Consider the following 115,343-nt stretch of genomic DNA (forward strand, 5'->3'; position numbering starts at 1 on the left):
GTTTTTAATAATCAATTTACCCCGAAATTAGGTGGTCAATTTGAACTGGAAAGTGGTGGTCAGTTTGCTCCGGAACTGGTGGTCAATTTACACTGGAAAGTGGTGGTCAATTTGACCGGTTTTTCCACCAACAGAACTAACTTATTGTTTGCAAAAGGGGTTATTCTTGTTGAGGGAGATGCTGAACACATATTGATTCCTGAAATTATAAAAAAAGTACTTGGGGTATCTTTAGATGAACTTGGAATCTCTTTAATAAATATTGGTAGTACTGGATTTGAGAATGTTGCTCAATTATTTCATAAAGACAGAATACATAGAAATTGTAGTGTTCTGACTGATAATGACCTTTCAATCGTTAAGTTGCCTAAAGACCCGAAGGATGATAATCAATACGAGAGAGATTGTCGTAATTCTCAAATCTCAGGAGTAGACAGAAAAGAAAAATTAGAACTTTTTTGTAAGGATAATAATTTCGTCAAACCATTCTATGCTAAACATACTTTTGAGGTTGATTTTTTACTTGAAGGAAATTCACACGAAATTATTCAAACAGTTGAAAAGGCATTTAAAAAACAACCGGATAAAGATCGAATTAAAGGATTGCTCGAAAATAAGGATGTTTCGATCTCTGGAAAAGAAGTTTTACGGTTAGCTGAAAAATTTAAAAAAGGCTGGTTTGCAATCATGGTTTCTGAAAAAGTAAGTAACATTACAGCTATTCCTGAATATATTTTAGACGCCATTGTATTTGCGTGTCCAACTCTTAATGAAAGTATATTACTTGCCATTGCAAAATATAGGCTTACAAAATTAAAAGATTATCATTACATAGGTGATACAACCAATTATAAGTCACTCCTTGATAAGATAATCTTAATTGAAGATGTAGCGGAGGCATTAGAATTCTTTATTGAAGAGTTACCTCATGATGTGTTGTCTAAATTAATAAGTAAATTAAATGCTTAAAGGTTTAAATCCCCAACAAACTGATGCAGTAATTGAGCCGGGAAATGTTCTTTTAACTGCATGCCCGGGAAGTGGTAAAACACGGGCACTTACTTACAAGATTGCTTATGAGTTAGAGCGTCTTAGTAATTCTAAAAAAATCATCATAGCTGTTACCTTTACCAATAGAGCAGCTGATGAAATAAAAAAGAGAATACGTGAACTAAATGCTGACGATACTAATTTGTGGGCTGGGACAATTCATTCCTTTTGCTTGGAGTGGATTCTCAGACCTTATATGTGTTATTTGGATGAACTTAAAAATGGTTTTTCAATTTCAGATGAATACAATTCTGAAAATTTGATGGATGAGTTGAAAAAAACTTATGGACTTAATTTTTGGGATTCCGTGTCTACGAAATATCTACCAAATGGAGAAAAAGAAGAAACAGTTTTCAGGGCATTAATAGATGAATACCACGATGCGCTTGCCAGTAAAAAATTGATTGATTTCGACCAGATACTCCATTATGCACATAAATTGATTTTAGGATATCCTAAAATCTCGGAAATCCTTAAAAATATGTTTCATTTGGTATGTGTAGATGAGTACCAAGACACACAACAGCTACAGTATTCAATTTTGGCAAAAATAATGAAGGGAGCATCTGGGAATTGTAAGATGTTTTTTGTTGGAGATTCTGATCAAGCAATATACGGTTCATTGGGAGGTGTGGCAAAAGAACTTGAAGAGATTAAGAAGGAGTTTGGGGTTGTTTTTACAAGTAAAGAATTATCGGGAAATTATAGGTCTAACCAACAAATTATTGATTATTATCGAAACTTCCAAACTACTGACATTGATATAAAAGCATTAGGAACAAATGCAGATGATAATGCTGTGATAACCTATAACAAAGAAGTTCATAAGGATGATTTGACTGTTAGTATTTCAGAAATAATAAAGCAGAAAATTGCTGAAGGAGTTCCTGAACATGCGATATGTGTTCTTGCACCAACTTGGTATCTTGTAATTCCTATGGGAAGGAAATTAAAATCACTTTTGCCTGATGTAAAATTTGATGCAGTCGGTTTATCTCCACTACTTAAAAATAGAGAGAATACTTGGTTTAAAATTGCAAGATTATTTCTTGTCTTACCTTCCCCAAAATCTTTCCTAATAAGAAAGCGTTGGGCATCAGAACTTATCAACGAGTTAGAAAGTTTAGGAATTAGACTCTTTGAGGATAAAGAATTCAAATCAAAAGCATTATTGAAGTTAATAAATTCAATTTCATCCGAAGAGACTGATGGATTACAATATTTGGAGGAATGCTTTCTTGAATTATTTGAGAAATTGGGAATTTCAATTTCTTCAAATGAGATGCTTGAAGTACACTGGGCAACTTTTTTTGATGGTGCAAAAGCAAGACTTGAAAATTCTGATTTTGATTTAGCAAAAGACATAGAGAGTTTTAGAAAAATGTTTAAACATGAGGAAGGCGTTGTTGTTAATACTTGTCATGGCATTAAAGGCGAAGAGTTTGATACAGTCATTGCTTTTGGATTATTACATGGAAAATTACCCAATTGGAATGAAACTGGAAACAGAGCCACTGAAAAGTTATTGTATGTAATTTGTTCAAGAGCTAAACGTGAATTACATCTTATATCAGAGACAGGTCGTGTAACAAATTCGGGGAGACCCTATAATCCCACTTATCAACTTAGCTCGCTTGAGTATGATTATGATTGAATTTAGGGAATAATCTGCAAGGTTATTATTTAATCCATAATAATGAAATTTTATATCACACTTTTTTTTTGTCGAAAATGATTTCATGAAAAAAGTAAAAGAATGATACCTCCAAAGCGGCGTTCTTTTGCTTCTTTTCTTTGGTCGCTGATGTGGAAAGAAAAGAAGTCTCCTAAAAACAATGAAAGGGATTATGAATATCCCTTAGAAATCAGATTGCAACCTGTTTGGAAAAATGCGGAGTGAGGATGTGCGAAAGGTGCATTTTTCCAAAGTGGTTGTACCGATTTGACGCAAAAAGACTGTCCAGACCATAGGAGGGAGTGTCTTTTTGCCGCCCGATTTTGACTTTCAGGCGACTTTTATAGGATGGGTACGAAAATCCTTCAGATTGTGAAAAAATCCCCTGTACGGTGTCATACCATATCGAAATAAGCTCCATAAAAGCGAACAGCCCATTTGGGTTAAAGAGGAATTGATAAACAAATCCTGTTTCTCCAATGCTTCCGCTAAACTGCAACTTGGCGTGCCGTCATCTTGTTCGGATTGCTTCAATAATTCTCCAAATTCTTCCGTAATCATTGGCAGGCTTGCCACCGTTTCATATTTCTCCGAATTGGGTTGATGAATGTTTCCTATAGTAGATAGCAACACTTGCCCTGTATGCTGGCTGTTACCAAAATCCAGCCAATATTTAGGCTCGTCCCTATGGTGTCTGCGGTTGCTTAATCCTTTCAGTATTTCAACAACTTCAAACCTCGCTTTTACATTGTCCACGCAGGTAATGTAAATAGTTGCCTGTGCTTCTTCGGGTATTCTGCCCAAACTGTCCTTTTCAAACTTTGCGGTTTCGGCTTTCCAATTTGTCCCAGAAAAGCGGTTTGCACGGTTGATGAGTGCAACGGATTTGTACATCCCTGTTTCACTTTCTGCAAAACGCTGTCTTCCTAAATTGGCATTGGTCACAATGTCATCATCCCATAAGCGAACACATAATCCTGCGTGTTCCAATTCGATTAAGCTATGGTTCATTTCCATTAAAGCGGTCAAAACCTTTGAGCCTGTACCGCCTGCACCGATTAGGTTTACCGCAATGGGATTGGTTGGGCTTATCAGATAATTATCTGTAAAATGTACTTTTAGTTTCTCGGTATTCATCACAAAAGATTTTTAAGGGTTTTGTTGTTCTTCTTCAAGGTCTCTTTAGGAAAGACTTCGCTTGTTTCAATCAGTTTTTTCCAAAGGCTTACGCAATTCCCTTTTATGGGATTTTGTTTTCCTAATAAATGGCTGAAATAGCTATTGAAAAAGTAGTTTTCCCAAGCACTTATAAATTCCTCAACGGAAGCGGAATTTTTAATGTCTATGCTTACAGTTCCCATACAGACTTTACCATCTTCATAAATGTTGAAGAAAGGAGCAAAATACAATGGTGTATTTTCTTTTGGTCTTCTGTCAGTAGTAAGAGCAAATACAGCAAGGCTATTTTTACTGGCATACCAAAGCATTGGCGGTACATATGCTTTGCCGTTGGGTATGCCCAAGCCGTTCACAAAATATAATTGCTGTTCCTGTGATTTGGTGTACCAAAGCACCGTGCCTTTTTCGCTTGGATTGATATGCAGTATATTGGTCGGCAAAATTCCTTTTGGCTTTAAAAAGGCTTTGTCTTTTTCTTTGTTGGTGTATAAAGCCTTTGCCAATACTTTAGCTTCATTTACGGTCAATGGATGGGCATTTATAGGGTTTCCGTTTTTATCCATATCAAAATGCTCTACGTACATATCTGTATTCGTTCCTTTGGTTTGGTAAAAAACCAATGCGGATTTTGGGCGGTAAAGCGTTCCAAAATTCTCGGTTATGTCGTTTACATTGTTCATTTTCTTGTCGTTTTATAATCATACAGTAGTGTGCATAGTTCGTCCAAAAGGGAAAACAGTCGGTTCTCAAAATCAAGGTTAGTCTTGGTAATGCTGCTTCCGTCAAAGCTTTTAAAAATAGTCGGTTCTTCCATTGCTCCATACTCGTTAAACTCATTATTGATGCTATCCGCAAGCCTTTCATACAGCCAGCCTGTGGTATCTGCTATAAAGGAGATGTACTTTTCCATTCCAACGGTTTCGGAGTCGTTTTCATCATTATAGGGGGCTTCTTCGGGTCTTGGAGCGTTTCGGAAAATGCTCTCGTGTGGATATTGCGCATAAAGGGCAAAGGCATTGCGAGCCATTTTTTTGCACTCCAAGTCGAATGTGTCACAGGTTTTGAAGTTGTTTAAACGCTGTTTAAATACCTGTAGATTGATGCGGTTGAATAGTTTCTGTTCTATCCGTTCGCCTATCCATTCTGCTTTTACAATCTCAGCAATGTAACTATCCGTTTCTTCGGTACAATCATCCTGTTCCACCCAATCGTTCATCATTTCGTACATCCAATACAGATAGCTGTTTTCCTGTCTGTAATAAGGGATATCGACAATATGATATAGATAACTGCAAACCGAAATAAGCAATTGAGCCGTTTTTTTGCGCTTTGGATCATTGAGCATTTGAAAGAGTGGCACAATTGGAATATAGTACAGGGTTGTACCTGTGCTGTATCGTTCCTCACTTGTAAAAAATGTTCTCTTACTATCCTGTACCAAACGTAAATTATCCCAATTTACATTGATTTTTTTTAACTTGTTTTCAGCATCCCACATAGCCAAAGCTATATTATAGGGATAGCCATAATCTTTCGTTTGTAACGGTTCAATGTCATAATGTTCTGCAAGTTGGGAAAGGGACTTGTAAAAATCCCTCTCCATTTTTGCTATTTTCTTACAAGCTTGTACGGATTGAACTGTTTTAAGTTTTGGCAGAAACGCACACTTTAGAAAACCATTGGTAGCATTGCTATTGGTACAGATTTCTGTTTGTCTTTCTGTACTTCGTTTGTGTCTTTGGCTTTCTGCATCCATTGTGCGAACTCGCCTAATTGTCGGTGCAGTTGCCGTTGTGTTTTCTGTTGTGGTATGCTGATAGTTCCCGATAGGATATTGCGTTGCATAGTTCATTATTTTTGATTTTTGGTTTAACCTTTTGTTCCCATTACGCTCTCCAATTTGTATTCTATCCTATCATCACGGATAATAGGGGCAGATACTTTTGCTGTGGTTAGTATGGGATACGTATTGGCGTAAAAATTCAATACCGCTTCGACACTCCAACGTGGTTCGGGGTCGGTCAGTCTGATGTCCTGTCCTTTATCTCTAAGTATAAATACTCGTTCTAACTGTGTTGCTAATAACATAACTCTTGGATTTTGTGTTAAACAGTAGATTGTTCTGTGGCAAACAGACCTGTTGAAGAAAACTTGTCTGATAGTTCCGATTTGCGTTTACGTATCTCGTCCGCCTTTTCGGGGTAGTCGGTAATTTCGGGTACTTTCATCCACGCTTCACGGAACTTTTCCTCTTTCTCCAATTCGTCTGCCTTTGCCATACCGTCTTTAAACTTCTTGTCTTTGGCTTCCTGTTCTTTCTTCTCTTTCTCGCCTTTTTCCTTTTCCATTGCCGATTGCTTTTTAGCTTCTTCCAATTGCTTCATAAAGGCTTCCATATTTACCATTAAACCCGAAGCGGTTTGCAAAGGCGTTGTTATCTGCTGAAAAAATCCCTCATCTAATTCTTCTGCTGTTCCCCTTAAATTAAGCGGTGATATCAGTTGTTTTGCGTTGTCTCCGCATTGTTCGTTTTGGAGCATAACCGATACAATAAGGTTGTTTTCTGTTCCCTTTGCTATGGTCAGGTGCAAATCACCTGCAATTCTCAATTGTGCTATCTGATTGAAAAAATTAGTCGTTTCCATAATTTAGTTTGATTTTATAATCTAACATTTGTTTAATTGTAGCTTCGTCATGTCCAATGGCACGTAAGCGTTCTTCATATTTTTCCATTCTTTCCCTGTAATCCTGCTCGGCTTCTTTTCCACGTAGTATCAATAGGTGTGTGTTCCAGCCTGTCATAGCTTCTCTAATTATAATATCAAGTTTAAATACGTATAATCTTTTTTCAGAGTGTTCCTCGTCAGACAACTCAATCTCTGCATATTGGGTTAAAACGTTCCAATAATTCAGCGACCAATCTTGTTTGTCTCTACGTTCTGCTTCTACAAATTGGTTAAAAAGGTAGTTTGCAAATTCGTTTTTGTCTTTATTTTCCTTTGTCATGATTGCGATTTTTAAATAGGCGACCACCTGTGTGGGCAGTCGCCAATAATTATTAATTGAGATTTAAAATTTCCGTACCGTCTGTTGCAAAGGCAGTGCATAATTCAAATGCTTTCTGTGATTTGAGTTGAGCGGTTCCGCCCAATACAATACTTTGTAATTTGGCTTCATCATCTTTGTAATTGCGTACATTCTGATAGTAGCCTGTCACGGCATTGTACGCTCCGAACAATGTACCTTTGGTGGTGTCCATTTGTTGGGTGTCGCTTGTCATAGCGTAGGCAAAGGCATCTTGCACTATATTTTTGAACACGGTGGAAACTTCATCTTCCGCACCCTTTTTGAGCAAATTCAATGTTTCCTTATTCGGACAAAGTGCCAATTGGATTAGCTTTCTGACGTCTCGGTCTGTAACCTTTACTTTCGTCCACTCATTGAATATGCCCTCTAATTGTGTGCTAAGGGTATTTGCCAATCCCATAATCTTGTGTGCGTTTTCGACACGCTGTTTTGCTCCCGAGGTATGTTTGATACGCACTACGTTGGTCATACTGCGAAGCGAGGCATTCAAGGTGTTTTGGCATACGATACGCACAGGCGTAAATGCGGCAGTGATACTTCCGCTACCATCATGCGAAGTGGTTAGGAAAATGTACTTTTCCGTTACGTCATCACCATTACCTACACGGATATAATCAGGCAGTTTGGCTGTAATAAATATGCGTTCGCCCTGTCCCAATGCTCCTGCGGTTTCGTAGAGAATACCCTCACCGCCTTCAATAGCATCAAAAAAATTGAAAGCTTCACAGTTTTGTACGATGTGGTAATCTTTGCCCACCACGCCCAATACGACATTGTTATCGGTACGAATATTGGCAAAGTAGTTAGGAACGTGCAATTCGTTACTGCCTATCTCTATTCCGTTTGCCGTTTCAATAATGCCCGAACCTTTTGTATATAAAGGTGTTTTGATGACTTCATAGTCTAAGCCTGCGTGTTTTATGGCTTCTTCACTTGTTGGGTACTGCTCCACAATTTGCCCTAAACCGTGCCACGCTTTTTGGTTTACGCTAAAGAATGAATAGTTTCCTGTTTTCTCGTTGAAATTGATATTATGTGCCATGATAAAATGATTTAAAAAGTTTAAAAAAATGGTTGATGCTAGTTGTCAAAATGGGAGGTCGTTCACAGTTGGCTGTGCCGTAACCTTTTTAGCTTGTGTTGTTGTGGTAGCCTGTACTGTTTCTGTTCTCTTACTGGTTCCGTGCAGTTTGATTTGCGAGGTATGAAAATTCAGTCCTGCCCTTGCTTCTCCGTCATTACCTAACCACGCCCTTGTGCTTACCCTGCCTGATAGTTCTACCAATGTGCCTTTTGTGAGTAGTTTGGCAACCTTTGGCGTTATCCAATAGGAGCAATCAAAATAGGTGGTTTGTTCTATGCGTTCGCCCTGTTTGTTACGGTAGCTGTCGTTTGTTGCTACTGAAAAGTTTACTACTTGTTTTTCTTGTGTGGTTATGCGTATTTGTGCATCCCTTGTCAGTCTTCCTGTGATGTTCATGATTTCTATGATTTTTAGTGAATAATTTTTTGATTTTTATATTTATTCGGCAATGACGAGGTGGTGCTGTTTTGTTTCATCATTACCGTTTTCAATATTTTATTTTTCATTTCTGACATTTTTTTTATTCGTTTAAAGAGCCGGAGTATGCTATGTTTCATTTCATGAGCATAAAAAGGTTAGTGTTTAGCAATAGCAAGGTTTTGACAAAAAATACAACCCGGATGGGTGGAGATTTTTTAGCAAATCCGAAGGACTTGGCCTTGCTATTGCGTTAAGAACACGGAATTACCTTTGCTCCTGAAATAAGACAAAAGCATACAGGTTCTTTGAATACAAAAATGAAGGGGAAGCAACGAAGAGATTGGGAAATGGTTCTAATGATCAGAAAATTTCATCAGTATGACAAAATCTCTAAATCGATGTTTAAGATTTTTTTAAAAACTGCTGCTTATAGGAGTTATTGATTAATAATATTAGATGGAGTTACAGCACCAATAATTGCTGATGCTGAGGCTAAATAATTATATAGTTGTTCACTAATATTAAGCGTTCACGTTTTCGTGAACGCAAGTGTAAAGTGAACAAGATGAATGAGCAGGCAAATGCTATATCTCTGATGATGATTCACAATCATTCTTCAGTAAACCTCACAATCATTATTGGTTAAATTATTGATTAATTTATTACATTGACACGATAGGCTAATTTACGTACAACAAGATAAGCTAATTTAAGTGCGACATAATAGTGGTTTTTTTTAATTTTAGTATTATAAAATGTCATTTGTTGATTATTATAAAAATAATTGTGGAAGTAGGGAGCTTAATTATGATGGTTTAGATAGTTCATATACTAAATGAATTAAAGAAAGATTTAGTGTTACTGTTGAACTTATGAAAGTATTTAATATCTTTGTAGCATGTTAGTTACTAGACAAGACATAATTACATTAAAGAATTTATCAACTACAAAAGATCTTATCGCAGTTGATACGATTCCTAGTGCCTTTAAAAAAGACTTTCAATTATTCTTTTTTGGAAAAACTTTTTTAAAAAAGGATGATACTTTATTTGCATATCCCCATGACATTAAGAAATGGACACTTTTTATGTTTAATAAGTATAACGGATAATAGTCTATGCTTCCAGACTATTTATTAAATTTCAATGAGGCCCTTTATAAATTTCAAGAGAAATTTCCAAGAGATAAATGGTCAGTTGAATTTAAAGATTCACTAATCAATGATTATTCTTTTTTCTCAGCTAGGGTTGAAGACTCTAAACTTCAATATGGGAACACTATTCGATTTTTGAATAATGAAAGTGTTCGAGGGATTAATTTAGATTCTTTGTTGGGTATTTCAGAACATCAATCGGTTTTAAAAAATTTGTTGGAAAACCTTGAAAATTTTAAACTGACCGAAGAAACAATTAAAAATGTTCATGCGGCTTTGATGAGTTCTCCGCTAGCATGGGAAACTGATTTTAAACCTGAATTAGTTGGGAATTATCGAAATGTTCCTACAGTAGGATCTAGAGAACCTTTTTTTGACAATAAGGAATATGCTGCACATTATAATTTAGAAATTAGTATGGCTAGTTATCTTCGTTTATTTAATTCCAGATTAGGTGATATTGATAATTCCATTTTTGAAAAACATTTATTAACACGAATTGTTTTTTTTCATAACAAGTTTTTAAATGAAATACATCCTTTTGCAGATGGAAATGGAAGAGTATGTAGAATTATTATTGGTGCTGTTTTGATGGATAATAACTGTCCACCAATTTTTCCTGAAATAACCACTCAAGAACAACAAATAGAGTATATATCTACAATAGTTAAATGTGAGCAGGAAAGAAGTGATGTAGCTTTAATTGAATATTTCGCTAGGGGTATGGCAAATTATCTTTTATCCAAAATACAAGATCTTTAGCATCAAATGAACAGGAACACAATAAAAAAGTCCTCTGTTTCAAAATTCAGAGGACTCATAAATGAAGATGAAATTATTTTTTTGATTCTTCTACAGAAACTTTTCTGAATTCTTTTAAAAGTTTTTCAAGTTCCAAAGTTGACTTACGTGCTCTTGGCCCGGCAGCTTTGATTCCTTTTTCAATAAGTGATTCTGATTCCGTTTTGAATGCTTCGAATTCGGCGTTGATTTTTGCAACTAAATCTTTCATAATAGTATTGTATTAATATTAGGCCGTAAAAATAGAGGTTTACTGCATAGATAGAAATAATTTAGTGTTAAAAATTTATCTTAATAAACTGATATTTTGTTTTTTGTCGTAAGAAAAAATGTTTTTATTTTTTGTAAATGCATGATACAGTTGTGACTGACCTTTTGTAATTCTTCAATAAAATAGAAGATAGACAAGTTTTACAAAAGAATAAACGATGAATGTAGCCATATTATAATAAAAACCAACCAAATTTTGATAAGGTTGGCTTTATGGTTTATTTAATCCCAAATTGTTCTTTTAGTTTTTGTAATTCTTTTTCCAGTTTCGATATCATAGACATTGCTTCATCAGGAATAGGAGGGTTTACTTTACTCAGTTTGCTACCCAAGTTATTCATCTCCCGTCCAATTGTTTGCTCAGTGGTAATTGCATACGACTCAGTCTGGCGGATTGACTGATGCCCTAGCATCTCTTTTACTACGGAAATAGGCACATCATTATTAAGAGTAACTGTGCTGCCAAAAGTACGCCTGGCTTTATGAGTGTTCAATTCGCAAGTAAAGCCACATAGATCGGCTATTTCTTTAAGATAGGCATTCATTTTTTGATTGGATGAGACGGGCAGGACAGCATTTCTTGAAAGGCAGAGTGGATGCTCTTTATACTTCTCGATTATTTCGAGGGCCTTGGGAAGTAATGGAACATTGGTCACAGAACCGGTCTTTTGTCTTTCCGACATTATCCATTGCGCTCCATCTATACCTATCTTTATATCTGTTTTTCGAAGTTGGTAAGCGTCAATATAAGCCAGACCTGTATAGCACTGAAAGACGAAAATATCCCGAACCGTTTGGAGTCTTGTGGTTGTAATACTGACCTGCTCGAGCGTACGCAATTCACTCGCGGTGAGTGGTCTTTTGATAGTTTTTGTCATTTTACGTTTGAATGCTCTGAAAGGATCCTGTGCAATTATATCTTTATCAATTGCCCTGTTTATGACTTTTTTCATGCAGGCAATATATTTCAAGGCAGAGTTATTTACACAATTTCGTACGGTTTTTAGATATAATTCATAGCTGATGATAAAATCATAATCTAAGTCCCTGAATTCAATATCGTCCGTCGTGTATTTGTATTTAACAAATTCTCTTGCATGAAATCTTGCTGTCTCATAGCGTTTGTGTGTCGCTAAAGCATAATCTTGAGGTACCAATGCTAGCATTTCGTCATTATGCTTTTTAAATTCTTCAAGAAGCATTGCTTTTGAAATTATCCTTCCCAATACAAAATCAATAATTCGTTGCGCGGAAATCGATTTCTCGTTGTAGATTAAGTCCATCTTGAACTGGTTGATTCTAGTTATTATGGCATCTAGAAAATGATTTAGCGCCCTGGCATCTTCCTTATTTCCAGTTGCTCTTTCTGTTTTTTGATCCCACCTCTGAATCTCCCATTTCCTTTTGGTAGATGTCTCTTTAGGTATTCCATCTACAGTTACTCTCAGATAAATATATCTGATGTTTGATTTGTTTTTGGGTGTTTTCAAAAAGAAACAAAGCCCAAAGCTGCTTTCTAACATAATTCAATTTTTTAAATTAATAAATATAGAATTATGACGTTCTTTTGTCAAGTCGTTAACTTGCTTTACATGTTGTAAATCAGTAGTTTGAAAGTTTTTTTATGACGAAATTGTGGCACTTTTTGCTACAATAGCAAAATGCCACAGTACTGCCATATAAATTTGGAGCACTTTTAAAAATTTTGATAGTTGCAGGAAAAATAAAAAAGCCTGCAAATTCAAAAATTTACAGGCTTTTAAAGGGTTTCGAGACATTTTGTGCGTTTTTGTCAACTTTGAAAAGTTGCCTTTAAACTATCCCAGTGGAATCGCCGGGAATCGAACCCGGGTCCAAACAAGCAACTAAAGAGCTTTCTACACGCTTATTTCCTGAATAGATTTTCGACGGGGAGTTTGGTCAGAAACAACCACTCTTTGCTTATCTTCTTTAGTTTCGAAATCCACCCGAAGCTCATGGAAATCTAGGTTTAAATTTACGATTCATCTTTATCGACCGCTATAAACCAAAGCTTTCGAGATGAATCCTGCTTTCCTACCTGGTAGGACGAGGCTAATCTTACTATAATTCAGATTATGCAGCAAGAGCGTAGTTTCCTTCGCCGTGTAAAATGTTTGAGACCTTTTATTTACGAGAATTATCCCAGTTCTCGACGTGCTTACTTTTCAATTCGACTTGCTGTCAAAACCAGTCGACCCCATTTAATTAAGTGTTTAGTACTTAGTTTTAGTATTCAGTTTGTAATAAGAATACCATTTTTGTGTCCAAACAAACATCTTGCAAAGATAGTAGATATAATGCCGAAATAAAAACAAAATGTAAAATCCTTTTATGAATTTTGTTCCAAAGGAAGCTATTTTAAAAGTTAATAAATTTAATAGAACTCGATTCGGTTTAATTTTGCTTTGACTTTTTTTAGATATTTTATTATAATTTTTGTTAAAAAAAACTTTAAAAACAAGTTAAATATATCTGAAAAATTGATTTTTTAAGTAATTATCTTCCAAATGATTAGTTTTTTAATATTAAAAAAAAGTTAAATCTGTTTATAATGCATTTTGTTGTTATTTTTTATTATTGTAGTAAAAATAATTATTTTGACTTAAATATTAATATAAAAAAATCATATTTATTATTTGATATTGTGAAAATTATATAGCTAAAATCCTATTATTATGAAAAAAAATATTTTGTTAAAAAAGATTTGATTCGGGCTCTCTTTGTTTTTTGTTTTGGGATAAGCGTTCAATCGCAAACCTACACCAGCTGGAAAGTTGGAAGTACAACAGACGTTTCTTCTACTACAACTGGGGGTATGTGTTTGATGGGAGGCGGAACAGATAATGATGACGCCATTAAGTGGATGTTGCAAAAATCAGGGGGTGGAGACGTGGTTGTTTTGCGTTCGGCTGTGACTGATGCTACAATACTTATATATATACAGATTTAGGTGTAACTGTAAATTCAGTGGAAACAATTTTTATCGATTCTAAAGCGAAAGCAGGTATTGCTGCAATTGCAACTAAAATTAGAAATGCTGAAGCTTTATTCATTTCAGGAGGAGATCAAGCCACTTATGTTTCTTATTGGAAAGATACTCCTGTTGAAGATGCAATTAATTATTTAATAAATACAAAAAAAGTGCCTGTTGGTGGTACAAGTGCAGGTTGTGCTATTTTGGGTAAGTTTTATTATAGCGCAGCAAATACAAGTATTACCTCCGCTCAAGCATTGGCAGATCCATACGATAGAGGAATAACAATAGGAGCAAATGACTTTTTAAATTCTCCTATTTTAGCCAATACTATAACCGATACGCATTATGATAATCCAGATAGGAAAGGACGTAAAACTACTTTTTTGGTAAGGATGTGGAAAGACTTAGACGCTGGATTAAATGGTAAAGGTATTGGGGTTTATGAAAAAACAGCTGTTTGTATTGATCAAAATGGAATAGCAAGAGTTTTTGCTCCAACTACTGCCAGTTTTGCATATTTTTATCAAATTGAATCATATTCCACACCAGAAACGGTTGTTTCTGTCTCACTCTCAAGCCTACTATTAGGCAGAACATATAATGTTGAAATTGTTGGAAATTGTACTTCGGGAGCTTCCGCTGCAGGAGTAACAACCTTTACCACTACTGGAGGTACTTCTGTAAGTTATTGTGCTTCAAAAGGGAATAGTTCTTCTAGTGAATGGATTTCGAAAGTAGTATTTGGAACCATTATAATATATCCTTTATAGTGATGTAAATGAGAAAGTAACTGTAAAAGTATATAACCTTTAACGAAGAGAAGAGAAATCTTTTGTAATTGACGCTGCTTCTGGAGAAAACCGACACAGAAACAATACTGCTGGATTAAGCAATGGTCAATACATTGTAAAAGTGATTAAATCCAATGAAGTTTCAACTACTAAATTGATAATTGCTAATTAATTAGATTTTGTAAAAAGTAATACAATTAAGCCTCCAAAAAAAATATTTATTGGAGGCTTAATTGTTTTTATATGCTAATGTCAATCAAAAATCTAAATTCGTTATTCATCCGCCACTTTAAACGGATAATCACCAAATATCACCGAAAGCTTTCGAACTGCATATGTATTTCTGCTGAATTTGTTAGACAAGGCAATTATAGTGACATTTTCGTCTTTTAAAGGAATGTACGACGATGTAAAACCGTGCCACCAACCGTTATGGAAATAGAAATTCTTGCCATTTTTCCAATTAATCATTCGAATACCTAGTCCGTAATTTTTGGTTCCTTTTCGTTCGTTGCTGTACCCAGTATAGACCTGTGCCAATAATTCTGGTTCCAAAAAGGAGGATGAATTCCTTGCTCTGTCAAATTTTAATAAATCTCTAGGAGTGGAGTAGATGTTCTTGTCACCATAAATTTTGTCAAGATAATCAATGCCAATTTCGACCCTATTGGCTTTATAGGATGGCGCCACATTATGTTTGTCTTTGTCAAAATCCAGAACAAAAGTATTTGTCATCCCTAGTGGTTTGAAAATGATTTCAGCCATTGCATTTCTGTATGACATCTTGGTCACCTTTTCGATAATTAGAGCCAACATGGCATAATTGGTATTGCAATAGGCAAATCTAGTACCCGTTCTTTGTTCCAATCCAATATTTTTGGTGCCCATAATGGTTAATATATCCTGGTTTGTCAATGTGTTGTGTCTGTCCCAAATACTTTTGTCACGATCCGTAAAATAAGCATAACTACGCATCCCGCTTCTGTGACAGAGTAACATTCTTACAGTAACATCAGGATAAGGAAACTCTTTTAAAAAATCAGTTACTTTTTGATCCAAGTCAATTCTTTTGGCGTTAACTAATTTCAAAACTGCAGTGGCTGTAAGTACTTTACTAACTGAAGCGATATGAATAGGAGTGTCGCTTGTTATCGGTGTTTTGTCTCTCAGGTTTGCATATCCTTCGTATTTTTCATATAAAATCTGGCCATTTTGCGCAACAAGAAAACCTCCGTTCATACTGTTGTTGGGCCAGTTTTTATTGTAAAACGAATCTATTTTTTGTTGCTTTACGGCTATATAGGATGCGGTAAGTTTTGGTTCATTAACCAAAGGCTTCATTTTTGGCAAGACATTTTTTGGAAGATCAGCGTCTTTTATTGCCACTTTTGGAATATCTTTCTTTTCATTTTTACATGAACTCATTACTACGATTAGAAGCAGTAAATGTAGTATATTTGCCTTTTTTATAAAATTCATTTTTGTGATACTAAAAGAGCAAATATATATAATCCAATGGTTTTGTTTTTGTTTTTTTTTAATATTAACAACTCTTTTAGAACGTAACTTAAAAAGTATTTTTTTTACTTCTTTAATCATCACTATTTTAAGTCTTTTTCAGAATCAATAATTTTTATAAAATCTTTTAAATTTGTTTTATATTGTTATATTTGTAACAAAAAAACATAATAAGTTATATTTAATTAATTTAAAATACCATCAATGAAGTTCGGAATTATAAAAGAAAGAAAAAATCCACCTGATAGAAGAGTTGTTTTCTCACCTGATGAATTGGCTAGAATTAAACAGTTATATCACTCATGTACCATAAAAGTGGAAAGCTCGGATATACGTGTTTTTGCCGATAGTGAATATCGTAATATGGGGATTGAAGTAACCAATGATGTAAGTGATTGCGATGTTCTTTTTGGAGTAAAAGAAGTTCCTGTGGAGTATTTAATTCCTAATAAGGCCTATTTCTTTTTTTCGCATACAATTAAAAAACAACCGTATAACAGAAAGTTATTGCAAGCTATTTTAGAAAAAAATATCGACTTGTACGATCATGAAACTATTATAGATTCGCACAATCGAAGATTAATTGGTTTTGGTCGATATGCAGGTATTGTGGGTGCTTACAATGCTTTTCGTGCATTTGGTATCAAATTCGAATTGTTTAAAATGCCAAAAGCCGAAACACTTTCTGGCAAAGATGCATTAATCACTCATTTGAAAAGATTGGTTTTGCCTCCTCTAAAAATTGTGGTAACTGGAACTGGGAAAGTAGGAAATGGAGCTAAAGAAATTTTGGATGCCATGAAAATTAAGGAAGTTTCGGTTGAAAATTACTTGACTAAAAATTTTACTCAGCCCGTTTATGTGCAAATTGATGTTTTGGATTATAATAAAAGAAAAGATGGACAAGTTTTAGACTTTACCGATTTTCATAATAATCCAGCAGAATATGTTTCTGATTTTGAAAAATTTACCAAGGTTTCAGATATTTATATCACAGGGCATTTTTATGGCAATGGAGCCCCTGTAATTTTAACCCGCGATATGCTTCAAGCCAATGATTGCAAGATAAAAGTAGTAGCAGATATCTCTTGTGATGTCAATGGACCAATCGCTTGTACTTTGCGTTCTTCTACGATTGCAGAACCTTTATACGGTTATTTGCCTAGTGAAAATAAAGAAGTAGATGTCTTTCATCCTGCTGCAATTGTTGTGATGGCCGTTGATAATTTACCTTGTGAATTACCAAAAGATGCCAGTGAAGGTTTTGGAGAAATGTTTTCAGAACATGTTATTCCAGCCTTTTTTAACGGAGATAAAGACGGAATACTCAAAAGGGCCAAAATGACTGAAAACGGAAAACTTACCGAGCGTTTTAGTTATTTGCAAGATTATGTAGATGGAAAATAAAGTTAATGACTAATTCTCAAAATATAATTGAAATAGAAAAACCTGCAAAATTGTCGATTTGCAGGTTTTTTAGCTATAAGACCTAAATGGTATGAATCTCGGTAAATAGTTGATCGGCCTTGGGATTCATTTTTCAAAATTCTGAATTCTAAAATCCTTCTCAAACCATCTCCTCTGGTTTCACCCAGTCATCAAATTCTTCGGGAGTTACATATCCTAATCGTACCGCTTCTTCTTTGAGTGTGGTGCCGTTTTTGTGCGCTGTTTGGGCAATTTCAGCCGATTTATAATATCCAATTTTAGTATTCAAAGCAGTAACTAGCATTAAAGAATTATTGACCAATTCCTGAATGCGGTTATGGTTAGGCTCAATTCCTTGTGCACAATGTATGTCGAAAGACCGACAAGCATCACCCAGTAATTCCGCCGATTGTAAAAAGTTGGCAGCCATCATGGGTTTAAAAACGTTCAGTTCATATTGGCCTTGCATACCACCAACGGTAATAGCCATGTCATTGCCTATAACTTGTGCACAAACCATAGTGAGCGCTTCGCATTGTGTTGGATTTACTTTTCCGGGCATGATTGATGACCCTGGTTCGTTTTCTGGAATTAGGATTTCTCCAATTCCGGAACGTGGTCCAGAAGCCAGCATCCTAATGTCATTGGCTATTTTGTTCAAAGAAACCGCTATTTGTTTTAATGCACCATGTGTTTCTACTATAGCATCGTGAGCTGCCAGTGCTTCGAATTTATTGGGAGCAGTCACAAAAGGGTGTCCTGTAAAATGACTTATGTATTCAGCTACTTTTGTATCATATTCTTTTGGCGTATTCAATCCAGTTCCTACTGCGGTGCCACCCAAAGCGATTTGAGATAAGTGTTCTAATGTGTTTTTAACAGCTTTCAAACCATAATCCAATTGTGCAACATAACCCGAAATTTCTTGACCTAAAGTGAGAGGAGTGGCATCCATCAAATGTGTGCGACCTATTTTGACTACCGATTTAAATTTGGTTGCTTTTCCCTCTAAAGTATCTCTTAATTTTTTGACATTAGGAATGGTGTTTTCAACCACTACTTTATAAGCCGCAATGTGCATAGCAGTTGGAAAAGTATCATTAGACGATTGCGATTTATTGACATCATCATTGGCTTTGATAAAAGGCTCGTCTTCAGTAATGCTTAATCTTTTCAGTACTTGAGCGCGATTAGCGATTACTTCATTGATATTCATGTTGCTTTGTGTACCAGAACCGGTTTGCCAAATTACAAGCGGAAATTCGTCAGGAAGCTGTCCTGAAAGAATCTCATCGCATACCAAGGCAATGTAATCTCGTTTTTCAACAGATAAAACGCCCAATTCACAATTAGTGTAGGCAGCTGCTTTTTTTAAATAAGCAAAACCTTCAATAATCGCTTTAGGCATAGATGCCGTAGGGCCAATTTTGAAATTATTTAAGGACCGCTCGGTTTGTGCTCCCCAATATCTTTCTGAGGGAACTTGGACTTCGCCCATGGTGTCTTTTTCGATTCTATATTTCATGCTTTGAATTGTTCTGAGTTTTGAGTTTTCGGTTTTTCTGCAACCTGTTTTCTACAATCTGCTATCGATACAACTTTTGAATCCTTAGTGATAAAATTTCTTCACTTTAGCTACGATTTGATTTGTGGTCATATTGTTTTCTGCAGTTTCAACTAGTTTTAGTTTGCTTGCATCGAATGATTTATCGGTGTTTATTTTCTGTTCTAGTTTTATTTTTGTTTCAGCTGGTCCAAAAATATAGAGTTCATCGACTAATTTGATATGTGATAGAATATTTTTGAGGAAATGATTGGTTTCATTTTTTCTTTTTTCTTCAAATTTAGTTTCATCGCTACCATGATGACTACCATTGAAAGATCCTTTGCTTCCTTCTTTTTGATGGTATATTTTATTTTCTAAATCAGATTCGATTTTTGATACCCTTTGCTTTCCACCATCAAGAGTAACAATAATTGCTTTTGATGAATCAATCCAGATGCCAGTTTGTTTTTTCATGACTTTGTTTTTTTAATTAAAATGAACTTCAGTTAGAACTTTGCTATTTAGAGGGCAAAAAAAATATTTTTCAAGAGCGATTAGTAGATTTAAAAATTGAATTATTACTAATTTTGTTTGAAATAAAAAGATATTTTTCAGGAAAAGAATCGGGCTTATAAAGTTACGAAATAGTGCTGATTTTAGATTGTTAATTAAGATTTGTTTTAGTTTTGTTAAGTTTTTATTTTTTTAAAGTTCATAGTATCAGTTTTTAAATAAAAGATAAGTGGTTTGCCATAAATAATAAAGGAACGTTTTGCTTTTAGGTTTAGCCAGAAAAAAAAAGTGACAAAAAAAAGATGTTGATTGCTCAACACCTTTTTTCGATTTAAATTTTGCTAGGCTAAATTTTCTTTGTTTAACTTAGGACTTTAGTTTTTTGGTAACAAAAAATTATTTTTTAACAAAATCACCCGCATTTATCATAACTAATTTCTTTGGATCAAAATATTTGACTAAAGCCGTATTTATTTTTTGAACATCTAAGTTTTTAACTTTGTTTTCAAAATCTTCAAAATCTTTGAACGTTTTTCCTAAATCCATATTTTCTCTTAGTTGACGAACCAAAAATTCATCTGTTCCAAGCATTGTCTGTCTGTTTTGTAACCAAGATTTCAAAGAACTGTCAAATTCTTCTTTGGTAAAACCTTTACTGATTGCTTTTTGAATTTCTTCATTTAAGGCTGTAATCAATTTCTCTTTCATCGTTGGGTTGTAATAGGCATAAAGTCCCCAATCTGTTGTCGGATCAATTGCATTGGCCTGCAAATAGGAACCTGCACCATAGCTTAAACCATCAGTTTCACGTAAACGTTGTGGTATTCTGGAAGATAAGAATGAACCACCTCCCAATAATTCATTGGCCATTTCTACAGCAGGATAGTCAGGATTTTTTTCTCCAATATTCAAATTGATTTTTCCAAATAGAAAGGCATTGGTCTTATCATTGATTTGAATGGTTTTATCACTTGATTTGACATCAAAATATTGGGTTGGAATTCTTTTGTAAGCCGTTTTTGGACTCCAATTGTCAAAAGTATTGGATAAGAATGTTTTAATAATTGGTTTATCGATTCCACCCACAAATGACGCAATGCTGTTAGAACCTCCATAAAATTGGGCATAATAATTTTTGATGTCCTCAATAGTTATTTTGTTTAAAGTAGCCAAACTTTCATCTATGGATTCAGAGTAGTAAGGATGTGATTTAGAATACAAAGCAGTTAGTTTTGTTAGCTCTTCACTAGCAACAGCTTGAGGTTCATTTCTGTTGGACTCTAATCCGTTTTTGGTTTCTAGTTTTAGCTTTTCAAATTCGGTAACATCGAATGAAGGGTTTCTTAAAATGTCCTGTAGTATGTTTAAGGCATTGGTTAAATTAGTTTTGTCAGTACTGATTCTTACATATAATCCATCAACAGATCCATTCAGGCTTAAATTAATTTTGTATTGGTCAAGTTGGTCGTTAATGTCTTTTTTAGTTCTGGTTTTAGTTCCTAATTTCAGCATGCTAGCTGTTAGATTGGCGATCATTGATTTTTGGCTCAACGATTTTTCATCTCCCATCCTTAATAACAAGCGACCTTCAATTTTATTTCCCTTGGCAGGTTTTTCCAATAAAGCATATTTACCACCCGATGCTAATTTTCCTTCTTCAGTAGATTTCATGATATTGGCTACTGATGTTTCAAAGGTGTTGGTATTGGCTTCCATTGCTTTTCCTTTGTAGCCATTCACAAGGGCTGCAATGTCTTTAGTGTCATTTACTTTAGTTCTTTCGCTAGTGGCTTCAGGAATAAAACGTCCCCAAGTTCTGTTGCTTTGTAAATAATACTTTTTGGCAGCATTTTGAATGTCGGCAACCGTCAAGGCTTCTACATTGTCTCTATCTAAAAAAAACAATCGCCAATCGCCAGCACCAACATATTCTGTCATAGCTATTGATAGGTTAATTGTCTTGTTATAGGTGTTTTCAAATTGTTTTGACAAATCATTTTTAGCTCGTTTAAGATCCTCTTCTGTAAAAGTCATTTGAGGAACTTCATTCATGGTTTCCAAAAAGACTTTTTGAACAGGGTTGATGTCTTTGTCTTTGGCAATTTCACAGGTAAACATACTAAATCCAGGATCTTTTAAGGTTCCGGTATATCCATAAACACTGGTGGATAGTTTCGTTTCGACTAATTTTTTATACAATATACCAGAAGGGTTATTGGTTAATATTGAAATTAAGGCATTGTTAGCAGCATATTCTTTATCCGAAAAACTAGGAGTATGATACGCCATTCCGATGTATTGAAGATCACCATTTCGTTTCAATTCCACAAATCGTTCACCGTCTTGTGGCGGTTCAACTGTATAGGTTTGTTCAATTTCTGTTTTTGGTCTAGGAATAGGAGCAAAATAGTCTTTAATCCAAGAAAGCGTTTTTTTCTCATCAAATTTTCCTCCAATTATAAGTGTAGTATTATTGGGCTGGTAGTATTTTTGGTAAAAAACTTTCAGACGACTAGCAGGAACACGTTCAATATCTTCTTTGCTTCCAATAGTCGATTTTCCATAGTTATGCCATAAATAAGCAGTAGAAAGAATGCGTTCACTTAATACCCCGGAAGGATAATTTTCTCCAATTTCAAACTCATTTCGAACCACACTAAATTCAGTGTTCAAATCCGATTGCAGTATGGCTGAGGTTACCATTCGATCAGCTTCCATTTCAAGTGCCCATTTTAGATTTTCATCGGTGGCAGGCAGAATTTCATAATAGTTAGTACGGTCATAATAAGTGGTACCGTTGGCTTGTGCTCCCTTATCGGCAATTGTTTTCTTGATATCAGTAAATTTGGAAGAACGTTTGAATAGCATATGTTCTAATAAATGTGCCATACCAGATTCTCCGTAACCTTCGTGACGGGAACCAACCCCATACACAATATTGACAACCACATTTGATTGTGCAGCATCCGGAATTAATAAAATTTTCATTCCGTTGGGCAAGCTATATTCTTTTATCCCTTCCACCGAAGTGACAAAAGTAGCTTCTTGGGAATAGGAAGTTGTGACCAAAAGGGACACAAAAGACAAAACAAGAAGTAATTTTTTCATTTTTTTTGATATTGTTGTAAGTTTATATTGTAAAAATATGATTTTTTTTGAAAGAATAATCAGTTGTTTTGAAAAATTTAAGAAAGTTTCTTGACTACTTATTTTTTTATTTATTCTTTGAACAATTTTTTTTAAAAGTATTAAAATTGATAGTAATTGTTTGGAACACATCACTTAAATTTTTTTTAAAAGGAAGTTAAAAACAAGTAATTGCATTAGTCAAAGTATTCCATAATGTATGGTTATCAATAGAAAAGCCGGATTGAGTTTATTAATTGCGGTATATTGAGTGTTTTCCTTGGTTTATATTCTTATTTTTAATTTTTGGTACGAATGAATTAATAAAAAAGAAATGAAAAAATTAGGGCTTATTGGAGGTATTAGTTGGTTATCTACGGCAGATTATTATAAGTTTATTAATGAAGGGGTTAATGAACAGTTAGGAGGAGTGAATTTTGCGGAGTGCATGATTTATTCTTTCAATTACAATGACATCAAAAGAAACAATGAAAATAATGATTGGGAAACGACATTCAATATGTTGTCAAAAGCGTGTCAAAATTTAAAAGACTGTGGTGCCGAAGCGATTATTCTTTGTGCCAATACCATGCATCTTATTGCTGATCGAATTCAGGAAAGCGTTGATTTGCCCCTCATTCACATTGCTACCGAAACCGCTAAGGAAATTCAAAAAAGCAATCTGAAAAAAGTGGGACTTCTGGGAACAAAATTCACGATGGAATTGGATTTTTTTAAAGACAAATTAACGGCTTTGAATATTGAAGCAATAATACCAGGAGCCGACGATAGAGATTTTATACATGATACTATTTTTAATGAGTTGGGAAAAGGATTAATTTTGGAAAGTACCAAGGCAAGATATCTTTCGATTATTGAAAAATTAATAGACAATGGAGCTGAAGGGATTATTCTGGGTTGTACAGAAATTCCATTATTGATAAGACAAGAAGAAGTCCAGGTGCCCGTTTTTGACACTGCTATGATTCATTCCAACGCTGCTGTTGCATTTGCTTTGAGTTAAAAGTATTGGAATATTTCGAGCATTTATTGTGTGATATTAAAACCATAAAATAAACCAACTAAAATTTATTTGTTGCGCATTTTACACATTTAAACAGTTCGATGGCACGATACTGATTTTCATGTTGTTTTTGTATATAAGTGCTTATTTAGTAGCGTTTTAAATAAGGTTTTTTTTGAAATAAAAAAGGCTCTTAATATTTAAAAAATCATTATATTTCATTAAATTTACCAGCTATTTATAATTAAAATACGACAGAATTTAAGAGTTGTATTTTATGAAATTGGGAGCATGATAAAAACAGCTACTTATGTTTTAATTGATGTTCATTAAAATTTAAGCTAATACAAATTAGGTTCTATTATGGAAGTATTCCTACTTACTACTTCCCGTTATGGTAAAAAATGCCAATAAAAGCACTAAAAGTCATTTATGGACAGCCTCAATTTTTAGTGTTTAGAAAACTTTAAAAACAGATTTACTTATTCAATTAAAATGTATGTCAAAATACATTTATAATTTGAAGTCTTTTACTCTAATTGTCATTCTAACGTTAAAAACGATAAGACATGTCAAACTACAGCCACATACTTTTCTTTGACCAAATTAATATATCCGAAATTGGTAAAGTTGGTGGAAAAAATGCTTCACTTGGAGAAATGTATACCCAGCTTAACTCAATAGGGGTTGCTATTCCCAACGGTTTTGCTCTCACTGCAAACGGATACCGTTTTTTTATTAAAAAAAATCATTTGGAGAAACCACTCGAAGATTTATTGATTCAGCTGGATACAAAAAATTACTCGAACCTTTCTGTTATAGGAGAAAAAGCCCGAGCGCTGATTTTATCAGCGGTAATTCCAGTTGAAATTCGTGAGGAAATAGAGAATGCTTATAGATCTCTTTGTGAACAAAGTGGTAAAAATAACCTTGATGTTGCGGTACGTAGCAGTGCAACTTCCGAAGATTTGCCTACAGCGAGTTTTGCTGGGCAAATGCAGTCTTTTTTGAATATCTGTGGATCAGCACAATTAGTGGCTGCCGTACACCGCTGTTTTGTTTCTTTATATACAGACCGAGCCATAAAATACCGAATTGATATGGGGTTTGACAAACTAGACATTGCCATTTCAGTAGGTGTTCAGCAAATGGTGCGTAGTGATAAAGCATCTTCCGGTGTGGCATTTACGATAGATCCCGACACTGGTTTCGAAAACACAATTATCATCAATGGTTCTTGGGGACTAGGTGAAAATATTGTGCAAGGTAGCATTACACCAGATGAATGGATGGTTTTTAAACCTACTTTAGAAAAGCCAAATTTGAACCCCATTTTAAAAAGACATTGCGGAAGGAAAGAATTTACTATGATTTATTCTGATGAATCCGAAAGCTTATCTGTTGATAATACGATAGTAAATACTGAAACGTCATTGGATAAACAAAATCAATTTACATTAAGCGATAAAGAAGTAATCCAGCTTTCCCAATGGTGTTATAAAATTGAAAAGCATTATAAAAAAGCCATGGATATTGAATGGGCCAAAGACGGATTCAATAATAAACTCTATATCGTTCAGGCGCGTCCGGAAACGATTCATGGAAAAATAAACAAACAAGTTCGGGAAATTTACAAACTAAAAGAAAAAGGAACACTTTTAGTAAAAGGAATAGCATTGGGAGACAAAATAATTTCTGGAAAAGCCCGAATCCTAAACAGTCCGCAAGAGGGTAATTTATTATTGGATGGCGAAATTATTATAACCGATTTGACCAATCCAGATTGGGATCCCATAATGAAAAGAGCTGCAGCGATTATTACTAATAAAGGTGGTCGCACAAGCCATGCCGCCATTGTTGCCCGAGAACTGGGAACCGTTGCTGTTGTAGGATGCGGAAATGCCACTGCTGTCATAAAAAACGGTCAGGATATTACAGTCTCCTGTGCCGAAGGGAAAGATGGTAATATTTATGATGGATTGTTGAAATGGGAAGTAAAAGAGCAAGATTTCAGTAAACTTGAAATACCAAAAACCGATCCTATGTTAATTCTAGCAGATCCCGAAAGGGCTTTCGAGTTGAGTTACTACCCCAATCAAGGTGTTGGTCTCATGCGAATGGAATTTGCAATTTCGAATACCATAAAAATTCATCCGCTCGCTTTGTGTGAACCTGAAAAAGTGGTTGATGAAAAAGTTATTTCAACTATAAAAGAATTGACCAAAGGCTATACGGATCCTAAAAAATATTTTGTGGATGAATTAGCCAAAGCAGTATCTATTGTGGCTGCAGCTTTTTATCCGAAGGATGTTATTGTTCGAATGAGCGATTTCAAAAGCAATGAATACAGAAACCTTGTTGGAGGACAATACTTTGAGCCAGACGAAGAAAACCCAATGATTGGTTTTCGAGGAGCTTCCCGTTATTACAGCGATTTTTATAGAAAAGGTTTTGCATTAGAATGCGATGCCATGAAAAAAGTGCGAAATGAAATGGGACTTACCAATGTGAAATTGATGATTCCTTTTTGCAGAACGGTTGAAGAAGGTAAAATGGTATTAGCGGAAATGGAAAAAAACGGATTGGTGCAAGGCGTCAACGATTTAGAGGTGTATGTCATGGTCGAAATTCCAAGTAATGTTTTATTGGCAGAGGAATTTGCAAAACTATTTGATGGTTTTTCTATTGGTTCCAATGATTTAACACAACTTACCTTGGGCTTGGATCGTGATTCTACATTGGTCAGTTATTTGTTTAGCGAAGAAAATCCAGCGGTCAAAGCCCTAATAAGACAAACCATTAAAATGGCCAAAAAAATGGGAATAAAAGTAGGACTCTGTGGTCAGGCGCCTAGTGATATTCCTGCTTTTGCGAATTTTTTGGTAGAAGAAGGAATAGACAGTATTTCTTTTAATCCTGATGCTTTGATAAAAGGAATTGAAAATATTTTGGGTGCTGAAAAAGACTTTCATAAAAAAATAATCGAAAGTATCGCTGAATTGGATGAGCTTTTTTGAGGCTCTGCGGTTAAAAAGAGGTGAGAATTAATACCATATAATTAAGGGATGCTTTCAGTAAAAATTGATAATCGTCTTTTTTCCTTTGAAGCAGGAACAACTATTTTAGAATTGTTGCAGAACAATGCTATCAAAATCCCTGCGGTATGTCATGATAGTCGACTTTCTTCCTCATCGGTTTGCCGCTCTTGTCTCGTAAAAGTAAATGGAGATTCACATTGGCAACCCTCTTGTAGTACCTTGCTTATGGATAGGATGGTAATCGAAACTACATCACCGGAAATAGAGGATTACAGAAAAGGTATTCTTGCTATGATGGCCAAAGAGTATCCCCAATCAGCAGTTAAAAAAAATCCGGATAAAGAGTTTCATTATTGGTTGAATCATTATGGTATAAAGGGAGAAGTATCAATTAAAACCAAAAGACATAAAGATATTTCCCATCCCTATATTCAAGTTGATTTGGCACAATGCATTAAGTGTGAGAGATGCATCAAGATATGTGACGAACTGCAGGGACAGTTCGTGTGGCATATGTCGAAGAGAGGAGATCAAGAACAAATTGTATCTGATTCAAAGGGATTGTTTAATAAAAGTTCCTGTGTTAGTTGTGGCGCTTGCGCAGATACATGTCCAACGGGTGCAATTGAAGATAAAAATGTTATTCAATTTGGGATTGCAGAAAAAACAACCCGTTCCGTTTGTGCCTATTGTGGTGTGGGATGCGAAATAAATGTTGAAACCAAAAACGAAAAAATTATAGGGATTCACCCAGTAATGGAATCTCCCGTAAGTAAAGGACATCTTTGCGTGAAAGGACGTTATGCGTGGAATTATAATTATGCCGAAGATCGTATAAAACATCCCATGATTCGAAGAAATGGGAAATGGGAAGAGGTTTCATGGAATGAGGCTCTCGCTTTTTGTTCCGAGAAATTTAAAGAAATTTCAGCACTGTATGGCCCGGACAGTATTGCTATTATTGGTTCTGCACGAGCAACAAACGAAGAAAATTATTTGATACAAAAATTTGCAAGAGCCGTTATCGGAACTAACAATGTAGAAAACTGTGCAAGGGTTTGCCATCAGCCCACTGCCAAAGCAATGAGTATGATGTTGGGAACTGGAGCGGCAACCAACTCTTATGATGATATCGAGAAAGCCAAAACAATTCTAATTTCTGGAAGTAATACCACCAAAAGTCATCCGATAGTTGGGGCAAGAATCAAACAGGCCGTATTGAATGGCGCCAATTTGATTGTGATCGATCCTCGAAAAATTGAACTTGCAAAATACACCAAATACCATTTGCAGTTAAAGGCTGGTACCAATATTCCGCTGTTTAATGCCATGGCAAATGTTATAATAGCGGAAGGATTGTTTGATGAAAAATTTATAGGAAATCGAGTGGAAGGTTGGGAAGTTTTTAAAAAGTTCATCAGTTTTTGGACACCTGAACGTGCTTCCAAGATATGTAAAGTTCCTGAACAACTAATTCGTGAAGCTGCCCATTTATATGCGACGGAATCTCCATCGATGTGTTTTCACGGACTTGGATTAACGGAGCATACTCAAGGAACCGAGTCGGTAATGGCTTTGGTAAATCTGGCACTGATTACAGGGAATATCGGCAAATCAGGATCCGGAGTTAATCCTTTGCGAGGACAAAATAATGTACAAGGTGCAGCCGTAATGGGCTGTGAGCCGGGTTCCTACACTGGTCTTGCTTCCGTGAAAAAGGAAAGGGAACGGTTTGAAAGACTTTGGAGCACCAATTTACCCGATAAAAAAGGTCTAACTCTTCCCGAAATGATTGACACTGCCGCATTGGGCAACCTCAAAGCGATGTGGATTGTAGGGTTTGACGTTTATTTTACCATGCCGGATTCAAGCCATACCGAAAAAGCGTTCAGCAATCTGGATTTGCTTATCGTGCAAGATATGTTCTTGACTGAGACCGCAAAACGATTTGCCAATGTGTTTCTTCCTGTTGCTTCTTCATTCGAAAAAGAAGGCACTTTTATGAATTCTGAAAGAAGAATTCAAAGAATCAGAAAAGTGATTCCAGCTCCGGAAGAGGTAAAAAGCGATTGGGAAATTGTATGCGCATTGGCAGAAAAAATGGGTAAAAAAGAGTTATTCAATTATACATCAGCTGAAGAAATCTGGAATGAAATTAGACAGGCATGGAAAGCGGTTCATGGAATTACCTATCAACGTATACAAAATAATGGTTTGCAATGGCCATGTCCAGACGAAAATCATCCCGGTACTGAAATTCTTCATGAAAAAAGTTTTCCAATTGGAGACAAGGCCAATCTTGCTCCAATAGATTTTGTGCCTACACTTGAACAAACCTCAGAACTGTATCCTTTTACCTTAGTTACTGGAAGAGAATTGTATCATTTCAATTCGGGAACAATGACCTACAGAACCGCCAATAAAGAAATTCATTCTTCTGATTTTCTGCATATTCATCCCGATGATGCCAATTTTATAAAAATGAAAGAAGGGGAAAAGGTTAAAATTTCAAGTAAATACGGAACTGCTTTTTTGAAAGTCAAAATGGATGACAGTGTTCGAAAAGGGGAGTGTTTTACAACATTTAGTAATACAGAAGTGTTTATCAACAAAATAACAGGACCGTTTAGAGATAATTATGTGCAAACGCCTGAATACAAAATAACAGCTGTACGTATAGAAAAAATAAAGCAGCATTTGAATTCATGAAAATTCATAAGCTTATGAAGTAATTTTAAGATCAATTGACAAGAGAGAAGCAATCCCAAGTCTTCCTGTTTTTTTCAAATTTTGAGCCCTTATATATTGACAATATACAGTAAATAAGAACATTTTATGATTTGATTTGGTTCCATTTTTATAAAATAAAATATGATTTCCGCCAAAAAAAATATAGATCATCATCTTTTGAATTATGAGAAAGTACAAGCTTCTTTTTCATGGGATGAAATTTCCAAAGAATTAAATGGCCTCCCTGACGGGAAAGGATTGAATATCGCTCATGAGGCGGTAGATCGTCACGCCCAAACTAACTTAAAAGATACCGTTGCGCTTCGTTTTATTCGAAAAGACAGAAGTTTTGAAGATCTCACTTATGGCGAGTTGCAAAAAAAGACGTCCAAATTTGCAAATGTACTTCAAAAGTTGGGGGTTAAAAAAGGAGAACGCGTTTTTTCCTTTGCTGGAAGAATCCCCGAATTATATATTACGGCTTTGGGAACATTAAAATATACGGCCGTTTTTTGTCCGTTATTTTCGGTTTTTGGTCCTGAACCTGTTTTTCAGAGACTCAGTAAGGGAGATGCTGTTGTTTTGGTGACCACTTCTTTTTTATTTGACAAAAAAATAAAACCATTACTGGAAAGGCTTCCCTCACTTTGTTTCATTATTCTAACAGATGCTACTGAACATTTCTCACAGCAAATAATGTCTTTTTCTAAACTTATGGAACAGGCCTCTGAGGAATTTAATATTCCACAAACCAATCCAGAAGATGCGGCATTACTGCATTTTACCAGTGGAACGACTGGTATGCCGAAAGGGGTATTACACGTGCATAAAGCCATACTAACCCATTATGCCACTGGAAAATATGTGCTTGATTTTCACGATGATGATCGCTATTGGTGTACCGCAGATCCAGGTTGGGTAACAGGAACTTCGTATGGTATAATTACCCCCTTGCTACATGGAATTACCAGTATTATTGACGAAGAAGAATTTGATGCCATAAGATGGTATTCAATTCTGGAAGAACATAAAATATCGATTTGGTACACGGCACCTACGGCCATAAGACGATTAATGCGGTTGGATATAAAACCACGTGAAGAATACCATCTGGAAGCACTGCGATTGATTCTGAGTGTGGGAGAACCACTTCATGCCGAAGCAGTAATCTGGGGTCAGGAAAATTTAGGAACACCAATTCTTGACAATTGGTGGCAAACCGAAACGGGTGGAATTATGATCGCTAATTATCCTTCGATGACAGTAAAACCTGGATCGATGGGTAAACCATTACCAGGTGTAACCATTGATATTGCTGAAATTAATGATAAAGAATTGAAATTTATTGCAGAACCCAATAGTCAGGGACATCTGGTTTTAAAAAAAGGATTTCCATCCCTTTTTAGAGGATATCTGCATGAAGAAGAACGGTACAATAAATGTTTTATTGGCGAATGGTATATCAGCGGTGATTTGGCCAAAAAAGATCAAGATGGGTATTTCTGGTTTATCGGCCGTGCGGATGATATTATCAAAACTTCGGGGCATATGGTTGGCCCTTTTGAGGTTGAAAGCACGCTAATGAGACATCCAGCAGTTGCAGAAGCAGCAGTTATTGGAAAACCAGATCCCATAATTGGGGAACTAGTCAAAGCATTCGTGGTTTTGAAAAGTGGTATAGAATCCAATGAGGAAATCCGAATGGATATTGTTGGTTTTTCCAGAAAACTAATGGGACCGGCAGTGGCTCCCAAAGAAATTGAATTTGTTGAAAGTATTCCAAAAACCCGAAGCGGAAAAATTTTGCGGCGATTGTTGAAAGCCCGTGAACTCGGTTTACCTGAAGGAGATATTTCAACATTAGAACAATCCTGAAATAGTACGAAAATCATTTTTAATAAAAATCAATTTGATCATGACAACATTTAGAAAAATCAATTCATATAGTCAAGCTGTATTTTTGTTTTTCCTCTTTCTTTTGGTGCAAGGATGCCATGCACAGGATAAGAATAGTGGGAAAAATATTGAAGATATTCAAAATAGTGCTTCAAAAACGGCTGCGAAAGTTTCTTATACAGGCAATGTCGATTTCAAAATGGCAGCCAAAATTGCCACGCCAGGGGTAGTAAATATTAAATGCACTTTTAATAGACAAAGACAGGAATTTGAAAATGGTGATAACAATGACTTTTATGACTTAAATGAATTGTTTAAAAAATTTTTCAGGCAAGATCCTATGTTTAGAGAATACAAATACCAACCCAACGAAAATCCGGAGCCAATAATTGGTAGTGCATCTGGGGTGATATTGACACCTGATGGGTATATTGTAACGAATAATCATGTGGTAAAAGATGCTGATAAAATTGAAGTCACATTGTTTGACGGGCGCTCTTATTTGGCCAAAATAATAGGTACAGATCCACAAACTGATCTTGCACTCATTAAGATTGAAGAACAGAATCTTTCCTTTATTCTATTTGGCGATAGTGATACTATTGAGGTTGGTGAATGGGTGGTTGCTGTGGGAAATCCGTTTAATCTGGCATCTACTGTTACTGCAGGAATTGTAAGTGCCAAAGCCAGAAATATCAATATTCTAAGCAATCAGGGAGCTATTGAATCTTTTATACAAACTGATGCAGCAGTAAATCCCGGTAACAGTGGAGGAGCATTAGTAACCTTAGAAGGAAAGTTAATAGGGATTAATACTGCAATAGCCACTCCCACTGGAGCCTATGCTGGATATTCTTTTGCAATTCCCGTAGATATCGTGAAAAAAGTAACCAATGATCTCATGAAGTATGGAGAGGTTCAACGTGGCTATTTAGGAATTGGAATTCGTGACATGAATAGTTCTCTTGCTAAAGAGCTAAATATGGAGCGTGCCAATGGAGTATATGTTGATACTCTATCTGTAAATGGAGCGGCCTATGAGGCCGGTGTTAGAGTGAAAGATGTCATCATTAAGATTGATAATATCGAAACCAATACCACATCCCAATTTCAGGAAATCGTTATGAGAAAACACCCGGGCGAAAAAGTTACCATAACATTAATCCGAAATGGGAAAGAGCAAAAACAGCTTATTGCAACACTAAAGAAACAAGAAGCAAGCACTCAAATGATGAAAAATGTTAACACCGATTTGCTTAAAAATTTGGGTATTACACTTGAAGAAATCACTAAAGAAGATCAGAAAAAATATGATTTAAAAGCGGGATTGAAAATTACAAAAATCACAGAAGGAAAAATAAAAGCATATACTGATATCCGAGAGGGTTTTGTGATTACAGCTGTCAATAACAAACCGGTTTCCACGCTCAAGTCTTTTATGGATGCCGTTGGATCTAAAAGCCGTGGTATCATGATTGAAGGCAAATATGCCAACAAGCCTACGTACTATTTTTATGCATTTGGTCTTTAAAAAAAATATAAAAAGAAAAAAACATGTTACAGTCAGTCGCAAAAGCTCTTCCATCAGATCAAAAACAGGGACTTCTACTTTTATATCAAATGATACTCATTAGAAGGTTTGAAGAAAAAGCCGCCGAACAATATTCTAAAGCCAAAATTAGAGGATTTCTTCATTTATACATTGGTGAAGAAGCCGTTGCAGTAGGGGTAATACAAGCTTTAAATGATGATGATAATGTATTGGCTACTTATCGGGAACATGGTCATGCTCTGGCCAGAGGAATTGATGCCGATTCGATAATGGCAGAAATGTATGGCAAACTAGAAGGATGTAGTCGTGGGAGAGGGGGATCGATGCATTTATTTGATGTGTCAAAAAACTTTTTCGGGGGTAATGCTATTGTTTGTAGTCATCTTCCCGTAGCAGTGGGAATGGCATTGGCATCTAAAAAACAAAAAAAATCAAATATTAGCTGTTGTTTTTTTGGTGAAGGCGCCGCTGCCGAGGGAGAATTTCATGAAGCCATGAATCTCGCCGCTCTATGGAAAGTACCTGTTTTGTTTGTTTGTGAAAATAATTTGTATGCAATGGGTACCGCCTTAAAGTATTCCCATTCGATGACTGAAATTGAGAAAAAAGGAGCAGCTTATGGCATAGAATCCGTTGCTGTGGATGGAATGGATTTGACGGCTGTTATTGACGCAGCTAACAAAGCGGTTCAAAAAGTTAGAAGCGAGACAAAGCCATTTCTATTGGTTTGCAATACGTATCGTTTTAGAGCACACTCTATGTTTGATGCCGAATTATACCGGGAAAAAACCGAAGTAGACGAGTGGAAAAAAAGAGATCCGATACCACAATACCAGCAATTTCTTTTAGAACAACAATGGATTACAGAAGCCGAAATAGAGCTAATGAAGCAAAAAATAGAGCACAAAATCCAGATGGCGGTAGATTTTGCGGAAGCGGGAACATGGGAACCATTAGATCAATTGACAAAATTTGTTTATAGTGAAAAATAAATAAAATGGAATTGTGGATATGTCCTAAATGTGGACGACAATTTGAACGAAAAGGGCAAATACATTCCTGTAAAATTTTTCCGTTGGATAACCACTTCAAAGGGAAAGATCGCAGTAAAGCATTGTATGAAAAATTTAAGAATTCCGTAAAAAATCGTTTGGGAGACTTTAAAATAGAATCATTAGAATGTTGTATTCATTTTGTTGGGACATTTACGTTTGTGGCTGTTAAAATATTCAAGGAAAAAATAGTCGTAGACTTTAGTTTAGACCACATTTTACAAAAGGAAAGGATCAAAAAGAATATTCAAATGTCTGCTCATCGCTATCTCTATAATATTGAAATTAAAGATGAAAAGGATATTGACGATGAATTGATGGAATGGGTTGAGGAAGCTCATTGCTTAAAAAAACAAAGTATAAAAAATTAAATACATCATGGAAAATTTAGCAATCTGTCAAAGTTGCGGGATGCCACTTGACTCAGAAGAAGCAAAAGGAACCGAAAAAGACGGTCAAAAAAGCAATGAGTATTGCAAATACTGTTATGAAAACGGAGAATTTATTCATCCCAAAATGAATTTGGAGGATATGAGAAGTAATGTGCAAAAGCAAATGAAAAAGTTGGAACACCATGAATATGCCATTCAAAAAGCGATAAATATTCTCCCAGGATTGAATCGTTGGAAAAAAAGTTAGGCTGTTTAATAGAAACAAATTTATGCATGAAAAATACTGTTATGAATACAACACTTACGTACCGCGAAGCTTTAAAACAAGGAATTCGCGAAGCGTTACAAAAAGACGAAAACGTTTTTTTGATGGGTGAAGATGTGGGACGTTACGGAGGAGCTTTTGCGGTAAGCAAAGGATTGTTACAGGAATTTGGAGAAGAACGTATTATGGATGTGCCTCTTTCTGAATCGGGTTTTGTAGGTGCTGGAATTGGTGCTGCTTTGGCTGGAATGAAACCTATAGTTGAGGTAATGACTGTCAATTTCAGTTTGCTGGCCTTGGATCAAATTGTAAATAATGCAGCTACTTTGCAACATATGTCGGGAGGACAATTGCATGTTCCGCTTGTAATCCGAATGGGGTGTGGTATCAGTAAGCAATTAGGAGCCCAGCATTCGCATAGTTGGGAACCTTTTTACGCTCATGTTCCGGGTTTGGTTGTTTTGTCTGTAGGTACACATGAAGATGCTCGAGGCATGCTGCGTTTGGCATTGCAAAGTCAAGATCCTGTAGTGCTATTTGAATATACCGGAATGCTCAATTTAGAAAAAGAAATAGCTGTTGATTCGGATATACTCGATATTAGTAAAGGGAAAGTGCTAAAAAAAGGAAAAGACATTACAATCATAACGTATGGAACCGGAGTCTATAAATGCCTCGAGGCCGCTGCCGAATTAGCGACAGCTGGAATTGATGCCGAAGTGATTGATTTGCGTGTTTTAAGACCACTGGATGAGTTTACTTTTCTGGCTTCGGTGGCCAAAACACATCAGGCAATTATCGTCGAAGATGCTTGGCGTTCCGTAAGCATTTCTTCAGAAGTTAGCGCTCGTATTATGGAAAAAACTTTCTACGATTTGGATGCTCCAGTAGTAAGATTGTGTGGCGTTGAAGTGCCTATGCCATATCCTGCACAGCTGGAAGAAGCTGCCGTTCCCCAAAAACAGGATATTGTAAATGCAGTAAAAAAAATGATACATCATGATTGAGTTTGTAATGCCTAGTTTGGGCGCAGACATGGAAGATGGGACATTGATCGAATGGAAGAAAAAAACAGGAGAATCAGTGAAGCGAGGGGACATTATTGCCGAAGTGGAAACCCAGAAAGGACTCATTGAAATTGAAGTTTTTGATGAAGGCATTATCGAAAAATTATTGATTCAGGAAGGCACCAAAGTGCCAGTAGGAACTGTAATGGCATTGATTAAACCAATAGAAGTCTCTTTGGAAACCAAAAAAGAAAAACCAATCGAATTGCATCCAATCGAAGAAAAAATAACTGAAGGTATCATGCAAGAAACAGATAGAGAAATTCATATAAAAGCTTCTCCATTAGCCAAAAAATTGGCAGAAGAACATCATATAGCTCTTTCGCATGTAAAAGGAAACGGACCACATGGTGCAATTACAAGGGAAGATGTAGAACGTTTTATCGCACAACAAGAAACCATTAAAAAAGGGGCAGCCGGAAATGTTTCGGTTGCAATTGAAAAAACAGAGACACCTACTGATGCTATTCGTACCGCAATTGCCGCTGCGATGAGTAAATCAAATAGGGAAATTCCGCATTATTATCTGGAAAAAAGAATCGATTTGACCAAAGCCTTGGCTTGGTTGCAAGAAGAAAATGATCAGCGAAAAGTACAGTCAAGATTACTTCCTGTTGTTTTGTTTATAAAAGCAATTGCGAAGTCACTACAGGATTTTCCGGATTTGAATGCCACTTGGGATAATGGATTGAAACCAAAAAAAGAAATTAATATTGGTTTTGTGGTAGCCTTGCATAATGGTGGAATCATGGTTCCAGCAATTCATCAGGCTGATTTGAAGACCGTTGATGAAATCATGCAAACGTTAAATGATATTATTCCCAGAGCAAGAGCCATGAAATTGAGAAGTTCTGAATTAAGTGATGGCACTATAACACTTTCCAGTATGGGGGATGGTGGCGCAGATACTGTTTTTGGGATAATTTATCCACCACAAGTTGCCATCATAGGTTTTGGCAGTATATCAGAACAACCTTTTGCCGAAAACGGAATGTTGGGTATTCGATCTATGGTTAATGCAACTTTGGCAGGAGATCATCGTGCTACTGATGGACTTACTGGAAGTCAGTTTTTGAATCTTTTAGCTAGAAATTTACAAAAACCAGAATCATTATGAATGAAGATGAAATTAAAAAAAATATTTTTCAGCTATTAAAAAATATTGCGCCAGATACGGAACCCTCGGTATTGAAACCGGATGAAAATATTCGGGAAACGCTGGGGATCGATTCTTTTGATGCATTGCAATTTATTATAGCGCTGAACGAAAAGTTGGGGATTGAAATCCCAGAGAAAGATTATGGAAAAACAACTACGTTACGTGATTTATTGTTCTATATCATGAATAAAATGAAATAAAATAAAATGAAAGGTCTATTTAAACTTGGAACCGTTGCGGGCATAGGTATATTTATGCACTGGACTTTTGCTTTTCTTATATTGTTTGTCGTTTTTATAAATTATAAAAATGGACAAAATTCGATGCAAGCAGTATGGTCAGTATTGTTTATTTTATGTGTTTTTATTACCGTAGTACTACATGAATTAGGTCACGCCCTTGTCGCAAAAAGTTATAATATAAAGACTAAGAGTATCACTCTTTTGCCAATAGGCGGAATTGCAAACTTAGAGCGCTTACCCGAAAAACCATCAGAAGAGTTATTTGTTGCTATAGCGGGACCTCTTGTAAATTTTGTTTTGGCACTTACAACGTATTTTTTTATTTCCATACCGAGTGATTCGGAGGAGTTGGCCGTTCAATTGTCCAGTGGTGTAAACGCCAATAATTTTTTTTTAAATTTCTATGTTGTAAATTTTACATTGGCAGTTTTTAATTTGATTCCCGCTTTTCCAATGGATGGAGGACGAGTTTTAAGAGCTTTACTGTCTTTTAGATTAGATCGAAGTGTAGCGACCAAAGTTGCCGTTCGAATTGGTCAGTTTATTGCCATAGGGTTTGTTTTTTTTGGTGTTGCTTATAATCCAATTTTGATTTTAATTGGCTTGTTTGTCTTTTTTTATGCTCAAATTGAAGTTGAATCTGTCGCTTTTAAAAACGTACTCAAGGGATATACGGTAAGAAATGTAGTTATGAAAGAATATAAAACTATTGAAGCAAATGAATTATTAAAAAATGCGATAGCTATTATTTTGCACAGTGAACATAAAAAGTTTTTGGTAACCCAAAACGGTATAGTTGTAGGGACATTAAACAAAAGTCAAATTATAAAAGCTTTTTCAGAAAAGGGAGATGAAGAATATGTCTACAATGTGATGGATAGCGATTTGTCCTTTATTGACATAGATACCCCATTAGAAAAAATTATTGAAAGAGTGTATGAAAAAAAATCAGCCGTTTTGCTAGTCAATGAAAATGAACGACTTGTAGGTATTTTGGATGCTGATATTCTTTCGGAATTTGTTTTGATAAGTTCAATAAAAGCAAACAGGATTAGTCAAATGAATTAAAGAATTTAGGATAGTATGGAAAAATGAAAATACATTCGTTGATTCAATAATTATCAAAAAAAACAGTATTAAAAAAATATTTATTTGTTGATAAAAAACAGTCATTTATTGATGTTAATGATTACTTTTTTTGTAAATTTATAGTATAATTTTTTACATATAAATTACTGATTATTAGTTTGTTGTGTTTTTTTATTGTTGTGTTTTTATACCAATTTAAAGATGAATTTTTTTACTGCAAAAAATAAAAAAATTGAGGAATGGATCCAAAAGGATTTGAAAAATAAAATTCCAAAACGGGACAAAAGAAATGTATTTATTCCAAGGCAGAATGAATTATTTTTTAGTCATTCCATAAAGAGCTGTTAGTATGTTACTAACAACGGAGCCGTGAGTCACTGCTCTGTAATTGAATGCTTTTTCAAGCACAGGCTTTAAAAGATCTTCGCAGAGCTACGACCTTTTAAACCTGTTTCTTAATTGGGAAGCGGGATATAAAATCCCACTTCCCATTAATGATTTTTGCATTATGGATTTTACACAATATAGTTTCGCCTTTTCAAAAGAAGCCTTAAAATTTGGCTATACTGAACAGAATATAAAACGCTGTCTGGATTATGCAGTGGTTTTGTTTTCTCATGATGTTCCGGTTATCTATAATACATCACATTTGGCTCAGCTGGTGGGCTACAAAAAAGAATACCTCAAGAAAGCAACACTTTACACGAACAGCTTTTATAGAAATTTCGAAATCGTTAAAAAGAACGGAAGTAAACGACTTATTTCAGAACCGTTACCGAGCTTAAAAGAGATTCAGCTTTGGATTCTCAAAAATATACTCTACAAAATTCCCGTTAGTCCTGTTGCCAAAGCCTATAAACCCAATGTAAGGATTATTGAAAACCTAAAATTTCATAGAAATCAGCCTAAGGTATTGACACTAGACTTGAAAAATTTTTTCCCTTCCATAAAAATAAATGCGATTAAAAATATTTTTATTGACTTAGGTTATTCTAAATTCGTCTCAAGATTACTGGCTAAATTGTGTACCAAAGAGGATGCATTACCTCAAGGAGCACCTACAAGTCCATATCTTTCTAATTTGATTTTTAAAAAGGCGGATGCGTTGATTTTTGATTTTTGCAAACAAAGAAAGATCCGATACACCCGATATGCCGATGATTTATGTTTTTCGGGTGATTTTAATGAGGAAGAACTGTTAGAAAAAGTGACTGATATTGTTGAGGATATGAATTTTAGCATAAATAAAAGTAAAACAAAACTAATGTTGCCCAACACACGACAAACCGTTATAGGTATTGTGGTCAATGAGAAACCGCAAGTTGTGTTTCATAAACGTAATGCACTAAGGCAAGCGGTGTATTATATCAAAAAATTTGGACTCAATGAGCATCAGGAATGCAAAGGGATATTGCAAAACAATTATTTGGAGCATTTGTTGGGAAAAATAAATTTTGTGCTTCAAATAAATCCCAAAGACACTGAATTCCGTAATTATAAAGATTTTTTAATTGATTTAAAAAAGAAAAATGAATGGAGTAAACCGGTATTTCATCATTAGTTCAAACAAGTGATCTCGATGTCTAGTGCTGGATAATTTTTTTTTTGAGGAAAAGTTATTTTGAGGAATATCACTGTTTTTTATTTTTTCTACTTTATGTCCAGGCGATTGTTCCGACTGTTTTTATTCCAAAAAAAGCGCTTACAATTAGCTTTCATTTTGACGATTAGTGTCGAAATAAATGATTAAATTTGATGAGGCAATTGCTTTATTTTCAGTTGTTTTTTCTTTTTTAGTTATGACCAAGAATTGGTATTTATAGCACATCCAAATTTGATAAACGAAGTAAAAATGGCATTTATAGATTATTACAAAGTATTAGAGATAGATAAAAGTGCAACGGAAGCCGATATCAAAAAAGCGTACCGAAAATTGGCACGTAAATACCATCCCGATTTAAATCCCAACGATAAAGAAGCCGAAAGAAAATTCAAAGAACTCAATGAAGCCAATGAGGTTTTGAGCAATCCTGAGAATCGAAAAAAATACGATCAGTATGGTGAAAACTGGCAACATGGAGAGGAATATGAAAAAGCCAGACAGCAGCAACAACACTATCAAAACGATGGAGGACAACGAGGTGGTTTTGGCGGATTTTCTGGTGGTGGGGACTATTCTGATTTTTTTGAATCGATGTTTGGTGGAGGGGCTTCAAGAGGCAGAGGACGTACAGCAGCTTTTAAGGGACAAGATTTTAATGCCGAATTGCATTTGGACTTAAAAGATGTTTACACTACTCACAAACGCACCCTTACGATCAATGGTAAAAACATACGATTGACCATTCCTGCAGGTGTTGAAAACGGTCAAATCATAAAGATTCCGGGGCAAGGAGGTGAAGGTGCTAATGGCGGACCAAAAGGCGATTTGTATCTTACTTTCAATATTGAAAATCACACGAATTTCAAACTGGATAAACATAATTTATACACAACGGTCAATTTAGATTTATATACAGCAATTTTAGGCGGCGAGATTATGGCCAATACCTTTGATGGAAAAGTTAAATTAACGGTTAAACCCGGTACTCAAAATGGCACCAAAGTAAAACTGAAAGGCAAGGGCTTTCCTGTTTATAAAAAAGAGGGAGAATTTGGTGATTTATACATTTCGTACCAAATTATATTACCCACAAACCTTACCGAAAAAGAAAAAGAATTATTTACAGAATTGGCTAAGCTAAGAACCCTATGAAATCGCTATAATTCAAAAAAAATGAATAGTGATAATGAATTGCGATGCCATTTGTAACTACCTATAAAAAATACATCTATGAAAACAGATAACTTAATTCTTTTGAAAACTGTTAGCTCTCACTATCAAGTAGAGCTTTCTTTCTTTAATCATCTTCATGATTTGGGTTTAATTGAAATTGAAATCATGGAGCAATCTCCCTATCTTCACGAAAAACAAATCCATAATTTGGAGCGAATGATTCGGATTCATCATGAACTAGATGTGAATCCCGAAGGGATAGACGTTGTTTTTAATCTTTTGCAAAAAATAGAACATTTGCAAAAGGATTTAATGGCTGCACAAAATAGACTTAGACTGTATGAGAATTAAAAAAAATAGCATTCATTTTGTAATTAATAGACAAAGGAAATTACTGGAATATTCGTATATTTGAGTACCATTCGTATTAAAAATTAATTCATAAAGGAATGAATACTATTTTTAGGATTATCGAAATATTCAAAGAATTTTTTCTGGAAATTGGCGAGCTGTCTGATTTTGCGGGTCGTTTTTTTAAGGAAGTATTCAAGCGTCCTTTAGAATTCAAAGAATTTCTTAGACAGTGTTATAATATGGGCAACCGCTCCTTGCTTCTTGTTGGGGTTACGGGATTTATTATCGGATTGGTATTTACTTTGCAATCCAGACCCACTTTGCAACAATTTGGAGCTGTTTCTTGGATTCCCGCTATGGTAAGTGTTTCTATTATTAGAGAAATTGGTCCGATCATTACGGCTCTGATTTGTGCAGGACGTATCGGTTCAGGAATTGGTGCCGAACTGGGTTCGATGCGTGTGACCGAGCAAATTGATGCGATGGAAGTTTCAGGAACAAATCCTTTCAAATATTTAGTAGTTACCAGAATATTGGCGACCACTTTGATGTTGCCAATTTTAGTATTTATAGGTGATGGCGTGGCGCTTTTGGGTTCCTTTTTGGTTGAAAATTTAAAAGGAGACGTTTCTTTATTGCTGTATTTTACTCAGGTTTTCAATCATCTCGAGTTTTTTGATGTTATTCCCTCAACAATTAAGTCTTTCTTTTTTGGTTTTGCCATTGGGCTTGTTGGTTGTTTCAAAGGATATTATTGCAAAAAAGGAACGGCAGGAGTGGGACTGGCGGCTAATTCGGCGGTAGTTTTTTCTTCGATGTTGCTTTTTATTATTGACTTTATAGCGGTTTTTGTTTCTAATGTTTTTTATGATGTCTAGCGCTATGGAAAACAATATAGACAATACAAAATCGATAGTAGTCATCAAAGATTTGAAAAAAAGTTTTGGTGATAATTGCGTATTGGATGGATTTAATTTGGAACTTTTTCAAGGAGAAAACCTTGTTGTCATGGGAAAATCAGGTTCGGGAAAATCGGTTATGATCAAATGCCTAATCGGATTGGAAGAACCAGATGAAGGGAGTATTGAAGTCATGGGAAAAGACATCAAACAACTTTCTCGAGAAGCTCTGGATGAACTTAGAACCGAAGTGGGATTTCTTTTTCAAGGGAGTGCTTTATATGATTCGATGTCGGTTCGCGAAAATTTGGAATTTCCTTTGAGACGGCACACCAAAAAATTTGGAATTATTCAAGATACAACTCCTTTGGTAATGGAAGCATTGGAGAGTGTAGGATTGGCCAATACGATTGACTTGATGCCCAATGAACTTTCGGGCGGTATGAAGCGTAGAATTGCCTTGGCGCGAACGTTGATTTTGAAACCAAAAATCATTTTGTATGATGAGCCAACAACAGGACTGGACCCCATTACCTCAAAAGAAATTTTAATGCTGATGGTGTCTGTTCAAAAAAAATACAATACTTCGTCCATAATCATAACGCACGATGTGGATTGTGCCAGAATGATTTCGAATCGGATGATTTTATTAATTGACGGAATTAATTATGCCGAAGGAACTTTTGAAACTTTATTAAGTTCTAAAGATCCAAAAGTACAAGCTTTCTTTAAATAAGTATAAAAATGGAAAAAACTGCTTCAGAGAAAATTAAATTAGGCCTTTTTGTTATTTCAGGACTGATGCTCTTTATTCTTGTCGTTTATTTTATTGGAAACAAACAAAAAATGTTTGGAAGAACCGATCATCTCACGGCTGTTTTTAGCAATGTAAACGGATTGCAATTGGGAAATAATGTTCGGTATTCGGGGATTAACATCGGTACAGTTCGAGGGATTGATATGGTAAATGATACAACCATCAATGTGGATATGATTATCGATAAATCAATGTTTCCGCACATCAAAAAAAATGCTTTGGCAAGTATCGGTTCAGATGGTTTGGTAGGGAGCATGGTAATCAATATCGCCCCGGGAAAAGGAAATCAACCACATATAGAAGCTGGCGATGTAATACAATCGTCTGGTCGCGTTCGTACCGATGATTTGTTGAATACGTTGAGTGTCACCAATAAAAATGCCGCTTTACTCACGGTCGATTTGCTTAAAATCACCAAAGAAATTACTCAAGGGAAAGGAACTTTGGGAACCTTAGTCAATGATACGCTCATGGCGTCCGATTTGAAAAACACTATGAATTACTTAAAAATGACAAGCAAAGGAACCACGGAAACCGTTGAGAACTTAAATAAAATGGTTATGGCTTTGGGAGATAAAAACAATGTGATTGGTGTTTTGAATGATCCGGCTGTTGCCCAAAAAATAAAAAGCATTGTAATCAATTTAGATCAATCCAGCCAAGAGATTAACAAAGTGGTAACCAACTTAAATGCCACTGTTTCGAACATCAAAAACGGAAATGGAGCTATCAATTATTTGTCAAACGATCCGAATTTGGTCAAAAAAATAGATTCGACCATGACCAATTTAAATAAAGCAACAATTCTCTTGAATGAAGACCTTGAAGCTATGAAACATAGTTTTTTATTAAAAGGTTATTTTAAAAAACAGGAAAAGGCCAAAAAGAATGCTAATGGACTTTAAATACTTTTCAATCCTTCCATTAACAAATCAATATCTTCTTTGGTGTTAAAATGACTGAAAGAAATACGAATACTTGGTTTTTTTAGATCATCATTCGATAACATTTCGGCTAGTACGTGAGAAGGTCTAATGCTTCCGGATTGACAGGCACTGCCTCTGGAAACGGCTATTCCTTTCATGTCCAAATGAAACAAAAGCATAGCAGTTTTACTTTCGTCAAAAGGTAAAATTACATTGAGTAAATTGTAAAAGGTGTTTTCTCCATTGATTTTAAAATCAGGAAAATCGGTTTTTAGTTTTTTGATAGTATAGTTTTTCAATGATGCAATGTAGTCGCTTTCGGTTTCCAGGTTTTGATAGGATAGTTCTAGAGCCCTTGCCATTCCTGCAATTTGATGAATGGCTTCAGTTCCTGGTCGTTGTCCTTTTTCTTGCTCCCCACCAAAAAATAAAGGTTGCAATCCAGAATTTTTTCGGACAAAAGCAAAACCAACTCCTTTTGGTCCGTGAAATTTATGGGCACTGGCGACAATAAAATCGATTGGAATATCTTGCAAATCAATTTTGGTTTTCCCGATGGATTGTACGGTATCCGAATGAAATAAAGTATGGTGCTCTTTACAAATCTGGCATACTCTATCGAGATCCAAAATAGTTCCTGTTTCATTATTGACATGCATTAAGGAAACCAAAGTCTTTTTTTCTTCCGATAGTAATTCGACCAAATGGGTTAGATCTACTTCGCCATTGGGTTTGATTTTTACATAATCGACTTGAATGGAGTACTCATTTTGTAAAGCTATCGCTGTATGTAATACCGCATGATGCTCTATTTTACTGGTAATTATTCGGGTTACTTTCAAGTCCTTTACAGCTGATCTCAAAATCCAATTATTGGCTTCGGTACCACAGGAAGTGAAAATAATTTCGGCAGCCGTAGCATTTATTTGCTTGGCTATCGATTTTCTGGAAAGCTCCAAAATACTTTTGGCATTGCGTCCCAAACTATGTGTAGAAGACGGATTACCATAATCCTCGGTCAATATTTTGGTCATTTCTGCAATCACTTCAGGATGAAGTTGTGTGGTTGATGCATTATCAAGATAAACTTTTTTCATTGTTATTTAGATTTTGAATCCTCAACAATTGTTTGGGATTTGTGTTTTTTGCCAAAAATTATTTTCTTGTTAAAAACAATAATGGAGACCAAAATTAAGGAATAAGAAACCATTTGAAGCAAAGTAACTTGCTCTTTAAAGTAAAAAATAGCCAGGCAAAAATTGATGATGGGATTGATGTACATCAAGATACCCACAGTTGATGAGTTGATTCCTTTTAAAGCATACAAATTTAGAAAAAGGGGGATAATCGTAAAAAATACGACGATGCATAATAAGCAAGTATAAAATAAGGGTTCTGTTGGGATAACGCCACTGTATCTTGGATAAAATGGCAAAATGAGTAAAGCAACAAAAAGCAATTGAATGTTCAAAACCAGAAATTTATCAATCTCACTATTCTTGCGCTGACTGACCAAGTACAAAGCATAAGTTGCAGCAACAGCCAAACTGTAAAAAATGTCTTGAAAATGATTGATTGACAATAAGGTACAGCTTATAACACTTATGGAAACCGCTAACCATTGCCATTTACTTAATTTTTCGTGCAGCAAAAAGAAGGCGAAAACAGTTGTCAAAATGGGGCAAATCAAGTATGCGAGAGAACCCGCCTTGACACTCACATGATTGACAACATAAATAAAAATAAACCAGTTGGAAGCTAAAATCATTGCCCCAACTAAGGTCAATACAATAATATTTCTTTTTCTTTTTGAAGGCATTTCAGTAAAATCATTCCAGTTTTTGCGAATACTCTTTCTTCTAAAAACGAGATTTATGGCAGTCATGGTTAACACACTAAAAAATACACGATAAAACAAAATATCCAAAGAAGGATAACTCGATATGGGTTTTAATGCAAGACTAAAAAAGCCCCAGATAAAAAAAGCGCAAAAAGCGGCGAGGTAGTATTTGTATTTTTTCATTGAAAAATTAAATTCGTTGCAAAGATAAGGATTTCTGCAGCGAATGGATTTTAGAAAATAATTATTCATGGAGTAGGTTTTTTGAAAAGAGATACAGATTGCATAAATTCACTCAGATTTATCGGTGATATTCCGTGTAATATGTGTTAAAAAGAACCTTTTTGTTTCGTAAAGTTTAAGAAACAAATTAAAAATTCTATTTTTGTTCAAAATAAAAAATAATGAAACGATTTTTAGGAATTTTAACTTGTGTGATTGCTTTTATGGGCTGTGATGATGGAGATTTGATCGTAGATACCATTGATTTTACCGATGTTACCACAAGCAGCTGTTCGGACAATAATCTTCTTTTTAAACTCAAAGAAAGCGAATCTTTGATTCTGAATATTCCGGAAGAAACTTTTACGGACAATGCCACTGAAGCGGACAAACCAATAAAATTAAATGTTAGTTCAACAAACCAGGTGGTTTATACTTTTTATGATGGTAAAGTTGCTTCAGGAAATATTTGTAATTTGATTCCTCCGGCAACTCCCAATATAAAGAATCAATGGGAAGCCTCTTCGGGGGTTATTCAAATTACGACAACAGCCGTTAAAAAACTGAACGAGACCGATAACAGTACCCGAATTACGGGATATAACAACAACATTGTTTTCAAAAACATTACTTTCGATAAAGGGAATGGTACTAGTCAGTTTTATGAGACTTTTTCTTTTGGAGATTACGTTAAAACAGTAAATCCATTGCCTTTTGGTTTCAACGAACTTTTGAATATATGTACAACTAGTGGCCAAGTTTACGATTTTAGTGAAAGTGAAGCTTTTACACTGGATATTGATCCTGCTTTAATTGCGAATGAGGTTACTCCTGTTGGTTCGCCAAGAACTGGAGTGATAGGACTTGTTAAAAACAAACTAATGTACCGTTTGTTTAATGGTGTTGTGCCACCAGCTTATTTTTGTCAGGCGACAGATCCATTATTGCCTACTGTTAATCAAACATGGTTAGGGAAAGAAGGGGGTGTCATCGAGGTAACAACTACCACAAATGGGCCAAATAGTTTTGTACACTCCATTATTCTTAAAAATGTAACACTCGAAAAAGGTACTAATAATTTTCAATTGGGGAACAGTTACAAATATGGTGAGTTACAAACGATCAAATCATAGATAACTTCAAATAAGAAAAACGTCAATATTGAAATTTTAGTATTGACGTTTTTTTATGGAGTTAGTGGACTTATTTATTTTGCTTGAAATATACTTCGGTGGCACCTGCACCGTATTTTTGGTAATTGGCATCCTGAAAAACGATATTGTCATAACGCCCAAACAGAAAATCCAATTCGGCTTTCAACACGCCTTCGCCCACACCGTGGATGAAAACAATCTTCGGAATACGATTGCGAATAGCAAATTCAATATGGCGTTTTGCCGTTTCCGATTGTAAAGTCAATATATCGTAATTCGACATTCCCCGTTTATTGGGCACCAGTTTTTCGATGTGCAAATCAAACTCAGGAACCGGTAATTCGTGCTTGTCTTTCTTCTCTTTTACAAAACTTCGTGGTTTCGGAATCTCTTTTTCTTTTGCGACTTCATTGATATTGAAACCTTTTATTTCTTCCATCAAGTTGGCAGATTCTCCTATTTTTAGGAGTTCATTTGTCGAAAAATTCATTACAAAGCCATCGGCAGTTTCAATAGTGACCACTTTGTCTTTTACCGATACGACAATGCCGTCCACCGCTTCATCCAATACAGAAACTTTATCCCCTTTTTTAAACATCTTCTTCTTCGTTTTTATCTTCGTTTTTACTCGGCGTCTTACTGCTCAATCGCATCATTCCCATCATAAAGACAACAATGGCAATCACCATTATGTATACATTTTTTTCGGCACTTGCTTGCTCGTACAACGCTATACCAATGGCTACAGCCATCAATAGGATTATAAATTTTTTCATCATTTCATTTTCAATTCCCAAAAATACTAAACTTTTTGACTTATTGGGATGAAAATAAACGGAGTTATCATAGAAGAACTTAAATACTCAAAATTTAAAATTGCAAAAATCTTTAATCTTTTATCTAAAATCTGCAATCTTGCTATAGGCGTATCCTTGTTATAAAAAACTGCGTTCGTCCCTCTCTTATTTTTTGCAACAAGGTCGGGCTTTTGGCTTTATCTTTATTTTTTAAAGGAAAAAAATAAAGGATACCGCCGCAATCCGTTACGCAAAGTGTTTTCGATAAGGAAGTTTGTTTAAAATTAACTCTGAAGACACTCCTTAACCATTTTCTATCTGATAAAATAATAAAAAATAGATGAATTAAATTTTTATAAATAATTTCTAATTTTTGTAAGATTAGTAATATAATTTAAGTATAAACGATGTATTTTGTCGATATTATTAGGAAGTAATCTTGTTTTTTTTAACTTTGAAATATAGTTGTTTGCATATAAAGTGTTTTCGAGTTTAAATATCGTTTCTTTTTATTTTCCCAAATTGCTAAATAAAATTATAAAGTCTAACAAATAAATTAAAATCAAAATGCATCTAATTCTAGAACTCGGCATAGTTGCTGGTATTTTACTTTTAGCATTACTAATTTCTTTTGCAAATAAATTAAATCAAAAATCTGAGCGATAAAAAATCATGGATAGAATGACTTTAAATGAAAATTTGATTAGATTTAATTTATTGTCAAATTTGCAAAGTACAACTCGTATCGTAGAATTCCTTTAAACTGAGCCACGCAGCAAAAGGAGTAATTCCAAAACTAATAAAAACCACAAAGTAATAAACTATTATTTTGTGGTTTTTATGTTTTTAGAGAAAGTATTTGTTTACTGTTATAAATATTTTTTTTCAGAAACAATATTGTTGATGCACAAATAACTCATAGTCATTTTCATTTATTCCAATCAATTTTTCTGGAGGAATACATTACGGCTGCTAGTATGCCAAATAAACCGATGCTTCCGACTAATAAGGCATAATTTTCCAGCTGAATGATTACATAGATGAAGGTGTACAAACCTGTGAGTGATGCGGCGATGAGCATTGGGAATTTGTTTCCTTTTAATATCGAAACGGAGTACAGCGATATCAAAGTGATGACAGCAAGGGCGGCTATTAAGTAGGCTTTCATGAAACTACTGTGTTCAGTAATGGAAATCAATAAGGTGTAAAATAAAATTAGCGCTAGCCCAATCATCGAATACTGGAAAATATGTATCCTGATTTTACTGATCGATTGGATTAGGAAGAAAATTAAAAATGTCAAGCCAATTACGAGAAAGCCATATTTAGCGGCTCTTTCGTTTTGTTGGTATTGGTTTACTGGAATCACGAAATCGACTCCAAAAGCATAAGTACTTAAATCAGGTAAAGTTTCAAAAAATTGTTGCGAAAATGCTCTGTTGATATGGAGAATTTTCCAATTGGCCACGAAACCGTTACGGTCAATTTTTTTGCTCTTGTCATCAGGAAGAAAATTACCGGTAAAACTTGGTGAACTCCAGTTGGATTGCATGTTCAGTTGTGTAGTTTTACCAATGGGAACCAATTTTATTTGTTTGCTTCCGTTGTAAGTGATGTCAAAACCAAAGTTTGTTTTGTCGGTTTTTAAAATGGTTTTCAAGTCAATAAAACCAGTTTCCAATGCTTGGGTGGTATCGTTTGTGTTGGTGCTAAAAACGGGTTCAAATGTGAATTTGTTACCCCCAAGATTGATTTTGACCTCGTCTTTAATACTTTTTAGATTGGTGGTTTTTATCAAAATAGTGGCTTTGTTCCATTGAATATTTTCGGTTGGGATGTTTTTGTTACTGAAATCAGGCTGGATATAATGACCTTCAAAATTCATTTTAGAACTATATACTACCGATTCATAATTGTTTCGATTAAGCACTTTGGTTGTTACATTGGATTTGGCTTTCAATTCTTCCGGAAATAAATAGGCGTATTTGGTAATCGCTTTTCGTTGTTTTACTGTTTCGTTGGTTTTTTGGTTGATGGACAACGTTTCGTCAAAAGTGATGTAAGGCACTTTTAGAATTGGTCCATAAAAATAGATACTTTCGCCCCATTTGTCATTGATTTCAGAAATGACTTCTTCCTGACGTGTTGAACGTTCAAATATCAAACTTTTGACAAATTCCAACGGAATAAGTAATAGGAGGGTTAGCATTCCTACCATAATCATTTTGGCAGTATTGGATTGAAAAAAAGAAGTTGTGTTTTGGTTTTCTGGTGTTTCCATGTTCTTTGTTTTTTGTAGTTAAAAATTAAAGGAGTTGAAGTGTTTTTAGAATGCTGAAATACAGGAATGCAATAGGAATGTTGCTGATGAGAATTGCAATTTTGAGTCCAATGTATTTTCGCTGTTGGGGTAAAATATAAAAATGGTGCAACAAGTGAGTGAACATTATTGCATTCAGCGGCAAGGCCATAATAATAAAGATACATCCGATGATAAAAACAAAAGAAGTGTCCTGCAGGGTTAGAAAAAGAATTAAAAAGAGTGTACCAATGGTAAAACAGCCAACGGCAAGTTCTGTAGAAGTTCTGCCTTCAAAAGGTTCTTCTTGGGAGAGGTTTGTTTGCATGATTTAATTAGAATTTATGGTTGAATAGATTTTTTTCAAGGAATAAAATAAATAGATATAAGCTCCAAAATAGAAGGAAAACAATAGCGCATGTACCGACAATAAAGAAGTTAGAGTATCACTAATCAATTTTATGGGATTACTTAGAATATCCCAACTGTTGTATCGCAGAATTCTGCCGAGATAAATTCCGATGCCACATAAAAAACAAATTATTGGCATCATTAGGTGAGTAATAAGGGATGAAGTGTAATTTTTTATAATCTTTTCAAACTCTAACAATGAAATCATACCAACTGCAAATCCAATTAACGCATACGAACTAAAGACTACCAAATCAAACCAAATTAAATGATTGCTTGATTGGGATAAATGAATCAAATCGGTTAAGATGTAAAATGAATTGGGCAAAAATAGAAGCCAGGCAAAAAGAAGCAAAAAGGTCCTAAACTTACTTCTTTGTAAAGAACTTTGAGATTTCAAATAACTAATGAAAAAATAGGGAATGAATGCCAAAAATAGGTTCCAAACCAAGAAAAAGAGGTAAATGGAATGGGTTAGTTTTACTCGTATAATTAACAAGCTGAAACAGTAGATCGTAAAGAGAAGCAAGACACTGTTAATCTTGCGGTTGCTGTTGAATAATTTGAAGAGGAGTTGCATAATTTAAAGTTTTATATTTAATGAGATGTTTAATCATCGACTAAAAGTACTTTGAAATTCAAAGTAAATAATTAAAAAAATAGCTTATCGTTTTTGTATTAATTTTTCGAGTGCTTCAATATGGTTTTGGAATGCTTTGCGGCCTTCTTTGGTTGCTCTGTAGCTTGTATTTGGTTTTTTGCCTATAAATTGTTTTTCAATAGCAATATAATTCTCTTGCTCTAAAGCTTTGGTATGACTGGCGAGATTGCCATCAGTAACGCCAAGTAATTCTTTCAAAGTACTAAAATCTGTCGATTCATTGACCATCAAAACCGACATGATTCCAAGTCGTATACGGTGGTCAAAAGCTTTATTTATATTTTGAATAATGTTTTTCAAATCTTAGTAGGTATCTATAATTGTAGTTACTATGTTAGAATGTTTCAGGTTTGATGGAGCTATAACGCTCTCATTAAGTGGAATTGTATTCCCATATCGTTCGGTTAATAAGACTTGAACTTTCGGATCTTTTAGATTAAAATTTTTCAGCTTCTGGAGCGGACACAATTCGATTCCAGCTCCATTTTTGTATATTTTCCAAACCAATTCGGAGCAATATATTTTATCATCAGACCATTCAAAATAATGATCATAGTCTTTATTCTGCAACAGATTAGCATAGTCCTTCATCTTTTGTACCTTTTGCGGATTCAAAAGCAAAGAAGCATTTTTTATTCGGGTAACCACAAAATGACCCTCTTTTCCTCGATTGATCCAAGCTTCAATTGGGGTGTATTTTACAGGTTGCACGGCTTCAAAAACATATTTTTTGCCTTTCTCAATAAATACAATACCGCAATGCGAAAACTTGGAATTTGTTGCTATTCGAATCGCTTCACTTTGTCTGGATTGGGAAGTTTGAAAAATCATATCGCTCTCTTGTATTTTGTCTAAAATACTTACCGCTCGAGTACCAAAAATAATATTCCCAAACATGGAATTTGCGATGAATAAAGCACATCCAAAACTCATCAAAAAGGTTATTATAGCAAAAATATATTTTGTTTTTTTCATGCTTCGTTCTTTTTGGATTGTATTCTTTTTATCTAAAAATCAATTTTCGGTCATATTTAAAATACATCATGCTTCCGTAAATGATATGGCAAATTCCAAAACCTAAAGCCCAAAATTCCAGTGCATATCCAGATAATTCAGTAGAAATAAGGCCCAAGATTATAATAGTGATACCCAGATAGCGAACATCTCTAAAAGTGTATTTACTCGCATTTACACAAGATAATCCATAAAAAATCAAAGTTACAGGTGCTATTAAACCGTAATTTCCGTTTCTTAATAATAACAGTCCAAAAATTCCTCCTGTGACTAGTGGAATCATGAAATTGATTATCAGTCTTTTGGAAGTGGAATTCCATATGGTTTCTCCTTCTCTTTTAGCTTTGTTAAAGGTAAGTAATGAAGCCGTAGTTATCGATAAAAGTAATACAACAAAAGCAGTCAAAACAATCAGTTTGAAAGTCGTACTTTCCAGCGTGATAATATTGTTATAGTTCGTAGTATCGTAGTTGTTTCGAATCAATTCATGGCCTATATAGGCGCCTATCAAAGCATATATGCCAGCCATTATTCCAGCTAAACCACTCAAAGAAATAAACTGCGATGATCTGTTCATCATGTTCTTGATGTCACTAATGTCTTGTAAATATTTATCTTCCATGCATAAAGTACTTTGAATTACAAAGTAAATAATAAAATTCAAGAAAAACAATACTTTTTTATTATTTTTATTAGATGAAAATTACGGATGAATATATCTACCGCCAACCCGAAAAGTTCAGGTCAATTATCCTGCATCTAATAAGTGTGTTTGAGCGGAAAATCCCTGAATTGGAGTTACTTTTCAAATGGGGAATACCTTATTTCTATTATAAGAAAACCCCTTTCTGTTATTTTGCTCCCAATCATAAAAGGGGATTTGTAGATGCTGGTTTTGCTAGAGGATTTCAATTGGTTGGAAACCAAGACTATCTTATCGGGGAAAAGAGGAATACAGTAAAGTCGCTTCGGTATTATAATTTAGAGGATATTGATAATGCTATTTTGGAAAATATAATTAGGGAAGCAGCAACTTTGTACAAATAAAAAAATCTCCCGGAGGAGATTTTGATTTCATATATTAAAAGAATTATAGTCTAAAGATTCCTCCAAAAGAAATTATAGTTTCTCCATACCAAAAATGGTGTTGAGCATGATCACCAGTATAAGTAGTTCTTACATCAGTCATGTTGATATAACCACCTTTTAACTCGGTTAGCATGTAAAAATGTTTGAAGAAAGTAAAATTTAAGCCGGCATCAGCAGAAAAGCCATATCCTGAAATATGAAATTCATCATGTCTTGGTTTTTGCAAAACTGTAGCATCTGTTCTCGGAACCAATATACCCATTCCTACTCCTTCTGTGAAATTTAGTTGAAATATATCGGTATTTGTAATGCCAAAAATAGAAGATATATCAGTGTAATAAGCTGCTTCGGTAAAGACATAATTTAATCCATTTGTATGTTCAAATTTTAAAAATTTACCGTCAGTTAAATCTATTGGTTTGTTATTGTACGTCCCGTTAAATTGAGAACCAGCTTCAGTCAAAGGCAAAGTAATAGTTCCATTAATCATTGCTGTTTGATTTTGAGTCATCACATATTTCATATGATCAATTCCAATAGAAACATTAAACTTGTCGTGGACAAAATACCCAACTTTCCAATTGGTCTGTGATGAAGTTAAGCTTCCAGGTTTCACATAATCAATATTCCAACCTTTAGGTAAATCATGAGATTGTGCATTTTCGACTGTAAAATTGTATCCTTCTCCTTCAAAATGTATATCAGAAGTAGTGTAATAGCTCCTGTTTCCTCCCCAATGCGCAAAGAACTTCCCTTTGTTGTGTGCAGTATATAATTCAGCAGTCGGAACATCTCCTTGGGCAAAAGTATTAATAGATAAAAAAAGAACTAGAAATGAGGCGTATAAAAAATTTGTTTTCAATGTGTTTAATTTAAATTTAGAATTGATTTATGGTTTTTCTAATAGCAACCAATTTGTTCATTAAAGGCTCAAAGTAATCCAAGTGTAACATATTAGCTCCGTCACTTTTGGCATTTGCTGGGTCAAAATGAGTTTCTATAAAAATACCGTCTACACCTACAGCAATTCCTGCTTTGGCAACAGTTTCAATCATGTCAGGTCTTCCACCAGTTACACCCGCAGTTTGGTTGGGTTGTTGTAAGGAATGGGTAACATCCAGAACAGTAGTAGCGTATTGTTGCATGGTAGGAATACCTCGGTAATCCACAATCATATCTTGGTAACCAAACATGGTGCCACGATCGGTCACCATCACGTTCTGATTATTACAGTCCAATACTTTTTGAACCGCATGTTTCATACTTTCCGGACTCATGAATTGTCCTTTTTTCAAGTTGACTATTTTTCCCGTATTGGCAGCAGCAACAACTAAATCCGTTTGACGAACTAGGAAAGCCGGAATTTGCAATACATCCACGTATTCAGCGGCCATTGCAGCATCTTCATTCGTATGAATATCCGTAACAGTTGGTACACCAAAAGTTTTAGAAACTTTTTCCAATATTTTTAGCGCTTTTTCATCTCCAATTCCAGAGAAACTGTCTATTCTAGAACGATTTGCCTTTTTAAAAGACCCCTTGAATACAAAAGGAATTTGTAATTTATCAGAGATGCCAACTAGCTTTTCAGCAATTCGCATTGCCATTTCTTCTCCTTCAATGGCACATGGACCAGCTAGTAAAAAGAAGTTACCGCTCTCAGTATGTTTGATTTGTGGAATATTATGTATGTTCATATTGTGTTTTTTTTTTGAAAGTGCAAAGGTAGTTTGAATTTGCGATTTCCGAATTAGATTTAGTAATTATTTTTAGAAGGAGAATAGCTGTAATTTGGAGCTATTTCCTGCTATTCGTTGCAATCCACGCCCAAAAGCGTGGGATTTTCACTGCTATCAGGGCTAGGGCAGTAGCGGTTTTAATTATATTTTTTTCAAACTAAGACCTACCGGAACCATCAATTGACCTCTTTCATAGATGTTCAAATACAAGATGATTGGCTTTTTTAAACCTTCCCAATTCAATTCGTAGACATCAAGAAATCCAGCTCCCATATCGCTAGTTTTGGTTGGGAACGGGCAACAGTTTTCTAATTTAGTATACGTGATTTTTTCTCCTTTTGGCCCTGCCAAAGCGTCCAGAAAATATTTTTGGTTGATAGTGTCATTTTTGGTGCCTCTATAGTAAATATTGATTGGGTAATCTTTATCGTAACCGTATTTTTTGTCTTTGCTGTATTGTGTAATTATAAACGCATTATTTTTACCCACAACTGGTACAGGAGCATTGTTGTCTATGTTTTTCAGAGAGGATTTAATACTTCCGCATGAAGTTATTAATAGTATGAGTGTTATAAAAAAGGCTATTTTTTTCATTTTGAGCGTTTAAGTTTTTAAAGTGATGCATTTCTTACCACAAATATAAAAAGAACTTTACTCGATTATCAAAATCTAGCAGGAATCCTTGTGAATTTTTGTCAAATAAGAGGAGATTTGACGAAATAACCAAAATCCTTTTATATTTGTAATCAAAACAAATTTATATGAGTGTGATTTTTCAAACATGGCCTTGGTATGTTTCGGGCTTTTTAATCGGGATGGTGATGCTTTCACTGATTTATTTCGGGAAGAATTTTGGTATGTCAACTAATCTTCAGTCTTTATGTTCTATGACTGGATTAGGAAAACGTATTGAGTATTTTGATTTTGACTGGAAAGCGAATCGTTGGAATTTGCTAGTAGTTTTGGGTGCGATGGCTGGCGGTTTTGTAGCTGTACATTTTATGAGCGATCCTTCTAATGTTGACATTAATCCCAAAACGATAGCTCAACTTGCCCAAATGGGAATCGATGCTCCCAATGGTAAATTAATGCCACAAGCTTTATTTGGAGAACAAGTTTGGCAATCACCCAAAAGTATTTTGATACTCCTTGTTGGTGGTGTTTTGATCGGTTTTGGAACACGTTATGCTGGAGGATGTACATCAGGACATGCGATTTCAGGTTTGAGTAATTTGCAGTTACCTTCATTGAAAGCAGTCATTGGCTTCTTTATTGGTGGACTGATTATGGCACACTTTTTATTACCCTTACTTTTTTAGATCATGAATGTATTAAAATATTTTTTTGTAGGATTTCTTTTTGGAATCGTTCTTACCAAATCCGAAGCGGTTTCTTGGTACCGTATTTATGAAATGTTCCAATTTCAATCGTTTCATATGTATGGAATAATTGGCGTTGCTGTTGCGACAGGAGTTATTGGTATTCAGATTATAAAAAGATATAATATCAAGGATATTGATGGTTTGCCAATTGAAATTCAGGAAAAACCAAAAGACAATGCTAGATATTGGATTGGAGGAATTTCTTTTGGATTGGGTTGGGCTCTGGTAGGTTCTTGTCCTGGACCAATTTTTATATTGATAGGGGCTGGATTTATGCCTGTAATTATTGTGCTTATTGGTGCACTTATTGGGACTGTTATTTATGGTGCTTTAAAAAGTAAGTTGCCACATTAATCAATAAAACTCTTAGTAAAAAAGAGCGTTTTCCTAATCAGGAAATGCTCTTTTTTTTGAATGAATATCTTGTTTTTTGGTGAGCGTGAGGGATAGGAATAAGCTACCAAAGTAGCATGGATAGCCCGACAGCATTGAGCAAAGGGGCTGTATAAGCGGTTCTATAAATTAGCCACTTTGCTCAATGGGGGCACGTCCTAAATGTTTTTTATATTTTAGAATTCAGCTTTAAAATCCCGGCAACTATTAAATATTGCGCCATACAATAGGTTGCCATAATGTAAAATGAAGCGTGTGCAATTGGCGCATAAAACTTGTTGAAAGCCAAAATACTATCCGAACTAACGAATACAATCGCACCGATAAGGATGTAATTGTTTGCAGGAATCGCCCATTTTAAGCTTCCTTTGAAAGCAAAGTAAAGCATGGTGGTAATCACGACCGCATAGACCAAAACTGGAATTTTTAATGGTCCCAGTTTAGGGAATAAAGTGTCTATCATAAAAACGAAATAGGCAAGGATGGCTAGAATACCAATCAAAAATACTGCTTTGTTATCGTTGATTCTAGTGTTTTGTTGTTTGCTAAAAAGGACAATATAGACCAAATGGGATATAAGAAAAGCTACTAGCCCGAAGATGAAATAGAGTTCGCCTTTATCAGAAAAAAGTAAAATAATATCGCCAATCCAGGAAAAAGTCAATGCCGTTAAAAGTATTTTTTGGGATGGAAAATTTTCAGAGATTACAACTGCACCCAGTAAAATAGGAAGTAGAACAGGTTTCATATAAAAGTCGAATCCTTCAATATTGAGGAATAGAATACCGAGATAAATAATAGTGAAACCAATATAGGTTTTGAAAAGTAAAGATGATTGCATAGATTTTTTTTAAGAAGTTGCCACAATTGATTTTTCTGCGTCAAAATTGCTGTTTACAAAATAAAACGTGACCAATAGTGATAAAACAAGATACCCAATTATGATGTAGGAGGCAAAAGGGAAAAGTGTATTCATGCCAAACCAATCACCAAGGTAGGCAATGATTGCTATTCCTATAAAAAATCGAATTACTTCCCATAGTAACGAAATTTTTCGGGAATCCATTAATTCGGTGTAGCTATAAACGGTTAAGAATATAAAAGCACCATAGATGAATACGTTTGGCAAACCAATAATTGCAATCGAATTGTACATGTAGGTAATCAGTAATAAAGTAAACATGGCCTGAAATAATGACCAATACATTAATTTATCGGAATGTTGTGTTCCATATTTTTCATAAGTATAGACATCGGTGATTTTGTTTACTGGGTATTTCTCTTCGAAATGTTCTGGCCTCCAACCTGTGGGTTTGAACCAAATGGTGAGTTTGTCTTTCCATTTTTCGGAACGCCAAGCATCGGTAATCAATAACCACAAGTGCTGGAAATTAATGCGGAAAGGATTCCAAGTTTGTGCGGGTCTCGTAATGCCAAATACAGGGGGAACTGAATCTAATTCTTCTTGGAACGTTCCAAAAAGTTTATCCCAAATAATGAATATTTGAGAGTGATTTTTATCCATATAAATAGGGTTGATGGCATGATGTACGCGATGGTGTGATGGAGTAACGAGTATATGTTCCAGAAAACCCATTTTTTTGATGTGTTTGGTATGGTACCAAAATTGTAAAAATAAATGAATAGGAAGTATGATGGTAATTACCTTTGGAGGAACACCTAATAAAGCCGCCGGAATCAATAAAAAAGTAAATAGATTAACAAAGCTCGAAACTGTTTGACGCAAAGCGCAAGCCAGATTAAACTCTTCGCTACTGTGATGAATGGCGTGCTTGTTCCATAAAAAATTAATTTGATGAGACAAGCGATGACTCCAATAGCCGTAAAAATCAATCACTATAAATCCAATAAGGTAGGCCCAAACATTAGCTTCTAAATGCATTATGGCAAATTTGCTTTCAAACCATTCATAGGATATTAATGTAATGCTAAGTCCAAGAACATCTTTGACAGAATTGACCATTCCTGAACTTATACTCGAAACTGAATCCATAGTTGGAGCTGTATCTTCTCCTTTGTAATGACCGTATATTTTTTCGATTATAATTAAGATTAAAAAGATAGGCATCACAAAAACTAATATTTTACCGTATTCTTCCATTTGAGGGTTATTTTTTTTCAAATATAAAATAATTGTTGGTAAATTTATGGTTTTTGTTATTTATTTAAAGGTTGCTTTGCGTATTTAACAATGGAGGGTTTTTGAAGTATTGAAAATATTGAAAATAGCTTTGTATTTCAAAAATTGTTTTTTATTCTAGGAAAAGAGGAAGTACAAAAAAAAACCTATTTGAGATTGTACTTACTCAAATAGGTTCTGCGAAAAACTCATTTTTGGAAATGGTATTGTAACTTAAATTATCTCGGCAGTTAAGCCTGCTTCAAGTAATCTAGTGCATTGTACTTTTAATTTATCGTATTCACCTGTTTTTACGGTGCATTTACCTTTGAAATGTACAATCAAGGAACATTGTTCAGCTTGAATGGGAGTGTGGCCACAAACGCGAACTAAAGTATCAATGACATGGTCAAAAGTGTTTACGTCATCGTTATATACTATTATTTCATTATTTATTGTAGTTACTTCCGATTCTCGGGTTCTTTCTTTTACTTTCTCTATTGTACTCATGCTTTTAGGTTTTTGTACTTTGTTGATTTATAAAAAAGTAGATACTAATTTACGTATTTTAATGATACCCAGTTGTTTCTTTGAAACTTTTTAACAAACGTTAATCCTTTTTCGGTGCAAGATGAATCAATATAAGGAATGTCTTCTTCATAGAAACCGCTAAATAATATGGTTCCACCAGCGTTTAAACTGTCTACATAACTTTGCATATCGTTTAATAATATGTTTCTGTTGATATTGGCTATGATCAAATCGTATTTTTTTTCTTTTAATAATGCAGCATCACCTTCGTAAACGGTAATGTGTTTGCAATTATTGCGTTCGGCATTTTCAATAGAGTTCAAATAACACCAGTTGTCAATATCAATGGCATCTATAGGCTGAGCTCCTTTCATTTCGGCAAGGATAGCTAGAATGGCTGTACCACAACCCATGTCTAAAGTTTTCAAGCCTTTAACATCAATTTCCAATAAATGTTGAATCATCATGTGAGTCGTTTCATGATGTCCTGTTCCAAAACTCATTTTTGGTTCGATTACAATGTCATATTCAGCATTCGTTTTTGGGTGAAATGGCGCGCGAACGTGACAATTTCCTTCTACATCGATGGGTTCAAAATTCTTTTCCCATTCCTCATTCCAGTTTACTTGTTCGATTTCTTCAAAAGTATAATCAATTTTGAACTCGTCGGATTGTAGTATTTGAATGTCTTCCAATATCAGTTCGTCCCAAAGGTCTTTTTGAACAAAAGCAGAAATTCCAGTTTCGGTTTCGGTGAAGCTTTCAAAAGCTTTTTCTCCTAATTCTGCAATTAATATTTCTGATCCAAGTTCTTTTGGTTCAATGGTAAAATGATATCCGATGTAAATATTTGACATGTTTAATTTTTTTTGCAAAGGTAACAATAGGATGCAATCCTTTTTATAAATTTAAAATTATTTTGATCTAATGTTTTTCAGTTTGGTTTTTCGAATGTTTTATCTTTTTATATAAAATCTTTAAAAGACAATTTTCTATAAAATAGGACCGCTTTGATTTTTTTTGTTTTACAATTATGATGCCATTTTTTGAATTAATCGATTGACAATGAATAGTTAGTGTTTTTTTTAAATCAGCAAATTGTTGTTTTGTAATTTTTATTCTTCTTTTTATGCTATAGTTATACCTTTTTCATGGATATAAAAAATGATTTTTATCATGTTTTTAAAAATATAACTATCTGAATTATAGATAATTAATTACTAAAACTTGCTGTTTTTGTTTTATATTATTTTATATTTGTAATGTTGTTTTACTCCAAATTAAAGCAGCACTATTTTAATATTCAAATTAATAAATCTACCATGAAAAAAGTTTTTATTTATTCCGTCGCAACACTGTTTTCTGTTTTTTTGGGGCAAGCGCAGGATATAAAACAAGCAAAAATTGCTATCGATGCCGAACAATATGAAAAAGCAAAAAATATTTTGGAAACAATCACAGCCACAAAACCTACAGATGGGTATGCTAAATTTCTTTTAGGCAACGTTTGTCTATTGAAAGGAGATTATCCGGCAGCCAAAAGTCATTTTGATGTTGGGATTACTTGCTCCTCCAAGGGAAATTTCAGTTATATAGGATTAGGGTATATTGCATTGGATAAAGGAGATACTGCAGAAGCTGAAAAAGATTTTGCATTAGCAACCCAAAATAGCAGCAAAAAAGATTTAGAGGAAACAGTGTATATTGGTAAAGCTTATACGTATTCTGAACATCCAGATTATAAAAAAGCTGTTGAACTTTTAAGTAAATCCAGATTAATAGACCCAGCAAACACTACTGTTTTATTGGCTTTGGGAGATGCTTACAAATTCAATAAAAAACAGAATGATGCTTATGATTGTTATCGTGAAGCGTTTCGATTGGATAATACCTTGTTAAGAGCCAAAATGGGATTGGGTACTTTGATCAAGAATGCCCATAACTTTCCTATCGCATTGACTGCATTTGACGAAGTAATTGCTTTAAACGCCACTTATGGTCCCGTGTATCGTGAATTGGCCGAAACCCAATATTTATGGGCTTTAAATGATGCTGGAAATTATGATGACCATATTGCAAAAGGATTAGCTTTTTATGAAAAATACATGTCCTTGACGGATTACTCTTTGGAATCTCGCATGCGTCATGCCGATTTCCTTATTCTTGCCAAAGATTATAAAGCACTTGAAGCTGAAGCCAACGAAATGAGTAAAATAGATAAAGTGAATCCAAGGATTTATCGTTATTTAGGATATTCAGCTTATTATAATAATAATTTTGATACAGCTATAAGTTCATTAACTTCCTATGTTAACAATCCTTCCAATAGAGTTATTGCAAGAGATTATTATTATATAGGTGCTGCAAAATTAAGCAAAGGAGTAAGTCTTGTCCCTATTGATAATGCTCTTATTGATAATGGAATTTTGGACCTTAAAAAATCGTTTGATATGAGTCCTGCAATTGCTAGTGAACTTCCTGATTTGGCTAAGAAATTGTATGATAAAAAATTATATGTTCCTGCAGCTTCTGTTTATGAAATTGCAATTGCAAACACAGAAACAAAATCATACTTAATGGATAATTTCTTTTTTGCTTCTTCTGTGTATTGGTCTTGTAATGGTGTTGAAAATTTGAGTCCGCAACAAATCGAACAATTGACAAAAGCGGATCTTGCTTTAGATACTATTATTAAAGCTTCCCCATCTACTCAAGATGCCTATCTTTTTAAAGCCAGAATTCAGGTTTTACTTAAAAATGATGTTTTAGTTGCTAAAAATTATGAGGATTTCATTGCTACGGCAAACAAAAAAGCCCCTGCTGATCTAGCTACCAAAGGAATGAAATCAAAACTAGTGGAAGCCTATAATAATTTAGGAATTATTTATGTGGTTAATGATAAAGTTAAAGCAAAAGATAGTTTTAGCAAAACACTGAGTATCGATCCAGCCAATCAATATGCAATTGATCAATTAAAATCATTGAAATAAAGGTTATTTATATATTTGATTGTTGAAAAACCAACGGTGTTCATGTCGTTGGTTTTTTTGTGGGTTTTAGTTAGCTCCAATAAAAAAAGGAAACCTAATTTCCTTTTTTATTTTTTTTGATTTTGGGCAAATCGGGCTTAATTAATTTCGATGTGCAGTTTCTTGAACCTTTTGGGGTAGAAATATTTCTTTTTTGAAATATTGATGAACAAAAGAACAATCACAATAATTTTGGGTTTTGAAGCATGATCGAGTAATAATCATTCTATCAATAATACTTTAGCATTGTGTATTACTCGATCTTGAACTTCGAACCTTTTTTTTATCTAGTGTAATTCAATAATAATGCCAAACTATTCTTGATTGGTAAAAAAAAGCGACACAAATGATTTTGCACCTTATTTTGAGTTAAATTTTTGAAAACAGCTCTATAGTTTTTGAAATGCCTTTATGAGTTCATGAATGGGTTTTAATGAAATTTCGGTACCACTTTCTCCATTCTCAGCATAATCGAAAGGGTTGTCGAGGTCTTTAATCAATAAAAACATATAAGAAATCAAAAAAGTAACTAGCAGGGTAAAAAATAGGGCGACATAAAAAGGCTCAATCTTTATAATGATTAAGGAGAATGCAATTAAAAATCCCATTGCTTCCAAGATAGCGTAAGCCGAACCAATAAAGTTCGTATCTCTGATAGTATCAATTCTTAGGATCATTTTGCGGATGTTGTTTTGCTCATTTTTTATTTTGATGAGATAACCTGGTTGAATACCTTCGTTGTCTAATTCAATAATAAAGTCATTCATTTGGCTTATTTTGTCCAGCATTCTTGCAGTGGTTTCTCTTTTGTAAAACCAATCCATTAACGAAGTAGCAAATCCTTTTTGGAAGGCGATGAATTGAAAAGCATTTTGTGATTTTTTGCCTTTGTAAATGGTATATGCATCATCGTATATTGATTTTATGGCTGCCGAAAGTTCGCTTGGCAATTTTTCACTTTCCTTGTAATCGGAAAGAACTCCGCTGATAAGAAACCCAATTAAAAAGATAGTTCCGGCTATTAAACTGGTAAATAAGGCATTTAATTCGAGAACTTCTAACTCAAAATGATGGGATAAAAACTTTAACAAGGCGACAAAAAGAATGACGGGAATAATTCGGAAAGCAATAGACCATTTTTGCCAAATTTTATTGGACTTTTTTTTAATCGTTTTTGGTATTTTCATTTAAGTTTTGAGGTTTATTGTAAATGTTTAAAGTTTGCAAATTTCGAGGATTTAACTTTGAATTTCAAATTTATTATTTCATTTATTTTGGCATTTACAGACTTTAGTGACAAGTTAAAAATCATTGGGTAATAAAAAAAAACCTGTTCGATTGCTTGAACAGGTTTAGGATATTTAAAAAGTAATTCAGCTTTAGGAAAGTTGAAAAAAAAACATTAGCTTTTTTAGATAGCAGTTACAATCGCAATAAAATCTTTTGCATTAAGAGCTGCACCACCAATAAGTCCGCCATCTACATCTGGTTTAGAGAAGATTTCTTTGGCATTATCGGGTTTTACACTTCCTCCATAAAGGATAGAAACATCTTCGGCTACATCGCTACCAAAAGCTTTGCGAACGGTTTCTCTGATAAATTCATGCATGTCTTGTGCTTGTTCTGGCGAAGCTGTTTCTCCAGTTCCAATAGCCCAAACTGGCTCATAAGCCAAAACGATTTTTTCCCAATCTTTGGCTTCAATGTGGAATAAACCATCTTTCAATTGGTTTTCCACAATGTTGAAATGATTTCCAGATTGACGGTCTTTCAATTCTTCACCAAAACAGAAAATAACAGTCATATCATGTTTCAAAGCAGTGTTTACCTTGCTTGCAATTAAAGCATCTGTTTCATGAAAAATCGCTCTGCGTTCTGAGTGACCTAAAATTACAGTATTTACACCTATACTAGTAAGCATATCTGCAGAGATTTCGCCTGTAAAAGCTCCGCTTTCTGCTTGATGTACGTTTTGTGCAGCTACTGATATATTAGAGTGTGTTAAGTTTTCTACTGCCGAAGCCAAGTTCACAAATGTTGGGGCAACAATTACTTGTGCAGCTGTTTCAGCTGGAATTTGAGTCAATAGTTCATTCAATAATTCTTTAGTTTGTGCTGCATTTTTATGCATTTTCCAGTTTCCTGCAACAATCTTCTTTCTCATTTTTGTAGTATTTTATAGTTTTATTTTGTGATTAATTCTTTTGTTATTGCAATTGTTTTAAGGCCGCATTGATTTGCTCAAAGTCGGTTTCTATTGCGCGATAAAGGACAATTTTTCCTGTTTTGTCTATAATGATGTATCTTGGGATCCAATCCAAGTCAATAGCAGTTCCAAAGATACCTTTCATTCCGTCGTTTGCCATGAATTGAGCACCCTTTAATTCATGTTTTTCGATGCCGGCTTTCCATTTATCAGCAGTTTTATCCATTGAGAGAAATACGAAGGAAACGTCTGGGTTATTGGCTTGAAGTTCTTTTAGTTTTGGCATTGCTTTGACACAATCACCACACCATGAAGCCCAAACCTCAATAACGGTGGTTTTACCTTTTTGATTTTTGAGAATATCTTTAAATTTAATTTGACTGCCGTCTGTAGCTAATAAAGTTTCGGCTAGTGCTTTTTTAGAAAATTCAGTTTTCTGAGCTTGTGAACAGGAAAAGGTTGCAAATACAATAATTAAAAGGGCTATTTTTTTCATATAAGGTTAATGCTTGTTTTTATTGAATTCCGATAGCTATCGGGAAGAACCGCCATTCTTCATTCCTTTAGGTTTGGAATCATAGCGAACTCATTTAAAAATTAATTGTCACAAAGTTAACCAAAGAATTCTAAATTTGGTAAACTGATTTTGGAATTTTAATGTGAAAATCTTTAAAATCGACTACAATATCGTTATAGTTGATATTTTTTTGTGATTTACTTTTATTCATTACCAACAAATAAAAAACCTTGCAAGAAAATGATTTTTCTGCAAGGCTTATATTTTATATGGATTTGAAAATTAAAAAACTAAATCTTCGACATCATTGTAGTGTACTTTTTGTTTTACGGTTCCTTTTTCAAGAAGCACAAAACTAGGATTGGCTCTTTCGATAGTTTTTAGTGGAATGGCATCACAGAAATAGAAATCGAAAGTGATACCGTATTGCTTTTTGATGGTTGCGATTTCTTCTGGCGTTGAAGCTGTCATTCCAATTACTTTGTAACCTTTTGCAACAGCTTTTTTACTGATTTGTTCCATTTTGGTGAGACCATCAACATTGGCCAAAGCTAAATCATAGGCAACGACCATCAGTAATTTTGGTTCTTGTAAAAGTTCTTCTTTATAATCGGATCCATCTTTTTCCATAACAAAATCATGAATAGGAGGGACGTAGCCTTCGGTTATTACCTTGTCTTTTCGGTCTACAAAAGTGGCACCAGCAGGAATATTAGCCAAATCTTTCTCAGCGAATTCCTTGTCAACGCCATTTACTTTATAGATAAAAATCATTTCTACTACTGATTTAGGAGCACCTTCCGGAATTTCCATTCCTTTCTGGATATTATTGCCCACTTTGAAAGCACGAAAATCTTTTAGAGGCAAGTGGTTGATAACCCAATACCCCATAAAAGCACATAAAAAAATGGTTAATATTGCCAGACTATTTTGAGTTTTATTATTGAATAAAGGCTTTATTAGTTTCATATTAATAAACAGAATTAATATAAAGAACAATAAGATAATATCTTTAGTAAACGATTGCCAAGGGGTAAGGTGTAATGCATCACCAAAACATCCACAGTCTTTCACTACGTTAAAATAAGCAGAATAGAAGGTTAAAAAGGTGAACTTAATAATTAGAAGTAACAAAAGCCAAATCGTCCATTTTGATTTGAAACCAATGAGCAACATTACGCCCAAAACTACTTCCAGACTAACAATAAATAAGGCTATAGCCAAGGAATAAGGAACAAAAAACGGCAGATTGAAAACCGGTTCACTAAAATATTCAGCTAGTTTGTAAGAAAATCCTACAGGGTCATTCAGTTTTATTAGCCCAGAGATTATAAAGAGGATTCCAACGAAAATTCGGGAGAATTGGGTGATGATGTTTTTCATTTAGGGTTTTGTTTTTAATAGTATTCTTTTAGGAATTCTTTATGTACAGCTTCGTCAAATTTATTTTTTGCCCATCAAAATCAAAGCAAAAATCGAATAATTAATCATATCCTGATAATTGGCATCGATCCCTTCGGAAACAATTGTTTTTCCTTTATTGTCTTCGATTTGTTTGACACGAAGTAGTTTTTGCAAAATCAAATCGGTTAATGAACTTACACGCATTTCGCGCCAAGCTTCCCCATAATCATGGTTTTTGTTTTCCATTAATTTTTTGGTCAAAGCTACTTTGGCATCGTATAATTCAGTTGCTTTTTCCGTATCCAAATCGGGCTGATCGACTACGCCTAATTCCAATTGAATTAGCGCCATTATCGAATAATTAATAATACCTATGAATTCGCCAGTTTCGTCTTCGTCAACTTTACGAATTTCATTTTCCTGTAGACTTCTAATTCTTTGGGCTTTTATGAAAATTTGATCAGTTAGAGAGGGAAGTCTCAAAATCCGCCAAGCACTACCGTAATCTTTCATTTTATTGATAAACAGTGAGCGACAAATGGCAATCACGTTATCATATTCTTGTGAAGTATTCTTCATTATTGGTGTATATTTGTCTAAAATTGCATCAAAAATAAGAATAATTTTTTTGAATGTAGAATTTAAGTTTCTAAAACCAGATTGGAATGACTATAAATTGTAAAGGCCAACTCATAGACCTCTCCACGCCAAAAGTAATGGGGATTTTGAATATAACTCCCAACTCTTTTTTTGACGGAGGAAAGTATAAAAATGAAAAGGAACTTTTGGAACGGGTTGAAAAAATGATTAGTGAAGGTGCTACTTTTATTGATGTTGGAGCGTATTCGAGTAAACCCAATGCCGAGTTTGTTTCGGAAGAAGAAGAGATTTCAAGAATAATTCCTGTTGTGAATTTACTGCAAAAACATTTCTCGGGTATTATTTTGTCAATTGATACTTTTCGGGCTGGAGTAGCGAAGATTTGTATCGAAAATGGAGCAGCTATTATCAATGATATTTCAGCGGGAAAATTAGATGATAAAATGTTGGAAACTATTGCCAAATATAATGTTCCTTATATCATGATGCACATGAAGGGAACGCCACAAACGATGCAAACGCTCACTCAATATGAGGATATAATAAAAGAAATGTTGTTGTATTTTTCGGAACGAATTGCCGCTGCAAGAACACTTGGGATAAATGATTTAATAGTGGATACTGGTTTTGGTTTTGCAAAAACATTGGAACAAAATTATAGTGTTATGCAAAAACTAGAATTGTTTCAAATACTGGAATTGCCTTTGTTGGTTGGAATTTCTAGAAAATCAATGATTTATAAAACTTTGAATTCGAATGCAGAAATGGCTTTGAATGGTACCACAGTTTTGAATACAATTGCCTTAACAAAAGGGGCTAAAATCCTGAGAGTACACGATGTAAAAGAAGCAGTGGAGTGTGTTACTTTGTTTAATAAACTAAATTAAAATGATAAAATATTTTTTTGGAATTGTGTTGTTGCTTCTTGTTTCTTGTGGAAATAAAGAAGATATTTTGTTGCCCAAAGCTGGAAAAACAATTGTAAAGGATGTGGTTGACCTTTCGCCAATTTATATTTTTTTTAGAGTAAAAGGGAAAGATACTTTGGCTGAAGTAAACAGGAAAAATAGCATAATTACGACCAATTGGATTTTGAATATTGACAAACGACTACCTTTACGGTTAGTGATTCCAGAAGTAATGAAACTGCAGCAACGCAAACGTGAGGAAAAAGAACACAGAAACGAATTGGCGCTCAATTATTATTCTTATGCGGATAGTATTGGTAAAAATTTAGCTTTTATTCCTTTTACGCAAGTGTATTATAAAATGGAAAAGCCAAAGTTGATTAATGCTATTTACTTTAGAAAAAACAATACAATTCAAGTGAATGATGTCAAAGTTGCAAAATCTAAATTACTAGAATATTTAAATAAAAGATTTGTTGAAAATCCAACGCAGTTTGCTTTTTGTTTTGATAAGGAGTGTAGTTATGGTAGCTATATTCAGAATATGGTCTTTATAGAAACAATAATTCTTTCGGAAAATTTAATTGCTATAGCCAAAGATCAGGAGTATGTTTATTAAGTAGAATATTACTTTTTGTTTGGAATAAGCCTTTCTGTTTGATTAGAAAGGCTTTATTTTATTCGAGGAAGGTGGGGTTAATAACTGCCACCACCACCACCACCGCCACCGCCGCTGGTTTCGCCTTTCATGAGAAATCCGCTTATTTCTCCATTTGGAAATGCAGCGCTGTGCAAGTTTACGTAATAATGGTTGGCCATTAGTTCCACTATTTGAGCATCACTTATCGCATAGGTTTGTTTTATCGGTGAGGTGAAACTAGAAAATGGAAATACAGGCGCTCCGTCAGCTCCGTGTATATGGCCTGTTGTAGCCGTCAGCCCTGTAAAGGTTACCGTAATTTCAAACGTTTTGGCCGTCTGATTAAATTCGAGTTTTGCATCCCCAGATGCAAGTGAACCAGTGCCCGCGACAGGCGTTAAAGAGGCAGTGAAATGCACAATAACTGGAGTAGGAGTAGGAGTTGGAGTGTCGTCTCCTCCATTAGAACAAGAAGTGATACCTAAAAATACACTTAAAATTGTAAAAATGTATGCAAAATGTTTCATGATAACTTGATTTTTCAATTAATAGTAAAGATTAATTTAAAAAAAAATATCATTTTATTTTTAACAAGTATGATATTTATCAGATAAAGTTAATGATTTATTTTGTATTAAACATCTAGTAATTAGGCTTTTATTTGTTTTTATTTGCCAAAAATAGGTAATTGGAATATTAAATCTATTTTACTTAGAAAATTATATATAGAAGCTGTTGCAAATCTTAGTTTTACTGATGATGATATGGTTCGTTTCTTAATATGGTAAAACCACGATACAATTGCTCTATAAAAAATAAGCGTACCATTTGATGCGAAAATGTCATTAAAGAAAGCGATATTTTTCCATTTGCTTTGGCATATACAGTGTCAGAGAAACCATAAGGGCCTCCAATTACAAATACCAATGTTTTTATTCCTGAGTTCATCTTTTTTTGTAATTCCGCAGAAAAGGCAACGCTAGAAAAGGTTTTTCCGTTTTCATCCAATAAAATGAGGTGGTCTGTTGGAGTGATTTTGGACAAAATAAGCTCCCCTTCTTTTTCTTTTTGTTGGCTTTCAGATAAGTTTTTTACGTTTTTGATATCTGGAATAATCTCTAAATCAAACTTGATGTAAAAAGACAATCGTTTGGTATAATCATCAATTAAGGTTTGTAATGCTTTATTGTCGGTTTTGCCAATGGCAATCAGTTTGATGTTCATCTTCGTTGGGTTTCAAAAGCACAAAGTTACAAAAGACTTTGTAATTCATTGTTTCGCATAGCAGTTTATGCCATAATCTCTGAATAGGTTTGTACAAAAAATTATTGCGTCTTATAAAATTAGAAGAATTTTTATTTTTCTTTAAATCATTTGGATATCATAATGTTTTGTCTACTTTTGCCAAAAATAATATAATGTCTATGGACTTAGTGGGATTAATTGTAGCTGGATTAGTAGTTGGTTTTATTGTTGGGATGACAGGTGTAGGAGGTGGTTCTTTGATGACTCCTATATTATTGTGGTTTGGAATACCTCCTTCAACGGCTGTAGGTACCGATTTGTTATATGCTGCTATTACGAAGTCTGGAGGCGTTTATGTTCATAATAAGAAAAAAAATATTAATTGGACCATAACAGGTTGGTTGACTTTAGGAAGTGTACCTGCAGCTTTACTTACTCTATGGATTCTTCATAATTTGAAAACAGACCTTGAAGTTTTGAATAAGGTTATTAAATATAGTTTGGGATGGGCATTGTTGTTTACGTCGGTAGCCATTATATTCAAAAAGAAATTGTTGGTTTTTTCACAAAAACACGCTGGAGATAAATTTCATAGTGAGAGTAAAACACAAAATTTATTAACGGTTGCCATCGGGGTGATGTTAGGAGCGACAGTAACTCTTACTTCGATTGGAGCAGGAGCTTTAGGGACAGTAACTTTATTTTTTTTATATCCACTTTTACCTACTCCAAAATTAGTGGGAACTGAGATTGCGCACGCGGTACCTTTAACACTTGTTGCTGGGTTAGGTCACGCTTCAATGGGAAATTTAGATTTGAATATATTAGGGCATTTATTATTGGGTTCATTGCCTGGAATATATTTGGGCAGTATGTTGAGTGGAAAACTGCCTGATTTATTGCTTAGAAATGCAATCGCCGTGATGTTGTTTTATGTTGGTTTTAAATTGGTTGCCTGATATTTAGAGTGTGTATTAGATAGAAATAGTAAAAGCAAACATCGGCTTTGAGAAATACCGCAGATTCGCAGATTATAGAAAATTTTATTTTTCAGAATCTGCGAATCTGCGTTTTTTTGTTTGTTAAGAATAAATCAGCTTGATTTGAGAATTTTATTTGTCGATTATGGAAATCAGGCAGGTTGGAATATTTCGTTTAAGAAATGGTTATTGTATTGATATTTTTCTGCTGAATTGGGTAGTTATGAGATTCCTCTAAAGAAATCGTGGAAATTATCAAATTAGATTTTCTAGAAAAGATATAATTTCTTTGTTTATATAATGATTTTAGGACTGCTAGAGGGATTACTCAACTAAGTGTTTATTTTGAATGGAGTTCAGTAAGTTTTATTTGACGGAAGCTAACGAATTAGCCCAAATAACCCGACCGCATTATGAAAGGAACCGAATAGGTATGTACTATATTTGACTCTTATTCATAATGAGGTCTTGCCTAATATATTTTAAAAATGTCAGTTTGTCATATTGTTTTATGACAATTGTAATGAAAACTGACAATTTACTCGGATTTTTATATTGGCATAATGATTGCCTTAGAGTCTTCGAGCCGTTAAAATAAGTATACAATAAAATTAAATATATTAAAAATGGGTAAAATAATCGGAATTGATTTAGGTACAACAAACTCTTGTGTTTCTGTAATGGAAGGTAATGAAGCAGTAGTAATCCCTAATGCTGAAGGAAAAAGAACAACACCATCTATCATCGCTTTTGTAGAAGGTGGAGAAATTAAAGTAGGTGATCCTGCTAAAAGACAAGCGGTAACTAATCCAACTAAGACTATTGCTTCTATCAAGCGTTTTATGGGACATTCTTTTGCTGAAATTACTGAAGAAGCTAAGAGAGTACCTTATTCTGTAGTTAAAGGTGACAATAATACGCCACGTGTGGATATTGATGGTCGTTTGTACACTGCTCAAGAATTGTCAGCTATGACACTTCAAAAAATGAAAAAAACAGCTGAAGACTATTTAGGTCAAACAGTTACAGAAGCAGTTATTACTGTTCCTGCTTACTTTAATGATGCACAACGTCAAGCTACAAAAGAAGCTGGAGAAATTGCAGGTCTTAAAGTAATGCGTATTATCAACGAACCAACTGCTGCAGCTTTGGCTTATGGTTTGGATAAAAAAGGTAAAGATCAAAAAATTGCTGTTTACGACTTAGGTGGAGGTACTTTTGATATCTCGGTTCTTGAATTAGGAGACGGAGTTTTCGAAGTGTTGTCTACAGATGGAGATACTCACTTAGGAGGAGATGATTTTGATCACGAAATTATTGACTGGTTAGCTGACGAATTTAAAGCTGAGGAAGGTATCGATTTGCGTCTTGACCCAATGTCATTGCAACGTATCAAAGAAGCTGCTGAGAAAGCTAAAATTGAATTGTCATCTTCTGCAGAAACTGAAATCAACTTACCATACGTAACTGCTACAGCTTCTGGACCAAAACACTTAGTTAAAAAATTAACTAGAGCTCAATTTGAAAAATTGACTGACTCTTTAGTAAAACGTTCTATGGCACCAGTTGCTAAAGCGTTGAAAAATGCAAATTTAACAGTAAATGACATTGACGAAGTTATCTTGGTTGGAGGTTCTACTCGTATCCCAAGAATCGTTGAAGAAGTTGAAAAATTCTTTGGTAAAAAAGCGTCTAAAGGAGTTAACCCTGATGAGGTTGTTGCAATTGGAGCAGCTATTCAAGGTGGAGTTCTTTCTGGAGATGTAAAAGATGTATTGTTACTTGACGTTACACCTTTATCTTTAGGTATTGAAACTATGGGTGGAGTTATGACTACATTAATTGAAGCTAACACAACTATCCCAACTAAAAAATCTCAAGTATTCTCTACTGCTTCTGATTCTCAACCATCTGTTGAGCTTCACGTATTGCAAGGAGCTAGAGCAATGGCTGTTGATAACAAAACTATCGGTCGTTTCCACTTAGATGGTATTCCACCAGCACCAAGAGGAGTTCCTCAAATCGAAGTTGCTTTTGACATTGATGCTAATGGTATCATCAAAGTAACTGCTACTGACAAAGGAACAGGTAAATCTCACGACATTCGTATCGAAGCTTCTTCTGGATTAACTTCTGAAGAAATCGAAAGAATGAAACAAGATGCTGAAGCAAATGCTGAATCTGACAAAATTGCAAGAGAAAGAGCTGAAAAATTGAACGAAGCAGATGGAATGATCTTCCAAACTGAGTCTCAATTGAAAGAACTTGGAGCTAAATTATCTGATGAGAATAAAGTAGCTATCGAGTATGCATTGACAGAATTGAGAATGGCTCACCAATCTCAAGACATTCAAGCAATTCAAACTGCTCTTGACAACATCAATGCGGCTTGGAAAACAGCTACAGAGGCAATGTACGCTCAAGGAGAACAAGGTCAAGCTGCTGCTGAGCCACAAGCTCAAGCTCAAGGAGACAATGTTGAAGACGTTGAATTCGAAGAAGTAAAATAATTATTTCTTGTAGAGATGCATTTCGGTGTATTTCTACTAAATAATAAATGAAAAACCGAGCTAGCAGTAGCTCGGTTTTTTTGTGTTTTAAAGTCAAGTATGTACAGTTTTTTTTGTAATATTACTATACAAATTATTTTATGAGAAAGATTAAATATAAGAAAGGCAAACGACTACAGCCTTATACACTAGAGTATACTGGTTTGCACAGAAATAAAGAGATTGAAATGCAATTGTTTGTTTATGATGATTGTACGGTTAATGAATATGAGAATGGTACTATTGCTAACTTGGAAAAGCACATAGATTTAACTAAAATAAATTGGTTAAATATTCACGGATTGAGTGATGTTGATTTGCTTAAAGAAATAGCAAGCCATTTTAAAATAGACAATTTTATGTTGGCTGATATCTTGAATACCACCAGAAGAACCAAACTTGAGGAGGAACACGACGTCTTATTTTTCAACATTAAATCCATGCTTCCTTCAGAAACCACAGATGATATCAGAGTGGAGCAGATAAGTTTTTTATTAAAAAAAGGAATCTTGATTTCTTTTCAAGAAAAGCGAAGTGATTTTTTTACTCACATTCGTGAGCGCATCCGAACCAATTCAGGAATCGTACGAAATAAGAAGGCCGATTATTTATTATATATTTTGTTGGATGCCATTATTGGTAATTTTTATATAACTATAGAAAATGAGGAAGACAAAATAGAAGATTTGATTAATCTCACCAAAAATAGTGCAGATCCTATTATTTTGGAAAGAATTGAAAAGCACAGGGATAATTTCAATTTCCTGAAGCGTTCCATTATACCACTTCGGGACTCATTATATGATATCAAAAGCATCAAAGAGGATGATGTATTCAATGAAATTGATTCTGAAAATTTTAGTTTTTTTACGCGTTTGCATCAAAAATGCTTAGAACTTTTGGAACAAATAGAATCCGATATGGGATCTCTGGAAAGTGCATCCAATTTCTTTTTTGCGGCTCAAACTCATAAGATGAATGAGATTATGAAGACGCTGACTATTATTTCGGTAATATTCATACCGCTTACTTTTATTGTTGGGGTTTATGGGATGAATTTTGATAATATGCCCGAATTGAGATATGAGAATGGATATTATCTGGTAGTGAGTTTTATGTTTTTGGTAGTACTTGGGATGGTTTTTTATTTTAAAAGACGAAGATGGTTTTGATTATTGTTGGGTAAATAACAGTTTATTATTTAAAACTGATTTTGGTCATATTTAAAAGATAATTAAAGGTATAATTTTGTGTAAAATTGATAAGTGATTAAATTTTTAAAATTATAAATATGAAGAAAGCTATATATATCGCAACGATTGAAGAGAATTGCGGGAAAACGATAATTACCTTGGGATTATTGAGAATGCTTTTAGGGAAGACTGCAAAAGTGGGCTACTTTAGGCCTGTTATTGAAGATTATGAAGAAGGGAAAAAGGATACTCATATCGAGATGGTTATATCCTATTTTGATTTAGATATTGAATATAATGATGCTTATGCTATTACAAAAAGCAAATTAATCAAGAAAAAAAATAATGGAAAACTAGGTGAAGTTGTTGATTTGATTATTGAAAAATACAAACAATTAGAAGACCGTTTTGATTTCATTTTGGTTGAAGGAACGAGCTTTACTGGAGAAGGAACAGTTATTGAATTGGATATGAATGTTCTGATTGCCAAAAATTTAGGAATTCCTACCATAATTGTTGGTTCTGGAGAAGGCAAAACACTTGAGGAACTAATCGATAATTTAAATTTAGCTTATAATTCTTTTAAGCTAAAAGAAGTTGAAGTATTAGCGGTAATTGCCAATAAAGTGCAACCCGAAAATTTAGAATTGGTAACAACTGGATTGAAGAAGAATATGCCCGAATCGATTCTCATCAATTCCATTCCATTGATTAGCAGTTTGCACAATCCAACGATACATGAAATTGTAGAGGTTTTGGGGGCCAAAATATTATTTGGACATGAATATTTAAATAATCAAACGGGGAGTTACAGTATTGGGGCCATGCAATTGTGCAACTATTTACTGCATCTTAGGGAAAATGGACTTATTATTACTCCAGGAGATAGAGCAGACATCATTCTTGGGGCATTACAGGCAAATGAGTCCGCAAATTACCCATCGGTTTCCGGGATTGTGTTGACTGGAAATATAATTCCTGAAGATAGTATTTTGAAATTAATAGAAGGACTTTCTTCTGTAGTTCCAATCATTACTGTAGAAGGGGGGACTTATCATATTGCCAATCAAATCGGAAACATTAAGTCAAAAATTTATGCCAATAATATTCAAAAAATTGAGACTTCCATCAGTACGTTCGATAAGTATGTTGATTTAGATGTTCTAATTGACAAGTTTAATGCTTTTGAAGCGGAAGGAATGACGCCTAAAATGTTTCAATACAACTTGGTGAAGAGAGCCAAAGCCCATAGAAAACATATTGTTTTACCAGAAGGGAATGATGAAAGAATTATCATAGCAGCGTCTCGTTTACAAGCTATGGATGTAGTTGATATTTCTATTATTGGTAATAAAAAACAGATTGAAAGCAAAGTAGCTGAATTAGGTTTAGATTTTGATTTTTCTATAGTGCCGATTATTAATCCGATAGAATCTGATAATTATGAGGATTATGTAAATACCTATTACGAGTTGCGCAAAGCCAAAAATGTTACTCTTGGGATGGCGAGGGATTTAATGGAAGATGTATCTTATTTTGGTACAATGATGGTATACAAAGGTCATGCTGACGGAATGGTTTCTGGTGCAGCACATACAACTCAGCATACCATTTTACCGGCTTTGCAATTCATAAAAACTAAACCGAACTGCTCCGTAGTATCATCTATATTTTTTATGTGTTTGGAAGACCGTGTTTCTATTTTTGGTGATTGTGCCATAAATCCGAATCCTACCGCAGAGCAATTAGCTGAAATCGCGATATCATCTGCAGATTCTAGTACCGCTTTTGGAATAGAACCTAAAATAGCTATGCTTTCTTATTCTTCTGGATCTTCTGGAAAAGGGGACGAAGTAGATAAAGTAAGGACTGCGACAGAAATAGTTAAACAAAAACGACCTGATCTTAAAATCGAAGGGCCAATTCAATACGATGCCGCTGTAGATATGGAAGTTGGTCAGAGTAAAATGCCTAATTCTGAAGTTGCTGGACAGGCAAGCGTTTTGATTTTTCCTGATCTGAATACAGGTAACAATACGTATAAAGCGGTTCAAAGAGAAACAGGAGCATTAGCCATTGGACCAATGTTACAAGGTTTGAATAAACCGGTAAACGATTTAAGTCGAGGCTGCACAGTAGATGATATTATTAACACCGTCGTGATTACGGCAATTCAAGCACAAGGATTATAATATGAAAATAGTAATTATAAACTCAGGAAGTTCCTCTATTAAATATCAATTGATTGATATGCCTGCCAATGAAGTAATTTGTAGCGGAATGATTGATAGAATAGGTTTAGAATCGTCAAATTTTAGTTATGTAACCAATACAGTAAAAGTTGAGGAAACGTTGCCAATTCCCAATCATAAAATTGGACTGCAAAAGATTTCCCAATTGTTAATGGATGAAAAAGTTGGGGTTATCGAAAGTACTTTGGAAATTGATGCTGTCGGTCATCGTGTGGTGCATGGCGGCAGTAATTTTTCGAATACAGTAACCATTACGACCGAAGTAAAAGACAAGATACGACAGCTTTCAGATTTGGCACCTTTACACAATCCCGCCAATTTAGAGGGGATAAACGTTGCTGAAGAAATTTTTAGCACAGCAAAACAAGTGGCTGTTTTTGATACGGCTTTTCATCAAACAATTCCGGTTGTGGCGCACAAATATGCAATACCGAATTTTCTTTTGACCGAAAATAAAATCCGTGTTTATGGTTTTCACGGGACAAGTCATAAATATGTTTCAGAAAAAGCAATTCATTATTTGAATGAAAATAATAACGGAAAATCATCCAAAATTATTACCATACATCTAGGAAACGGATGCAGTATGACCGCGATTAAAGATGGAAAAAGTGTTGATCATACATTGGGATTCGCTCCCATGAACGGTCTAATTATGGGCACTCGAAGTGGTGACATAGATCAGTCAGTAATATTCCATATGGTTAATTCGTTGGGTTATTCATTGGAAGCAGTAAATAATTTGCTGCAAAAGCAAAGCGGAATGCTTGGTCTTACAGGATATAGCGACTTACGGGATATTGAATCCAATGCCGAAAATGGAAATACCGATTGCCAATTGGCTTTGGATATGAATGCCTATCGCATTAAGAAATTTATAGGTTCTTATGCAGCTGTTTTAAATGGCTTGGATGCTATTATTTTTACAGCAGGAATTGGAGAGAATTCTTCCTATATTAGAAAATTAGTGTGTTCCGAAATGGATTATTTTGGGTTAGAATTGGATCAGAAAAAAAACGAAATTCGTTCCAAAGAAATGAGAGAAATCAGTACTACTAAGTCAAGAACAAAAATTTTGGTAATTCCTACCAATGAAGAAATAGAAATAGCCAATCAAGTATATGAATTGCTATTGAGTTAAAATATTTTTTTTTCATCAAAAAGCTTCTGTATTCAGAGGCTTTTTTTTATGGTTTTTATTGAACAAATGTGATTATATTTGATAAAAAATCTTCACGTTTTGAAATCTAAATTACTCCATATACTTTTTTTCGGTCTTTTGTCATTGCAACTGTCGGCCCAGGAATTGCTTCCTTTTGTCGAAAATTATAACAAATCTAATTACCAGGGTGATAACCAGATTTGGAATGTAGCTCAAGGACATGATAATGCCATGTATTTTGCCAATAATTACTATTTTTTGCGATATGATGGCGTAAAATGGGAAAAATATACTTTACCCAATAAAACAATTATTCGTTCCATCATGGTCGATGGAGATAGAATCTATTCGGGTTCCTATCAAGAATTTGGTTATTGGTTCCGCAAAGATGCCAAGATGCATTATGTTTCTATTACAAAAGGGAAAAAGATTTTTGATGCAAATGACAATGAAGAAATCTGGAAGATTTTCAAGTTTAATAACAAAATTTACTTTCAGTCATTTAATAGTATTTTCGTTTTTGACGGAAAAGTGATAAAGGGAAAAAAGATTCCTTTTTTGATTTCATATTGTTTTGTTGTTGACCATCAGTTATTGATTGCTTCAGTTGGGAAAGGGATTTATAGGTGGACTAATGGAAAAATCGAGAAAGTAGATGGACTCTCTCTTTTAAAAAATAATGTAATTCATGCGATTCAAAAATACCAAGACAAAATCTATTTTTTCACCAAAAAGAATGGTGTTTATGTACTTGAAAATAATATTTTGAGTCCTTGGAAAAATGGTTTAAATGACATTTTGAAATCGGCTAATATTAATATCGCCCAATTCATCAAAAACAATAAATTGATTATTGGCACAGCAAACAAAGGAGTTTACGTGCTGGATTTAAATGATGGTTCCTATAAAAATATTAATCGGAATAATGTTCTGATGAATAACTCAATTTTGAGTATTGGTCAGGATAAAGACAATGATTTGTGGTTAGGACTCGATAATGGAATAGCCCATATTGAGGTCAATTCCCCTATTTCAATATTTTATGACAGCTCTGGGATTTTGGGCTCGGTGTATTCTGTCGCGAGTATTCCAAGTGGTTATTTAATGGCTTCCAATCACGGTATTTTTAAATATGAAGGAAAGCAGCTTTCACTAATTCCGAATACGCAAGGCCAAGCCTGGAACATCAGTAAAATAAATAATCAATACCTTATAGGTCACAATGAAGGAACTTTTATTTATCAAAATGGTTTGTTTACTAGATTGAGTGATATTAACGGAGGTTGGAATTTGGCCAAAAGCAGTATTAATAATTCATATTTGCAGGCAACTTACAGTGGCGTTGTTATTTACAATAATACTAATGATTTAAAACAAAAAAATGCAATAAAAGGAATACTGAAACCAATCAAATATCTTGCGCAAAACGGGAAAAATGAAATTTGGGCTGCTGATAATAATAGAGGTTTGTATCGCATTCTGTATAATGATGACTACGTGACTACCAAAGTTGATAATGTCACTCAACGCAGTAAAATAAGCAATGACTTTGGAGTTAAGATATTTGAATTCCGAAATGAAATTCTTTTTTTGATTGACAATTCTTGGTATACTTTTAATTCCATTACTAATCAATTGGAAGCCAATGAACTGTTTAATGTTAATTTCAAAAATGTTACCGACATTGTTTCTATAGATGAGGATCATTTTATGGTGCTCCAGGACGGGCTTTTGTATCATATTTATGCTCAGGGAACTAAATTCATTAGGAATAGTATTCAGGAGAAGTATTACAAAGGAAAGATCATTAACGACAATTTGAAAGTATTCAAGGATAAAAATAATTATCTATTAAATCTGGATGATGGTTTTATTACACTTGAATTAAAATACGATACTAAGAAAAAAGCAAATGTAAAGGTAGAAGCTTTTAATAACGATGTTTTGGTTGGAAATAATTCTAAAATTGAAAACAATTCTGAACTTAGAATAAACGTAATATCCGGAATTTATGGGGCAAGAAAACCGGATTTGTTTTACAGAATTAACGATACTAAAGGATTTATCCCAATCAAAGAAGGTTTGATTCTTTTAAACAATCTTGCTAGTGGTTCTTATGATATCACTATTTTTAGCAATGATGGTTTGAATTATAATAAAATTTCCAATTTCCAATTTGTTGTAGCCAAAGCATGGTATTTTTCAATTTGGATGATATTTATATATCTGATTTTGGTTGGGCTTATTCTGTATCTTTATTATAAATGGAATAAAATGAAATACATTCAGAAGCTTAAATTGCAAAAAGAAGAATTAAAGCATCAAAAGGAAATTCTGGAAATGGAATTGAAAGCCGAAAATGAATTGAATGTACAGGAATATGAAAAGCATATTTTGGAATTGGAGTTGCAATCAAAATCTTCTGAAGTGGCAGGTAAATCACTTTCTATAGCCAAGCAAAGTGAAATGATTGAAAACATTCAAAATATCTTGGATACCGAATCCGATTTTAATAAACTTAAAAGTGAGATCAAAAAAGCCATAAAAATTAATGCAGTTAATAAACACGAATGGGAAGTTTTTGAAGCCAATCTAAATCAAATCAATAATGAATTCATTATTGCCCTTTCTAAGAAATATCCAAATCTGACTCCAAAGGATATTAAGCTGTGTGTGTACTTAAAAATGAATCTTTCTTCCAAAGAAATAGCCCCAATGATGAATATTTCTTTCAGGGGAGTAGAGTTACATCGTTATCGTTTAAGAAAGAAATTGAACCTTTCTCAAGAAGAAAACCTTTCGAAGTTTTTATTATCTGTATAAAAAAGCGTATTTTTTTACTAATAATTTACTTTTTATGTTGTTTTATTACGGAATAACAACACATCATCACTACATCATCACTCTATGCTGTAGTACTTCATTGCCTTTATAAGGTATTGTTAAATAAGGATTTATAGGTCAATTATCATGCTTTGATGTATTCGTGTAGTAGTGACGTTTTGGTTACTACAACGTTGTATTGAACTAATTTAGCTGCACTAACTTAAACGTTTAACAAACCTATGAGAAATTTTATTTTTAGCTTTTTAGCACTCATTCTACTTCCAGCCTATATGTCTGGTCAAGTAATCAAAGGAAAAGTATCGGATCAGAATGGAATGGGAATTCCAGGAGCATTTGTTGTTGTGGGAAATTCTAGTGTTTTTACCTACTCTGATTTTGATGGAAGTTTTAGTATCAATGCCAAAGTAGGCGAGATATTAAAAATTAGTTTAGTCGGTTTTGACGCTATATCTGTAGCTGCTACTTCAGAACCTATGATGATAACTATGAAGGAATCCAAAGACACTGCATTGAAAGAAGTGGTTGTTATTGGGTATGGAACCGCAAAGAAAAGAGATTTAACGGGTTCTATTGTTAGAATTGACGCAAAGCAACTAGCAGACAAACCTAATGCAAATCCGATAGTTTCTGTACAAGGTAAAGTAGCTGGATTGTCTATTGTAAACTCCGGAAAACCTGGTGAAGATCCAGATGTTAGAATACGTGGTACCGTAAGTAGATATCAAACCAAACCTTTGTATGTAGTGGATGGAATATTTTGCGACGATATCAAATTTATGAATGCTTCTGATATTGAATCGATGGAAGTTTTAAAAGATCCATCTTCTTTGGCAATTTTTGGTGTTCGTGGTGCAAATGGCGTAATCATTGTAACATCCAAAAAAGCAAAAAATGGTAAAACTACTATCAACTATAATACTTCTGTTGGTTTCAAAAATGTTGGAGATACTCCATCTTTGACAAACGGGGATCAATTCAAAACATTGTTTGATGAACAAAGAAGCAATCAAGGTCTTGCTCCTTACGCATACTACAATAAATTTAATGTAAATACCAATTGGATTAATGAAATAAATAATGACAATGCCAAAGTGATTACCAATAACTTGAGTATTTCTAACGGGACAGAAAAAAACAAGTTCTATATGGGTGTTGGTTTTATTGAAGATGAAGGTCTTATTGATTATGAAAAATATAAAAAATTCACTTTTAATGTCAATAATGAAACCCAATTATCAGAATCAATTAAAGTTGGAGTAGCCATGAACGGATATCAATCTTCACTTCCTCAGCTTCATAATTTTGAAAGTGCTTTAAGAGCTACGCCTATCGTTTCTCCTCGAAATGCAGATGGAATGTACAATCAATTGCCATTGGAAATTGGAGCAGCGCAAATTGGAAATCCACTTGCAGAAGTTGAAGGTAAAAAACACACTCAATTGAATGAAGAATCTAAGTTTATTGCTAATGTTTTCTTAGAAATAAAAATTATTGATGGTTTAAAATTTAGAGGGTCTTATTTGTCAGACAATAGCTATAGTAAAGGAAGAGGATACAACCCCGTTTTTGATGTATTTGTAAGCGAGACAGATCAAATTACCTCTTATGGAGGAAATAATCTTACTAGTGTGAATGAATTTAAAAACAATTTTAATAAATCCCAGCAAGATTATAATTTGACATATAACAAAACTTTTGGCAAACATGATTTTACGCTTTTGGCGGGATATAATAGATTAGAAGAAACTTTTGAAGGAATGAGTGGTACCGTAAATCAATTTGTTGGCGGAGAGCCAATTCCTTATGATAAAAGATGGTGGTATCTAAATGTTTATCCTTATGGTGATCCAACCACGCGTTTTGCTAATTCAGATCAATGGGATAGAGCTAGTGTATCTTATTTAGGGCGTATTTTGTACAACTACGATGGAAAATATACCTTAAATGCTTCGTACCGTCGTGATGGTTCATCAGAACTTAGTAACGAAAACCGTTTCCAAAATTTCTGGTCTATTGGAGCCGCTTGGGATGTAGCTAAAGAAGATTTCATGAAAGATCAAAAAATATTTGACCAATTGAAAGTCAAAGGTTCTTATGGTGTATTAGGAAATCAATTTTCTTCAATTCATTACCCTTCTTATCCTGCTTATACAACTGGTAGTTCTGCCATTTTTGGAGAATCGGTTGTACCTGCTTACGTGCTGGCTTACAGAAACAATCCAAATTTGAAATGGGAAACAGTAACTTCTTATGAAATGGGTATCGAAATGAAACTTTTGGAAAACAGATTGAGTTTTGAAACTGCTTACTTTGACAAAACGACTAAAGATTTATTGACATTTGTTGACCTTGGTAGTGAGAAGTTTTATACCAATGCAGGAGAAATTGAAAATAGAGGATTTGAGTTTACTGCTGCATGGAATGATAAAATAAATGATAATTTCAGTTATTCAATTAGTGGTAATGCTACTACTTTAAAAAACGAAGTGAAATCAGTTTATGAGCCAGGATTCCAAGTTTTTGAGGGGCCGTCAATACTTACGGCTGGCGCTCCTATTGGTTCATTTTATGGATACGTAGTCGAAGGGGTTTATCAATCTTATGCAGATGTATTGAATTCTGCTCCAAGCTCTTTGGGTGATTATGGTCCAGGTGATTTGAAATACAAAGATATAAATGGTGACGGTAAGTTAAATACAGAAGACAGAACGGAAATTGGTAATCCAACACCAGACGTGATGTATGGTTTTTCTATGAGTGCAACTTACAAACAATTTTCATTGTCACTTGATTTTCAAGGTGTTTATGGTAACGAAATTTACAGAGATTGGGGGAATGGTTCAACTTTTGCACAGTTCAATTATAGAACAGAACGATTGGACAGATGGACAGGAGCAGGAACTTCAAATTGGGAACCAAGGCTTAATGATGGTTCGGGTTACAACAAATTGGCTTCTACTTATATGATTGAAGATGGTAGCTATCTTAGACTTAGAAACGTACAATTTGCTTACGACTTTAGTAGCGATTTACTAGCTAAAACTTTTATTCAAAGTTTAAGATTATACTTAAACGCTCAAAATCCAATTACTTGGGCGCATAATTCGGGATTCACTCCAGAAGCAGGAGGTTCTCCTATTTCATTTGGAAAAGATACAGGGGGATATCCTCTGCCAGCTGTTACATCTATTGGTTTAAACGTGACTTTTTAATATTAAAAATTGAATAAAAATGAGAAATTTTAAATCTATACTATATATATCGCTACTGGCTGTAGTTTCATTACCTACTTTAAATTCGTGTAATGATGATGAGTTTTTGGATAGAAAACCATTAGGAACAGCAGTAGAAGGAGATTTACCTGCAGGAGGTTTTGAAGAGAAAGCCTTTGGTTTATATGGTAAATTGAGAACACAAGGAGGAATTACAGATTGGGACAGATACTGGTTTCAAAATATTCGTTCCGATGATGCCATGAAAGGAAGTACACCAGGAGATGCATCTGCTAGAGGAAACATAATGGATGGATTTGTTTATTCTCCTACTGAATTTGCTTCAAATTGGGACGGTCATTTTAGCTTAATTTATGCTTGTAATGATTTGATTGCTGATGTTGATGATTCAGGGAAAACAGATTCAGGAAGTATTATCAACAAAGCCGAAGCCATGGCCATTAGAGGGTTTGCTTATTTTGAATTGCGCAGAGATTATGGTGAAGTACCTATCATTTTGAAACGAATAGTTACACCAAGCGACGGTATCAAAGCAAAGTCTACTATAGCTGAAGTTGATGCACAAATTATAAGTGACTTGAAATTTGCTGCTGATAAATTACCAATTAGTTGGCCTGCTTATCCAGGAAGAGCCACCAGTGGTTTTGCTAATTCAATAATGGCCAAACTTTATTTGTACCAAAGTAATTGGGCAAAATCACTTGAAAAAGCTGAAGTTGTAATCAATTCTGGGCAATATGCTTTGTACAATTCGTATGAAACTTTGTTCAAAGAACAAGGCGACAATTGTATTGAGTCCATTTTTGAGGTTCAGTTTCTAAGACAAGCAGGTGTAAATTATTCGAACAATTATTTTGAATCACAAGGTATTCGTGGTTCTGGAGATTGGGATTTGGGTTGGGGATTCAATGTTCCTACTCAGAATTTAGTTGATGCTTATGAAACCGGCGATCCCCGCAAGAACTCGACTATCCTTTTTGAAGGGCAAGATGATGGATATGGCACGACTATTCCAACAGGATTGGCTCAACCCTATTGGAACAAAAAAGCCTATTCTACTCCGAGTTATAGAGCACTTCAAGGCACTGGAAAAAATCAATGGTTTAATGTGAAAATTATACGTTATGCAGATGTGGTTTTAATAGCTGCAGAAGCTGCAAATGAATTAGGAAATACTACTAAAGCGGCAGATTATGTTAATCAAGTTCGTGCTAGAGCAAGAGGAAATAATGCCGGTGTGCTTCCAAATGTAGTTGCGGGCGCTGGTCTTAAAGCTGCAATAAAACAAGAAAGAAGAGCGGAACTTGCAATGGAAGGAGAAAGATTCTATGACTTAGTTCGTTGGGGAGATGCTCCAACAGTATTAGGTAGTTTAGGATACCAAGACAAAAATAAGTTCTATCCTATTCCTCAAACTGCCATTGATCAATCAGGCGGAGTTTTAAAACAAAATCCCAATTACTAATAACGATTCGATTTAAAAAAATATATAATATGAAAATCAATATATCAATGATTAAGAAAGCTTTCGGAATTGTATTTGTTTCGATTGCGTTTATAGGTTGTCAGGAAATGGACAGACCTACATTGGGAGATTATCCAAAGGATCAAAATCCTGTTGGAGGACCATTAAAATTCTATGTTCCTTTTGATGACAATACAACAGACCCTTTGAAATTTGCTGTAGACAATATTCGTGCAAAGTTTCCTAATGACAATCAATTTACTCAAACAGATGGTATTACTGGAAAAGGGGCTCAAGGACCAGCTGATCATATTCAAAAGTATATAACCTATTCAAAACCAAATGATTTTGCTGCTGAAGCCAAAAGTTTTACGATTGCTTTTTGGGAAAAACACAATGGAGCAACCAAAGGTGCAGAATATCCTTTCAGTCTGCCTTCTTCAAACGGTCACTGGTCTGGAGGAACAATGATGCTTATGTTTGATGGTTCAGAAATTAAATTTGTGATAGTAGATAAAAACATGAGTGATCCTTGGTTTGTATGGAATGAAGCAGGTTTAATGGCAAGTTTGACGGATAACCAATGGCACCATTGCGCATTTGTGTATGATGCAAGCACTTCTGCTTTTACTTTTTACAAAGATGGCGTTGTAGTGAGCACAAAAATGTGGACAGACCACGGAAATGTGAATCTGGACGATTCAAAAGTTGCCGGTTTGCGTATTGGATCTGGACCAGGAAATACACCAAACGACTGGCTTTCTAATAATTGGCTTGGAAGCTTAGACCAGTTCAGAATGTATGCAACTGCTTTAACTGCAATCGAAGTAAATCAACTAGTTACCGGGAAACTTTAATGTGAAGTAGAATATATCTTGCCAAAGCACAATTGCTTTGGCAAGATTTTAAACAAAAACCATGAAGAAAATAAAATTTTTACTAATTCCATCTTTTGTTTTTCTTATCTGCTGTAGTAATAGTGCAATAGACGAAACAACTCCTGTAATACCAACAGCTCCGGTTACAGTTTTGACAGATGAACAAGCAATGGACCAAGTTCAAAAAGATGCCATAAAATATTTTTGGGACTATGCCGAACCCAATTCAAAATTAGGGAGGGAGCGCTATCATACCGATAATCCTGGTTTTGAAGCAAGTAAAGTGACCACAGGAGGTTCTGGTTTTGGACTAATGTCTTTGATTGTTGGAGTAGAAAGAGGTTTTATTCCAAGAGCCGAAGCCGTTACTCGAATGACCACCGCAATGGATTTTCTGGAAAAAGCCGATCGTTTTCACGGAGCTTGGGCACATTGGATGGATGGAAACACAGGACATGCCATTTCTTTTGGGAATAAAGATGACGGTGGAGATATAGTCGAAACTGCTTTCTTATGCCAAGGATTGATTGCCGTTCGAGAGTATTTCAAAAATGGTAATGCCCAAGAAAAAATATTATCTGCCAAAGCGGATAATCTATGGAAAGGTGTAGAATGGAGTTGGTACACAAATGGTGAAAACGCAATGTATTGGCATTGGTCTCCTACCTATCAATGGGAAATGAAATTCAAATTGGAAGGATACAACGAGTGTTTGATTGCTTACATTTTGGGAGCTGCTTCCACAACTCACCCCATTCCTGCTGCAGCTTATCACGAAGGATGGACACGAAATGGAACTATTGCAACTGGAAAAACGCAGTATGGAATTCCATTAGTATTCAAATACAATACCGCTAGCGGAAATGCTGGACCTTTATTTTGGGCTCAATATTCTTACTTAGGATTAGATCCTTCTCAATTATCGGATAAATATGCAAATTATTGGGAATTAACCCAAAATCAGGCAAAAATCATTTACAGCTATTGTGTTGATAATCCTAAAAAATGGAATGGCTATTCTGAAAAATGCTGGGGTCTAACAGCCAGTTATTCCCGGAATTCTGATGGTACAACAGGATATTCTGCCCATGATACCGACAATGATTTAGGTGTAATTACACCAACTGCTGCATTATCTTCTTTTCCGTATACTCCAAAAGAAAGTATGAAGTTTTTGCATTTTTTGTATGATGAAAAGAAAAGTACTTATGTTGGAATTGCAGGTCCTTATGATGCTTTTTCTCCTCAATTTAATTGGGTTACACCACGTTATTTGGCGATAGATCAAGGAACCATAGCTCCTATGATTGAAAATCATCGTACTGGTTTGATATGGAAATTGTTTATGAATGCTCCCGAGGTTAAACAAGGTTTGTTGAATCTTGGTTTTCATTCTGGAAAATATGGGTTTTAAGTTAAAAGATATATAATAATAAATTAATTGAAATTTTAAGCCTTATATAATGCACAAGTATTCTTAGAACTAAACAGTAATAATAGAGCTGTTTAATACCAATACTGTTGGTATTTATAACCAATAAAACAGGTATTTAGCACTAATATTATTAGTCTTTATAGCTACTAATAGAGGTGCTTAATGCCTATTCTATTGGTCTTTGTAGCCAATAATAGAGGTTCTTTACACCAATACTATTTGTCTTTATAACCAGTAATAGAGGTAATTAATACCAATGCTATTGGTGTTTAATGCCAATAATAGAGTCTAATACATATTAAATAATGTTTGGAATTGTAGTTTTCAATTTTTGATAAATAAAAAAGAGATTATAAAAAATAAATTGTGTGATGGTTTTAAAAACAGATAAAAAATGAAAAAGACATTAATTATAATATTCATAAGCTCCATTTTTTTGGGCTATGGCCAAAAGAAAGAAAATAAAAAAGCCGTTGCAATTAAACCCAAAACTGAATTTGTAGCCGAGTTGTTATCAAAAATGACTTTGGATGAAAAATTGGGTCAGTTGAATTTACCAACATCGGGCGATATAACCACCGGTCAAGCCAATAGCTCTGATGTTGCAAAGAAAATCGAAGAAGGCAAGGTCGGTGGATTATTTAATATCAAATCAGTTCAAAAAATTAGAGAAGTACAGCGAATTGCAGTCGAAAAAAGCCGCTTGAAAATTCCTTTGATTTTCGGGATGGATGTAATTCATGGCTACGAAACAACCTTTCCTATTCCTCTTGGATTATCGTGTACTTGGGATATGAAATTAATCGAAAGAAGCGCTCAAATTGCCGCACAGGAGGCAAGTGCTGATGGAATCAACTGGACGTTTTCGCCTATGGTTGATGTTTCTCGTGACCCTCGCTGGGGGAGAATTTCCGAAGGTTCAGGTGAAGATCCATATTTAGGAAGCCAAATCGCAAAAGCAATGGTAAACGGTTATCAACAGCATGATCTTTCCAAGAATAATACAATTTTGGCCTGTGTTAAACATTTTGCCTTATATGGAGCGCCAGAAGCGGGTCGTGATTACAACACGGTTGATATGAGTAGAATAAGAATGTACAATGATTATTTCCCTCCCTACAAAGCGGCTGTTGATGCTGGAGTAGGTTCGGTTATGGCTTCTTTTAACGAAGTGGAAGGAGTTCCTGCCACTGGAAACAAATGGCTGATGACAGATGTTTTGAGAAAACAATGGGGATTTAAAGGTTTTGTGGTTACCGATTTCACTGGAATTCCAGAAATGATCGACCACGGTATGGGGGATCTTCAAACCGTATCAGCACTGTCACTTAATGCTGGAGTTGAAATGGATATGGTAGGGGAAGGATTTTTGAATACTTTGAAAAAATCATTGGATGAAAAGAAAGTTACTATTGAACAAATAAACAATGCTGTAACACTTATTTTGAATGCCAAATACGATTTAGGATTGTTCCAAGATCCTTATAAATATTGTGATGAAAAAAGATCAAAAACTGAAATTTTTACTGCAAGCAGTAGAGATGAAGCCAGAAAAACGGCCGCTCAATCATTGGTTTTGCTAAAAAATGAAAACCAATTATTGCCTTTGAAAAAAACGGGAACCATTGCTCTTATCGGACCATTGGCAGATGCCAAAAACAACATGTCAGGAACTTGGAGTGTGGCCACAAATGGAGAAAAATGTATTTCACTATTGGCAGGAATCAAAGAAGTAGCGGGCAAATCGACTAAAGTACTTTACGCAAAAGGAAGTAATTTAGACTATGACGAAACTTTTGAAACCAATGCAACAATGTTCGGAAAAACGTTGCACCGTGACAATCGCCCTAAAGAAGAATTAATAGCAGAAGCTTTAAATATTGCAAATCAAGCAGATGTTATTGTGGCTGCATTAGGCGAATCTGCCGAAATGAGTGGAGAGTGTAGTAGTAGAACTAATTTAGAAATTCCTCAAGCACAAAAAGATCTACTAAATGCATTACTTAAAACTGGAAAACCAGTGGTTTTAGTTTTATTTGATGGTCGTCCATTAATACTAAACGATGAAAACGCAACTGTTCCTTCTATTTTAAACGTTTGGTTTGCCGGTAGTGAAGCGGGTTATGCTATTGCCGATGTTTTGTTCGGAGATGTAAATCCTTCCGGAAAATTAACAACCACTTTTCCTAGAAGTGTAGGTCAATTACCAATTTATTACGCTCATAAAAATACAGGAAGACCTCTCTTGAACACAGAAGGCAAATTCGAAAAATTCAGATCTAATTATTTGGATGAAAGAAATGAACCATTATTTCCTTTTGGTTACGGATTAAGCTATACCAAGTTTAATTACTCAAACATGAAAATTTCATCGGATAAAATGAATTCGGTTGGAAAAGTAAATGTCAGCGTAGATATTGCTAATACTGGAAATTATGACGGAAAAGAAACGGTTCAATTGTATATAAAAGACGTGGTGGGTTCTGTAACCAGACCTGTCAGAGAATTGAAAGGTTTTCAAAAAATAGCCCTTAAAAAAGGCGAAAAACAAACAGTGACATTCGAAATTAGCACAGAAGATTTGAAATTTTACAATTCTGATTTGCAATTTGTTGCTGAGCCTGGACAGTTTGAGGTTTTCATAGGAGGAAACTCAAACGCAGATAATAAAGTTAGTTTTAATTTAATAAATTAAGCTTGGTTAGTTTGTTTGGATGCCCTTCGTTTTTGGTTAGACGAAGGGCTTTTTTTTAAAATTTAAAACCACTCAGCACTGAAAAACTGGGTAGTTATAAATTAAATAATTTTTTTAAAAGTTTCAAAAAATGAGAATACTATATTTAATATCACTGTTGTTACTATTGTTGTGCAACCAAATCGGTACGGCACAATCTAAAACCAATAGTATAGGAAAAACAAAATGGTTTGACCCAAATAAATCGGCTTCAACATATTGTAATCCAATCAATATCGGTTACAATTATACTACCGAAAACCACAATGGAATTCCAGATTCTCGTCGTTCGAGTGCCGATCCATTAATTATTGCCTATAAAGGAGATTATTACCTGTTTGCAACCAACCAAGCCGGATTCTTTTGGAGCAAAGATTTGTCGGATTGGAAATTTGTTTATGGTAGTTTTCAACGTAACCCTAGTGATGACGACCAATGCGCGCCAGCCGCTTGGGTAGTAAATGATACTTTGTTTTACGTAGGTTCAACTTGGAAAAAAGACCACCCAGTATGGAAAACTGCTGACACAAAATCGGGTCGCTGGGTTCGTCACGTCGATACCGCGATGTTGCCTACATGGGATCCTGCAATTTTTCAGGATGACGACAAAAAAGTATATATGTATTATGGCTCAAGCGGAAAATTACCGCTTTGTGGTGTAGAGGTAGATTACAAAACATGGTTGCCAAAAGGGAATCAGGCAGATTACGAAAAGTTATATACTGCAACCGAAGTTGAAGATATTCAACGTCCGTATGGTGAAATAAAAGCAGTCGTAGGTTTAGATCCTGCTAAACATGGTTGGGAACGCTTTGGACCTAATAACGATATGGAACCAGCTCCATGGGGAAATTTTATAGAAGGAGCTTGGATGACGAAACACAACGGTAAATACTATATGCAATATGGAGCTCCTGCCACCGAATTCAAGGGCTATGCCAATGGTGTTCACGTTGGGAATAGTCCGTTGGGGCCGTTTACGTACCAAAAACACAATCCAATGTCGTATAAACCAGGTGGATTTGTAATTGGTGCAGGACACGGAAACACCTTTGCCGATAACTATGGTAATTATTGGAATACCGGAACTTGCAAGATTTCAGTGAAAGATCGTTTTGAACGCCGTATTGATATGTTCCCTGCGGGATTTGACAAAGACGATGTCATGTATTCGATTACTTCTTATGGGGATTATCCAACTTTGTTGCCAAATAACAAACGGGATCAAACCAAAGGAGCTTTTTCAGGATGGATGTTGCTTTCGTATAAAAAAATAGCGACGGTGTCTTCATCAGAAGAGTGTATGGATGTACAAACACACAGAGTGGATACAGGTGGGAAAAAAGTATTTGAAAAAATCTGTTACAACCCCCAGAATTTAACTGATGAAGATATTCAATCTTATTGGTCGGCAAAAACAGATAAGCCAGGCGAATGGTTACAAATTGATTTGGGAAGAAAAATGAGGATTAATGCTTTGCAGATTAATTATGCCGATCATAAAGCTACGCAACATAACAAGGCAATGGATATTTATTATCAATACCAAATTTTTATGTCGGATGATAATCAAAATTGGACTTTGGTAGTCGATAAATCCAAAAGCGATAAAGATGCTCCTCACGATTATTTGGAATTAACAAAACCTATTGAAGCTCGTTATGTTAAGATGGTGAATATTCACAACGCATCAGGATTATTTGCCGTTTCTGATTTCCGTGTTTTTGGCAATGGATTGTCCGAAAAACCAAAATCAGTTACTGGATTTAAAGTGGATAGAAGTGTTGCGGATTCTCGTAATGCCATGATTAATTGGGATGCACAGCCTGACGCTGTCGGTTATAACATTTACTATGGAATTGCCCCTGATAAATTATACAACAGTATAATGGTTTATGAAGGGAGTTCATATGACTTCAGAGGACTTGACAAAGGTACAGGCTATTATTTTGCGATTGAAGCTTTTAATGAAAATGGAATTGGGCCTAAAACCAATCTTACTGTTTCGAATTAAATTTAGCATCAAAGAGAAATATCTGTTTAAAAAAACTATTACCAAAAAATCAATTCTTTAGATATTTTAAAGAATTGATTTTTTTTATAAAATCGAAAACGTTTTCGTCTTTACTACAAGGTGGTAGTTTGGTTTTATTTAGAATTTCATAATCTAAATAAGTATTTTTACTATCTATATAAATATACAACCAAATGAAGAAAATATTTTCTATTATTCTCGTTTTTGCTTTGAGTTTGCTACATGCACAAAGCGTTAAATCCCCTTCCAGCGCCCTTGAGGTCAATTTTAAATTAGTAAATAATGGGCAACCATCTTATACTGTAAATTACAATGGCAAACCCGTAATTGTAGAAAGTGCTTTAGGGATAAAACTCAAAGATAAAACTGCTCTTAATGCTAATTTTGAGATTCAATCTTCAAAAGCAGATACTTTCAATGAATCTTGGAAGCCTGTTTTAGGTCAAAAAGCATCAATTGTAAATCATTATAATGAACTTACCATTGCTTTGGTTCAAAAAGAAACCAATGTGAAAATGAACATTGTTTTTAAAGTCTATGATGAAGGTGTAGCTTTTAGATATGAATTTCCAAAACAAGAGAAGCTGAATTATTTCATTATATCTGATGAGGAAACCCATTTTAATTTGACCGAAGATTATAAAGCCTTTTGGATTCCTGGTGATTTTGATACTAATGAATATCCTTATAACGAAACCAAACTTTCTGAAATTGATAATGCTAAATTGGATAAAAATACAGGAATTGGGATGACAACCGATCTAGGTAAAAGCAGAGTTCAAGCTCCTTTAATGATGAAATCTCCTTCGGGTTTGTATGTCAATATATTTGAAGCTGCTGTTGTGAATTATCCAGTTATGCATTTGGATGTTGATGTTACCAATTATAAACTTACTTCACATTTGGTACCGAATGCAATTGGCGATAAAGCCTATTTGCAAGCAGCTTGTGTATCCCCTTGGAGAACAATTATGATAAGCAAAGATGCAAGAGATATAGTGGGTTCTCAAATGATTTTGAATTTAAATGAGCCTTGTAAACTTGACGATGTTTCGTATATAAAACCAATGAAATATGTTGGAATTTGGTGGGAAATGCATGTTGGAATATCTACTTGGGATTACGCAGGTTCACAAAATGCTCAAAATTTATCGTCTCAAGATTTAATTCCGACAGGTAAACACGGCGCAACGACAGCAAATACTAAAAAATATATTGATTTTGCTGCCAAAAATGGTTTTGATGGTGTATTAGTGGAAGGTTGGAATGTAGGTTGGGAAGACTGGGCAGGCAACTGGAAAGAAGAAGTATTCGATTTTACTACTCCTTATCCTGATTTCAATCTGGCAGAAGTTACGGCTTACGCCAAAGAAAAAAACGTAAAAATGATTATGCACCATGAAACTTCGGGATCTGTTGCAAATTATGAACGTCACTTAGATCGTGCTTTTGATTTGATGAAAAAATATGATTATCCAGCCGTGAAATCAGGTTATGTAGGGAAAATTATTCCTCGCGGTGAATTTCATGACGGTCAAACGATGGTGAACCATTTCAATTTTGTTGCAAGACGTGCTGCAGATTATAAAGTAATGTTGAATTCTCACGAATCGTCTCGACCAACAGGTTACAGTCGAACGTACCCAAATTATATTGCTGCTGAAGCCGCACGTGGTAATGAGTTTAATGCTTGGAGTAATGGTAATCCACCAAGCCACGAAACTATTTTGCCTTTTACAAGACAGCTAGGAGGACCGATGGATTATACTCCTGGTATCTTCGAAATCAAAATGAGTTTCTACGATAAAAATAAAAAAGAACAGGTTCATACTACTTTGGCTAAACAGTTAGCATTGTATGTAACGATGTATTCGCCTTTGCAAATGGCTGCAGATTTACCTGAAAGTTATGAAAAACGTATGGATGCCTTTCAATTTATCAAAGATGTGGCGCTGGATTGGGATGACACCAAAATTTTGGAAGCAGAACCCGGAGATTATTTGACTATTGCCAGAAAAACAAAAGGAAAAGAAACATGGTTCTTGGGAGCAATCACCGATGAAAATGCCAGAAAAACAGAAATAGCATTAGACTTTCTAACCAAAGGACAAAAGTATAAAGCCATTATTTATGAAGATGCCAAAGATGCCGATTGGAAAAATAATCCAATGGTTTATAAAATTAGAACTGTTGAGGTTACCAATAAATCTAAATTAAATTTGGTTTTGGCTCCTGGTGGAGGAACTGCTGTTAGTTTTGAACCAATTAAGTAATAAACTTAGTTGTGATTTCATTAAATCCTGCAAACTTTTAAAGTGTGCAGGATTTTTTTTTTGATTTTAACATCAATTTTATTTTAGAATTTCGAAATTGCACAACGATTAATTAAAACTATAAATTAAGAATAACCCAAAATGAAAAAAAAACTATTTCTTTCTTTACTTTTTGTAAATAGTGTTGCTTTGTTTGCCCAAAACAAAGACGAACAGTTTTTTAAGGAAATTTACAATTCAGCATTAACAAAATCACAATGTTATTCTTGGTTGGATCATTTATCAAATGATGTTGGATCTCGTTTATCTGGCTCTGTGGGAGCTGAAAAAGCGGTTCAATATACCAAAAGTCAAATGGAGGCATTGGGTTTTGATAAAGTTTTTTTGCAAGAGGTAATGGTGCCTCATTGGGTTCGTGGTGAAAAAGAAACGGCTTATATTCAAGATAATAAAACCAAAATTAAAGTGCCGATTTGTGCTTTGGGAGGTTCTGTAGCAACACCTAAAAATGGTATAACTGCCGAAGTGATTGAAGTTCATAGTTTTGAGGAAATGAAAGCTTTGGGAACGGATAAAATAAAAGGAAAAATTATATTTTATAACAGACCTATGAATGATGGGGCCATTGAAGCTTTTGATGCCTATTCTGGAGCGGTTGATCAACGATATGCCGGTGCGAAAGAAGCTGCGAATTTGGGAGCTGTTGGAACAATCGTGCGTTCAATGAATTTAAGACTGGATGATTATCCACATGCTGGAGGACAAAGTTACGGTGATATTCCAAAAGAAAAATATATTCCAACAGCTGCTATTAGTACCAATGGTGCCGAATTATTAAGCAAAACGTTGAAGAGTAATCCCAATTTAAAATTCTATTTCAAGCAATCTTGTCAGCAATTGGAAGATGCACTTTCTTACAATGTTGTTGGTGAAATTAGAGGAACTGAGCATCCAGAAAATATTATGGTTGTAGGTGGTCACCTTGATTCATGGGACTTGGCTGATGGTTCACATGACGATGGGGCGGGAGTAGTGCAAAGCATGGAAGTGATTAATATTTTTAAAAATTTAAAATACAAGCCTAAAAACACACTTCGCGTTGTGCTTTTTATGAATGAAGAAAATGGATTAAGAGGAGGAAAGAAGTACGAAGAATTGTCATTAGTAAATAAAGAAAACCATATTTTTGCTTTAGAGAGCGACGAAGGTGGTTTTACTCCAAGAGGGTTTTCATTGGAATGTGACGATTCTAACTTTAGTAAAATCACAAATTGGAAAGCTCTATTTGAACCTTATTTAATTCATAGTTTTATAAAAGGCCATACTGGATCAGACATCGGACCATTAACAGGGAAAAAGATTGTGAAAGCCGGCTTAAAACCGGATTCACAGCGTTATTTTGATTACCATCACGCAGCAAACGATAAATTTGATGCCATTAACAAAAGGGAGCTTGAACTTGGAGCTGGTACTATGGCAGCTTTAATCTATATGATGGATCAAAATGGCATCGAATAATTGGTTTTAAAACCAGCATAAAAGTAAATAAGAAACCTGTAAGCAATTCAAAAACTTACAGGTTTTCTTTTTAAAAAAAAAATTACTGATTTTCATGAATAAGTAGTAATTGAAAGTATAAGTTGTCATAAATAAATGTGAAATTCCAATTTTTTAAAACGTACTTACTTTTTAATACACAAAATTAATCCTACTTTAGCGTCTTATTAAAAGAAAAAAAATGATTAGCGAAGAACAGTTTCAAAACGAATTAATTAGCCTAATTGCAAATGCTATAAGAGAGGATGTTGGACCTGGTGATTATAGTTCATTAGCCTGTATTCCTTCAAGTGCGATGGGTAAAGCAAAATTATTGGTAAAAGAAGACGGTATTATTGCAGGAGTTGCTTTTGCAAAAATGATATTTGAATATGTAGATCCTAAAATGCAAATCGAAAACTTTATTGAAGATGGAACTCGAGTCAAAAAGGGAGATGTGATTTTTCATGTTTCAGGCAGTTCTCAATCGATTCTAAAGTCCGAAAGAGTAGTACTTAATACCATGCAACGTATGAGTGCCATTGCGACCAAAACGAATAGTTTTGTACAATTATTGGAAGGAACAAATACAAAAATATTAGATACTCGAAAAACAACTCCAGGATTTCGTGTGGCTGAAAAATGGGCAGTTAAAATTGGTGGTGGAGAAAATCACCGTTTTGCATTGTACGATATGATCATGCTAAAGGACAATCATATTGATTTTGCGGGTGGTATTACTTTGGCGATAGCCAAAACACAAGCCTATCTAAAAGAAAATAATTTAGACTTAAAAATTATCGTTGAAGCAAGGGATCTTGCCGAGATTGAAGAAATTTTGAAAAGCGATGGTGTACATAGAATATTGATTGATAATTTCAACTACGAAGATACTCGTACAGCAGTAGCCTTAATAGGAGACAAATGTCAAACTGAATCTTCGGGAAATATAACCGAAGAGACTATGCGTAATTATGCAGAATGTGGTGTCGATTACATTTCGTCGGGAGCTTTGACACATTCTGTTTACAATATGGATTTAAGCTTAAAAGCAATTTAATAGTATGAGTTTAATAATTGAGGCTAAACTCGAAAAAATACCCGTTATAAGAAACTTGGTGCATGTCTTGAAGAAGGTAAAAATGCCAGGTTTGGGAGGTTTTTCATTCTATGATTTGTTAGAATTGTATTTCGAAGGTATCATCGATGGAGCATTTTCCTATCATGCTAGTGCGGTTGCTTTTAGCTTTTTTATGGCTTTGTTTCCATTTGCATTGTTTATCCTTAACTTAATACCCTACATACCCATTGAAGGGTTTCAGGATGATTTCCTTCAATTTGTTAAGGAGGGTGTTCCTCCCAATACGTATGATGCGATTGCCAATATTATAAATGACATCCTTAATAATAGTCATTCTGGATTAATGTCTTCTGGGTTTTTGTTATCCATTTTTTTGATGGCAAATGGTATCAACGGTATTTTGGGTGGTTTTGAATCTTCCCGTCATGTAATAGAAAAACGAGGTTTTTTAAACCAATATTTTGTTGCTTTGGGGATTTCGTTAATTTTGTCAATTCTTTTGCTTTTGACTGTTTCGATTATTGTTGTTTTTGAGGTTTTTATTCAAAAAACAATTATTCAGGATGTATTAAGTGATCGAATTCCGTTGATTATTTTGGGAAGATATATTTTTGTGATTTTGATGATATTAATTACATCTTCAATTTTATTGAGATACGGAACAAAACAATCACATAAGCCTCCATTTATAAGTATAGGTTCGGTCTTTACAACTATACTGATTATTATATCCTCCTATTTTTTTGGGATTTGGGTGATTCGTTTTTCAAAATATAACGAATTATACGGCTCTATTGGAACATTGTTAATCATGATGTTTTACATCTGGATTAACTGCATGATTTTGTTACTTGGATTCGAATTGAATGCTACTATTCATAAACTAAGAAAAACAAATCGCAGTATTAAAGTTTAGTTATAAATAACATTGTTTATATGAAATTTTGTATTCTTGTCGGAAAGTAATCCAATTAGCAAAATTTCATTGTATTTTGGAATAAAAAAAAAGTGAGCCAATAATTTAAGAAAAAATGAAAAAAAGTATCATATTTAGTTTAGTTGTGTTTTTTGCTATGATTTTTAATGCCCAAAGCCAAACTGTTTTAGGGAAATGGAAAACTATTGATGACGAAACAGGTCAAGCTAAATCTATTGTTGAAGTTTATGAGAAGTCAGGTAAAGTTTATGGGAAAATTGTTGATATATTAAATCCAGAAAAAAGAAAAAATCTATGTTCTAAGTGTTCTGGTGAAGATAAAAATGCTCCAATTTTAGGCTTAATTATAATCAAAGGTCTTGTAAAGGACGGTGATGAATATAATGGAGGTAAAATTTTAGATCCTGTAAAAGGGGAAGAATATAAATGTCTTATCGCACTTGATGGGAAAGACAAACTAAAAGTAAGGGGTTTTGTCGGTGTTTCTTTGTTCGGAAGAACCCAATATTGGTTCAGGGTAAAATAAAAACGATTTATAACTTTAGTGGGTAAATCTAAAATATCCAATCTAAAACCTGTAATCTAAAATCTAAAATTATTCAATGCATTTTGTAGAAGTTGTTTTACCGCTTTCTCTTGCCAAAACTTTTACATACAGAGTTTCGGAAGCTGAATTTCTTTTTATAAAAAAAGGAATGAGGGTGACGGTACCTTTTGGGAAAAGTAAAATCTACACTGCTTTGGTCATTGAAATTCACAATAATAAACCTACGCTATACGAAGCCAAAGAAATTCATCAGATTTTGGATACTACTCCAATAGTAACCGATTTTCAAATTAATCATTGGATTTGGATCGCAGATTATTATATGTGTGCTATTGGTGATGTGTATCGTGGTGCCATGCCAAGTGCTTTGTTATTGGAAAGTGAAACGCTTATTACAAGAAAAAATGATGCAATTGTAGATGAACGTTTGCTTTCAGATGATGAATATCTAGTTTGCGAAGCTTTACAACAGCAGAGTTCATTAAAGGTTCAAGATATTATTTCAATTCTGAATAAAAAAAATATCTTTCCTGTTATTCAAAAATTGATTGATAAAAATATTCTGGTATTGCAAGAAGAAGTTCAGGAAAGTTACAAGCCAAAGTTGGTGCGATACGTTCGATTGCATTCAAAATATGATGATAGCGAAGGTTTAAAAGAGTTACTTGAAGTTCTTAAAAATGCCAATAAGCAAAAAAAAATAGTTTTAAATTATTTTCAATTAAGTGCCACTGAAAAGACTCCAATTACGGTTAAAAAACTGGTTGAAGCGGCTCAATCGTCATCGACTATTGTTAAAGCATTAGTAGAGAAAGAAATTTTTGAGGAATATTTTCTGCAAGAAGATCGAATCAATTTTGTTGGTAATGGAAGGGATGAAGAACTTCAATTGAGTACTGCTCAACAAAAGGCTTTTGAATCTATTAAAGAAAGTTTCGAGCAAAAATCTGTGTGTCTTTTACATGGAATTACTTCAAGTGGTAAGACTGAAATTTACATTAAACATATAGAGGAATATTTGGCTACAGGAAAACAAGTGTTGTATTTGTTGCCCGAAATTGCTTTGACAACTCAACTGGTTTCCAGATTGCGAGCGCATTTCGGAAATAAAGTGGCTGTTTTTCATTCAAAATATAGCAATAATGAAAGAGTCGAAGTTTGGAATCAGGTTTTGTTAAATGCAGAAAAAGCGCAGATTGTAATTGGGGCTAGATCGGCTTTGTTTTTACCTTTCTACGATTTGGGATTTGTGATTATTGACGAAGAGCATGAGCAAACGTTCAAACAATCAGATCCCGCACCTCGATATCATGCCCGTGATGCTGCTATTGTTTTGGCCAATGCGCATCAAGCCAATGTGCTTTTAGGATCCGCAACACCAAGTATTGAAACTTATTTTAATGCACAATCTAATAAATTTGGTTTTGTCCAGATTTCAGAGCGGTTTGGGAAAGTAAGTCTACCGGAAATAGAATTGGTAGATTTGAAAGACAAGTACTTTCGAAAAAAAATGAATGGTCATTTCAGTGATGTTTTAATCGAAGAAATCACGTCGGCTTTGTCATTGGGAGAACAGGTGATTTTATTTCAAAATAGGAGAGGTTATTCGCCAATTATCGAATGTATTACGTGTGGGCATGTACCACATTGTCAGTCCTGTGATGTGAGTTTGACGTATCATAAACATAAGAATCAATTGCGTTGTCATTATTGTGGGTACGCCATTTCAAAACCTACTCATTGTCATGCTTGTCACAGTGTTGACTTAATAACAAAGGGTTTGGGAACGGAGCAGATTGAGCAGGAGTTATTGACTATTTTCCCAAATGCAAAAGTTGGCAGGATGGATCAGGATACAACCAGAGGAAAATTTGGTTTCGAAAAAATTATTGATAGTTTTAAGAATCGGGAAATTGATATTTTGGTAGGAACCCAGATGTTGGCCAAAGGATTGGATTTTGATAATGTCAATTTGGTTGGAATTATGAATGCTGATAATATGTTGTATCATCCGGATTTCAGGGCTTTCGAAAGGAGTTTTCAAATGATGACTCAAGTTGCTGGGCGTTCTGGACGATCCGATAAAAAAGGGAAAGTAATTATTCAGACCTATAATCCTAATCACAATACCATACAACAAGTTACGAATAACGATTATGCTGGAATGTACAAGGAACAATTGTATGACAGGCAAATATATAAGTATCCGCCATATTTTAGAATTATAAAATTGACATTAAAACAACGTGATTTTGATAAACTTAAGGAAGGATCAATATGGTTGTATCAAGTGTTGAGCCAAAATTTGATTATGCCGGTTTTAGGTCCTGAAGAACCTGCAATTAGCAGAATCAGAAACGAATACATCAGAACTATCATTATTAAAATACCGCAAAGTACGTCGATGGTAAACGCAAAAAAAACTATTCAAAAGATACTGAATAGTTTTGAAGCGGTTCCGCAATACAGAACTGTTAAAGTTACTGTAAATGTCGATTTTTATTAAAAAAAAAGTAGAGTTTTAAGAATAGGCAAGTGCTTTTACTAAATCTTCTTTTTTGTTTCTGCTCAAAGGTATTTTAGTTACCCCAATTTCGGCAAATTTACTATTGAAGCGATCAATCTTATCAATATTTACAATGTAAGATTTGTGTACCCTTATGAATTTATCTTTTGATAAATCATTTTCGAAAGATTTCATTGTAGAAAGAACAAGATTGCTGTCATCTTCAGTAACAACTTTTACATAGTCACCAAAAGCTTCAATCCATTTGATTTTGGAAGTGAATATCTTTAATTTTTTTAGGTTGCTTTTGATGAATATATGTTCACCTTCGTCTTCCTTGTTTTCTTTCTTAAGAAGAAAATGATCAATGGCTCTGCGGACTGAAGCATTAAAACGCTCAATTGAAATTGGCTTTTGTAGGTAATCCGTTGCATCATAATCAAAAGCTTTCATAGCATATTCTGCTTTTGAAGTGATGAAGATAATCTGGGGTTTGGTTTTTAAACCGTCAAGGAAATCAAAACCACTAATGACTGGCATCTCAATATCAAGAAATATTAAGTCTACCGTATGAACCGTCATACAACTTTTAGCTTCTATTGCATTAGAAAAATCACCAATTAAATTTAAGTTAGTGTGATTATTAACTAACTTTGCAATAATCATTCTTTGAATCGAACTATCATCTACGACTACACAGTTTAGTTTCATAACATTTATTTTTTTTGATTTGGTAAAGTAAAAATAGTTTTTTTTTTGATTTAATTTCGAAAAATCAAATCTTTTTTCGTCATTCATCGATTATAGTATTTTTGTGCTTGCATGTTCCAAAAAAAAGATTACTTTTGCAGCCAATTTAACAAATAAATAAATTTTTTATGAATCATTATGAAACTGTTTTCATTTTAAATCCCGTTTTATCTGAAGTTCAGGTAAAGGAAACAGTAAGCAAATTTGAAGATTTTCTTACTAGTAGAGGAGCAGAAATGGTATCGAAAGAAGATTGGGGTCTGAAAAAAATGGCTTACGAAATTCAAAACAAAAAAAGTGGATTTTACCACTTGTTCGAATTCAAAGTTGCTGGTGAGGTTCTTATCGCTTTTGAAACTGAATTTAGACGTGACGAAAGAGTTATGCGTTTCTTAACTGTAAGTCTTGACAAACATGCTATTTCTTGGGCTGAAAGAAGAAGAGCAAAACTTAAATCTCAAAAAGCTTAATTATCATGGCAACATTACAACAATCTGCTTCAGGAAAAAAAGACGGGGATATCAGATATCTTACGCCTTTGAACATAGAAACTAACAAAACTAAAAAGTATTGTCGTTTCAAAAAATCAGGTATCAAATATATTGATTATAAAGATGCTGATTTCTTATTGAAATTCGTTAACGAACAAGGAAAAATTCTTCCTCGTCGTTTAACTGGAACTTCATTAAAATACCAAAGAAAAGTGTCTGTAGCTGTAAAAAGAGCTCGTCACTTAGCTTTAATGCCATACGTGGCCGATTTATTAAAATAATTAAAAATTAATGGTTGTTGGTTTTCTGAAATATGAAACCTAACTTCTCAAATAAAGGACAACAACATGGAACTTATTTTAAGAAAAGATGTTCAAAATTTAGGATTTAAAGATGATGTCGTAACTGTGAAAAACGGGTACGGACGTAACTTTTTAATTCCACAAGGATTTGCTCATTTAGCTACTTCTTCTGCAAAGAAAGTATTAGCTGAAAATCTAAAACAAAGAGCACACAAAGAAGCTAAAGTTGTGGCAGATGCAAAAGCATTGGCGGAAGCTTTAAAAGCTATCGAAATTAAAATTTCTGCAAAAGCGGGTGGTGAAAAATTATTTGGTTCAATTACAAACATTGATATCGCTGAAGCTTTGGCGAAAGGTGGTCAAGTAATTGATAGAAAATTTATCACTTCAGGTATTGTAAAACGTACAGGTAAATATAGCGCTTCTGTGAGATTGCACAGAGATGTTATTGTTGAATTACCTTATGAAATTATCGCTGAAAAATAACATTTTGTTAACATTTTGTTGGTAAAATTTAAAAATCACTCTTCGGAGTGATTTTTTTTTGGCTAATTTTGACCTCAAACACAACTAAATCTAAATAGATGAGAAAAATTATTACATTATTCTTTTTTGTTTTCGGACTCTTTGCGGTGTCTGGACAAACTACAACTTCGAGTATAAAAGGAGTTGTAAGAAACATAAAGGGTGAATCAGTTAGTGGGGCAACCATTAGTGCTGTTCATACTCCTACGGGAAGTAAATATTCTGCAATTTCAAATGCTGACGGAAGATTTAATATCCTTAATATGAGGGTAGGTGGTCCGTATAAAGTTAACGTGTCATATGTAGGGTCACGCAACGAAGAATTTAAAGATGTTTTTCTTGAATTAGGTAAAGCGTATAATCTGGAAGTCGTTTTGACTGATGAAAGTCAACAATTACAAGAAGTTAAAGTGGTTACTGTTAATAGCAAAGTTTTTCAAAACAGTAAAACTGGAGCTGAAACTACAATTGGCAGAAAAGAATTAGCAACTTTGCCGTCTATTTCCAGATCTGTGCAAGATTTTACACGTTTGGAGCCAACAGCGAGTGGAGGTTCTTTTGGAGGAAGAAACGCTCAATACAATAATTACTCCTTGAATGGAGCGGTGTTTAACAATCCTTTCGGATTAGATGCTCCAACTCCTGGCGGGCAAACAGGTTCTCAGCCAATTTCATTGGATGCCATCGATCAAGTCCAAGTCGCTACAGCTCCTTATGATGTGACTTTGTCCGGTTTTACGGGGGCTTCCGTAAATGCGGTAACTAAATCAGGCTCAAATGAGTTTCATGGAACGGCCTATGGTTATTTCAGAAATGAGAGCATGACAGGAGACAAAGTGCATGGTGAAAATATTTTTGTTCCCTCTTTAGAGCAAACTCAAGCTGGTTTTAGTATCGGTGGGCCAATTATCAAGGATAAATTGTTTTTCTTTGCTAATTATGAAATCGACCAAAGAACCGATTCAGGGTCAAATGTGGTTGCAAACGATGGTAATACTACAACGGGTGTAAACGAATCTAGAGTTTTGGCTACAGATTTGATGCATGTTTCTACTGAATTGGATAAATTAGGTTATAAAACAGGACCTTACGAAGGTTTTACCCATAATCAAGATTCTAAAAAAGGGATCGTGAAATTGGATTGGAATATTAATGATAACAATAAGCTAGCAGTTATCTATAACTTCCTAGATGCTTCAAAAGATAAGCCAGCTCACCCAACCGCAATATTTCGTAGAGGCCCTGATGCCAATACTATGCAATTTGAAAATTCTGGTTATGAGATGAATAATAAGATTAATTCAGTTTTAGTTGAATTAAATTCTAAATTTAGTGAAACGGTTTCTAATAAGTTGCAGGCAGGTTATACACATTTTAATGATTTCAGAAATCCTTTTTCTGCTCCTGCTCCAGTAATTACAATTACAAAAGATGGTTCTCCATATATAATTGCAGGACATGAACCTTTTTCTATTCATAACACATTAGAACAGAATGTTTATCAAATTACGGATAATTTGAATATAGTTAAAGGCGATCATGTTTTTACTGCTGGTTTTTCATTTGAAAAATTTATGTTTAAAAATTCTTTCAACTTGAAAGGATATGGTTTTGATGTTTTTGGAAGTGTTGATATGACTGGTTTTGATGCTAATATTGCAAACGGTTATTATGCTGGTCAGCTTGCGGCAGCTCAAAATACTTTTGACACAAAAAATGGATTAAAACCGGGTACCGATGGAGGATGGAATTTAGCTGAATTAAATGTGGGCCAATTGGCATTTTATATTCAGGATGAGTGGAATATTAATGACAATTTTAAATTGGATTTTGGTTTGAGAGCTGATAAACCTTTATATTTTAATACTTCGGAGTTAATTCAAAAGTTTATTGATACCGATAATTCTGAAGGATATGTTCCAGGTATTAAATATTATGATCCAAAGACTGGTGCTGATCATTATTTTGATTCAACAAAATTACCAGGAAATGCTTTGTTATGGTCTCCTAGATTAGGATTCAATTGGGACGCAAATGGAGATAGTACTACTCAATTACGTGGAGGAACTGGTATTTTTACAGGAAAACTTCCATTTGTTTGGATTGGAAATCAAGTAGGAGGAATCGATCCGTTTTTCTATGAGGTGGTTGATGAGAATTTTAAATTTCCACAGGTTTGGAGAACAAGTTTAGGTTTTGACCATAAATTTGAAAATGATTTCATTGTAACAATTGATTTGTCTTACAATAAAGATATAAATGCTGTCCATGTTCAAGATTGGGGATTGAAACAACCAACTAGCCAATTAGTAGGTGCAGATAATAGAGCAATATATGGAGCTTCTGATTATGGTGTGTGGACTGACTATGGTTTTCCCGCTAGAGCCCATGCGTATGTTTTAACAAATTCTGATAAAGGAAGTGCATTTAACTCTTCTATAAAAGTGCAAAAGAATTTTAAAAATGGTTTATATGCTAGTGTGGCTTATAATTATTTGAAATCATTAGATGTTAATTCTATTGAAGCTGAAATTACAGGTGATGCATTCAATTTTAATCCTGCTTTAGGAAATGTAAATAATGATGTTCTTTCTAATTCTAAATATGGAGATAACAATCGTTTCGTTGGTGTAGGTTCAAAAAAATGGAAATATGGAAAAAATAAATGGGCTACAACTGTTTCTACAGTATTCGAATATGCTCAAGGAGGGCGCTTTAATTATACCTACGGAGGAGATATTAATAATGATGGTTCTGCTGGAAATGATTTACTTTATATTCCAACTTCGGCACAAATTAGTACGATGAATTTTTCTGGTGCAGGTCAGGCAGTTGCTTATGACAATTTTATCAATCAAGATGATTATTTAAGTGACAGAAGAGGTCAGTATGCGGAACGTTATGGTGCTTTGTCTCCATGGAGAGGAAAATGGGATATGAAAATATTGCAAGATTATAATTTTAAAGTATCGTCTGCTTCTGATAAAACAAATACAATTCAATTCAGTATTGATATTTTAAATTTCAGTAACTTATTAAATTCTGATTGGGGATTGGTTCAAGTTCCTGTAAGTGTACAGCCAATAGGTGTGACTGTTGATGCTGCTACAAATATTCCAACTTACACTTTCAATGGAACACAAACTAAAACATTTGCATACGATTCTAGTTTAGCTTCTAGATGGCAAATGCAATTTGGAATTAGATATATTTTCTAAAACAAATAAACAATTATCTAAAAAGGCCTTCTTTAAAAAGAAGGCTTTTTTTTGATCTAAAAAGTATAAATTTGCATTTTAAATTATATTAGTAGAATTTAACAATAGTACATGAAATACACCAGACTTACAAAAGAACAATTTGAAGAGTTAACACAAGAATTTACTAATTTTTTAGCAACTCAGGCAATTGATAAAGCAGAATGGGACAAAATTAAAGTCGAAAAACCAGAAGTAGCCGAACAGGAATTGGATGTTTTCTCGGATTTGATTTGGGAAGGCGTGCTTACAAAAGCTACTTATTTGGAATTTTTTTCCAAAAATCATATTTTTCTTTTTCATTGTTTTGATACACATGTAAAATCGATCGTTTTAAAATCATTGATTCCTGAAACTGATTTTTTGACAAAAGAGGGTTTGGAATGGCTTAGTGATAATATGTTTACAGAAACAATTGAAATGAAAGTGGGTAAAAAAGAATTTACTGAAGAGCGAAATCTTTCTATTTTTCAATTGATACAACAAGGCTCCTTTTTGAGTGATGGTCAATTATACAATCAAATTAATTCGATTATCGAGGGATAAATTTGATTTTTACAGTTTAAATTGGTTATTTTAGTAGATTATTTAATACACTAAAATAGCCAATTTTTTGTTTTATGGATATACTGCAAACCATCCAAACACTTAGGGAAGAACTCAATCTACACAATCATAATTATTATGTGTTGGATAAACCAACATTGTCTGATTATGAGTTCGATATGAAATTAAAGGAACTTCAAGATTTAGAAAATAAACATCCCGAATTTTTTGATGCTAATTCTCCAACACAGAGAGTAGGAGGAACAGTGACTAAAAATTTTGAAACTGTTCCGCATGAGTATCGCATGTATTCTTTGGATAATTCCTATTCCAAAGAAGATTTGATTGATTGGGAAAATCGAATTCAGAAAGTTTTGGGCGATGTACCTTTAGAGTTTACTTGTGAATTGAAATATGATGGAGCTTCGATTAGTATCACTTATGAAAACGGAAAATTAAAACGTGCAGTGACTCGTGGTGATGGTTTTCAGGGTGATGATGTGACCAATAATATAAAAACAATCCGGTCTATTCCTTTGCAGTTGAAAGGGAATTATCCTGAGCAATTTGCTATTCGAGGTGAAATTATTTTACCTTTCGCCGGATTCGAAAAAATGAATCAGGAATTAATCGAAATTGGCGAAACTCCTTATTCTAATCCAAGAAATACTGCTTCTGGAAGTTTAAAATTGCAGGATAGTGCAGAAGTGGCAAAACGACCTTTGGATTGTTTGCTTTATTTTTTAATTGGACCAAATTTACCTTTTAGTACTCAATTTGAAGGACTGGAAGTTGCTAGGAATTGGGGATTCAAAGCTCCAACCGAAGCCAAGTTGGCAAAGAGCATGAGTGAAGTTTTTGAGTTTATTGAATATTGGGACGTACATCGTCATGAATTGCCTTATGAAACGGATGGTGTGGTTATAAAAGTAAATGATTTTCGCCATCAAGAAGAGTTGGGTTATACGGCCAAATCGCCGCGTTGGGCAATTGCTTATAAATTCAAATCAGAGCAAGTTTCCACAAGGCTTAATTCTATTTCGTATCAAGTCGGTAGAACCGGAGCTATTACACCTGTTGCTAATCTTGAGCCTGTGCAATTAGCGGGAACTATTGTGAAACGCGCTTCGTTGCATAATGCTGATCAGATTGAGAAACTTGATATTCGAATACATGATACTGTTTTTGTTGAAAAAGGGGGAGAGATTATTCCTAAGATTATAGCTGTGGATCTAAGCAAACGTCCCGATAATTCAGAGCCTACAAAATATATTACCCATTGTCCTGAGTGTAATACCGAATTGATTCGTGGTGAAGGAGAAGCCAATCATTACTGCCCGAATTTTTATGGATGCCCTCCACAAATTATTGGAAGAATTCAGCATTATATTTCTAGAAAAGCAATGGATATTGAAGGGCTTGGTGGAGAAACGGTTGCGTTACTTTTTAATAACGGATTGGTGCATAATTACGCCGATTTGTATGAATTGACAGTTGAGCAAATTCTGCCTTTGGAGAGAATGGCGAAAAAATCGGCTGAGAATTTAGTAAAGGGAGTCGAGAATTCTAAAAAGATTCCTTTTGAAAGTGTTTTGTTTGCTTTGGGAATTCGGTTTGTAGGAGAAACTGTTGCCAAAAAGCTGGCGAAACATTATAAAAACATTGATGCGTTGCAACAAGCAACTCTTATGGATCTGATCATGGTGGATGAAATTGGAGAAAGAATCGCTCAAAGCGTGATTGATTTTTTTGAAAATGATGAAAATAAAATCATCATCGAAAGATTAAAAAGTTACGGTGTACAATTTGAAATTATCGAAAAAATTAATCCAAATGCAACCGAGAAATTCTTAGGTAAAATTTTTGTTGTTTCAGGGGTTTTCTCTTCTTTTTCAAGAGACGAATTAAAGAAAACAATTGAAGATAATGGTGGAAAAGTAGGGAGTTCTATATCAGCTAAGACTGATTTTGTTGTTGCCGGAGATAATATGGGACCAGCTAAATTGGAAAAAGCGAACAAACTTAATGTAACAATAGTTTCAGAAGACCAATTTGTAACTATGTTGAATGAAAGCTAGTACGCCGTCACTAATTTTGTTTTTTGCAACTTCTGCTTTGGTTGTACTGTTTAAATTGTTGAACTATGATACTTTAGTGTTATGTGGTAAATCAATTATAATTCCCTCTTTATTTATCTATTATTTGGTTTCAAACAATTATAAATTATCAGGTTTGAAGGCGGTTGTTTTCTTGTTGCTATTTATTAGAGATATATTTACCACACTGAATATCAATAAATCTGCAATGGGATCTTTCATATGCGTTTTGATCGTTTATATTTTGCTTTTATATTTTGCTCTGAAAGATTTTAAATATTTAAAATTCAAATTTAGAGATAATATTTTTATTGTTATTTTGATTTTAACAATAGGGACGATTTGTTATTCTGTTTTAAATTTAAAGCTTGAAAACTTAGAGCTTGATTTCTCATTATATGTGGTTTTTGGGATAATTTTAAGTGTCCTGAGCATTGTTTCGATTATAAACTATAATAAAAATGGGAGTTATGCTTTTTTTAATGCTATGTTGATGTGCATTTGTTTTATAATTACAGATATCTTTTTTGTCCTGTATAAGTTCTATTTTTATAACTATGTTTTTATATTAACTAGTATAATAACTCAGTTTTTATCGTACTTTTTTTTGGTAAATTATTTTATAGAAAAAGATAAAGTAATTGAGGATTTAAGCGATTATTGATTTTGCTTGAGTTGCTTTTTGCTTATTGAGATTATGATAAAAAGCATTTTTGACTATTTTTTTTCTTGATTAGATTGAGTTCTTTCTCGAAATCTTTATTTGTTTTTTATAAAGTGTTCTAAAGTTTTTAATTTCAATATTTTACTTTTTATTCTGGGTAATTGGAATAAGATTGCTTTCATTTTTATTACTGAATAGTTTTTGGTTCGGCAAAACAACAACAAAATAACTGTTAAGAATATAACAAAAAGTTTTAAAAGGTCGTTATAGTTTTTTAGATTTACCATCTTAAATGTAACTTAAATATTTAAATTTGTAACCTCGTAAATATTATGTTTTTAAAATGCTTAAAGAGCTTTCTTTTAAATAAAACTTTAAAAAACATCCTGTGTAATGTTAAGGAGGAATCATTAAATTTTCCTATTACACGAGTTGGTTTGATTATAGATGAAAGCCTTTTTTTTGAAACAGCTGCTTTAAAACAAGAAATTGTTTCTTATGGACTTAAGGAAGAAAGTGTGAAAGTTATTGTTTATAGAGATGTTTTAAACAGTAAAGCAGTTTATTCTGAGCCTACATTTGGGTTAAAAGATTTAAATTTTAAAAGCGAGTTTACACAACAGCCAATAAATGAGTTTATCTTGGATGAATTTGATTTGTTGATTAATTATTATAATGAAGAGAAGCCTTTTTTGTTGCTTTTAACACATAAAACTAAAGCAAAATTTAAGGTTGGTTTTTCATCTGTTGATAAAAGACTTAATCATTTTTTAATAAACATTGATTTAGGGAATTACAAAGGGTTTACTCATGAGTTATTCCGATACTTAAAAATATTAAACAAACTATAATTAAAATTATGCAATCATTAATAGGAACAGGAGTTGCTCTAATTACACCGTTTAACAAAGATTTTACAATAGATATTGAGGCTTTAAGAAGAGTTGTGAATTTCTCAATAGACGGCGGAATAGAATATCTTGTTGTATTGGGGACTACTGCAGAAAATGCAACCTTATCACAAGAAGAAAAAGAGTTGGTGATCGATACCGTAATTGAAGTGAATGCAGGTAGATTGCCATTGGTTCTTGGTGTAGGAGGAAATAATACTTTGAATGTTGTTGAGGAGTTACATGCGAGGGATCTGTCTGCTTTTGTTGCTATTTTATCTGTCTCTCCGTATTACAATAAGCCAACACAGGAAGGGATATATCAACATTTTAAAGCTGTTTCTCAAGCTTCACCTATTCCAGTGATTTTGTATAATGTTCCGGGAAGGACTTCAAGTAATATATTGCCTTCTACGGTTCTTAGATTGGCAAATGATTTTGAAAATATTGTGGGGATAAAGGAAGCTGCTGGCGATTTGGTTCAAGCGATGCAGTTGTTGAAAAATAAACCTAAAGATTTCTTAGTGATTTCTGGTGATGATATGATTGCTCTGCCAGTGGTTTTAGCTGGAGGGGCAGGAGTTATTTCTGTAATTGGTCAGGGTTTTCCAAAAGAGCTTTCAGAAATGATTCGATTGGGTTTGAACAGAAAAGTAGATGATGCTTTTAAATTACATTATTTGTTGGCAGATTGTATTGACATGATTTTTGAACAAGGTAATCCAGCTGGGATCAAAGAAGTATTCAGTATTCTTGGGATTACCGAAAATGTTGTTCGCTTGCCATTGGTTACTGTCGACGAATCTTTGTCAAATCGATTGGATATTTTTGTTAAAAAAATGGTAAAAAACACTTAAATTAGAGCCCTTTTTTTTAAACAAAGAAATATTTTGTAATAGCTAAATTAATAACTAAATTTGCCACCTAGCTTTGGTGACTTTTGTTGTCTGTAAATACTGGACAATAAAAATAAAATCAGTGAATAAAATGAGAAAATTAATATCTGTATTGCTTGTTGTCCTTTTTTTTTATTCTTGTAGCGAATATCAAACTGCATTAAAAAAGGAAGATGTCGCGATAAAGTTTGATGTTGCAACAAAATTATATGATGCAGGAAAGTATTCAAAAGCCATTCGTCTTTTTGAACAGTTGGCACCTGCATACAGAGGTAAACCTCAAGGAGAAAAGTTGTTTTATATGTATTCTCAATCTTGTTATAAAACAAAACAATATTATTTAGCAGGATACCAATTTGATAGTTTCGTTTCGGGGTATCCGAAAAGTGAAAAAGTTGAAGAATGTGCTTATTTAGGAGCTCAAAGCTATTCGATGTTATCTCCTGTTTATAGTATAGATCAAACAGATACATTCAAAGCTATAGAAAAGATTCAAGGATTTATCGATCGTTATCCAAATTCGCAATACATAGCTGAAGCAAATGCTACTTCAAGAAAATTAAATGACAAGATTGAACGTAAAGTTTACGAGAATGCTTTAGAATACAATAGGATTTCTAATTATAAATCAGCAATTATTGCATTTGAGAATTTTATTGCTGACTATCCTGGAACTGCATACAAAGAAAAAGCATTGTATTACAAATTAGATTCGGCTTATTCATTAGCTATAAATAGTGTTCCTTCAAAGATGGAAGAAAGACTAAATACAGCCAAAATCTATTACACGAATTTGGTTAAGTTTAAGCCAAATACTGAGTATAAAAAGAAAGCAGACGGAATGCTTGCGCAAATTGATGTTGAATTACAAAAATATAATAAATAAATAAAGGTCATGGATTTAAAAAAGACAAATGCTCCGGTAAATACAATAACGTACAACAAAACGATTATTGAAGAACCTACTGGAAATGTGTATGAAGCGATAACAATTATGGCTAAAAGAGCAAATCAAATTAATTCAGAAATCAAAAAAGAATTGACTGAAAAATTAGAAGAATTTGCAACTTACAATGATAGTTTAGAAGAAGTTTTTGAAAATAAAGAACAAATTGAAGTTTCAAAATTCTATGAAAAATTACCAAAACCTCACGCATTAGCTGTTCAAGAATGGTTAGATGGTAAAATCTACCATAGAGACGCAAATAAATAATCTATATATAATGTCAGTTTTAAGCGGAAAAAAGATTTTGCTAGGAATTTCTGGTGGAATTGCTGCATATAAAACGGCTTCATTAGTTAGACTCTTCATAAAAGCAGGTGCACATGTCCAAGTGATAATGACACCTGCTTCTAAGGATTTTATAACCCCACTTACTTTATCCACACTATCGAAGAACCCAGTTTTTTCTGAATTTTACAATAAGGATGAACAAAACGAGGAATGGAATAGTCATGTAGAGTTAGGTCTTTGGGCAGATTTAATGGTTATTGCACCTGCGACAGCTAATACTTTATCAAAAATGGCAAATGGGTTATGTGATAACCTTTTAATTGCTTGTTATTTATCTGCAAAATGCCCTGTTTATTTTGCTCCTGCAATGGATTTAGATATGTATATTCATCCGTCTACTCTTGAAAGCTTTAAAGCTTTAAAAGCATTTGGAAACACAATGATTCCTGCTGAAAATGGAGAATTAGCCAGTGGTTTATCAGGTGAAGGACGAATGGCTGAACCTGAAAACATTGTTTCATTCTTAGAAGCGGATCTCGAAAGTAAATTGCCTCTAAGAGGAAAAAAAATACTTATCACTGCAGGGCCTACTTATGAAGCAATTGATCCGGTACGTTTCATTGGAAACCATTCTTCGGGTAAGATGGGATTCGATATCGCCCAAAGTGCTGCCAATTTAGGCGCAACTGTTGTGTTGATTTCAGGACCTACACATTGTAAAATACAAAGTTCTTTAGTTCAACTCATTCCGGTGGTTTCTGCCCAAGAGATGTATGATGCCTGTCATCAATATTATGCGGATGTAGATGTGGCTATTGCCGCCGCCGCCGTAGCCGATTATAGGCCCAAGAATGTGTCTTCGCAAAAGATAAAAAAATCAGCTGATGATTTTACTATCGAATTAGAAAAAACCAAGGATATTTTGGCTTCGTTAGGGGAATTTAAGAAAAAGCAGTTTTTAATTGGTTTTGCTTTAGAGACTGAAAATGAAATTGAAAATGCTAAAGCGAAAATTCAGAAAAAAAACTTAGATTTGATAGTTCTTAATTCACTGCAAGATCAAGGAGCTGGATTTGGAAAAACTACCAACAAAGTTACTTTTATTGATAGTTCATTTCATATAAAAGCAATGGAATTGAAATCTAAAGAAGCCGTAGCAGATGATATTTTAAACAAAGTAATAGCGCATTTTTATGGTTAGATTTGTTTTGTTTTTATTCTTTTTGGGTTGTGGCTTTATTCAAGCTCAACAGCTGAACTGTACAGTGACTTTAAATACTCAAAAAATTAGTAATGCTAATCAACAGGTTTTTAAAACGTTGGAAACTGCCATAAATGAATTTGTAAATAAAACCGATTGGACTGGACAATCGTTCACACAAAAAGAAAAAGTAAGTTGCTCAATGTTTATCACTATATCCAGTTATAGTTCGGATCAATTTGTAGCTAATATCCAAGTGCAATCTTCCAGAAGTATTTACAATTCTACTTATTCCTCTCCCGTACTAAATATAAATGATAAAGATTTTACTTTTAATTATTCCGAGTTTGAGAATTTAACATACATTCCAACAAGTTATGATTCAAATCTTGTTTCTGTTCTATCTTTTTATTCCTATATAATTTTAGGTATGGATGCAGATACTTTTATTCCAATGTTTGGGGATCGGTATTTTAAAGAAGCAGTTAATATATCAAATTTGGCTCAGCAAGGAGGATATAAAGGTTGGAATCAGTCTGACGGAACACTTAGTAGGTATGCTTTGATTAATGATTTAATGTCGCCAACATATTCCGAAATAAGACAGTCCAGTTTTCAGTATTATTTAGGTTTAGATACGATGAACCAAGATCTTAAAAAAGCAAAAGAAATTATTAAAGGTTCTTTGATTAATTTATCCAAATTGAATG

Annotated in this window: 103 protein-coding genes and 1 other RNA gene (1 of these 104 running past the window's edge); 64 read left to right on the forward strand and 40 right to left on the reverse strand. The window is 34.3% G+C overall.

Annotated elements, in window-relative coordinates; genetic code table 11:
• Together KZH69_RS12780 and KZH69_RS12785 are read left to right on the forward strand one after the other, a co-directional pair.
• On the forward strand, window positions 1-969 hold a 969-nt coding region (locus KZH69_RS12780; RefSeq protein ID WP_369410663.1), incomplete at its 5' end, for an ATP-dependent endonuclease.
• Window positions 962-2,704, forward strand: coding sequence for a UvrD-helicase domain-containing protein (locus KZH69_RS12785; protein WP_219317865.1), 1,743 nt, complete (start codon window positions 962-964; stop codon window positions 2,702-2,704). The genes KZH69_RS12780 and KZH69_RS12785, both read left to right, overlap by 8 nt.
• Before the next feature lie 351 nt (window positions 2,705-3,055).
• On the opposite strand, the gene KZH69_RS12790 is transcribed toward KZH69_RS12785, so the two are convergent.
• The 8 genes from KZH69_RS12790 to KZH69_RS12825 are packed head-to-tail and all read right to left on the reverse strand — an operon-like array spanning window position 3,056 to window position 8,471.
• Window positions 3,056-3,862 carry a PRTRC system ThiF family protein gene (locus tag KZH69_RS12790; RefSeq protein ID WP_219317866.1) on the reverse strand — a complete coding sequence of 269 codons (807 nt, stop codon included), beginning with the start codon at window positions 3,860-3,862 and terminating at the stop codon, window positions 3,056-3,058.
• Complete coding sequence (locus KZH69_RS12795; RefSeq protein ID WP_219317867.1) at window positions 3,862-4,584, reverse strand: PRTRC system protein B; 723 nt, start codon at window positions 4,582-4,584, stop codon at window positions 3,862-3,864. The genes KZH69_RS12790 and KZH69_RS12795 overlap by 1 nt, the downstream gene beginning before the upstream one ends.
• Window positions 4,581-5,756 (reverse strand): hypothetical protein, encoded by a 1,176-nt coding sequence (locus KZH69_RS12800; protein ID WP_219317868.1) that lies wholly within the window; start codon window positions 5,754-5,756, stop codon window positions 4,581-4,583. The genes KZH69_RS12795 and KZH69_RS12800 overlap by 4 nt, the downstream gene beginning before the upstream one ends.
• A 17-nt stretch (window positions 5,757-5,773) precedes the next feature.
• On the reverse strand, window positions 5,774-5,992 hold the full coding sequence (locus KZH69_RS12805; RefSeq protein WP_219317869.1) for a PRTRC system protein C: 219 nt from the start codon (window positions 5,990-5,992) through the stop codon (window positions 5,774-5,776).
• A 17-nt stretch (window positions 5,993-6,009) separates the two neighbouring features.
• Window positions 6,010-6,549: a PRTRC system protein E gene (locus KZH69_RS12810; RefSeq protein ID WP_219317870.1), complete on the reverse strand. Its 540-nt coding sequence runs from the start codon at window positions 6,547-6,549 to the stop codon at window positions 6,010-6,012.
• Window positions 6,536-6,910: a hypothetical protein gene (locus tag KZH69_RS12815; RefSeq protein ID WP_219317871.1), complete on the reverse strand. Its 375-nt coding sequence runs from the start codon at window positions 6,908-6,910 to the stop codon at window positions 6,536-6,538. Before KZH69_RS12815 ends, KZH69_RS12810 begins: the two co-directional genes overlap by 14 nt.
• A 52-nt stretch (window positions 6,911-6,962) precedes the next feature.
• Window positions 6,963-8,033 carry a DUF932 domain-containing protein gene (locus tag KZH69_RS12820; RefSeq protein ID WP_219317872.1) on the reverse strand — a complete coding sequence of 357 codons (1,071 nt, stop codon included), beginning with the start codon at window positions 8,031-8,033 and terminating at the stop codon, window positions 6,963-6,965.
• 45 nt (window positions 8,034-8,078) lie between these two features.
• Window positions 8,079-8,471 (reverse strand): single-stranded DNA-binding protein, encoded by a 393-nt coding sequence (locus tag KZH69_RS12825; RefSeq protein ID WP_219317873.1) that lies wholly within the window; start codon window positions 8,469-8,471, stop codon window positions 8,079-8,081.
• A gap of 922 nt (window positions 8,472-9,393) precedes the next feature.
• Here KZH69_RS12825 and KZH69_RS12830 point away from each other — a divergent pair.
• Together KZH69_RS12830 and KZH69_RS12835 are read left to right on the forward strand one after the other, a co-directional pair.
• A complete protein-coding gene (locus KZH69_RS12830; RefSeq protein ID WP_219317874.1) occupies window positions 9,394-9,606 on the forward strand; it encodes a hypothetical protein in 213 nt (70 codons plus the stop codon).
• Window positions 9,607-9,612: 6 nt separating this feature from the next.
• Window positions 9,613-10,410, forward strand: a complete 798-nt coding sequence (locus KZH69_RS12835; protein ID WP_219317875.1) for a Fic family protein — start codon at window positions 9,613-9,615, stop codon at window positions 10,408-10,410.
• Window positions 10,411-10,483: 73 nt separating this feature from the next.
• On the opposite strand, the gene KZH69_RS12840 is transcribed toward KZH69_RS12835, so the two are convergent.
• The 3 genes from KZH69_RS12840 to ssrA all read right to left on the reverse strand — a co-directional run bounded on the left by KZH69_RS12840 (window position 10,484) and on the right by ssrA (window position 12,939).
• Complete coding sequence (locus KZH69_RS12840) at window positions 10,484-10,660, reverse strand: BF3379 family histone-like protein (RefSeq protein WP_219317876.1); 177 nt, start codon at window positions 10,658-10,660, stop codon at window positions 10,484-10,486.
• A gap of 277 nt (window positions 10,661-10,937) precedes the next feature.
• A complete protein-coding gene (locus tag KZH69_RS12845) occupies window positions 10,938-12,242 on the reverse strand; it encodes a site-specific integrase (protein ID WP_219317877.1) in 1,305 nt (434 codons plus the stop codon).
• Between the two features lie 300 nt (window positions 12,243-12,542).
• Window positions 12,543-12,939: a transfer-messenger RNA gene (gene ssrA / locus KZH69_RS12850) on the reverse strand.
• A 505-nt stretch (window positions 12,940-13,444) separates the two neighbouring features.
• On the opposite strand from ssrA, the gene KZH69_RS12855 reads away from it, so the two are divergent.
• The 3 genes from KZH69_RS12855 (at window position 13,445) to KZH69_RS20695 (ending at window position 14,680) form a co-directional block, all read left to right on the forward strand.
• A complete protein-coding gene (locus tag KZH69_RS12855; protein ID WP_219317878.1) occupies window positions 13,445-13,690 on the forward strand; it encodes a hypothetical protein in 246 nt (81 codons plus the stop codon).
• A 17-nt stretch (window positions 13,691-13,707) separates the two neighbouring features.
• Window positions 13,708-14,487 carry a Type 1 glutamine amidotransferase-like domain-containing protein gene (locus tag KZH69_RS12860; protein ID WP_219317879.1) on the forward strand — a complete coding sequence of 260 codons (780 nt, stop codon included), beginning with the start codon at window positions 13,708-13,710 and terminating at the stop codon, window positions 14,485-14,487.
• A gap of 67 nt (window positions 14,488-14,554) precedes the next feature.
• Window positions 14,555-14,680: a T9SS type A sorting domain-containing protein gene (locus KZH69_RS20695; protein ID WP_219317997.1), complete on the forward strand. Its 126-nt coding sequence runs from the start codon at window positions 14,555-14,557 to the stop codon at window positions 14,678-14,680.
• Between the two features lie 101 nt (window positions 14,681-14,781).
• On the opposite strand, the gene KZH69_RS12870 is transcribed toward KZH69_RS20695, so the two are convergent.
• Complete coding sequence (locus KZH69_RS12870; RefSeq protein ID WP_255557911.1) at window positions 14,782-15,933, reverse strand: serine hydrolase domain-containing protein; 1,152 nt, start codon at window positions 15,931-15,933, stop codon at window positions 14,782-14,784.
• 297 nt (window positions 15,934-16,230) lie between these two features.
• On the opposite strand from KZH69_RS12870, the gene KZH69_RS12875 reads away from it, so the two are divergent.
• Window positions 16,231-17,433, forward strand: coding sequence for an NAD(P)-dependent oxidoreductase (locus KZH69_RS12875; RefSeq protein WP_219317881.1), 1,203 nt, complete (start codon window positions 16,231-16,233; stop codon window positions 17,431-17,433).
• A 160-nt stretch (window positions 17,434-17,593) separates the two neighbouring features.
• Here the strand turns inward: KZH69_RS12875 and fumC are convergent, their stop codons facing one another.
• From fumC to KZH69_RS12890, 3 genes are all read right to left on the reverse strand, one after another.
• Entirely contained in the window at window positions 17,594-18,979 is a 1,386-nt protein-coding gene (gene fumC / locus KZH69_RS12880) for a class II fumarate hydratase (RefSeq protein ID WP_219317882.1), read from the reverse strand.
• A gap of 84 nt (window positions 18,980-19,063) precedes the next feature.
• Window positions 19,064-19,474: a hypothetical protein gene (locus KZH69_RS12885; protein ID WP_219317883.1), complete on the reverse strand. Its 411-nt coding sequence runs from the start codon at window positions 19,472-19,474 to the stop codon at window positions 19,064-19,066.
• A 435-nt stretch (window positions 19,475-19,909) separates the two neighbouring features.
• Window positions 19,910-22,621 (reverse strand): M16 family metallopeptidase, encoded by a 2,712-nt coding sequence (locus KZH69_RS12890; RefSeq protein WP_219317884.1) that lies wholly within the window; start codon window positions 22,619-22,621, stop codon window positions 19,910-19,912.
• Window positions 22,622-22,973: 352 nt separating this feature from the next.
• On the opposite strand from KZH69_RS12890, the gene KZH69_RS12895 reads away from it, so the two are divergent.
• The 18 genes from KZH69_RS12895 to KZH69_RS12980 all read left to right on the forward strand — a co-directional run bounded on the left by KZH69_RS12895 (window position 22,974) and on the right by KZH69_RS12980 (window position 43,896).
• Window positions 22,974-23,663 carry an aspartate/glutamate racemase family protein gene (locus KZH69_RS12895; protein ID WP_219317885.1) on the forward strand — a complete coding sequence of 230 codons (690 nt, stop codon included), beginning with the start codon at window positions 22,974-22,976 and terminating at the stop codon, window positions 23,661-23,663.
• A gap of 569 nt (window positions 23,664-24,232) precedes the next feature.
• Window positions 24,233-26,680, forward strand: coding sequence for a phosphoenolpyruvate synthase (gene ppsA / locus KZH69_RS12900; RefSeq protein WP_219317886.1), 2,448 nt, complete (start codon window positions 24,233-24,235; stop codon window positions 26,678-26,680).
• Window positions 26,681-26,728: 48 nt separating this feature from the next.
• Entirely contained in the window at window positions 26,729-29,410 is a 2,682-nt protein-coding gene (gene fdhF / locus KZH69_RS12905; RefSeq protein WP_219317887.1) for a formate dehydrogenase subunit alpha, read from the forward strand.
• 162 nt (window positions 29,411-29,572) lie between these two features.
• Complete coding sequence (acsA, locus tag KZH69_RS12910) at window positions 29,573-31,306, forward strand: acetate--CoA ligase (protein ID WP_219317888.1); 1,734 nt, start codon at window positions 29,573-29,575, stop codon at window positions 31,304-31,306.
• A gap of 40 nt (window positions 31,307-31,346) precedes the next feature.
• Window positions 31,347-32,858 carry a Do family serine endopeptidase gene (locus KZH69_RS12915; protein ID WP_219317889.1) on the forward strand — a complete coding sequence of 504 codons (1,512 nt, stop codon included), beginning with the start codon at window positions 31,347-31,349 and terminating at the stop codon, window positions 32,856-32,858.
• Window positions 32,859-32,881: 23 nt separating this feature from the next.
• Entirely contained in the window at window positions 32,882-33,871 is a 990-nt protein-coding gene (gene pdhA, locus KZH69_RS12920; RefSeq protein WP_219317890.1) for a pyruvate dehydrogenase (acetyl-transferring) E1 component subunit alpha, read from the forward strand.
• A 5-nt stretch (window positions 33,872-33,876) separates the two neighbouring features.
• Entirely contained in the window at window positions 33,877-34,302 is a 426-nt protein-coding gene (locus KZH69_RS12925) for a DUF5655 domain-containing protein (protein ID WP_219317891.1), read from the forward strand.
• A gap of 7 nt (window positions 34,303-34,309) precedes the next feature.
• The gene (locus tag KZH69_RS12930; protein WP_219317892.1) at window positions 34,310-34,570 is read left to right on the forward strand and encodes a zinc ribbon domain-containing protein; all 261 of its coding nucleotides are present in this window, start codon (window positions 34,310-34,312) and stop codon (window positions 34,568-34,570) included.
• A gap of 41 nt (window positions 34,571-34,611) precedes the next feature.
• Window positions 34,612-35,595, forward strand: a complete 984-nt coding sequence (locus KZH69_RS12935) for an alpha-ketoacid dehydrogenase subunit beta (protein ID WP_219317893.1) — start codon at window positions 34,612-34,614, stop codon at window positions 35,593-35,595.
• Window positions 35,588-36,772, forward strand: a complete 1,185-nt coding sequence (locus tag KZH69_RS12940) for a dihydrolipoamide acetyltransferase family protein (RefSeq protein ID WP_219317894.1) — start codon at window positions 35,588-35,590, stop codon at window positions 36,770-36,772. The genes KZH69_RS12935 and KZH69_RS12940 overlap by 8 nt, the downstream gene beginning before the upstream one ends.
• Window positions 36,769-37,014, forward strand: a complete 246-nt coding sequence (locus KZH69_RS12945; protein WP_219317895.1) for an acyl carrier protein — start codon at window positions 36,769-36,771, stop codon at window positions 37,012-37,014. The genes KZH69_RS12940 and KZH69_RS12945 overlap by 4 nt, the downstream gene beginning before the upstream one ends.
• Window positions 37,015-37,020: 6 nt before the next feature.
• Entirely contained in the window at window positions 37,021-38,124 is a 1,104-nt protein-coding gene (locus tag KZH69_RS12950; RefSeq protein ID WP_219317896.1) for a site-2 protease family protein, read from the forward strand.
• A 529-nt stretch (window positions 38,125-38,653) separates the two neighbouring features.
• Window positions 38,654-39,706 carry a reverse transcriptase family protein gene (locus tag KZH69_RS12955; RefSeq protein ID WP_219317897.1) on the forward strand — a complete coding sequence of 351 codons (1,053 nt, stop codon included), beginning with the start codon at window positions 38,654-38,656 and terminating at the stop codon, window positions 39,704-39,706.
• Window positions 39,707-39,997: 291 nt separating this feature from the next.
• On the forward strand, window positions 39,998-40,900 hold the full coding sequence (locus KZH69_RS12960) for a J domain-containing protein (protein ID WP_219317898.1): 903 nt from the start codon (window positions 39,998-40,000) through the stop codon (window positions 40,898-40,900).
• 78 nt (window positions 40,901-40,978) lie between these two features.
• Window positions 40,979-41,272: a chaperone modulator CbpM gene (locus KZH69_RS12965; RefSeq protein WP_219317899.1), complete on the forward strand. Its 294-nt coding sequence runs from the start codon at window positions 40,979-40,981 to the stop codon at window positions 41,270-41,272.
• Window positions 41,273-41,370: 98 nt separating this feature from the next.
• On the forward strand, window positions 41,371-42,153 hold the full coding sequence (locus tag KZH69_RS12970) for an MlaE family ABC transporter permease (protein WP_219317900.1): 783 nt from the start codon (window positions 41,371-41,373) through the stop codon (window positions 42,151-42,153).
• A 4-nt stretch (window positions 42,154-42,157) separates the two neighbouring features.
• Window positions 42,158-42,910: an ABC transporter ATP-binding protein gene (locus tag KZH69_RS12975; RefSeq protein ID WP_219317901.1), complete on the forward strand. Its 753-nt coding sequence runs from the start codon at window positions 42,158-42,160 to the stop codon at window positions 42,908-42,910.
• A gap of 8 nt (window positions 42,911-42,918) precedes the next feature.
• A complete protein-coding gene (locus tag KZH69_RS12980) occupies window positions 42,919-43,896 on the forward strand; it encodes an MlaD family protein (RefSeq protein WP_219317902.1) in 978 nt (325 codons plus the stop codon).
• Here KZH69_RS12980 and KZH69_RS12985 read toward each other — a convergent pair.
• Together KZH69_RS12985 and KZH69_RS12990 are read right to left on the reverse strand one after the other, a co-directional pair.
• Window positions 43,893-45,014, reverse strand: a complete 1,122-nt coding sequence (locus KZH69_RS12985; RefSeq protein WP_219317903.1) for a cysteine desulfurase family protein — start codon at window positions 45,012-45,014, stop codon at window positions 43,893-43,895. The genes KZH69_RS12980 and KZH69_RS12985 overlap by 4 nt on opposite strands.
• A gap of 2 nt (window positions 45,015-45,016) precedes the next feature.
• The gene (locus KZH69_RS12990; RefSeq protein WP_369410664.1) at window positions 45,017-46,009 is read right to left on the reverse strand and encodes an EamA family transporter; all 993 of its coding nucleotides are present in this window, start codon (window positions 46,007-46,009) and stop codon (window positions 45,017-45,019) included.
• 152 nt (window positions 46,010-46,161) lie between these two features.
• Here KZH69_RS12990 and KZH69_RS12995 point away from each other — a divergent pair, with 152 nt between their 5' ends.
• Window positions 46,162-47,112 (forward strand): hypothetical protein, encoded by a 951-nt coding sequence (locus KZH69_RS12995; protein ID WP_219317904.1) that lies wholly within the window; start codon window positions 46,162-46,164, stop codon window positions 47,110-47,112.
• 70 nt (window positions 47,113-47,182) lie between these two features.
• On the opposite strand, the gene KZH69_RS13000 is transcribed toward KZH69_RS12995, so the two are convergent.
• The 8 genes from KZH69_RS13000 to KZH69_RS13035 form a co-directional block, all read right to left on the reverse strand.
• Entirely contained in the window at window positions 47,183-47,731 is a 549-nt protein-coding gene (locus tag KZH69_RS13000; RefSeq protein WP_219317905.1) for a DUF8465 domain-containing protein, read from the reverse strand.
• Complete coding sequence (locus KZH69_RS13005) at window positions 47,724-47,909, reverse strand: hypothetical protein (RefSeq protein WP_219317906.1); 186 nt, start codon at window positions 47,907-47,909, stop codon at window positions 47,724-47,726. Before KZH69_RS13005 ends, KZH69_RS13000 begins: the two co-directional genes overlap by 8 nt.
• 949 nt (window positions 47,910-48,858) lie before the next feature.
• The gene (creD, locus tag KZH69_RS13010) at window positions 48,859-50,211 is read right to left on the reverse strand and encodes a cell envelope integrity protein CreD (RefSeq protein WP_219317907.1); all 1,353 of its coding nucleotides are present in this window, start codon (window positions 50,209-50,211) and stop codon (window positions 48,859-48,861) included.
• Between the two features lie 25 nt (window positions 50,212-50,236).
• Window positions 50,237-50,557 carry a hypothetical protein gene (locus KZH69_RS13015; protein ID WP_219317908.1) on the reverse strand — a complete coding sequence of 107 codons (321 nt, stop codon included), beginning with the start codon at window positions 50,555-50,557 and terminating at the stop codon, window positions 50,237-50,239.
• Between the two features lie 3 nt (window positions 50,558-50,560).
• A complete protein-coding gene (locus KZH69_RS20700) occupies window positions 50,561-51,220 on the reverse strand; it encodes a DUF1361 domain-containing protein (protein WP_219317909.1) in 660 nt (219 codons plus the stop codon).
• An 84-nt stretch (window positions 51,221-51,304) separates the two neighbouring features.
• Window positions 51,305-51,601: a winged helix-turn-helix domain-containing protein gene (locus KZH69_RS13025; protein WP_219317910.1), complete on the reverse strand. Its 297-nt coding sequence runs from the start codon at window positions 51,599-51,601 to the stop codon at window positions 51,305-51,307.
• 3 nt (window positions 51,602-51,604) lie between these two features.
• Window positions 51,605-52,276: a YiiX family permuted papain-like enzyme gene (locus tag KZH69_RS13030; RefSeq protein ID WP_219317911.1), complete on the reverse strand. Its 672-nt coding sequence runs from the start codon at window positions 52,274-52,276 to the stop codon at window positions 51,605-51,607.
• Between the two features lie 28 nt (window positions 52,277-52,304).
• Window positions 52,305-52,937, reverse strand: coding sequence for a hypothetical protein (locus KZH69_RS13035; protein WP_219317912.1), 633 nt, complete (start codon window positions 52,935-52,937; stop codon window positions 52,305-52,307).
• A 74-nt stretch (window positions 52,938-53,011) separates the two neighbouring features.
• Between KZH69_RS13035 and KZH69_RS13040 the strand changes: the two genes are divergently transcribed.
• Complete coding sequence (locus KZH69_RS13040; protein ID WP_219317913.1) at window positions 53,012-53,362, forward strand: DUF1801 domain-containing protein; 351 nt, start codon at window positions 53,012-53,014, stop codon at window positions 53,360-53,362.
• Window positions 53,363-53,405: 43 nt separating this feature from the next.
• Here KZH69_RS13040 and KZH69_RS13045 read toward each other — a convergent pair whose 3' ends face one another.
• From KZH69_RS13045 to KZH69_RS13055, 3 genes are all read right to left on the reverse strand, one after another.
• Entirely contained in the window at window positions 53,406-54,266 is an 861-nt protein-coding gene (locus KZH69_RS13045; RefSeq protein ID WP_219317914.1) for a hypothetical protein, read from the reverse strand.
• A gap of 16 nt (window positions 54,267-54,282) precedes the next feature.
• Window positions 54,283-55,101: a 3-deoxy-8-phosphooctulonate synthase gene (gene kdsA / locus KZH69_RS13050; RefSeq protein ID WP_219317915.1), complete on the reverse strand. Its 819-nt coding sequence runs from the start codon at window positions 55,099-55,101 to the stop codon at window positions 54,283-54,285.
• Between the two features lie 183 nt (window positions 55,102-55,284).
• Window positions 55,285-55,737 (reverse strand): 2-dehydro-3-deoxyphosphooctonate aldolase, encoded by a 453-nt coding sequence (locus KZH69_RS13055; protein ID WP_219317916.1) that lies wholly within the window; start codon window positions 55,735-55,737, stop codon window positions 55,285-55,287.
• A gap of 167 nt (window positions 55,738-55,904) precedes the next feature.
• Between KZH69_RS13055 and KZH69_RS13060 the strand changes: the two genes are divergently transcribed.
• On the forward strand, window positions 55,905-56,462 hold the full coding sequence (locus KZH69_RS13060) for a YeeE/YedE family protein (RefSeq protein ID WP_219317917.1): 558 nt from the start codon (window positions 55,905-55,907) through the stop codon (window positions 56,460-56,462).
• Between the two features lie 3 nt (window positions 56,463-56,465).
• Entirely contained in the window at window positions 56,466-56,879 is a 414-nt protein-coding gene (locus tag KZH69_RS13065) for a DUF6691 family protein (RefSeq protein ID WP_219317918.1), read from the forward strand.
• 208 nt (window positions 56,880-57,087) lie between these two features.
• Here KZH69_RS13065 and KZH69_RS13070 read toward each other — a convergent pair whose 3' ends face one another.
• The 4 genes from KZH69_RS13070 to prmA all read right to left on the reverse strand — a co-directional run bounded on the left by KZH69_RS13070 (window position 57,088) and on the right by prmA (window position 60,446).
• A complete protein-coding gene (locus tag KZH69_RS13070; protein WP_219317919.1) occupies window positions 57,088-57,759 on the reverse strand; it encodes a lysoplasmalogenase in 672 nt (223 codons plus the stop codon).
• Between the two features lie 9 nt (window positions 57,760-57,768).
• Window positions 57,769-59,040 (reverse strand): sterol desaturase family protein, encoded by a 1,272-nt coding sequence (locus KZH69_RS13075; protein ID WP_219317920.1) that lies wholly within the window; start codon window positions 59,038-59,040, stop codon window positions 57,769-57,771.
• 252 nt (window positions 59,041-59,292) lie between these two features.
• Window positions 59,293-59,568, reverse strand: a complete 276-nt coding sequence (locus KZH69_RS13080) for an ATP-dependent Clp protease adaptor ClpS (protein ID WP_219317921.1) — start codon at window positions 59,566-59,568, stop codon at window positions 59,293-59,295.
• Window positions 59,569-59,612: 44 nt separating this feature from the next.
• On the reverse strand, window positions 59,613-60,446 hold the full coding sequence (gene prmA / locus KZH69_RS13085) for a 50S ribosomal protein L11 methyltransferase (RefSeq protein WP_219317922.1): 834 nt from the start codon (window positions 60,444-60,446) through the stop codon (window positions 59,613-59,615).
• A gap of 465 nt (window positions 60,447-60,911) precedes the next feature.
• On the opposite strand from prmA, the gene KZH69_RS13090 reads away from it, so the two are divergent.
• Window positions 60,912-62,579 (forward strand): tetratricopeptide repeat protein, encoded by a 1,668-nt coding sequence (locus KZH69_RS13090; RefSeq protein WP_219317923.1) that lies wholly within the window; start codon window positions 60,912-60,914, stop codon window positions 62,577-62,579.
• Window positions 62,580-63,007: 428 nt separating this feature from the next.
• Here the strand turns inward: KZH69_RS13090 and KZH69_RS13095 are convergent, their stop codons facing one another.
• The 5 genes from KZH69_RS13095 to KZH69_RS13115 all read right to left on the reverse strand — a co-directional run bounded on the left by KZH69_RS13095 (window position 63,008) and on the right by KZH69_RS13115 (window position 67,324).
• Window positions 63,008-63,805: a hypothetical protein gene (locus tag KZH69_RS13095; RefSeq protein WP_219317924.1), complete on the reverse strand. Its 798-nt coding sequence runs from the start codon at window positions 63,803-63,805 to the stop codon at window positions 63,008-63,010.
• Window positions 63,806-64,029: 224 nt separating this feature from the next.
• Window positions 64,030-64,782 (reverse strand): triose-phosphate isomerase, encoded by a 753-nt coding sequence (gene tpiA / locus KZH69_RS13100; protein WP_219317925.1) that lies wholly within the window; start codon window positions 64,780-64,782, stop codon window positions 64,030-64,032.
• A 43-nt stretch (window positions 64,783-64,825) separates the two neighbouring features.
• Entirely contained in the window at window positions 64,826-65,320 is a 495-nt protein-coding gene (locus KZH69_RS13105) for a TlpA family protein disulfide reductase (protein WP_219317926.1), read from the reverse strand.
• A 303-nt stretch (window positions 65,321-65,623) separates the two neighbouring features.
• On the reverse strand, window positions 65,624-66,724 hold the full coding sequence (locus KZH69_RS13110; RefSeq protein WP_219317927.1) for a BT_3928 family protein: 1,101 nt from the start codon (window positions 66,722-66,724) through the stop codon (window positions 65,624-65,626).
• A gap of 60 nt (window positions 66,725-66,784) precedes the next feature.
• Window positions 66,785-67,324 carry a DUF1599 domain-containing protein gene (locus KZH69_RS13115; RefSeq protein WP_219317928.1) on the reverse strand — a complete coding sequence of 180 codons (540 nt, stop codon included), beginning with the start codon at window positions 67,322-67,324 and terminating at the stop codon, window positions 66,785-66,787.
• An 86-nt stretch (window positions 67,325-67,410) separates the two neighbouring features.
• On the opposite strand from KZH69_RS13115, the gene folP reads away from it, so the two are divergent.
• A complete protein-coding gene (folP, locus tag KZH69_RS13120; protein ID WP_219317929.1) occupies window positions 67,411-68,232 on the forward strand; it encodes a dihydropteroate synthase in 822 nt (273 codons plus the stop codon).
• Between the two features lies 1 nt (window position 68,233).
• Window positions 68,234-68,872 carry a hypothetical protein gene (locus tag KZH69_RS13125; protein ID WP_255557918.1) on the forward strand — a complete coding sequence of 213 codons (639 nt, stop codon included), beginning with the start codon at window positions 68,234-68,236 and terminating at the stop codon, window positions 68,870-68,872.
• Between the two features lie 77 nt (window positions 68,873-68,949).
• On the opposite strand, the gene KZH69_RS13130 is transcribed toward KZH69_RS13125, so the two are convergent.
• Entirely contained in the window at window positions 68,950-69,420 is a 471-nt protein-coding gene (locus KZH69_RS13130; RefSeq protein ID WP_219317930.1) for a CHRD domain-containing protein, read from the reverse strand.
• A gap of 223 nt (window positions 69,421-69,643) precedes the next feature.
• Window positions 69,644-70,117, reverse strand: coding sequence for a 23S rRNA (pseudouridine(1915)-N(3))-methyltransferase RlmH (rlmH, locus tag KZH69_RS13135; RefSeq protein WP_219317931.1), 474 nt, complete (start codon window positions 70,115-70,117; stop codon window positions 69,644-69,646).
• Between the two features lie 194 nt (window positions 70,118-70,311).
• Here rlmH and KZH69_RS13140 point away from each other — a divergent pair, with 194 nt between their 5' ends.
• The 18 genes from KZH69_RS13140 to priA all read left to right on the forward strand — a co-directional run bounded on the left by KZH69_RS13140 (window position 70,312) and on the right by priA (window position 101,781).
• Window positions 70,312-71,097 carry a sulfite exporter TauE/SafE family protein gene (locus KZH69_RS13140; RefSeq protein ID WP_255557919.1) on the forward strand — a complete coding sequence of 262 codons (786 nt, stop codon included), beginning with the start codon at window positions 70,312-70,314 and terminating at the stop codon, window positions 71,095-71,097.
• A gap of 647 nt (window positions 71,098-71,744) precedes the next feature.
• A complete protein-coding gene (gene dnaK / locus KZH69_RS13145) occupies window positions 71,745-73,628 on the forward strand; it encodes a molecular chaperone DnaK (protein WP_219317932.1) in 1,884 nt (627 codons plus the stop codon).
• Between the two features lie 140 nt (window positions 73,629-73,768).
• Entirely contained in the window at window positions 73,769-74,839 is a 1,071-nt protein-coding gene (gene corA, locus KZH69_RS13150) for a magnesium/cobalt transporter CorA (protein ID WP_219317933.1), read from the forward strand.
• 119 nt (window positions 74,840-74,958) lie between these two features.
• Window positions 74,959-77,052 (forward strand): phosphate acetyltransferase, encoded by a 2,094-nt coding sequence (gene pta / locus KZH69_RS13155; RefSeq protein ID WP_219317934.1) that lies wholly within the window; start codon window positions 74,959-74,961, stop codon window positions 77,050-77,052.
• Window position 77,053: 1 nt separating this feature from the next.
• Window positions 77,054-78,253 carry an acetate/propionate family kinase gene (locus KZH69_RS13160; protein ID WP_219317935.1) on the forward strand — a complete coding sequence of 400 codons (1,200 nt, stop codon included), beginning with the start codon at window positions 77,054-77,056 and terminating at the stop codon, window positions 78,251-78,253.
• A gap of 99 nt (window positions 78,254-78,352) precedes the next feature.
• The gene (locus tag KZH69_RS13165; RefSeq protein WP_219317936.1) at window positions 78,353-81,097 is read left to right on the forward strand and encodes a helix-turn-helix and ligand-binding sensor domain-containing protein; all 2,745 of its coding nucleotides are present in this window, start codon (window positions 78,353-78,355) and stop codon (window positions 81,095-81,097) included.
• A 242-nt stretch (window positions 81,098-81,339) separates the two neighbouring features.
• The gene (locus KZH69_RS13170) at window positions 81,340-84,333 is read left to right on the forward strand and encodes a SusC/RagA family TonB-linked outer membrane protein (protein ID WP_219317937.1); all 2,994 of its coding nucleotides are present in this window, start codon (window positions 81,340-81,342) and stop codon (window positions 84,331-84,333) included.
• 19 nt (window positions 84,334-84,352) lie between these two features.
• Complete coding sequence (locus tag KZH69_RS13175; RefSeq protein WP_219317938.1) at window positions 84,353-85,819, forward strand: RagB/SusD family nutrient uptake outer membrane protein; 1,467 nt, start codon at window positions 84,353-84,355, stop codon at window positions 85,817-85,819.
• Between the two features lie 29 nt (window positions 85,820-85,848).
• On the forward strand, window positions 85,849-86,676 hold the full coding sequence (locus KZH69_RS13180) for a LamG domain-containing protein (protein WP_219317939.1): 828 nt from the start codon (window positions 85,849-85,851) through the stop codon (window positions 86,674-86,676).
• Window positions 86,677-86,737: 61 nt separating this feature from the next.
• Window positions 86,738-88,111, forward strand: a complete 1,374-nt coding sequence (locus KZH69_RS13185; RefSeq protein ID WP_219317940.1) for a glucoamylase family protein — start codon at window positions 86,738-86,740, stop codon at window positions 88,109-88,111.
• A gap of 415 nt (window positions 88,112-88,526) precedes the next feature.
• Window positions 88,527-90,827: a beta-glucosidase BglX gene (gene bglX / locus KZH69_RS13190; protein WP_219317941.1), complete on the forward strand. Its 2,301-nt coding sequence runs from the start codon at window positions 88,527-88,529 to the stop codon at window positions 90,825-90,827.
• Between the two features lie 130 nt (window positions 90,828-90,957).
• Window positions 90,958-92,880 carry a discoidin domain-containing protein gene (locus KZH69_RS13195; protein WP_219317942.1) on the forward strand — a complete coding sequence of 641 codons (1,923 nt, stop codon included), beginning with the start codon at window positions 90,958-90,960 and terminating at the stop codon, window positions 92,878-92,880.
• A gap of 194 nt (window positions 92,881-93,074) precedes the next feature.
• Window positions 93,075-95,174 carry a glycoside hydrolase family 97 protein gene (locus tag KZH69_RS13200; RefSeq protein ID WP_219317943.1) on the forward strand — a complete coding sequence of 700 codons (2,100 nt, stop codon included), beginning with the start codon at window positions 93,075-93,077 and terminating at the stop codon, window positions 95,172-95,174.
• A gap of 141 nt (window positions 95,175-95,315) precedes the next feature.
• On the forward strand, window positions 95,316-96,692 hold the full coding sequence (locus KZH69_RS13205) for a M28 family peptidase (RefSeq protein WP_219317944.1): 1,377 nt from the start codon (window positions 95,316-95,318) through the stop codon (window positions 96,690-96,692).
• Between the two features lie 220 nt (window positions 96,693-96,912).
• Window positions 96,913-97,770, forward strand: coding sequence for a carboxylating nicotinate-nucleotide diphosphorylase (nadC, locus tag KZH69_RS13210; protein ID WP_219317945.1), 858 nt, complete (start codon window positions 96,913-96,915; stop codon window positions 97,768-97,770).
• 4 nt (window positions 97,771-97,774) lie between these two features.
• Entirely contained in the window at window positions 97,775-98,707 is a 933-nt protein-coding gene (locus KZH69_RS13215) for a YihY/virulence factor BrkB family protein (protein WP_219317946.1), read from the forward strand.
• A gap of 115 nt (window positions 98,708-98,822) precedes the next feature.
• On the forward strand, window positions 98,823-99,254 hold the full coding sequence (locus KZH69_RS13220) for a DUF2147 domain-containing protein (RefSeq protein ID WP_219317947.1): 432 nt from the start codon (window positions 98,823-98,825) through the stop codon (window positions 99,252-99,254).
• A 76-nt stretch (window positions 99,255-99,330) separates the two neighbouring features.
• The gene (gene priA / locus KZH69_RS13225) at window positions 99,331-101,781 is read left to right on the forward strand and encodes a replication restart helicase PriA (protein ID WP_219317948.1); all 2,451 of its coding nucleotides are present in this window, start codon (window positions 99,331-99,333) and stop codon (window positions 101,779-101,781) included.
• 15 nt (window positions 101,782-101,796) lie between these two features.
• Here priA and KZH69_RS13230 read toward each other — a convergent pair whose 3' ends face one another.
• On the reverse strand, window positions 101,797-102,492 hold the full coding sequence (locus KZH69_RS13230; RefSeq protein WP_077370383.1) for a LytR/AlgR family response regulator transcription factor: 696 nt from the start codon (window positions 102,490-102,492) through the stop codon (window positions 101,797-101,799).
• 167 nt (window positions 102,493-102,659) lie between these two features.
• Here KZH69_RS13230 and rpsF point away from each other — a divergent pair, with 167 nt between their 5' ends.
• The 13 genes from rpsF to porD form a co-directional block, all read left to right on the forward strand.
• Window positions 102,660-103,001: a 30S ribosomal protein S6 gene (rpsF, locus tag KZH69_RS13235; protein WP_103806287.1), complete on the forward strand. Its 342-nt coding sequence runs from the start codon at window positions 102,660-102,662 to the stop codon at window positions 102,999-103,001.
• A 5-nt stretch (window positions 103,002-103,006) separates the two neighbouring features.
• Window positions 103,007-103,303: a 30S ribosomal protein S18 gene (gene rpsR / locus KZH69_RS13240; RefSeq protein WP_007138295.1), complete on the forward strand. Its 297-nt coding sequence runs from the start codon at window positions 103,007-103,009 to the stop codon at window positions 103,301-103,303.
• A 66-nt stretch (window positions 103,304-103,369) separates the two neighbouring features.
• Entirely contained in the window at window positions 103,370-103,810 is a 441-nt protein-coding gene (gene rplI, locus KZH69_RS13245) for a 50S ribosomal protein L9 (RefSeq protein WP_219317949.1), read from the forward strand.
• Between the two features lie 98 nt (window positions 103,811-103,908).
• Window positions 103,909-107,067 (forward strand): TonB-dependent receptor, encoded by a 3,159-nt coding sequence (locus tag KZH69_RS13250; RefSeq protein ID WP_219317950.1) that lies wholly within the window; start codon window positions 103,909-103,911, stop codon window positions 107,065-107,067.
• A 111-nt stretch (window positions 107,068-107,178) separates the two neighbouring features.
• A complete protein-coding gene (locus KZH69_RS13255) occupies window positions 107,179-107,652 on the forward strand; it encodes a DUF6495 family protein (protein ID WP_219317951.1) in 474 nt (157 codons plus the stop codon).
• 74 nt (window positions 107,653-107,726) lie between these two features.
• Window positions 107,727-109,730: an NAD-dependent DNA ligase LigA gene (gene ligA, locus KZH69_RS13260; RefSeq protein WP_219317952.1), complete on the forward strand. Its 2,004-nt coding sequence runs from the start codon at window positions 107,727-107,729 to the stop codon at window positions 109,728-109,730.
• Window positions 109,720-110,412, forward strand: a complete 693-nt coding sequence (locus tag KZH69_RS13265; RefSeq protein WP_219317953.1) for a hypothetical protein — start codon at window positions 109,720-109,722, stop codon at window positions 110,410-110,412. Before ligA ends, KZH69_RS13265 begins: the two co-directional genes overlap by 11 nt.
• Window positions 110,413-110,744: 332 nt before the next feature.
• The gene (locus tag KZH69_RS13270; RefSeq protein ID WP_219317954.1) at window positions 110,745-111,263 is read left to right on the forward strand and encodes a DUF6913 domain-containing protein; all 519 of its coding nucleotides are present in this window, start codon (window positions 110,745-110,747) and stop codon (window positions 111,261-111,263) included.
• Between the two features lie 8 nt (window positions 111,264-111,271).
• The gene (gene dapA / locus KZH69_RS13275; protein ID WP_219317955.1) at window positions 111,272-112,159 is read left to right on the forward strand and encodes a 4-hydroxy-tetrahydrodipicolinate synthase; all 888 of its coding nucleotides are present in this window, start codon (window positions 111,272-111,274) and stop codon (window positions 112,157-112,159) included.
• Window positions 112,160-112,289: 130 nt separating this feature from the next.
• The gene (locus KZH69_RS13280) at window positions 112,290-113,084 is read left to right on the forward strand and encodes an outer membrane protein assembly factor BamD (protein ID WP_219317956.1); all 795 of its coding nucleotides are present in this window, start codon (window positions 112,290-112,292) and stop codon (window positions 113,082-113,084) included.
• 9 nt (window positions 113,085-113,093) lie between these two features.
• On the forward strand, window positions 113,094-113,411 hold the full coding sequence (locus tag KZH69_RS13285) for a DNA-directed RNA polymerase subunit omega (RefSeq protein ID WP_219317957.1): 318 nt from the start codon (window positions 113,094-113,096) through the stop codon (window positions 113,409-113,411).
• Between the two features lie 10 nt (window positions 113,412-113,421).
• Window positions 113,422-114,633, forward strand: coding sequence for a bifunctional phosphopantothenoylcysteine decarboxylase/phosphopantothenate--cysteine ligase CoaBC (gene coaBC / locus KZH69_RS13290; RefSeq protein ID WP_219317958.1), 1,212 nt, complete (start codon window positions 113,422-113,424; stop codon window positions 114,631-114,633).
• Window positions 114,626-115,343, forward strand: the 5' portion of a protein-coding gene (gene porD, locus KZH69_RS13295; protein ID WP_219317959.1) for a type IX secretion system protein PorD. Its footprint extends 167 nt past the window's final position; the window shows 718 of its 885 coding nt (coding positions 1-718); the start codon lies at window positions 114,626-114,628; its stop codon lies off the right edge, out of view. The genes coaBC and porD overlap by 8 nt, the downstream gene beginning before the upstream one ends.

The organism is Flavobacterium taihuense (genome assembly GCF_019351435.1).
In the GTDB taxonomy this organism is placed as follows: domain Bacteria; phylum Bacteroidota; class Bacteroidia; order Flavobacteriales; family Flavobacteriaceae; genus Flavobacterium; species Flavobacterium taihuense.

Bases quoted from the DNA above. Each gene is read 5' to 3' on its own strand.
- coaBC (WP_219317958.1), top strand. From the start codon at position 113,422: ATGTCAGTTTTAAGCGGAAAAAAGATTTTGCTAGGAATTTCTGGTGGA.
- KZH69_RS12825 (WP_219317873.1), bottom strand. From the start codon at position 8,471: ATGAACATCACAGGAAGACTGACAAGGGATGCACAAATACGCATAACC.
- KZH69_RS13280 (WP_219317956.1), top strand. From the start codon at position 112,290: ATGAGAAAATTAATATCTGTATTGCTTGTTGTCCTTTTTTTTTATTCT.
- KZH69_RS12985 (WP_219317903.1), bottom strand. From the start codon at position 45,014: ATGAAAAAAGTTTATCTTGATAATGCATCAACCACACAACTTCATCCT.
- KZH69_RS12790 (WP_219317866.1), bottom strand. From the start codon at position 3,862: ATGAATACCGAGAAACTAAAAGTACATTTTACAGATAATTATCTGATA.
- folP (WP_219317929.1), top strand. From the start codon at position 67,411: ATGACTATAAATTGTAAAGGCCAACTCATAGACCTCTCCACGCCAAAA.
- KZH69_RS12915 (WP_219317889.1), top strand. From the start codon at position 31,347: ATGACAACATTTAGAAAAATCAATTCATATAGTCAAGCTGTATTTTTG.
- KZH69_RS12795 (WP_219317867.1), bottom strand. From the start codon at position 4,584: ATGAACAATGTAAACGACATAACCGAGAATTTTGGAACGCTTTACCGC.
- KZH69_RS13030 (WP_219317911.1), bottom strand. From the start codon at position 52,276: ATGAAAAAAACAAAATATATTTTTGCTATAATAACCTTTTTGATGAGT.
- KZH69_RS12840 (WP_219317876.1), bottom strand. From the start codon at position 10,660: ATGAAAGATTTAGTTGCAAAAATCAACGCCGAATTCGAAGCATTCAAA.
- acsA (WP_219317888.1), top strand. From the start codon at position 29,573: ATGATTTCCGCCAAAAAAAATATAGATCATCATCTTTTGAATTATGAG.
- KZH69_RS13200 (WP_219317943.1), top strand. From the start codon at position 93,075: ATGAAGAAAATATTTTCTATTATTCTCGTTTTTGCTTTGAGTTTGCTA.
- KZH69_RS12800 (WP_219317868.1), bottom strand. From the start codon at position 5,756: ATGAACTATGCAACGCAATATCCTATCGGGAACTATCAGCATACCACA.
- dapA (WP_219317955.1), top strand. From the start codon at position 111,272: ATGCAATCATTAATAGGAACAGGAGTTGCTCTAATTACACCGTTTAAC.
- KZH69_RS13105 (WP_219317926.1), bottom strand. From the start codon at position 65,320: ATGAAAAAAATAGCCCTTTTAATTATTGTATTTGCAACCTTTTCCTGT.
- KZH69_RS13220 (WP_219317947.1), top strand. From the start codon at position 98,823: ATGAAAAAAAGTATCATATTTAGTTTAGTTGTGTTTTTTGCTATGATT.
- KZH69_RS13070 (WP_219317919.1), bottom strand. From the start codon at position 57,759: ATGCAATCATCTTTACTTTTCAAAACCTATATTGGTTTCACTATTATT.
- fumC (WP_219317882.1), bottom strand. From the start codon at position 18,979: ATGAAATATAGAATCGAAAAAGACACCATGGGCGAAGTCCAAGTTCCC.
- KZH69_RS13250 (WP_219317950.1), top strand. From the start codon at position 103,909: ATGAGAAAAATTATTACATTATTCTTTTTTGTTTTCGGACTCTTTGCG.
- KZH69_RS13065 (WP_219317918.1), top strand. From the start codon at position 56,466: ATGAATGTATTAAAATATTTTTTTGTAGGATTTCTTTTTGGAATCGTT.
- KZH69_RS12805 (WP_219317869.1), bottom strand. From the start codon at position 5,992: ATGTTATTAGCAACACAGTTAGAACGAGTATTTATACTTAGAGATAAA.
- KZH69_RS13000 (WP_219317905.1), bottom strand. From the start codon at position 47,731: ATGTTTAAAAAAGGGGATAAAGTTTCTGTATTGGATGAAGCGGTGGAC.
- KZH69_RS13170 (WP_219317937.1), top strand. From the start codon at position 81,340: ATGAGAAATTTTATTTTTAGCTTTTTAGCACTCATTCTACTTCCAGCC.
- KZH69_RS12940 (WP_219317894.1), top strand. From the start codon at position 35,588: ATGATTGAGTTTGTAATGCCTAGTTTGGGCGCAGACATGGAAGATGGG.
- KZH69_RS13215 (WP_219317946.1), top strand. From the start codon at position 97,775: ATGAGTTTAATAATTGAGGCTAAACTCGAAAAAATACCCGTTATAAGA.
- KZH69_RS13035 (WP_219317912.1), bottom strand. From the start codon at position 52,937: ATGGAAGATAAATATTTACAAGACATTAGTGACATCAAGAACATGATG.
- KZH69_RS12980 (WP_219317902.1), top strand. From the start codon at position 42,919: ATGGAAAAAACTGCTTCAGAGAAAATTAAATTAGGCCTTTTTGTTATT.
- kdsA (WP_219317915.1), bottom strand. From the start codon at position 55,101: ATGAACATACATAATATTCCACAAATCAAACATACTGAGAGCGGTAAC.
- rlmH (WP_219317931.1), bottom strand. From the start codon at position 70,117: ATGAACATCAAACTGATTGCCATTGGCAAAACCGACAATAAAGCATTA.
- KZH69_RS13015 (WP_219317908.1), bottom strand. From the start codon at position 50,557: ATGCAAACAAACCTCTCCCAAGAAGAACCTTTTGAAGGCAGAACTTCT.
- KZH69_RS12890 (WP_219317884.1), bottom strand. From the start codon at position 22,621: ATGAAAAAATTACTTCTTGTTTTGTCTTTTGTGTCCCTTTTGGTCACA.
- KZH69_RS12815 (WP_219317871.1), bottom strand. From the start codon at position 6,910: ATGACAAAGGAAAATAAAGACAAAAACGAATTTGCAAACTACCTTTTT.
- KZH69_RS13040 (WP_219317913.1), top strand. From the start codon at position 53,012: ATGAAAATTACGGATGAATATATCTACCGCCAACCCGAAAAGTTCAGG.
- tpiA (WP_219317925.1), bottom strand. From the start codon at position 64,782: ATGAGAAAGAAGATTGTTGCAGGAAACTGGAAAATGCATAAAAATGCA.
- KZH69_RS13080 (WP_219317921.1), bottom strand. From the start codon at position 59,568: ATGAGTACAATAGAGAAAGTAAAAGAAAGAACCCGAGAATCGGAAGTA.
- prmA (WP_219317922.1), bottom strand. From the start codon at position 60,446: ATGTCAAATATTTACATCGGATATCATTTTACCATTGAACCAAAAGAA.
- KZH69_RS12885 (WP_219317883.1), bottom strand. From the start codon at position 19,474: ATGAAAAAACAAACTGGCATCTGGATTGATTCATCAAAAGCAATTATT.
- KZH69_RS12845 (WP_219317877.1), bottom strand. From the start codon at position 12,242: ATGTTAGAAAGCAGCTTTGGGCTTTGTTTCTTTTTGAAAACACCCAAA.
- KZH69_RS12935 (WP_219317893.1), top strand. From the start codon at position 34,612: ATGAATACAACACTTACGTACCGCGAAGCTTTAAAACAAGGAATTCGC.
- KZH69_RS12970 (WP_219317900.1), top strand. From the start codon at position 41,371: ATGAATACTATTTTTAGGATTATCGAAATATTCAAAGAATTTTTTCTG.
- KZH69_RS13160 (WP_219317935.1), top strand. From the start codon at position 77,054: ATGAAAATAGTAATTATAAACTCAGGAAGTTCCTCTATTAAATATCAA.
- KZH69_RS13090 (WP_219317923.1), top strand. From the start codon at position 60,912: ATGAAAAAAGTTTTTATTTATTCCGTCGCAACACTGTTTTCTGTTTTT.
- KZH69_RS12875 (WP_219317881.1), top strand. From the start codon at position 16,231: ATGAAGTTCGGAATTATAAAAGAAAGAAAAAATCCACCTGATAGAAGA.
- KZH69_RS12945 (WP_219317895.1), top strand. From the start codon at position 36,769: ATGAATGAAGATGAAATTAAAAAAAATATTTTTCAGCTATTAAAAAAT.
- KZH69_RS13230 (WP_077370383.1), bottom strand. From the start codon at position 102,492: ATGAAACTAAACTGTGTAGTCGTAGATGATAGTTCGATTCAAAGAATG.
- bglX (WP_219317941.1), top strand. From the start codon at position 88,527: ATGAAAAAGACATTAATTATAATATTCATAAGCTCCATTTTTTTGGGC.
- KZH69_RS13115 (WP_219317928.1), bottom strand. From the start codon at position 67,324: ATGAAGAATACTTCACAAGAATATGATAACGTGATTGCCATTTGTCGC.
- rpsR (WP_007138295.1), top strand. From the start codon at position 103,007: ATGGCAACATTACAACAATCTGCTTCAGGAAAAAAAGACGGGGATATC.
- KZH69_RS13205 (WP_219317944.1), top strand. From the start codon at position 95,316: ATGAAAAAAAAACTATTTCTTTCTTTACTTTTTGTAAATAGTGTTGCT.
- KZH69_RS12830 (WP_219317874.1), top strand. From the start codon at position 9,394: ATGTTAGTTACTAGACAAGACATAATTACATTAAAGAATTTATCAACT.
- KZH69_RS12925 (WP_219317891.1), top strand. From the start codon at position 33,877: ATGGAATTGTGGATATGTCCTAAATGTGGACGACAATTTGAACGAAAA.
- KZH69_RS12995 (WP_219317904.1), top strand. From the start codon at position 46,162: ATGAAACGATTTTTAGGAATTTTAACTTGTGTGATTGCTTTTATGGGC.
- KZH69_RS13270 (WP_219317954.1), top strand. From the start codon at position 110,745: ATGTTTTTAAAATGCTTAAAGAGCTTTCTTTTAAATAAAACTTTAAAA.
- KZH69_RS13110 (WP_219317927.1), bottom strand. From the start codon at position 66,724: ATGAAAAACATCATCACCCAATTCTCCCGAATTTTCGTTGGAATCCTC.
- KZH69_RS12955 (WP_219317897.1), top strand. From the start codon at position 38,654: ATGGATTTTACACAATATAGTTTCGCCTTTTCAAAAGAAGCCTTAAAA.
- KZH69_RS13180 (WP_219317939.1), top strand. From the start codon at position 85,849: ATGAAAATCAATATATCAATGATTAAGAAAGCTTTCGGAATTGTATTT.
- KZH69_RS12930 (WP_219317892.1), top strand. From the start codon at position 34,310: ATGGAAAATTTAGCAATCTGTCAAAGTTGCGGGATGCCACTTGACTCA.
- KZH69_RS13255 (WP_219317951.1), top strand. From the start codon at position 107,179: ATGAAATACACCAGACTTACAAAAGAACAATTTGAAGAGTTAACACAA.
- KZH69_RS12960 (WP_219317898.1), top strand. From the start codon at position 39,998: ATGGCATTTATAGATTATTACAAAGTATTAGAGATAGATAAAAGTGCA.
- fdhF (WP_219317887.1), top strand. From the start codon at position 26,729: ATGCTTTCAGTAAAAATTGATAATCGTCTTTTTTCCTTTGAAGCAGGA.
- KZH69_RS13140 (WP_255557919.1), top strand. From the start codon at position 70,312: ATGTCTATGGACTTAGTGGGATTAATTGTAGCTGGATTAGTAGTTGGT.
- KZH69_RS12975 (WP_219317901.1), top strand. From the start codon at position 42,158: ATGGAAAACAATATAGACAATACAAAATCGATAGTAGTCATCAAAGAT.
- KZH69_RS13060 (WP_219317917.1), top strand. From the start codon at position 55,905: ATGAGTGTGATTTTTCAAACATGGCCTTGGTATGTTTCGGGCTTTTTA.
- KZH69_RS12820 (WP_219317872.1), bottom strand. From the start codon at position 8,033: ATGGCACATAATATCAATTTCAACGAGAAAACAGGAAACTATTCATTC.
- KZH69_RS12870 (WP_255557911.1), bottom strand. From the start codon at position 15,933: ATGAGTTCATGTAAAAATGAAAAGAAAGATATTCCAAAAGTGGCAATA.
- KZH69_RS13075 (WP_219317920.1), bottom strand. From the start codon at position 59,040: ATGGAAGAATACGGTAAAATATTAGTTTTTGTGATGCCTATCTTTTTA.
- KZH69_RS12895 (WP_219317885.1), top strand. From the start codon at position 22,974: ATGAAAAAATTAGGGCTTATTGGAGGTATTAGTTGGTTATCTACGGCA.
- rpsF (WP_103806287.1), top strand. From the start codon at position 102,660: ATGAATCATTATGAAACTGTTTTCATTTTAAATCCCGTTTTATCTGAA.
- KZH69_RS20700 (WP_219317909.1), bottom strand. From the start codon at position 51,220: ATGCAACTCCTCTTCAAATTATTCAACAGCAACCGCAAGATTAACAGT.
- rplI (WP_219317949.1), top strand. From the start codon at position 103,370: ATGGAACTTATTTTAAGAAAAGATGTTCAAAATTTAGGATTTAAAGAT.
- pdhA (WP_219317890.1), top strand. From the start codon at position 32,882: ATGTTACAGTCAGTCGCAAAAGCTCTTCCATCAGATCAAAAACAGGGA.
- KZH69_RS13195 (WP_219317942.1), top strand. From the start codon at position 90,958: ATGAGAATACTATATTTAATATCACTGTTGTTACTATTGTTGTGCAAC.
- KZH69_RS12835 (WP_219317875.1), top strand. From the start codon at position 9,613: ATGCTTCCAGACTATTTATTAAATTTCAATGAGGCCCTTTATAAATTT.
- ligA (WP_219317952.1), top strand. From the start codon at position 107,727: ATGGATATACTGCAAACCATCCAAACACTTAGGGAAGAACTCAATCTA.
- KZH69_RS13175 (WP_219317938.1), top strand. From the start codon at position 84,353: ATGAGAAATTTTAAATCTATACTATATATATCGCTACTGGCTGTAGTT.
- KZH69_RS13185 (WP_219317940.1), top strand. From the start codon at position 86,738: ATGAAGAAAATAAAATTTTTACTAATTCCATCTTTTGTTTTTCTTATC.
- KZH69_RS13130 (WP_219317930.1), bottom strand. From the start codon at position 69,420: ATGAAACATTTTGCATACATTTTTACAATTTTAAGTGTATTTTTAGGT.
- priA (WP_219317948.1), top strand. From the start codon at position 99,331: ATGCATTTTGTAGAAGTTGTTTTACCGCTTTCTCTTGCCAAAACTTTT.
- KZH69_RS13095 (WP_219317924.1), bottom strand. From the start codon at position 63,805: ATGAAAATACCAAAAACGATTAAAAAAAAGTCCAATAAAATTTGGCAA.
- nadC (WP_219317945.1), top strand. From the start codon at position 96,913: ATGATTAGCGAAGAACAGTTTCAAAACGAATTAATTAGCCTAATTGCA.
- creD (WP_219317907.1), bottom strand. From the start codon at position 50,211: ATGGAAACACCAGAAAACCAAAACACAACTTCTTTTTTTCAATCCAAT.
- KZH69_RS12785 (WP_219317865.1), top strand. From the start codon at position 962: ATGCTTAAAGGTTTAAATCCCCAACAAACTGATGCAGTAATTGAGCCG.
- KZH69_RS13005 (WP_219317906.1), bottom strand. From the start codon at position 47,909: ATGAAAAAATTTATAATCCTATTGATGGCTGTAGCCATTGGTATAGCG.
- KZH69_RS12810 (WP_219317870.1), bottom strand. From the start codon at position 6,549: ATGGAAACGACTAATTTTTTCAATCAGATAGCACAATTGAGAATTGCA.
- pta (WP_219317934.1), top strand. From the start codon at position 74,959: ATGAAGAAAGCTATATATATCGCAACGATTGAAGAGAATTGCGGGAAA.
- KZH69_RS13055 (WP_219317916.1), bottom strand. From the start codon at position 55,737: ATGAAAAAAATAGCCTTTTTTATAACACTCATACTATTAATAACTTCA.
- KZH69_RS12990 (WP_369410664.1), bottom strand. From the start codon at position 46,009: ATGAATAATTATTTTCTAAAATCCATTCGCTGCAGAAATCCTTATCTT.
- KZH69_RS12950 (WP_219317896.1), top strand. From the start codon at position 37,021: ATGAAAGGTCTATTTAAACTTGGAACCGTTGCGGGCATAGGTATATTT.
- ppsA (WP_219317886.1), top strand. From the start codon at position 24,233: ATGTCAAACTACAGCCACATACTTTTCTTTGACCAAATTAATATATCC.
- KZH69_RS12965 (WP_219317899.1), top strand. From the start codon at position 40,979: ATGAAAACAGATAACTTAATTCTTTTGAAAACTGTTAGCTCTCACTAT.
- corA (WP_219317933.1), top strand. From the start codon at position 73,769: ATGAGAAAGATTAAATATAAGAAAGGCAAACGACTACAGCCTTATACA.
- dnaK (WP_219317932.1), top strand. From the start codon at position 71,745: ATGGGTAAAATAATCGGAATTGATTTAGGTACAACAAACTCTTGTGTT.
- KZH69_RS13265 (WP_219317953.1), top strand. From the start codon at position 109,720: ATGAAAGCTAGTACGCCGTCACTAATTTTGTTTTTTGCAACTTCTGCT.
- KZH69_RS13125 (WP_255557918.1), top strand. From the start codon at position 68,234: ATGATAAAATATTTTTTTGGAATTGTGTTGTTGCTTCTTGTTTCTTGT.
- KZH69_RS13285 (WP_219317957.1), top strand. From the start codon at position 113,094: ATGGATTTAAAAAAGACAAATGCTCCGGTAAATACAATAACGTACAAC.